Source organism: Arthrobacter sp. TJ-178, from assembly GCF_058269275.1.
The window spans coordinates 398310-510928 of the sequence record NZ_JBZCNK010000001.1; the positions used below are offsets into that span (position 1 = coordinate 398310).

The 112619-nt window shown below is 64.3% G+C and carries 113 protein-coding genes and 4 tRNA genes (2 of these 117 cut by a window edge); 24 read left to right on the forward strand and 93 right to left on the reverse strand.

From position 1 onward, the window contains the following. Nucleotides 1–127, forward strand: partial view of a THUMP-like domain-containing protein gene (locus AC4D2Q_RS01820; protein WP_490944528.1) — the final stretch only. It extends 1100 nt beyond the left edge of the window; 127 of the gene's 1227 nt are visible here — the last part of the coding sequence; the start codon falls outside the window, past its left edge; it ends in the stop codon at nucleotides 125–127. On the opposite strand, the gene AC4D2Q_RS01825 is transcribed toward AC4D2Q_RS01820, so the two are convergent. Then, nucleotides 124–936 carry a shikimate 5-dehydrogenase gene (locus tag AC4D2Q_RS01825; RefSeq protein WP_490944530.1) on the reverse strand — a complete coding sequence of 271 codons (813 nt, stop codon included), beginning with the start codon at nucleotides 934–936 and terminating at the stop codon, nucleotides 124–126. The two genes, AC4D2Q_RS01820 and AC4D2Q_RS01825, sit on opposite strands and share 4 nt — an antisense overlap. Before the next feature lie 171 nt (nucleotides 937–1107). On the opposite strand from AC4D2Q_RS01825, the gene AC4D2Q_RS01830 reads away from it, so the two are divergent. Further along, nucleotides 1108–2256 (forward strand): glutamate--cysteine ligase, encoded by a 1149-nt coding sequence (locus AC4D2Q_RS01830; RefSeq protein ID WP_490944532.1) that lies wholly within the window; start codon nucleotides 1108–1110, stop codon nucleotides 2254–2256. Between the two features lie 16 nt (nucleotides 2257–2272). Here AC4D2Q_RS01830 and AC4D2Q_RS01835 read toward each other — a convergent pair whose 3' ends face one another. The 13 genes from AC4D2Q_RS01835 to glmS all read right to left on the reverse strand — a co-directional run bounded on the left by AC4D2Q_RS01835 (nucleotide 2273) and on the right by glmS (nucleotide 18342). Then, entirely contained in the window at nucleotides 2273–2833 is a 561-nt protein-coding gene (locus AC4D2Q_RS01835; protein ID WP_490944534.1) for a maleylpyruvate isomerase N-terminal domain-containing protein, read from the reverse strand. A gap of 102 nt (nucleotides 2834–2935) precedes the next feature. Continuing rightward, entirely contained in the window at nucleotides 2936–4003 is a 1068-nt protein-coding gene (gene tsaD, locus AC4D2Q_RS01840; RefSeq protein ID WP_490926475.1) for a tRNA (adenosine(37)-N6)-threonylcarbamoyltransferase complex transferase subunit TsaD, read from the reverse strand. Next, nucleotides 4000–4470, reverse strand: coding sequence for a ribosomal protein S18-alanine N-acetyltransferase (gene rimI / locus AC4D2Q_RS01845; RefSeq protein ID WP_490945692.1), 471 nt, complete (start codon nucleotides 4468–4470; stop codon nucleotides 4000–4002). Before rimI ends, tsaD begins: the two co-directional genes overlap by 4 nt. Before the next feature lie 38 nt (nucleotides 4471–4508). Beyond that, nucleotides 4509–5177, reverse strand: coding sequence for a tRNA (adenosine(37)-N6)-threonylcarbamoyltransferase complex dimerization subunit type 1 TsaB (tsaB, locus tag AC4D2Q_RS01850; protein WP_490944536.1), 669 nt, complete (start codon nucleotides 5175–5177; stop codon nucleotides 4509–4511). A 63-nt stretch (nucleotides 5178–5240) separates the two neighbouring features. Continuing rightward, entirely contained in the window at nucleotides 5241–5798 is a 558-nt protein-coding gene (gene tsaE / locus AC4D2Q_RS01855) for a tRNA (adenosine(37)-N6)-threonylcarbamoyltransferase complex ATPase subunit type 1 TsaE (RefSeq protein WP_490926473.1), read from the reverse strand. Further along, nucleotides 5795–6961, reverse strand: coding sequence for an alanine racemase (alr, locus tag AC4D2Q_RS01860; RefSeq protein ID WP_490944538.1), 1167 nt, complete (start codon nucleotides 6959–6961; stop codon nucleotides 5795–5797). Before alr ends, tsaE begins: the two co-directional genes overlap by 4 nt. Before the next feature lie 117 nt (nucleotides 6962–7078). Beyond that, nucleotides 7079–8125 (reverse strand): L-glyceraldehyde 3-phosphate reductase, encoded by a 1047-nt coding sequence (gene mgrA, locus AC4D2Q_RS01865; RefSeq protein ID WP_490944540.1) that lies wholly within the window; start codon nucleotides 8123–8125, stop codon nucleotides 7079–7081. 3 nt (nucleotides 8126–8128) lie between these two features. Beyond that, nucleotides 8129–9883 (reverse strand): malto-oligosyltrehalose trehalohydrolase, encoded by a 1755-nt coding sequence (gene treZ / locus AC4D2Q_RS01870; RefSeq protein WP_490944542.1) that lies wholly within the window; start codon nucleotides 9881–9883, stop codon nucleotides 8129–8131. Next, nucleotides 9880–12213, reverse strand: coding sequence for a malto-oligosyltrehalose synthase (gene treY / locus AC4D2Q_RS01875; RefSeq protein WP_490944544.1), 2334 nt, complete (start codon nucleotides 12211–12213; stop codon nucleotides 9880–9882). The genes treZ and treY overlap by 4 nt, the downstream gene beginning before the upstream one ends. After that, the gene (glgX, locus tag AC4D2Q_RS01880) at nucleotides 12210–14399 is read right to left on the reverse strand and encodes a glycogen debranching protein GlgX (protein ID WP_490926468.1); all 2190 of its coding nucleotides are present in this window, start codon (nucleotides 14397–14399) and stop codon (nucleotides 12210–12212) included. Before glgX ends, treY begins: the two co-directional genes overlap by 4 nt. A 142-nt stretch (nucleotides 14400–14541) precedes the next feature. Further along, nucleotides 14542–16083, reverse strand: coding sequence for an NAD(P)H-hydrate epimerase (locus AC4D2Q_RS01885; RefSeq protein ID WP_490944547.1), 1542 nt, complete (start codon nucleotides 16081–16083; stop codon nucleotides 14542–14544). Between the two features lie 9 nt (nucleotides 16084–16092). Beyond that, nucleotides 16093–16443, reverse strand: coding sequence for a holo-ACP synthase (locus AC4D2Q_RS01890; RefSeq protein ID WP_490926466.1), 351 nt, complete (start codon nucleotides 16441–16443; stop codon nucleotides 16093–16095). 3 nt (nucleotides 16444–16446) lie between these two features. After that, a complete protein-coding gene (gene glmS / locus AC4D2Q_RS01895) occupies nucleotides 16447–18342 on the reverse strand; it encodes a glutamine--fructose-6-phosphate transaminase (isomerizing) (RefSeq protein ID WP_490944549.1) in 1896 nt (631 codons plus the stop codon). Between the two features lie 203 nt (nucleotides 18343–18545). Between glmS and coaA the strand changes: the two genes are divergently transcribed. Then, nucleotides 18546–19463 carry a type I pantothenate kinase gene (gene coaA / locus AC4D2Q_RS01900; protein ID WP_490926821.1) on the forward strand — a complete coding sequence of 306 codons (918 nt, stop codon included), beginning with the start codon at nucleotides 18546–18548 and terminating at the stop codon, nucleotides 19461–19463. Between the two features lie 50 nt (nucleotides 19464–19513). On the opposite strand, the gene glmM is transcribed toward coaA, so the two are convergent. From glmM to rpoB, 44 genes are all read right to left on the reverse strand, one after another. Continuing rightward, on the reverse strand, nucleotides 19514–20878 hold the full coding sequence (gene glmM / locus AC4D2Q_RS01905; protein ID WP_490926464.1) for a phosphoglucosamine mutase: 1365 nt from the start codon (nucleotides 20876–20878) through the stop codon (nucleotides 19514–19516). 378 nt (nucleotides 20879–21256) lie between these two features. Beyond that, complete coding sequence (rpsI, locus tag AC4D2Q_RS01910; protein WP_400931210.1) at nucleotides 21257–21754, reverse strand: 30S ribosomal protein S9; 498 nt, start codon at nucleotides 21752–21754, stop codon at nucleotides 21257–21259. 39 nt (nucleotides 21755–21793) lie between these two features. After that, nucleotides 21794–22237: a 50S ribosomal protein L13 gene (gene rplM, locus AC4D2Q_RS01915; RefSeq protein WP_104052711.1), complete on the reverse strand. Its 444-nt coding sequence runs from the start codon at nucleotides 22235–22237 to the stop codon at nucleotides 21794–21796. 242 nt (nucleotides 22238–22479) lie between these two features. Beyond that, nucleotides 22480–23421, reverse strand: a complete 942-nt coding sequence (gene truA, locus AC4D2Q_RS01920; RefSeq protein WP_490944552.1) for a tRNA pseudouridine(38-40) synthase TruA — start codon at nucleotides 23419–23421, stop codon at nucleotides 22480–22482. 37 nt (nucleotides 23422–23458) lie between these two features. Further along, nucleotides 23459–24025: a 50S ribosomal protein L17 gene (rplQ, locus tag AC4D2Q_RS01925; protein ID WP_490944555.1), complete on the reverse strand. Its 567-nt coding sequence runs from the start codon at nucleotides 24023–24025 to the stop codon at nucleotides 23459–23461. Nucleotides 24026–24090: 65 nt separating this feature from the next. Further along, nucleotides 24091–25101: a DNA-directed RNA polymerase subunit alpha gene (locus tag AC4D2Q_RS01930; RefSeq protein ID WP_104052714.1), complete on the reverse strand. Its 1011-nt coding sequence runs from the start codon at nucleotides 25099–25101 to the stop codon at nucleotides 24091–24093. 190 nt (nucleotides 25102–25291) lie between these two features. Next, nucleotides 25292–25693 carry a 30S ribosomal protein S11 gene (gene rpsK / locus AC4D2Q_RS01935; RefSeq protein WP_104052715.1) on the reverse strand — a complete coding sequence of 134 codons (402 nt, stop codon included), beginning with the start codon at nucleotides 25691–25693 and terminating at the stop codon, nucleotides 25292–25294. A 67-nt stretch (nucleotides 25694–25760) separates the two neighbouring features. Beyond that, complete coding sequence (gene rpsM, locus AC4D2Q_RS01940; protein WP_104052716.1) at nucleotides 25761–26138, reverse strand: 30S ribosomal protein S13; 378 nt, start codon at nucleotides 26136–26138, stop codon at nucleotides 25761–25763. A 157-nt stretch (nucleotides 26139–26295) separates the two neighbouring features. Beyond that, a complete protein-coding gene (rpmJ, locus tag AC4D2Q_RS01945) occupies nucleotides 26296–26409 on the reverse strand; it encodes a 50S ribosomal protein L36 (RefSeq protein ID WP_012397712.1) in 114 nt (37 codons plus the stop codon). A gap of 82 nt (nucleotides 26410–26491) precedes the next feature. Continuing rightward, entirely contained in the window at nucleotides 26492–26713 is a 222-nt protein-coding gene (infA, locus tag AC4D2Q_RS01950; protein WP_055239372.1) for a translation initiation factor IF-1, read from the reverse strand. A gap of 271 nt (nucleotides 26714–26984) precedes the next feature. Continuing rightward, nucleotides 26985–27815, reverse strand: a complete 831-nt coding sequence (map, locus tag AC4D2Q_RS01955; protein ID WP_490926461.1) for a type I methionyl aminopeptidase — start codon at nucleotides 27813–27815, stop codon at nucleotides 26985–26987. A 15-nt stretch (nucleotides 27816–27830) separates the two neighbouring features. Beyond that, nucleotides 27831–28403 carry an adenylate kinase gene (locus AC4D2Q_RS01960; RefSeq protein ID WP_490944557.1) on the reverse strand — a complete coding sequence of 191 codons (573 nt, stop codon included), beginning with the start codon at nucleotides 28401–28403 and terminating at the stop codon, nucleotides 27831–27833. Beyond that, entirely contained in the window at nucleotides 28400–29710 is a 1311-nt protein-coding gene (gene secY, locus AC4D2Q_RS01965; RefSeq protein WP_490926459.1) for a preprotein translocase subunit SecY, read from the reverse strand. Before secY ends, AC4D2Q_RS01960 begins: the two co-directional genes overlap by 4 nt. Nucleotides 29711–29963: 253 nt before the next feature. After that, nucleotides 29964–30428, reverse strand: coding sequence for a 50S ribosomal protein L15 (gene rplO / locus AC4D2Q_RS01970; protein ID WP_400931196.1), 465 nt, complete (start codon nucleotides 30426–30428; stop codon nucleotides 29964–29966). 1 nt (nucleotide 30429) lies between these two features. Further along, nucleotides 30430–30642: a 50S ribosomal protein L30 gene (gene rpmD / locus AC4D2Q_RS01975; protein WP_104052721.1), complete on the reverse strand. Its 213-nt coding sequence runs from the start codon at nucleotides 30640–30642 to the stop codon at nucleotides 30430–30432. Further along, complete coding sequence (gene rpsE, locus AC4D2Q_RS01980) at nucleotides 30642–31319, reverse strand: 30S ribosomal protein S5 (RefSeq protein ID WP_181032224.1); 678 nt, start codon at nucleotides 31317–31319, stop codon at nucleotides 30642–30644. The genes rpmD and rpsE overlap by 1 nt, the downstream gene beginning before the upstream one ends. 29 nt (nucleotides 31320–31348) lie before the next feature. Further along, the gene (gene rplR, locus AC4D2Q_RS01985) at nucleotides 31349–31732 is read right to left on the reverse strand and encodes a 50S ribosomal protein L18 (RefSeq protein ID WP_490926458.1); all 384 of its coding nucleotides are present in this window, start codon (nucleotides 31730–31732) and stop codon (nucleotides 31349–31351) included. A 2-nt stretch (nucleotides 31733–31734) separates the two neighbouring features. Then, nucleotides 31735–32271 carry a 50S ribosomal protein L6 gene (gene rplF, locus AC4D2Q_RS01990; protein WP_490944559.1) on the reverse strand — a complete coding sequence of 179 codons (537 nt, stop codon included), beginning with the start codon at nucleotides 32269–32271 and terminating at the stop codon, nucleotides 31735–31737. 18 nt (nucleotides 32272–32289) lie between these two features. Further along, nucleotides 32290–32688, reverse strand: coding sequence for a 30S ribosomal protein S8 (rpsH, locus tag AC4D2Q_RS01995; RefSeq protein WP_104052725.1), 399 nt, complete (start codon nucleotides 32686–32688; stop codon nucleotides 32290–32292). A 90-nt stretch (nucleotides 32689–32778) separates the two neighbouring features. Then, complete coding sequence (gene rplE / locus AC4D2Q_RS02000; RefSeq protein WP_490926455.1) at nucleotides 32779–33348, reverse strand: 50S ribosomal protein L5; 570 nt, start codon at nucleotides 33346–33348, stop codon at nucleotides 32779–32781. After that, on the reverse strand, nucleotides 33348–33707 hold the full coding sequence (gene rplX / locus AC4D2Q_RS02005) for a 50S ribosomal protein L24 (RefSeq protein ID WP_400931187.1): 360 nt from the start codon (nucleotides 33705–33707) through the stop codon (nucleotides 33348–33350). The genes rplE and rplX overlap by 1 nt, the downstream gene beginning before the upstream one ends. A gap of 3 nt (nucleotides 33708–33710) precedes the next feature. Next, a complete protein-coding gene (gene rplN, locus AC4D2Q_RS02010; RefSeq protein WP_055239356.1) occupies nucleotides 33711–34079 on the reverse strand; it encodes a 50S ribosomal protein L14 in 369 nt (122 codons plus the stop codon). Between the two features lie 352 nt (nucleotides 34080–34431). Continuing rightward, entirely contained in the window at nucleotides 34432–34737 is a 306-nt protein-coding gene (gene rpsQ, locus AC4D2Q_RS02015) for a 30S ribosomal protein S17 (protein WP_490926454.1), read from the reverse strand. Continuing rightward, nucleotides 34734–35066 (reverse strand): 50S ribosomal protein L29, encoded by a 333-nt coding sequence (gene rpmC / locus AC4D2Q_RS02020; RefSeq protein ID WP_268910959.1) that lies wholly within the window; start codon nucleotides 35064–35066, stop codon nucleotides 34734–34736. Before rpmC ends, rpsQ begins: the two co-directional genes overlap by 4 nt. 2 nt (nucleotides 35067–35068) lie before the next feature. After that, a complete protein-coding gene (gene rplP, locus AC4D2Q_RS02025; RefSeq protein ID WP_104052731.1) occupies nucleotides 35069–35485 on the reverse strand; it encodes a 50S ribosomal protein L16 in 417 nt (138 codons plus the stop codon). After that, nucleotides 35486–36328 (reverse strand): 30S ribosomal protein S3, encoded by an 843-nt coding sequence (gene rpsC / locus AC4D2Q_RS02030; protein ID WP_341393392.1) that lies wholly within the window; start codon nucleotides 36326–36328, stop codon nucleotides 35486–35488. After that, on the reverse strand, nucleotides 36329–36694 hold the full coding sequence (rplV, locus tag AC4D2Q_RS02035; protein WP_400931181.1) for a 50S ribosomal protein L22: 366 nt from the start codon (nucleotides 36692–36694) through the stop codon (nucleotides 36329–36331). Nucleotides 36695–36732: 38 nt separating this feature from the next. Further along, a complete protein-coding gene (rpsS, locus tag AC4D2Q_RS02040) occupies nucleotides 36733–37014 on the reverse strand; it encodes a 30S ribosomal protein S19 (RefSeq protein ID WP_104052734.1) in 282 nt (93 codons plus the stop codon). A 12-nt stretch (nucleotides 37015–37026) separates the two neighbouring features. Further along, complete coding sequence (rplB, locus tag AC4D2Q_RS02045; protein ID WP_152219783.1) at nucleotides 37027–37866, reverse strand: 50S ribosomal protein L2; 840 nt, start codon at nucleotides 37864–37866, stop codon at nucleotides 37027–37029. A 30-nt stretch (nucleotides 37867–37896) separates the two neighbouring features. Beyond that, a complete protein-coding gene (gene rplW, locus AC4D2Q_RS02050; protein WP_104052736.1) occupies nucleotides 37897–38202 on the reverse strand; it encodes a 50S ribosomal protein L23 in 306 nt (101 codons plus the stop codon). Then, nucleotides 38199–38813, reverse strand: coding sequence for a 50S ribosomal protein L4 (rplD, locus tag AC4D2Q_RS02055; RefSeq protein ID WP_400931178.1), 615 nt, complete (start codon nucleotides 38811–38813; stop codon nucleotides 38199–38201). The genes rplW and rplD overlap by 4 nt, the downstream gene beginning before the upstream one ends. Before the next feature lie 4 nt (nucleotides 38814–38817). Next, the gene (gene rplC / locus AC4D2Q_RS02060; protein ID WP_400931176.1) at nucleotides 38818–39474 is read right to left on the reverse strand and encodes a 50S ribosomal protein L3; all 657 of its coding nucleotides are present in this window, start codon (nucleotides 39472–39474) and stop codon (nucleotides 38818–38820) included. Nucleotides 39475–39491: 17 nt separating this feature from the next. Then, nucleotides 39492–39800, reverse strand: coding sequence for a 30S ribosomal protein S10 (gene rpsJ / locus AC4D2Q_RS02065; protein WP_003803825.1), 309 nt, complete (start codon nucleotides 39798–39800; stop codon nucleotides 39492–39494). Between the two features lie 580 nt (nucleotides 39801–40380). Further along, nucleotides 40381–40506: a hypothetical protein gene (locus AC4D2Q_RS02070; protein ID WP_490926453.1), complete on the reverse strand. Its 126-nt coding sequence runs from the start codon at nucleotides 40504–40506 to the stop codon at nucleotides 40381–40383. Nucleotides 40507–40561: 55 nt separating this feature from the next. Next, nucleotides 40562–44920 (reverse strand): hypothetical protein, encoded by a 4359-nt coding sequence (locus AC4D2Q_RS02075; RefSeq protein WP_490944561.1) that lies wholly within the window; start codon nucleotides 44918–44920, stop codon nucleotides 40562–40564. Nucleotides 44921–45149: 229 nt separating this feature from the next. After that, nucleotides 45150–46340, reverse strand: a complete 1191-nt coding sequence (gene tuf / locus AC4D2Q_RS02080) for an elongation factor Tu (protein ID WP_227892319.1) — start codon at nucleotides 46338–46340, stop codon at nucleotides 45150–45152. A gap of 224 nt (nucleotides 46341–46564) precedes the next feature. Continuing rightward, nucleotides 46565–48679, reverse strand: a complete 2115-nt coding sequence (gene fusA / locus AC4D2Q_RS02085; RefSeq protein ID WP_490926451.1) for an elongation factor G — start codon at nucleotides 48677–48679, stop codon at nucleotides 46565–46567. A gap of 116 nt (nucleotides 48680–48795) precedes the next feature. Next, nucleotides 48796–49266 (reverse strand): 30S ribosomal protein S7, encoded by a 471-nt coding sequence (rpsG, locus tag AC4D2Q_RS02090; RefSeq protein ID WP_104052741.1) that lies wholly within the window; start codon nucleotides 49264–49266, stop codon nucleotides 48796–48798. Nucleotide 49267: 1 nt separating this feature from the next. Continuing rightward, nucleotides 49268–49642, reverse strand: coding sequence for a 30S ribosomal protein S12 (rpsL, locus tag AC4D2Q_RS02095; RefSeq protein WP_104052742.1), 375 nt, complete (start codon nucleotides 49640–49642; stop codon nucleotides 49268–49270). Between the two features lie 310 nt (nucleotides 49643–49952). Then, on the reverse strand, nucleotides 49953–50744 hold the full coding sequence (locus AC4D2Q_RS02100) for an IclR family transcriptional regulator domain-containing protein (protein ID WP_490944562.1): 792 nt from the start codon (nucleotides 50742–50744) through the stop codon (nucleotides 49953–49955). Between the two features lie 33 nt (nucleotides 50745–50777). After that, nucleotides 50778–51467 carry a 3-oxoacid CoA-transferase subunit B gene (locus AC4D2Q_RS02105; RefSeq protein WP_490944563.1) on the reverse strand — a complete coding sequence of 230 codons (690 nt, stop codon included), beginning with the start codon at nucleotides 51465–51467 and terminating at the stop codon, nucleotides 50778–50780. Continuing rightward, nucleotides 51464–52147, reverse strand: coding sequence for a 3-oxoacid CoA-transferase subunit A (locus AC4D2Q_RS02110; RefSeq protein ID WP_490944564.1), 684 nt, complete (start codon nucleotides 52145–52147; stop codon nucleotides 51464–51466). The genes AC4D2Q_RS02105 and AC4D2Q_RS02110 overlap by 4 nt, the downstream gene beginning before the upstream one ends. A gap of 187 nt (nucleotides 52148–52334) precedes the next feature. Then, a complete protein-coding gene (locus tag AC4D2Q_RS02115) occupies nucleotides 52335–56225 on the reverse strand; it encodes a DNA-directed RNA polymerase subunit beta' (protein ID WP_490926443.1) in 3891 nt (1296 codons plus the stop codon). 96 nt (nucleotides 56226–56321) lie between these two features. Further along, a complete protein-coding gene (gene rpoB, locus AC4D2Q_RS02120) occupies nucleotides 56322–59822 on the reverse strand; it encodes a DNA-directed RNA polymerase subunit beta (RefSeq protein ID WP_490944565.1) in 3501 nt (1166 codons plus the stop codon). A 563-nt stretch (nucleotides 59823–60385) separates the two neighbouring features. On the opposite strand from rpoB, the gene AC4D2Q_RS02125 reads away from it, so the two are divergent. Beyond that, nucleotides 60386–61606, forward strand: coding sequence for an acetyl-CoA C-acetyltransferase (locus AC4D2Q_RS02125; RefSeq protein WP_490944568.1), 1221 nt, complete (start codon nucleotides 60386–60388; stop codon nucleotides 61604–61606). Between the two features lie 7 nt (nucleotides 61607–61613). Here AC4D2Q_RS02125 and AC4D2Q_RS02130 read toward each other — a convergent pair whose 3' ends face one another. From AC4D2Q_RS02130 to AC4D2Q_RS02170, 9 genes are all read right to left on the reverse strand, one after another. Continuing rightward, nucleotides 61614–62768 (reverse strand): ArsB/NhaD family transporter, encoded by a 1155-nt coding sequence (locus AC4D2Q_RS02130; protein ID WP_490944571.1) that lies wholly within the window; start codon nucleotides 62766–62768, stop codon nucleotides 61614–61616. Between the two features lie 207 nt (nucleotides 62769–62975). Further along, a complete protein-coding gene (gene rplL / locus AC4D2Q_RS02135) occupies nucleotides 62976–63350 on the reverse strand; it encodes a 50S ribosomal protein L7/L12 (protein ID WP_400931145.1) in 375 nt (124 codons plus the stop codon). Nucleotides 63351–63428: 78 nt separating this feature from the next. Next, nucleotides 63429–63992 carry a 50S ribosomal protein L10 gene (gene rplJ / locus AC4D2Q_RS02140; RefSeq protein WP_268910939.1) on the reverse strand — a complete coding sequence of 188 codons (564 nt, stop codon included), beginning with the start codon at nucleotides 63990–63992 and terminating at the stop codon, nucleotides 63429–63431. Nucleotides 63993–64280: 288 nt separating this feature from the next. Further along, a complete protein-coding gene (locus tag AC4D2Q_RS02145; protein WP_490944573.1) occupies nucleotides 64281–65381 on the reverse strand; it encodes a GNAT family N-acetyltransferase in 1101 nt (366 codons plus the stop codon). 107 nt (nucleotides 65382–65488) lie between these two features. Next, nucleotides 65489–66196, reverse strand: a complete 708-nt coding sequence (gene rplA / locus AC4D2Q_RS02150) for a 50S ribosomal protein L1 (RefSeq protein ID WP_490944576.1) — start codon at nucleotides 66194–66196, stop codon at nucleotides 65489–65491. A 141-nt stretch (nucleotides 66197–66337) separates the two neighbouring features. After that, nucleotides 66338–66769, reverse strand: a complete 432-nt coding sequence (gene rplK / locus AC4D2Q_RS02155) for a 50S ribosomal protein L11 (protein WP_104052758.1) — start codon at nucleotides 66767–66769, stop codon at nucleotides 66338–66340. A gap of 130 nt (nucleotides 66770–66899) precedes the next feature. Continuing rightward, nucleotides 66900–67691, reverse strand: coding sequence for a transcription termination/antitermination protein NusG (gene nusG / locus AC4D2Q_RS02160; protein WP_400931136.1), 792 nt, complete (start codon nucleotides 67689–67691; stop codon nucleotides 66900–66902). A gap of 101 nt (nucleotides 67692–67792) precedes the next feature. Then, nucleotides 67793–68074 carry a preprotein translocase subunit SecE gene (gene secE, locus AC4D2Q_RS02165; RefSeq protein WP_400931134.1) on the reverse strand — a complete coding sequence of 94 codons (282 nt, stop codon included), beginning with the start codon at nucleotides 68072–68074 and terminating at the stop codon, nucleotides 67793–67795. 84 nt (nucleotides 68075–68158) lie between these two features. Next, nucleotides 68159–68231: transfer RNA gene (locus tag AC4D2Q_RS02170), tRNA-Trp, on the reverse strand. A 390-nt stretch (nucleotides 68232–68621) separates the two neighbouring features. Here AC4D2Q_RS02170 and AC4D2Q_RS02175 point away from each other — a divergent pair. Further along, nucleotides 68622–69842, forward strand: coding sequence for a pyridoxal phosphate-dependent aminotransferase (locus tag AC4D2Q_RS02175; RefSeq protein ID WP_490944578.1), 1221 nt, complete (start codon nucleotides 68622–68624; stop codon nucleotides 69840–69842). On the opposite strand, the gene AC4D2Q_RS02180 is transcribed toward AC4D2Q_RS02175, so the two are convergent. Together AC4D2Q_RS02180 and AC4D2Q_RS02185 are read right to left on the reverse strand one after the other, a co-directional pair. Further along, complete coding sequence (locus AC4D2Q_RS02180) at nucleotides 69839–70492, reverse strand: LuxR C-terminal-related transcriptional regulator (RefSeq protein WP_490944580.1); 654 nt, start codon at nucleotides 70490–70492, stop codon at nucleotides 69839–69841. The two genes, AC4D2Q_RS02175 and AC4D2Q_RS02180, sit on opposite strands and share 4 nt — an antisense overlap. Then, on the reverse strand, nucleotides 70489–71856 hold the full coding sequence (locus tag AC4D2Q_RS02185) for a PspC domain-containing protein (protein WP_490944582.1): 1368 nt from the start codon (nucleotides 71854–71856) through the stop codon (nucleotides 70489–70491). The genes AC4D2Q_RS02180 and AC4D2Q_RS02185 overlap by 4 nt, the downstream gene beginning before the upstream one ends. 122 nt (nucleotides 71857–71978) lie before the next feature. On the opposite strand from AC4D2Q_RS02185, the gene AC4D2Q_RS02190 reads away from it, so the two are divergent. The 5 genes from AC4D2Q_RS02190 (at nucleotide 71979) to AC4D2Q_RS02210 (ending at nucleotide 75931) form a co-directional block, all read left to right on the forward strand. Then, a complete protein-coding gene (locus AC4D2Q_RS02190; RefSeq protein WP_490944584.1) occupies nucleotides 71979–73385 on the forward strand; it encodes a PspC domain-containing protein in 1407 nt (468 codons plus the stop codon). Then, nucleotides 73382–73639, forward strand: coding sequence for a hypothetical protein (locus AC4D2Q_RS02195; RefSeq protein WP_490944586.1), 258 nt, complete (start codon nucleotides 73382–73384; stop codon nucleotides 73637–73639). Before AC4D2Q_RS02190 ends, AC4D2Q_RS02195 begins: the two co-directional genes overlap by 4 nt. A gap of 82 nt (nucleotides 73640–73721) precedes the next feature. Continuing rightward, nucleotides 73722–73961 carry a PspC domain-containing protein gene (locus AC4D2Q_RS02200; RefSeq protein WP_400931124.1) on the forward strand — a complete coding sequence of 80 codons (240 nt, stop codon included), beginning with the start codon at nucleotides 73722–73724 and terminating at the stop codon, nucleotides 73959–73961. Between the two features lie 146 nt (nucleotides 73962–74107). Continuing rightward, a complete protein-coding gene (locus AC4D2Q_RS02205) occupies nucleotides 74108–75136 on the forward strand; it encodes a 6-phosphofructokinase (RefSeq protein ID WP_490926431.1) in 1029 nt (342 codons plus the stop codon). A 75-nt stretch (nucleotides 75137–75211) separates the two neighbouring features. Then, nucleotides 75212–75931, forward strand: coding sequence for a GNAT family N-acetyltransferase (locus AC4D2Q_RS02210; protein ID WP_490944588.1), 720 nt, complete (start codon nucleotides 75212–75214; stop codon nucleotides 75929–75931). Between the two features lie 27 nt (nucleotides 75932–75958). Here AC4D2Q_RS02210 and AC4D2Q_RS02215 read toward each other — a convergent pair whose 3' ends face one another. The 4 genes from AC4D2Q_RS02215 to AC4D2Q_RS02230 all read right to left on the reverse strand — a co-directional run bounded on the left by AC4D2Q_RS02215 (nucleotide 75959) and on the right by AC4D2Q_RS02230 (nucleotide 79141). After that, complete coding sequence (locus AC4D2Q_RS02215) at nucleotides 75959–76336, reverse strand: ankyrin repeat domain-containing protein (protein WP_490944590.1); 378 nt, start codon at nucleotides 76334–76336, stop codon at nucleotides 75959–75961. Nucleotides 76337–76389: 53 nt separating this feature from the next. Continuing rightward, entirely contained in the window at nucleotides 76390–77481 is a 1092-nt protein-coding gene (ygfZ, locus tag AC4D2Q_RS02220) for a CAF17-like 4Fe-4S cluster assembly/insertion protein YgfZ (RefSeq protein ID WP_490944592.1), read from the reverse strand. 58 nt (nucleotides 77482–77539) lie between these two features. Continuing rightward, nucleotides 77540–78139: a heme-binding beta-barrel domain-containing protein gene (locus tag AC4D2Q_RS02225; protein WP_490926819.1), complete on the reverse strand. Its 600-nt coding sequence runs from the start codon at nucleotides 78137–78139 to the stop codon at nucleotides 77540–77542. Between the two features lie 252 nt (nucleotides 78140–78391). Continuing rightward, nucleotides 78392–79141 (reverse strand): hypothetical protein, encoded by a 750-nt coding sequence (locus tag AC4D2Q_RS02230; RefSeq protein ID WP_490926427.1) that lies wholly within the window; start codon nucleotides 79139–79141, stop codon nucleotides 78392–78394. 143 nt (nucleotides 79142–79284) lie between these two features. Here AC4D2Q_RS02230 and AC4D2Q_RS02235 point away from each other — a divergent pair, with 143 nt between their 5' ends. From AC4D2Q_RS02235 to AC4D2Q_RS02270, 8 genes are all read left to right on the forward strand, one after another. Continuing rightward, nucleotides 79285–79995 carry a winged helix-turn-helix transcriptional regulator gene (locus AC4D2Q_RS02235; protein ID WP_490926426.1) on the forward strand — a complete coding sequence of 237 codons (711 nt, stop codon included), beginning with the start codon at nucleotides 79285–79287 and terminating at the stop codon, nucleotides 79993–79995. 89 nt (nucleotides 79996–80084) lie between these two features. Further along, nucleotides 80085–81074 carry a mycothiol synthase gene (mshD, locus tag AC4D2Q_RS02240; protein ID WP_490944593.1) on the forward strand — a complete coding sequence of 330 codons (990 nt, stop codon included), beginning with the start codon at nucleotides 80085–80087 and terminating at the stop codon, nucleotides 81072–81074. Between the two features lie 87 nt (nucleotides 81075–81161). Beyond that, nucleotides 81162–83387, forward strand: coding sequence for an RNA degradosome polyphosphate kinase (locus tag AC4D2Q_RS02245; protein ID WP_490926424.1), 2226 nt, complete (start codon nucleotides 81162–81164; stop codon nucleotides 83385–83387). Between the two features lie 29 nt (nucleotides 83388–83416). Beyond that, nucleotides 83417–84436, forward strand: coding sequence for an NUDIX hydrolase (locus tag AC4D2Q_RS02250; RefSeq protein WP_490944596.1), 1020 nt, complete (start codon nucleotides 83417–83419; stop codon nucleotides 84434–84436). Between the two features lie 114 nt (nucleotides 84437–84550). Beyond that, on the forward strand, nucleotides 84551–85354 hold the full coding sequence (locus AC4D2Q_RS02255; RefSeq protein ID WP_400931104.1) for a thymidylate synthase: 804 nt from the start codon (nucleotides 84551–84553) through the stop codon (nucleotides 85352–85354). A gap of 11 nt (nucleotides 85355–85365) precedes the next feature. Continuing rightward, on the forward strand, nucleotides 85366–86058 hold the full coding sequence (locus tag AC4D2Q_RS02260; RefSeq protein ID WP_490944598.1) for a dihydrofolate reductase: 693 nt from the start codon (nucleotides 85366–85368) through the stop codon (nucleotides 86056–86058). Between the two features lie 10 nt (nucleotides 86059–86068). Further along, the gene (asd, locus tag AC4D2Q_RS02265) at nucleotides 86069–87208 is read left to right on the forward strand and encodes an aspartate-semialdehyde dehydrogenase (protein ID WP_490926421.1); all 1140 of its coding nucleotides are present in this window, start codon (nucleotides 86069–86071) and stop codon (nucleotides 87206–87208) included. A 135-nt stretch (nucleotides 87209–87343) separates the two neighbouring features. Further along, the gene (locus AC4D2Q_RS02270; protein WP_490944600.1) at nucleotides 87344–87778 is read left to right on the forward strand and encodes a hypothetical protein; all 435 of its coding nucleotides are present in this window, start codon (nucleotides 87344–87346) and stop codon (nucleotides 87776–87778) included. Between the two features lie 110 nt (nucleotides 87779–87888). Here AC4D2Q_RS02270 and AC4D2Q_RS02275 read toward each other — a convergent pair whose 3' ends face one another. From AC4D2Q_RS02275 to AC4D2Q_RS02310, 8 genes are all read right to left on the reverse strand, one after another. Then, on the reverse strand, nucleotides 87889–88971 hold the full coding sequence (locus AC4D2Q_RS02275) for a UDP-N-acetylmuramate dehydrogenase (protein ID WP_490944602.1): 1083 nt from the start codon (nucleotides 88969–88971) through the stop codon (nucleotides 87889–87891). Then, nucleotides 88968–89399: a MaoC family dehydratase gene (locus AC4D2Q_RS02280; RefSeq protein WP_490926418.1), complete on the reverse strand. Its 432-nt coding sequence runs from the start codon at nucleotides 89397–89399 to the stop codon at nucleotides 88968–88970. The genes AC4D2Q_RS02275 and AC4D2Q_RS02280 overlap by 4 nt, the downstream gene beginning before the upstream one ends. 4 nt (nucleotides 89400–89403) lie before the next feature. Next, the gene (locus AC4D2Q_RS02285) at nucleotides 89404–89853 is read right to left on the reverse strand and encodes an FAS1-like dehydratase domain-containing protein (RefSeq protein WP_490926417.1); all 450 of its coding nucleotides are present in this window, start codon (nucleotides 89851–89853) and stop codon (nucleotides 89404–89406) included. Next, a complete protein-coding gene (locus AC4D2Q_RS02290; RefSeq protein ID WP_490944604.1) occupies nucleotides 89850–90080 on the reverse strand; it encodes a hypothetical protein in 231 nt (76 codons plus the stop codon). The genes AC4D2Q_RS02285 and AC4D2Q_RS02290 overlap by 4 nt, the downstream gene beginning before the upstream one ends. A gap of 95 nt (nucleotides 90081–90175) precedes the next feature. Then, the gene (locus tag AC4D2Q_RS02295; protein ID WP_490944606.1) at nucleotides 90176–91105 is read right to left on the reverse strand and encodes a DUF2797 domain-containing protein; all 930 of its coding nucleotides are present in this window, start codon (nucleotides 91103–91105) and stop codon (nucleotides 90176–90178) included. A gap of 121 nt (nucleotides 91106–91226) precedes the next feature. Next, complete coding sequence (locus AC4D2Q_RS02300; protein ID WP_490926414.1) at nucleotides 91227–91793, reverse strand: type 1 glutamine amidotransferase domain-containing protein; 567 nt, start codon at nucleotides 91791–91793, stop codon at nucleotides 91227–91229. Nucleotides 91794–91997: 204 nt separating this feature from the next. Continuing rightward, nucleotides 91998–92074, reverse strand: a tRNA-Met gene (locus AC4D2Q_RS02305). Nucleotides 92075–92153: 79 nt separating this feature from the next. Then, nucleotides 92154–92225: transfer RNA gene (locus tag AC4D2Q_RS02310), tRNA-Thr, on the reverse strand. Nucleotides 92226–92436: 211 nt separating this feature from the next. On the opposite strand from AC4D2Q_RS02310, the gene AC4D2Q_RS02315 reads away from it, so the two are divergent. After that, entirely contained in the window at nucleotides 92437–93810 is a 1374-nt protein-coding gene (locus tag AC4D2Q_RS02315) for a protein kinase domain-containing protein (protein WP_490944608.1), read from the forward strand. Nucleotides 93811–93949: 139 nt separating this feature from the next. On the opposite strand, the gene AC4D2Q_RS02320 is transcribed toward AC4D2Q_RS02315, so the two are convergent. Further along, a complete protein-coding gene (locus AC4D2Q_RS02320) occupies nucleotides 93950–95851 on the reverse strand; it encodes a DEAD/DEAH box helicase (RefSeq protein ID WP_490926411.1) in 1902 nt (633 codons plus the stop codon). Between the two features lie 341 nt (nucleotides 95852–96192). Then, on the reverse strand, nucleotides 96193–96873 hold the full coding sequence (locus tag AC4D2Q_RS02325) for an MOSC domain-containing protein (protein WP_490944610.1): 681 nt from the start codon (nucleotides 96871–96873) through the stop codon (nucleotides 96193–96195). A 311-nt stretch (nucleotides 96874–97184) separates the two neighbouring features. Between AC4D2Q_RS02325 and AC4D2Q_RS02330 the strand changes: the two genes are divergently transcribed. Then, nucleotides 97185–98117, forward strand: a complete 933-nt coding sequence (locus tag AC4D2Q_RS02330; protein ID WP_490944614.1) for an endonuclease domain-containing protein — start codon at nucleotides 97185–97187, stop codon at nucleotides 98115–98117. Nucleotides 98118–98293: 176 nt separating this feature from the next. Here AC4D2Q_RS02330 and AC4D2Q_RS02335 read toward each other — a convergent pair whose 3' ends face one another. Beyond that, nucleotides 98294–99592 (reverse strand): glycosyltransferase 87 family protein, encoded by a 1299-nt coding sequence (locus AC4D2Q_RS02335; protein ID WP_490944616.1) that lies wholly within the window; start codon nucleotides 99590–99592, stop codon nucleotides 98294–98296. 127 nt (nucleotides 99593–99719) lie between these two features. Here AC4D2Q_RS02335 and AC4D2Q_RS02340 point away from each other — a divergent pair, with 127 nt between their 5' ends. After that, complete coding sequence (locus tag AC4D2Q_RS02340) at nucleotides 99720–100901, forward strand: amidohydrolase (RefSeq protein ID WP_490944618.1); 1182 nt, start codon at nucleotides 99720–99722, stop codon at nucleotides 100899–100901. Then, nucleotides 100898–101335 (forward strand): hypothetical protein, encoded by a 438-nt coding sequence (locus AC4D2Q_RS02345; protein ID WP_490926406.1) that lies wholly within the window; start codon nucleotides 100898–100900, stop codon nucleotides 101333–101335. The genes AC4D2Q_RS02340 and AC4D2Q_RS02345 overlap by 4 nt, the downstream gene beginning before the upstream one ends. Nucleotides 101336–101358: 23 nt before the next feature. Here the strand turns inward: AC4D2Q_RS02345 and AC4D2Q_RS02350 are convergent, their stop codons facing one another. Together AC4D2Q_RS02350 and AC4D2Q_RS02355 are read right to left on the reverse strand one after the other, a co-directional pair. Further along, nucleotides 101359–102507, reverse strand: a complete 1149-nt coding sequence (locus tag AC4D2Q_RS02350; protein ID WP_490944620.1) for a cystathionine gamma-synthase — start codon at nucleotides 102505–102507, stop codon at nucleotides 101359–101361. Between the two features lie 30 nt (nucleotides 102508–102537). Continuing rightward, nucleotides 102538–103917, reverse strand: a complete 1380-nt coding sequence (locus AC4D2Q_RS02355) for a cystathionine beta-synthase (protein WP_490944622.1) — start codon at nucleotides 103915–103917, stop codon at nucleotides 102538–102540. A gap of 125 nt (nucleotides 103918–104042) precedes the next feature. Here AC4D2Q_RS02355 and AC4D2Q_RS02360 point away from each other — a divergent pair, with 125 nt between their 5' ends. Beyond that, a complete protein-coding gene (locus AC4D2Q_RS02360; protein WP_490944624.1) occupies nucleotides 104043–105026 on the forward strand; it encodes a DNA-3-methyladenine glycosylase family protein in 984 nt (327 codons plus the stop codon). Here AC4D2Q_RS02360 and AC4D2Q_RS02365 read toward each other — a convergent pair. The 6 genes from AC4D2Q_RS02365 to AC4D2Q_RS02390 form a co-directional block, all read right to left on the reverse strand. After that, entirely contained in the window at nucleotides 105023–106678 is a 1656-nt protein-coding gene (locus AC4D2Q_RS02365) for an AMP-binding protein (protein WP_490944626.1), read from the reverse strand. The two genes, AC4D2Q_RS02360 and AC4D2Q_RS02365, sit on opposite strands and share 4 nt — an antisense overlap. A gap of 105 nt (nucleotides 106679–106783) precedes the next feature. Further along, nucleotides 106784–108385, reverse strand: coding sequence for an ammonium transporter (amt, locus tag AC4D2Q_RS02370; protein ID WP_490944628.1), 1602 nt, complete (start codon nucleotides 108383–108385; stop codon nucleotides 106784–106786). Between the two features lie 322 nt (nucleotides 108386–108707). Further along, a complete protein-coding gene (gene fdhA / locus AC4D2Q_RS02375) occupies nucleotides 108708–109925 on the reverse strand; it encodes a formaldehyde dehydrogenase, glutathione-independent (RefSeq protein WP_490926400.1) in 1218 nt (405 codons plus the stop codon). A gap of 249 nt (nucleotides 109926–110174) precedes the next feature. After that, on the reverse strand, nucleotides 110175–110573 hold the full coding sequence (trxA, locus tag AC4D2Q_RS02380) for a thioredoxin (protein WP_400931058.1): 399 nt from the start codon (nucleotides 110571–110573) through the stop codon (nucleotides 110175–110177). Between the two features lie 132 nt (nucleotides 110574–110705). Continuing rightward, nucleotides 110706–110787 (reverse strand) — tRNA-Tyr (locus tag AC4D2Q_RS02385). 137 nt (nucleotides 110788–110924) lie between these two features. Beyond that, complete coding sequence (locus AC4D2Q_RS02390; RefSeq protein ID WP_490944630.1) at nucleotides 110925–111281, reverse strand: hypothetical protein; 357 nt, start codon at nucleotides 111279–111281, stop codon at nucleotides 110925–110927. Nucleotides 111282–111411: 130 nt separating this feature from the next. Here AC4D2Q_RS02390 and AC4D2Q_RS02395 point away from each other — a divergent pair, with 130 nt between their 5' ends. Further along, on the forward strand, nucleotides 111412–111903 hold the full coding sequence (locus AC4D2Q_RS02395; RefSeq protein ID WP_341393307.1) for a YajQ family cyclic di-GMP-binding protein: 492 nt from the start codon (nucleotides 111412–111414) through the stop codon (nucleotides 111901–111903). Nucleotides 111904–112259: 356 nt separating this feature from the next. Here the strand turns inward: AC4D2Q_RS02395 and AC4D2Q_RS02400 are convergent, their stop codons facing one another. Further along, nucleotides 112260–112619, reverse strand: partial view of a histidine phosphatase family protein gene (locus AC4D2Q_RS02400; protein ID WP_490944632.1) — the 3' portion only. The gene runs 336 nt beyond the window's last position; 360 of the gene's 696 nt are visible here — the last part of the coding sequence; the start codon falls outside the window, past its right edge — the gene reads right to left on this strand; it ends in the stop codon at nucleotides 112260–112262.

Here is a 112619-nt window from a genome sequence, read left to right on the forward strand (position 1 = left end):
AGTGCGCAAGCAGCTGCTGACCGGCTCCGGCAAAGGCCGCAACAAGGCAACCCTGATCCTGACCCGTCTGGGGGAAGACCGGGTGGCGGTTGTGGTGGAGCCGGTACCCGCGCCTGCCCCGGCCTAGGCGCGGGAGAACTCGCTGGCAGCCCGGACCTGTTCCGGGGTCGGGCGCACCCCGGTGTACAGCACAAACTGTTCTTCCGCCTGGATTGCGATCACTTCGGCACCGGTGATCACGGCTTTGCCGGCGGCCCGGGCTGCCGTGATCAGCGGCGTCTCTGCGGGCAGCGCGACGACGTCGAACACCGTGCGCGCGGCAGCCAGCGTGGTCTCGGAGAAGGCCTGGACATTTTCGTGTTCTCCGGCCATACCCAGCGGCGTCACGTTGATGATCAGGTCCGCGGTGCTTTCACCGCTCTCCGGCCGCCAGTTGAAGTCATAGAGATCAGCGAGCGCCCGGCCGCTCGCCTCGTTGCGGGCCGCGATGGTGACGTCCGAGAATCCCGCATCCCGCAGTGCCGCCGCCACAGCCTTGGCCATGCCGCCCGATCCCTGGAGCAGCACCGACCAGGAGACCGGGACATGGTGGTCACGGAGCAGCCGGGCGATGGCGAGGTAATCGGTGTTGTAGGCGGTGAGGACGCCGTCGTCGTTCACTATGGTGTTTACCGACCTGATTGCCTGCGCCGAGGGATCCATCCGGTCCACCAGCGCCATGACGTCTTCCTTGTACGGCATGGAGACCGCACAGCCGCGGATCGGCAGGCCGCGGACGCCCGCGATGGCCTGGGCAAGGTCCGCGGGGGCAAACGCCTTATAGACATAATTCAGGTCCAGCAGGTCATACAGGTAGTTGTGGAAGCGCGTTCCGATGTTTGACGGCCTCGCCGCGAGGGAAATGCACAGCGTCATGTCTTTGTTCAGGATGGGCATGCTCCCATTATGTCCGGGCACTCGCGCGAAGGGGCAGGGCTTCGGCGAGGGGGCGGGCTTCGGGGAGTGGACGGCATCCCGGTTTCCCGCCGCTAGGATTGATTGAGGTTCTCACGCGCTTTGATGCGGGACCGAGTTCCTCCAACGGTTACGTATACAGCAGGAGACAGTTTGCACATCGGTTTCGCCCAGTCGGCACAGTCAACCCTCGGCGTTGAATGGGAGCTGGCACTTGTTGACCGGAAAACCGGCGAGCTGATGTCAGTAGCCGATGAGGTCCTGCGCGGTGTCAGCGCCGCCCACCCGGACATTAACGAAGGCGACGAGCATCCGCACATTAAACAGGAGCTGCTCGAAAACACCGTTGAGCTGGTGACAGGCATCTGCACCACCGTTGCGGACGCCAAGGCGGACCTGACCCGCTCCCTGGAAGTGCTGCGCCGGGTCACCGACCCCATGGGCGTTGAGCTGTTCTGCTCCGGTTCCCATCCGTTCAGTGCGCCGCGCTCGCAGCCGGTCACGGACAAGGAACGCTACGCCAAGCTGATTGACCGCACGCAGTGGTGGGGCCAGCAGATGCTCATCTACGGAGTGCACGTCCACGTGGGCCTGGACAGCCGGGACAAGGTGCTGCCGGTCCTGGACGGGCTGGTGAATTACTTCCCGCATTTCCAGGCCCTGTCCGCTTCCTCCCCGTTCTGGTCCGGCGAGGACACCGGTTACGCCTCCCAGCGTGCCCTGATGTTCCAGCAGCTGCCCACAGCGGGCCTGCCCTTCCAGTTTGGCTCCTGGGCGGAGTACGAGTCCTATGTGCAGGACATGTTCACCACCGGGGTCATCGACTCCATCAGTGAAATCCGCTGGGACATCCGCCCGGTTCCGGGCCTGGGCACCATCGAAATGCGCATCTGCGACGGCATGGCCACCATTGAAGACGTCGGCGCCCTGGCAGCCCTGACCCAGTGCCTGGTGGACGAGTTCTCCACCATCCTGGAAAACGGCGGAACCATTCCCACCATGCCGCCCTGGCATGTTCAGGAAAACAAGTGGCGCGCCGCCCGTTACGGACTGGACGCCATCATCATCCTCGATGCTGCCGGCAACGAAAAGCTCGTGACGGACCATCTCCTGGAGGACGTCCTCCCCCGGCTGGCTCCCGTAGCTGAGAAGCTCGGCTGCTCTGCCGAACTGGCGGACGTAGCCGCAATCATTGAGCGCGGCGCCGGCTACCAGCGCCAGCGGAGGATCGCGGCAGAGAACGACGGCGATTTGCGCGCCGTCGTTCAGGACGGAATCCGGCAGCTGCGCGGCGAGGCCTAACCAGGGCCCGGGCCGGCTAGCCCCGGCGGCCCAGCCGGGCCAGGATGCGGGTCTGCCGGTCCGCATCCTCCGGAGCGGCCAGCGGGCCCCGGCAGATTCCCTCCGCGTACAGCTGGTCGCCAAACCCCGCCATGGCGGTTTCCAGATCGTCCATCTCGGCGTCGGAGAACACCCGGTCAGCCCCGGTTCCCGCGAGGACATCCCAGCCGTGCACCAGCATGTCAAAGCCGTAGAAATCGTTCAGGGTCCTGCCCACCGTGGTCTCTCCGGACCAGCCCTCAAACCGGTGTCCGGCAACATCGGGGTCCGAGAGAAGATCAGCCACGTCCTGCCGGTGGGTGCGCCACGCGGCCGCGGGATCACCGGTCTCCGGCGGCGGCCCGAGCCGTATTCCGTGGCCGGTGAAAAACTCGCGCTGGGTATCGATGAGGTGCAGCACCACATCCTCCCGGCTCCAGCCCGAGCAGGCCGACTCGGCCGCCCACTGCTCAGCAGTGAGCTCCCCGACCGACTCGGTCAGGGGAGCACTGGTTTCCAGAAACTTCGTCTTGGCGCCGGGCACCATCGCATCAGGCATGACGTTCCTTCGTTAGGCAGTTGCCACAGGTAACGCCAATATAGCTTCGGCCGCCGCCCCGCCGAAGAGGCGGCAGCAATATCCTTGCCCGGGTGCTGCGGGTTAGAGGTGGACGCTGGTGACCGGCATGGACGGATCCGGCGCAAACCCGATTCCGGACGGCTCGGCACCTGCCATCACCACCTGGGCTCCCAGCGCAGCCACCATGGCCCCGTTATCGGTGCACAGCGAGATGGGCGGCACCCGCAGGGAAATACCCTTGGCCTCGCACCGCTGCCGGGTCAGCTCGCGGAGCCGGGAGTTGGCCGCCACACCCCCGCCCAAGAGCAGGTTCGTGATCCCGTGTTCGGTGCAGGCCAGGACCGCCTTGGCCGTAATGACATCCACCACCGCTTCCTGGAAGGAAGCCGCGATATCCGCCACCGGCAGTTCCTCGCCGGCGGCTTCGTAGGCTTCCACGCAGCGGGCCACCGCAGTCTTCAGCCCGGAGAAGGACCAGTCATAGCGGTGCGGGCCGGGCTCCTCCGCGGAACCCATGTACTTGGCCTGGGTCAGGCCGCGCGGAAAGCGGATGGCCTTGGGATTTCCCTGCCGGGCCAGTTTGTCGATGGCCGGCCCTCCGGGATAACCCAGCCCGAGGATGCGGGCCACCTTGTCATAGGCTTCACCGGCGGCGTCATCGATGGTGGACCCGAGCAGCTGCACGTCACCGGTCAGCGACTTCACGCTGAGGATTTCGGTGTGGCCGCCGGACACCAGCAGCGCGCCGAGATTGTCCGGCAGTTCACCGCCGTCGAGCACGCCCACGCCCACGTGCGCCACCAGGTGGTTGATCGCGTACAGCGGCTTGCCGGTGGCAACGGCCAGCGCCTTGGCGGCGCACACGCCCACCATCAGCGCTCCGGCCAGCCCGGGTCCGGAGGTCACGGCAATGGCATCAATGTCCGCCAGCGTCACCCCCGCCTCGTCCAGGGCCTGCTGCAGCGTGGGCACAAAAGCATCCAGATGGGCGCGGGAGGCAATCTCAGGGATGACGCCGCCGAAACGGACGTGTTCATCCATGGAAGAGGACACCGTGTTGGTCAGCAGGGCACTGCCGCGGACAATACCGACGCCGGTTTCGTCACACGATGATTCGATGCCAAGCACCAGGGGCTCGGTGCGGTTCATTTCCCGTCCTTCATTGTTGCGCGCGGAGACCCGTTCCAGGCGGAAAGGGCCAGCCGCATAATCAGTGCGTCCGCGCCGTCGCGGTAGTAGCGCGGCCGGATGTGGATCTGTTCAAACCCGAACCAGCGGTAGAGCCGCTGCGCCCGGGGGTTGTCCGCCCGCACTTCCAGCAGCACGTCTTCGGCACCGCGGGACTTGGCTTCGTCAATGAGCGTGGCCAGAAGAGCTGAGCCGATTCCGGCTCCTTCGGCCTCCGGCGCCACGGCGATGGTCTGCACGTCGGCGATCGGCAGGACGCACATCAGCCCGGCATAGCCGATCACTGTGCCGGCGGCGTCGCAGGCCACGTAGTAGGAGCGCGTATCGGCCTGGTTGAGCTCGTCATAGAACATCTGCAGCGGCCAGGCGTCCACCGGGAACAGTGCCCGCTCCAGAGCGTCCACTGCTGCTATGTCGTCAAAGGTCATGGCCCGGATTGCGGTGCCGGCGGTTCCGGGTTCGCGGCTCACAGGGCGCGCTTCCGCGGTCCGGGCACCTTGGCGTCGGACTCGCGCAGGTACAGCGGTGTGGTGTCCAGCAGCGGCAGGCCGCGGACCAGGCGCACGACGGCGGTGCGGCCGAGGGCGGCGGCCGTGGGCTGGGTGCCGGCGAAGTCCGCGACGCCGCGCAGCACCTCCGGGTACAGGCCGGCGCCCGCACCGTAGGCCGGAAAGTCCGGAACCTCTGCGGGGTCAGTGACGAACGGCCCGGCCAGGAGCTGCGCTGTTCCTCCGGTGCTGCGGTAATGCGCCCAGTACACTTCCTTGCGCCGGGCGTCGGTGGCCACCACAAATTCGTCGACGCCCAGCCGCCAGGCGTCCAGGGCTGCATCCACGGCGATGGCATCAAGGCTCATGACCCCGTGCACGGGCTTGTTCCAGGCGAAACCGAGCGTGCGTGCGGTGACAATGCCGGAGCGCAGCCCGGTGAAGGGCCCGGGTCCCACCCCGACGACAACTGCGTCGATGTCCGCGGCGCTGACGCCGGCGGTTTCCATCAGGTCGGAGATGCCCGGTGCCAGCACTTCGGCGTGGGAACGGGTGTCCTCCGTGGCGAACTCGGCCAGGATCTCCCCTTCCCCGGTCAGCAGTGCCGCACTGGCAATAGCGGAGGTATCAATGGAGAGAATAAGCACGGTGCCTATTTTACGTCTCCTTTGGGTGCCCGCTTTCCCCGGCCGGCCGGGGCGTGCATTTGCTTAGGAGAGCCGGGTGTCCTTCCACCGCGGGCCGTAGGCGGCGATGCGGATGACGCGTTCTTCGTCGGGATCGTCGTCGTAGTCGAAGCTGAGGCCGGCGGTTCCCTGTACCGGCGCGGAACCGCCGCCGGTGGGACGGATGATCGTGATGTCGAGCCGGCTGTCGGAGAGGTGCTCCACGAGGCCGCGGCCCCACTCCACGACGGTGACCGAGGTGTCCATCGTATTTTCCAGGTCGATGTCGTCAATCTCACCGCTGGAACCGAGGCGGTAGGCGTCAACATGCACCAGATCCGGGCCCTGGCCGAGGCTGGGATGGATGCGCACCAGCACGAATGTCGGGGAAATAATCCCGGGGCGGACTCCGAGCCCGCGGCCAAGGCCCTGCGTGAACGTGGTTTTGCCGGCTCCCAGTTCACCGGTCAGCAGCAGCAGGTCCCCCGCTGCCAGCTGCCGGCCCAACCCTTCAGCCGCTGCCTGCGTCTGCAGTGCGTCCGTGGTGCGGATTTCTTCTTCCCATACCGGCGCCGATGCGCTGGTGCTGAATTCTTCGCTCATGCCTGGGCTGCCTCGGAGTCGATGTATGTCCGCTGAACGCGGGGGCTGATGCGGGTGATGATTTCGTAGTTGATGCTGCCGCTGGCTTCGGCCCATTCATCCACCGAGGGCAGGCCGACTCCGCCGAACAGCACGGCTTCCCGGCCCACCAAATTCTTGCCGGTTCCCGCGATCCCGGTGGTCTGCAGGTCAATGACCATCTGGTCCATGGCAATGCGGCCCACCACCGGATAGACGTTTCCGTCCACCCAGACCGGACCGCCGGTGCCCACCCTCGGAACGCCGTCGGCGTAGCCCAGCGGCACCAGAGCAAGGGTGGTGGGCTCGGTGGTGGAGTAGCGCAGCCCGTAGGAAACTCCCTGGCCGGCCGGAACTTCCTTGCAGTTGGCGATGGTGGTCTTCAGCGTCATGGCCGGGCGCAGGCCCAGCTCGTCCGGCGTCTGGCCGGGAAAGGGCGAGAGGCCGTAAAGTCCCAGGCCCACGCGAACCATGTCAAAGTGTGAATCCGGGCGGGACAGCGCCGCCGGGGTATTGGCGATATGCCGGACTTCGTGGTCCACTCCGGCATCTTCGGCGACGGCGACGGCGGTGCGGAACCGTTCCAGCTGCTCGTCGGTTTCCGGGCGGTCCGGTTCATCGGCCACGGAGAAGTGCGAGAAGATGCCCACCACGCGCAGGAGCCCCTCCTCCTGATAGGCCAGGGCCCGGCTCACAAGGGCCTCCCATTTGTCCGGCGGACAGCCGTTGCGGCCCAGCCCGGTGTCGATCTTCAGGTGCACGCGTGCCGGGATCTGCAGTTTCCGGGCGGCCGCCACCACGGATTCCAGTTCCCATCCGGAAATGCCGAGGTCAACGTTGGCGGCTACGGCTTCAGTGAAGGGGCTGTCCACGGTATGCAGCCAGGCCAGGACCGGCGCAGTCATTCCGGCGCTTCGCAGCGCCAGGGCTTCGGTGATGTGGGCGACGCCGAGCCAGGAGGCTCCGGCTTCCAGAGCGGTGCGTGCCACCTGCTCGGCACCGTGGCCGTAGGCATCGGCCTTGACGATTGCCATCACCCGGGCGGGGCTTACCAGCCGAACGAGGTGACGGACGTTGTGCCGCACGGCGGCCAGGTCAATGAGGGCCTGGCGTTCGGCGGCGGGAGCAGCTTGTTGGTCATTCACTCGACCATTATTTCATTTTCAACGAGGCCTCCCCTGCACAGGGAAATCCTGTGCAGGGGAAACCCCGCGGGAAAGGCCGCCGGCTGCAACCCCAGGAGGCGGTTGCAGCCGCACGGATTAGGCTTCCAGCGCGGCGGCCCACAAATTGATGTCGGAATCAACGGCATGCTTGTCGATGGTTTCCAGTTCCTCGGCCGTGAAGTCGAGATTGTTCACCGCCGCCAGGCTGTCCTCCAGCTGCTTCACGCTCGAGGCACCCACCAGAGCGGAGGTAATGGCTCCGCCGCCGGCCTGCGGGCGCAGCACCCAGGCGATGGCCATCTGGGCCAGCGTCTGGCCGCGGGATTCGGCCAGGTCATTGAGCGCCCGCACCCGCCGGAGGTTGTCTTCGGAGAGCTGGGACTGATCCAGCGACTTGCCGGCAGCAGCCCGCGAGTCTTCAGGCACCCCGTTGAGGTACTTGTTGGTGAGCAGCCCCTGGGCCAGCGGCGAGAACGCGATTGAACCGGCCCCTGCCGTTTCCAGTGCGGCAAACAGGTTCGGATCTCCGTGCTCCACCCAGCGGTTCAGCATGGAATAGGAGGGCTGGTGGATCAGCAGCGGAGTTCCCATGTCCCGCAGGATCCGTGCAGCTTCAATCGTCTTCTCCGGAGAGTAGGAGGAGATGCCGGCGTAGAGGGCACGGCCGGAGCGTACGGCCGTGTCCAGGGCGCCCATGGTCTCTTCCAGCGGGGTTTCCGGATCGGGACGGTGGCTGTAGAAGATGTCCACATAGTCAAGGCCCATGCGCTCCAGCGACTGGTCCAGGCTGGCGAGCAGGTACTTGCGCGATCCCCAGTTGCCGTAGGGCCCCGGCCACATGTCGTAACCGGCCTTGGAGGAGATGACGAGCTCGTCCCGGTACGGCCGGAAGTCGTCCTTGAAGTGGCGGCCGAAGTTTGTTTCAGCAGCACCGTAGGGCGGACCGTAGTTGTTGGCCAGGTCGAAATGGGTCACGCCCAGGTCAAAGGCCCTGCGGAGGATCTCGCGCTGGGTTTCAAACTTCTTGTCGTCACCGAAGTTGTGCCACAGTCCGAGGGACACGGCGGGAAGGTGCAGCCCGCTGCGGCCGACCCGTCGGTAGGGCATGGAATCGTAGCGGTTATCCGCGGCAATATATGTCATGGCTTACATCCTGCCATTCGTTGCCGCGAGGACTGCGGCGCCGTAGCCGGGAAGCTGCAGGGCATCCCCGTACAGCTCGGCGGGTTCGGTCTGGAGCAGTACCTTGGACCCGGAGAACGGAACCGGAACCTCGCGGGGAGCATCGGAGAAATTGAGCGCAACGGCGGTTTCCCCGCGCTGCAGCACCAGCCACCGGCCCACCTCGTCATACTCCACTTCCACGCTGCCGAGATCCGGATTCGTCAGGTCCGGCCGGTTCCGCCGCAGGGCCAGCAGCTGACGGTACAGGTCATGCAGCTTCGCGTGGTCGCCCTGGTCCACTTCCGACCAGTCCAGCTTGGAATTGCTGAACGTTGAAGGGTCCTGGGGGTTGGGTACGGTGTCCGGATCCCAGCCCATCCGCTCGAATTCCAGCAGACGTCCTTCCGCGGTTGCCTTGCCCAGCTCTGGTTCGGGGTGCGACGTGAAGAACTGCCACGGCGTGGACGCGCCGAATTCCTCGCCCATGAAGAGCATGGGCGTGAACGGGGACGTCAGGTTCAGCACGGATGCGAGGGCCAGCTGCGGGTAGCCCAGGCTTGCGCTCAGCCGGTCCCCTGCCGCACGGTTGCCGATCTGGTCGTGGTTCTGGGTTGCCACCACCAGCTGCCGGCTCGTCACGGCGCTCTTATCCAGGGGCCTTCCGTGGCAGCGGCCCCGGAAGGAGGAAAACGTTCCGTTGTGGAAGAACCCCTCGGTCAGCACCTTGGCGAGGGCGCCCACGGAATCGAAGTCCCCGTAGTAGCCCCCGTTTTCACCGGTGAGGTTGGTGTGCGCGGCATGGTGGAAGTCGTCGGACCACTGACCGTCCAACCCGTAGCCGCAGGCGTCGCGGGGCATGATGAGGCGGGGATCGTTGAGATCGGATTCAGCAATCAGGAACAGGGGCTTGCCCAGTTCCAGCGCGCACTTTTCCGTCTCAACGGCGATCTCCTCCAGGATGTGGACAGCCCGCTCGTCATGCAGGGCGTGCACTGCATCCAGGCGCAGTCCGTCCACGTGGTAGTCGCGGAACCACATGAGAACGTTGTCCACAATGTACTGGCGGACGGTGTCGGACAGCGGACCGTCCAGGTTCAGCGAATCTCCCCAGGTATTGGACTTGCCCTCGGTGAGGTACGGGCCGAACATCGGCAGGTAGTTCCCGCTGGGGCCAAGGTGGTTGTACACCACGTCCTGGATGACTCCCAGGCCGGCCTGGTGCGCGGCGTCGACAAAGCGCTGGTACGCCTCGGGGCCGCCGTAGGTCTCCTGGACGGCGTACCAGAGCACGCCGTCGTAACCCCAGTTATGGGTTCCGTTAAAGGCGTTGACGGGCAGCAGCTCCACGTAGCGGACACCCAGGTCCACCAGGTAATCCAGCTTGCCGATGGCAGCGTCCAGCGTCCCTTCGGGGGTGAAGGTGCCGATATGCATCTCGTAGATCGCTTCGCCGTCGAGCCCGGGAGAGACCCAGCCGGCGTCGTTCCAGCGGTACTGATCGGGGTCAAAGGTGCGCGAGAGGCCATGGACGCCGTGCGGCTGGCGCCGCGACCGGGGGTCCGGAACCGGTGTCTCGGCGTCGTCAATGAGATAGCCGTAGTCAACGTCTCCGGTCAGCTCAGCGTGCTGGGCGTGCCACCAGCCGTTTTCGCCGCGGCTCATCGACAGCTTCCGCCCGTCGGCCACCAGGGTCATTGTGGTGGCTTTGGGTGCCCACACATCAAAATTGGTCCTCATTCGCCGTCCTCCCGAACCAGCAGTGCCACCGGATAAATACCAAACAGATCGGCAGCCGCCAGCTGGCCGCTGCTTTCATGGGACGTGCCCGTGAGCACGTCACGGTAGGTGCCGCTTTCCAGTACGACGGCGGTGTCCTGCCAACCGCCGCGCTGCAACAGGTTCAGCGGAAGACGGGTTACCAGGGCAATCGCGCCGCCGCGGTTGAACCCGAACAGGTGCTGCGCGGCGGGTCCTTCAACCGACACCGGAACGTAGGAGCTGAACAGCTCCGGGCGTTCCCGCTTGAGCTGCAGGGCCCGAGTGGTGAGAAGCAGCTTTGCCGCTGCGTCCTCGTCCGCTGCGGGGGCGGCGCCGTCGGTAAACGACGCCGCCACCTGCTGCCGGCGTTCAAAGTCGACCTCGCGCCGGTTGTCCGGATCCACCAGGGAGCGGTCCCAGAACTCCGTGCCCTGGTACACATCCGGCACGCCGGGCATGGTCAGCTGCAGGAGCTTGGCCGCGAGGGAGTTCGAGTACCCCGCGCTGCGGATCCGCTCCACCAGCGAGACCACCAGTGCGTTCACCTCAGGGTTATCGAAAGCGGCGTCGACGGCGGCATGCATCCGGTCCTCGAACTCGGAGTTGGGGGCCGTCCACGTGGTGCTGGCCCCTGCCTCCCGCGAAGCTTTCTCGGCGTAGGCATGGGCGCGGTCGCGGCTCAGCGGCCACGCGCCAATGACGGCCTGCCACAGCAGGTTGGCCATGGCCCCGTCGCCCATGGGTGCCAGGTCCTCCAGCGCAGCGAAGGTTTTCGCCCATTCCTCGGGGATTTCCGCGAGGACCGAAATCCGGGCACGGGTGTCTTCGCTCCGCTTGGTGTCATGGGTGGTCAGCGCCGTCATGGCAGCCGGCTGCTCCAGCTGCCGGCGCAGCAGCCGGGCGTGCAGCTCAGCGGGTGCCACGGCAAAGTGGGCCGGGTCTGCGCCCACCTCGTTCAGCGACGTGAGGCGGGAATACCGGTAAAAGGCGGTGTCCTCCACCCCCTTGGCCATGACCATGCCTGAGGTCTGCTGGAAACGCGCAGCCAGTTCGCCCAGGTCGGAGAGCGACACAGGTTCCGTGCTGCCGGCCTTCAGCGGGTTCAGCAGCCCGTGCAGAACCCGCAGAGCAGCGGCAAGGTCCGGACGGCGGACCGTAGCCGCAATGACGGCCTCCGTCAGATACTGCGCCCCAACGGGCAGGTAGCTGCGGTAGACCGGGAAGCAGGCCAGCAGTTCAGCAATGGCATCTGCGGCTGTCCGGGCATCCAGTCCCGAGTCCGCCGGCAGCAGGCGCACCAGGCGCTGGACTTCCGAGTTCAGCAGGTGGTCCGCGATGCCGCGCTTGGTGCCGTGGATCATGTCCGGGTACGGCTCGGTGGGCACCAGCGCAGTGAGCTGGTCCTCGCCGGCCGGGTCCACGAACAACCGGTCAACGTCAGCCAGGGCGTCATAGCCCGTGGTGCCTTCCGTTTCCCAGTCCGCGGGCAGCTTCTCCCCCGGTTCCAGGATCTTTTCGACCAGGATGTAGGAACCGTTGGCGAGCTCCCGCAGCCGGGACAGGTAGGCCTTGGGGTCAGCCAGCCCGTCCGGATGGTCAATGCGGAGCCCGTCGACCAGGCCCTCGTCGAACCAGCGCTTCACTTCGGCGTGGGCTTCGTCAAAGACCCAGGGCTCTTCCACCCGGATGCCGGCCAGGGTGTTGACCCCGAAGAACCGGCGGTAGTTCAGCTCATTGTCCGCGCGGCGCCAGTTGACCAGTTCATAGTGCTGGCGGGCATGGACGTCCCGGGGAGAGTCGCCCTCGGATGCCGTGCCCGGTGCCACCGGGTACCGGTTGTCGTAGTAGTGCAGCTCGCCGTCCACCAGCTTCAGGGCGGACAGTTCGTCATCACCGTCGCCCAGGACCGGCAGGCGCAGCTTTCCGTCGGCGGCGTCCCAGTCGATGTCGAAGGCTTCGGCGTAGCGGGAGCCGCGGCCCTGTTCCAGGACGGACCACCACCACTTGTTGGCAGCCGGAGTGGCAACACCCATGTGGTTGGGAACAATGTCCACCAGCACGCCCATGCCCGCCGCATGGGCGGCGTCGGAGAGGGCTTTGAGCCCCTCCGCGCCGCCCCGGGCGGGGTCAACCGAGGAGGGCTCCACCACGTCGTAGCCGTGGTCGGACCCTTCTTCGGCCGTCAGGATAGGCGAGAGGTAGACCCAGTCCACCCCAAGGTCCGCGAGGTACGGCACCAGCTCTGCGGCGTCGAACAACGTGAACGAGGGGCGGATCTGGAGGCGGTACGTGGACAGCGGAGTCCTCATACCGCAGCCTCACCGCTGTGCTGCTTTGAACCGGCCAGTGCCGCCAGGGAAGCCGCAACCGAGTGGTCGTGCTCCTCTTCCTCTTCGTGCGCCCGCAGAACCACCATGGACTTGGCAGCGATGGTTATTTTGGCCTCGGCGGGAATGGAGCCCGAGTCGGCAAACTCACCCGCAGTGTCAATGACTTCGTCCCACATGGGGGCATATTCGCTCGACGGGAGGGTTACCTTGACCGCTTCCTCATGGGCGTTGAAGTACAGCAGGAAGTTCAGGTCCGTGATCCGCTCTCCGCGGGCGTCACGGCCCGAAATGCCCTGCCCGTTGAGGAAGACCCCCAGGGAGCGGGACACCGGGGTGTCCCAATCGTCCTGGGTCATCGGGCTTCCGTCTTCGTTGAGCCAAACGATGTCCGGCAGTGCCTCGCCTTCACCGCGACGCACGGGACGGCCGTCGAAGAACCGGCGGCGGCGGAAGGTGGGGTGCTCGGCGCGCAGCGTGTTGACCGCAGCGGTGAACTCCATCAGCGGGGTATCCATGCTCTCCCAGTTGATCCAGCTCAGCTCGGAGTCCTGCGCGTACGTGTTGTTGTTGCCCTGCTGGGTGCGGCCGAGCTCGTCACCGTGGGCGATCATGGGAACGCCCTGTGACAGGAGCAGGGTGGCCAGGAAGTTGCGCTGCTGCCGGGCACGCAGGGACAGGATCTCCGGATCATCGGTGGGCCCCTCCACTCCCGAGTTCCAGGACCGGTTGTGGGATTCGCCGTCGTTGTTGTCCTCGCCGTTGGCGTCGTTGTGCTTTTCGTTGTAGGACACCAGGTCATGCAGCGTGAAGCCGTCGTGGGCGGTGACAAAGTTGATGGAGGCCACCGGACGGCGGGCCGAGGACTCGTAGAGATCGGCGGAGCCGGTGATGCGGGAGGCGAATTCACCCAGGGTGGAAGGCTCTCCGCGCCAGAAATCTCGGACCGTGTCGCGGTACTTGCCGTTCCATTCGGTCCACTGGGGCGGGAAGTTGCCCACCTGGTAGCCGCCGGGGCCAACATCCCACGGCTCGGCGATCAGCTTGACCTGGGAAACTACCGGGTCCTGCTGCACGAGTTCGAAGAAGGCTGACAGGCGGTCGACGTCGTAGAACTCACGGGCCAGCGTGGAGGCGAGGTCAAAGCGGAAGCCGTCCACGTGCATTTCCGTCACCCAGTAGCGCAGTGAATCCATCAGCAGCTGCAGGGAGTGCGGGTTGCCCACGTTCAGCGAGTTACCCGTGCCGGTGTAGTCCATGTAGTACTGCTTGTCATCCTCCACCAGCCGGTAGTAGGACGCGTTGTCGATGCCGCGGAAGGACAGCGTGGGGCCCATGTGGTTGCCCTCGGCCGTGTGGTTGTAGACCACATCGAGGATCACTTCGATCCCGGCCAGGTGCAGTGCGCGCACCATGGCCTTGAATTCCTGCACCTGCTGGCCCTTGTCGCCGGTGGCGCTGTAGGCGTTGTGCGGGGCAAAGAAGCCAATGGTGTTGTAGCCCCAGTAGTTGGACAGTCCCTTGTCCTGCAGCGTGGAGTCATTGACGAACTGGTGCACCGGCATCAGTTCGATGGCGGTGATGCCCAGCTTCTGCAGATGCGCAATAACCGACGGGTGTGCCACACCGGCGTAGGTGCCGCGCTGTTCCTCGGGGACGTCCGGGTGCAGCTGGGTCAGGCCCTTGACGTGCGCCTCGTAAATCACCGACTGGTGGTACGGAACCTTGGGCTTGCGGTCGCCGTCCCAGTCGAAGAACGGGTTGATCACCACGCCCATCATCATGTGCGCGGCGGAATCCTCGTCATTGCGGGAATGCTCGTCACCGAAGTTGTAGCCGAACAGCGACTGGTCCCAGTCGATCTCGCCGGCAACAGCCTTGGCGTAGGGATCCAGCAGCAGCTTGTTCGGATTGCAGCGGTTACCGTTCGCGGGATCGTTAGGTCCGTCCACGCGGAAGCCGTACTTCTGCCCCGGCAGGACCTGCGGCAGGTAGCAGTGCCAGACGTATCCGTCGACCTCGGTCAGCTTGACCTGTTCCTCGTTGCCGTCCTCGTCGAACAGGCAAAGCATGACGGAATCCGCAACTTCGCTGTACAGCGCAAAGTTGGTGCCGTTTCCGTCGTACGTTGCGCCCAGCGGATAGGCTTCTCCCGGCCAAACTTCCATGTAGAGCTCCTGACTAGTTCCAGATGACAACACAAAAATAGTATGTCTACTTATGTTTTTACCCCAGATGGGGCCAAGCATTAAACGGATGGAATTACTACTCCTTATTTAACCCCTGCCCCGGCGGCGTATTCCCGGCCGTTCAGCCCCGTTCAGCGCCGGCTCGAGCCGTCAGCAGCTCCGCGATCACGGCACGCACTGAGGCCGGCAGGGCCGACGGCGAGACCGGTCCCGCCTGCGCTGCCAGGCTCCCGGCCCGGCCGTGGATACTGGCGGCAGCGGCGGCGAGAGCGGCGTAATGCCCGGGCGGGGGCGGCCGCTGCGCGTCCCGGCTGCCCCGGTCCGTGGCCAGCAGGGCACCCAGGATTCCGGAAAGGGTGTCCCCGGATCCGGCGGCGGCGAGCCAGGGTGTGGCATCGGCCTGGCTGTAGGTTTCCCCGGTGGGAGCGGCGGTGACGGTGGCCCAACCTTTGAGCAGCACGGTGGCCCCGGTGAGTTCAGCTGCGCGCCGGGCGTACCGCAGCGGGTCGCCTTCGATCAGGTCGCGGCTGACAGTATCGCCGAGCCTGTGCAGGAGTGCGGCGAGCTCTCCGGCATGCGGGGTCAGGATCACCTGCGGACCGAGTCCGCGTTCCACGCTGCTGATGGCATCGGCGTCAATGACCGCGGGAAGCCCGGAGGCCATGGCGTCCACGGCCCGGCGGCGCTGCTCCTCATCCGTTCCCGCCCCGGGACCGGCCAGCCAGGCCTGCACGTGGGCGGGCGGAACCGTTCCGGTGGCGCAGACCGCCTCCGGATGGGCGGCGTTGACCAGCCGGCACACCGGTTCCGGGCCCAGGTAGCGGACCATGCCGACGCCGGTGGCCAGGGCCGCTCCGGTGGCCAGGACTGCGGCTCCCGGGTACGTTGCCGACCCGGCCGCAATGCCCAGCACGCCGCGGGTGTACTTGTGGTCACTCTTGCGCGGAACGGACAGCAGCTGTGCCACATCAGCTGTCTCGAGCCGCTGCAGCCGCGGACCCGGCGGTGTTCCCAGGCCTATGTCAATCGGCTCAATCCGGCCGGCGGCCAACGCCCCCGGTCCGGTCATCAGGCCTGTCTTAACCGCACCGAAGGTAACGGTGACGTCCGCCGTGAAGTGTTCGCCGTCGGCCTGGCCGGTGTCTGCGTCCACGCCGCTTGGCAGGTCGCAGGCGATCATCAGCGGCCCGCGGCCGGTGAGAGCGGTGCGCGCAGTCAGCTCCTGCGCGAGGCGTGCGGCAGGTCCCCGCAGCCCGCCCCTGCCGCCGGTTCCCAGGACTCCGTCGATGACCAAGTCGGCAGCGGCGCAGATCCGGAGAGACTCCTCCCCTGCTGAAGCAAGGGACACGATTCTCCCGCCCTGTGCCCGGAAGGCGGCCAGGGCTTGGGGATGGGCGGAGTCCGTGGTCAGGACCGCCGTCGTCGCCGTGCCGCGGCCGGCCAGCCGTGCCCCCGCATAGAGGGCGTCGCCGCCGTTGTTACCGGCGCCGGCGAGCACGGTGACCCGGGCCCCGTACAGCGAACCGCGCCGGCGAAGCAGCTCCCGCGCGCAGACTGCGTACAGCCCGTACGCGGCCCGCTGCATCAGATCCGGACCGTCCCCGGCGTCGAGCAACGGTTTTTCGGCGGCCCGCACAGCGGTGCCCGAGTAGGCGCTGATCATGCCTACAGACTAACCCTCGGCTACCACCATGGCAGTGGCTACATCGCCGTCATGGCTCAGGGAAAGGTGCCAGGTGCGCACGCCCTTTGCCTCGGCGGCCGCAGCGACCGTGCCCCGCACGCTCACGCTGGGCGCGCCGGCAGCGTCAAGATCCACCTGGCAGTCCTGCCAGTTCATGCCGGCCGGAGCTCCAAGCGCCTTCGCGACCGCTTCCTTCGCTGCGAAACGGGCTGCGAGTGAACGCAGGTTCAGCTCCCGTTCAGCCGGCACGAACAGCCGGGCCCGCAGGCCCGGCGTCCGCTCCAGCTGGCGCCCGAACCGGGGCATGTCAACAACGTCAACGCCAATGCCAATGATCATCGGTTATTCAACCGTGACGGACTTGGCGAGGTTGCGCGGCTGGTCAACGTCAAATCCCTTGGCCGTGGCCAGTGCGCAGGCGAAGATCTGCAGCGGAACCGTGGTCAGCAGCGGCGCCAGCAGGGTGGGCGTTTCCGGCACATAGAACACGTGCTCGGCGTAGGCCTTCACGGCGTCGTCGCCCTCTTCGGCAATCACGATGGTCTTGGCTCCGCGGGCACGGATTTCCTGGATGTTGGAAACGACCTTGGCGTGCAGCGAGTCCCGGCCGCGCGGCGAAGGAACCACTACGAACACCGGCTGGCCTTCTTCGATCAGGGCAATCGGGCCGTGCTTCAGCTCGCCGGCGGCAAAGCCTTCGGCGTGGATGTAAGCCAGTTCCTTCAGCTTCAGGGCGCCCTCCATGGCCACCGGGAAGCCAACGTGGCGGCCCAGGAACAGCACCGACTTGGTGTCGGCCATGAGTTCGGCCAGTTCCTTGATCTGCCCCGAGTTGTCCAGCACCTGCTGGATCTTGGCGGGAACCTTGCCCAGATCAGCCAGCAGGTCCTTGATCTCGCCCTGGAACTTGTCGCCGCGCAGCTGGGCGAGGTACAGGCCGAGCAGGTAGGCGGCGGTGATCTGCGCCAGGAACGCCTTGGTGGAGGCCACCGCGATTTCCGGACCGGCGTGCGTGTACAGCACGGCATCGGATTCACGCGGAATGGTGGAGCCGTTGGTGTTGCAGATCGCCAGCACCTTGGCACCCTGTTCCTTGGCGTAGCGCACAGCCATCAGGGTATCCATGGTCTCGCCGGACTGCGAGATCGCAACGATCAGGGTGTTGCCGTCCACGATCGGATCGCGGTAACGGAATTCGTGGCTCAGCTCCACCTCAACGGGGATCCGGCACCAGTGCTCAATGGCGTACTTGGCAACCTGTCCGGCGTAGGCGGACGTGCCGCAGGCCAGGACCATGATCTTGTTGACTGCCTTGAGTTCCTCGGGATCGATGCGCAGCTCGTCCAGGGTCAGCCGGCCGTCGACGTCGGAACGGCCCAGCAGGGTGTCCCCCACGGCCTGCGGCTGGTCGTTGATCTCCTTCTCCATGAAGGAGGGGTAGCCGCCCTTTTCGGCGGCGGCTGCGTCCCAGTCGACCTCGAACTCGGTGCCGGAGGCCGGGTTTCCGTAGAAGTCAGTGATTTCCACTGCCTCCGGGGTGATGGTGACAATCTGGTCCTGGCCCAGTTCAACCGCCCGGCGGGTGAAGTCGATAAAGCCGGAGACATCGGAGCCCAGGAAGTTCTCACCGTCTCCGAGCCCGACGACGAGCGGGGAGTTGCGGCGGGCGGCGACGACGACGTCGGGCGAGTCCGCGTGGATGGCCAGGAGGGTGAAGGCGCCTTCCAGCCGGCGGCAGGCCAGCTGCATGGAGCGGGCCAGGTCCCCTCCGCCTTCGCCGCGGTAGATGGTGGCCAGCAGGGCTGCGGCTACCTCAGTATCAGTTTCGGAGATGAATTCTGTTCCGGCTTCAAGCAGTTCGGCCTTGAGCTCCGCGAAGTTTTCGATGATGCCGTTGTGAATCAGGGCCAGGCGTCCTTCGTCGGCCAGATGCGGATGGGCATTCTCATCCGTGGGTCCGCCGTGCGTTGCCCATCGGGTGTGGCCGATCCCGGTGGTTGCTTCGGGCAGCGGTGCGGCCTCCAGCTCGGCGACCAGGTTGGCAAGCTTGCCCGACTTCTTGCGGGACTCAATCCCGGCCTCGGTCAGTACTGCTACACCCGCGGAGTCATAGCCGCGGTACTCGAGCCGGCGCAGGCCTTCCATGACCACGTCAAGGGCTCCATGCTCATGACTGTTCAGCTGCGCTGCGGCGGCGGCACTGGGGCGGCGGCCTGCATATCCAACAATTCCACACATACCCGTAAGAGTACCGGGAAGAGCGGCAGCCGCGCCAAGCGGGCGCGCGCCCTCAGGCACCGCTCTGTGCCCGGGGGACGGCGTTTTGGTTTGACTGCTTGGCAGGGCAGAATCATAAAGTGGCAGACCGAACATCACACCCAGGCTCATATCCGGCGGCCAAGGGCTCCGGCAACGGAGCCGAGAACGGCAATACGCCGTTTGTGGAGCTGGACCGGCAAACATGGTCCCGGCTCTCCAACGAGATCAAGTCCCCGCTTAACCAGGACGATATCCAGCGGCTGCGGGGCGTCGGGGAAAAACTGAACCTCGACGAAGTGCGCGAGGTCTACCTGCCGCTGTCCCGCCTGCTGAACCTCTATGTTGCGGCTGCGGGACGCCTGCACAGCGCCACCACCACATTCCTGGGCGAGAAGACCACCCGGACGCCCTTTGTCATCGGAGTTGCCGGCTCGGTGGCTGTGGGCAAATCCACCACCGCCCGCGTGCTGCGGGAGATGCTGCGCCGCTGGCCGGAAACGCCGAACGTGGAACTGGTCACCACCGACGGTTTCCTCTATCCGAACGCCGAGCTCAAGCGGCGCGGGCTGATGGAGCGGAAGGGCTTCCCGGAGTCTTACGACCGCCGGGCGCTGCTGCGGTTTGTCAGCGCCGTGAAAAGCGGTGCAGAGGAAGTTCGGGCGCCGCGGTACTCACACCTGACCTATGACATTGTTCCGGACCAGGAGATCGTGGTCCGGCGCCCCGATGTGCTGATTGTCGAGGGCCTGAACGTCCTCGCTCCGGCCCGGACACGCGCTGACGGGCGCGCCGGCCTGGCGCTGAGTGACTTCTTCGATTTCTCCATCTATGTGGATGCCCGAACCTCCTACATCGAGGAATGGTATGTCCGGCGTTTCCTGTCGCTGCGCGACGGGGCTTTCGCGGATCCGGAATCGTATTTCCACCGGTACGCAGCCCTCACCGATGAGGAGGCCCGCTCCACCGCGCTGGATATCTGGAAGCGCATCAACGAACCGAACCTGGTCACCAATGTGCTCCCGACCCGCGGCCGGGCCCAGCTGGTGCTGACCAAGAATGCGGATCATGCGGTGACCCGGATGCTGCTGCGCAAGACGTAGGGCGCAGCAGCACCTTGGGGCAGGCGCCGGTCAGGGCGCAGCAGCGCCGGTCAGGCGCGGGCGAAGGGTTCCAGTGCCAGGTTGCTTTCAACGGTTTCGGCCAGCTTCGCGGCCACCGACGCTGCGGTCTCCATGTCTGCCGCTTCCACCATCACCCGCACGAGGGGTTCGGTGCCGGACGGGCGGAGCAGTACGCGGCCGGTTTCCCCAAGGGTTTCCGCGGCGTCGAGGACCGCCTGTCGGACTGCTTCGTTGCTGTTGACGGCTGCTTTGTCCACGCCCTTGACGTTGATCAGGACCTGGGGAAGCTTGGTCATGACTTCGGTAAGTTCCTTGAGCGTGCGTCCGGTCCGCTTGACCTGCGCTGCGAGCTGGAGACCGGTGAGCACGCCGTCCCCCGTGGTGGCGAACTCGGAGAAGATAACGTGGCCGGACTGCTCGCCGCCCAGGCTGTACCCGCCTGCGCGCATGCCCTCCAGCACGTAGCGGTCACCCACACCGGTTTCGATGACGGAGATACCGGCGTCGCGCAGCGCGAGCTTCAGGCCGAGGTTGCTCATCACGGTGGCCACCAGGGCATTGTCCTTGAGTTTGCCCGCGTCCTTCATGGCAACGGCCATGATGGCCATGATCTGGTCCCCGTCAACCACTGTGCCTTCATGGTCTACGGCCAGGCAGCGGTCGGCGTCGCCGTCGTGGGCGATGCCCAGGTCCGCGCCGTGCGCCAGCACCGAGGCCTGCAGATTTTCAAGGTGGGTGGAACCGTAGCCGTCGTTGATGTTGATGCCGTCGGGGTCGGCACCGATGACAACCACTTCCGCTCCGGCGTCCGCAAAGACCTGCGGCGAGCAGCCGCTGGCCGCACCGTGGGCGCAGTCAAGGACAACCTTGAGTCCGTCCAGCCGATTGGGAAGAGTCTGGAGCAAATGGATCACGTAGCGGTCTTCAGCATCAGCGAAGCGGTGGATGCGTCCCACCTCGGCACCAGTGGGCCGCAGGTTGGGCTTGCTCATTTCGAGTTCAATGTCGTCTTCAGCGGCGTCGTCGAGCTTTTGGCCGCCGCGGGCCAGGAATTTGATGCCGTTGTCGGGGGCCGCGTTGTGAGAAGCGGAAATCATGACACCGAAGTCTGCATCGAGGTCGGCAATCAGGAAGGCCGCAGCGGGCGTGGGGAGCACACCGGCGTCGTAAACGTCCACTCCGGAGCTCGCCAGTCCTGCTTCCACTGCAGCTGAGATGAAGTCACCGCTGATGCGGGGATCGCGGGCGACAACCGCGACGGGACGCCGGCCGCCTTCCACGCGCCTGTGCCCCAGAACGACGGCGGCCGCCTGTGCCAGGCCAAGGGCCACTTCAGCGGTGATCAGGCCATTGGCCAGTCCACGCACGCCGTCGGTTCCAAACAATCTAGTCATCGCACATAATCCTCAAACAGGGGGCAGGGCCGGAGGCCGCCGAACCGACAGCCCACTGGGCTATTGTGCCACCCTATCGGAGCAGGCTACTAAGCGAATGCCGGTAAGCGGCGGGTTTTTTGGAGCAGTTCAGCGGCCAACGTCACCCTCCCGGGCCGCTGGCAGACTGCTAAAGAGGCACCTTTCCGGTAATCTTCGGCCTTCCCCGATGCACCCGCCCAAGGGCAAAAACGCTCCCGGATACGCCAAAAGGCCGCCCGCAGAAGCGGACGGCCTTTTGAACAGCGACGAATTGGCGCTTGTGAAGCTAAACGCCAAAAAACGCCGAGGGCCCCTGACTGCTGACGCGCAGCGGCAGCAGCCAGGGTAGGCGCTTTTTTAGCGCTTGGAGTACTGAGGTGCCTTGCGTGCCTTCTTGAGACCAGCCTTCTTGCGCTCGATGACGCGTGCGTCACGAGTCAGGAAGCCGGCCTTCTTCAGGGTCGCGCGGTTGTTGTCGCGGTCGATCTCGTTCAGCGACCGAGCCACGCCCAGGCGCAGTGCGCCGGCCTGGCCGGAGGGGCCGCCACCGTGGATGCGTGCGATAACGTCGTAGGCACCGTCGAGATCAAGGATCTTGAACGGTTCGTTGACGTCCTGCTGGTGCAGCTTGTTCGGGAAGTAAGCGGCCAGGTCGCGGCCGTTCACCAGCCACTTGCCGCTGCCCGGAACAACGCGCACGCGGGCAATTGCCTGCTTGCGGCGGCCAACAGCCGAACCGGCGACGGTCAGTGCCGGACGTTCCTTGACAGCAGCCTCAGCTGCATCAGGGGTTTCCGAGGTGTAGCTGGAAAGCTCCTCGGTTGTTTCATTGAGCTCTTCAGTGTTCTGAGCCACGATTCTCCTTGAATTAATTCTTTAGTTGGCGGGCCAGAACTACTGGGCGACCTGGGTGATTTCGAAGGTCTTGGGCTGCTGGGCTCCATGCGGGTGCTCTGCACCGCGGTAGACCTTGAGCTTGCTGATCTGCTGGGCAGCCAGGGAGTTCTTGGGCAGCATGCCGCGGATGGCCTTCTCAACTGCACGTACCGGGTTTGATTCCAGCAGCTCTGCGTAGTTGACGGAGGACAGGCCGCCCGGGTAACCCGAGTGGCGGTAGGCACGCTTCTGTTCGAGCTTGGCGCCGGTGAGGGCAACCTTCTCAGCGTTGATGATGATGACGAAATCGCCCATATCCATGTGGGGAGCGAAGGTCGGCTTGTGCTTTCCGCGCAGCAGTGTTGCGGTCTGGCTGGCAAGACGGCCTAGGACAACGTCGGTGGCGTCAATGACGTGCCACTGGCGGTTGATGTCGCCGGGCTTCGGGGTGTACGTACGCACGGTTTTTGCCTTCGTTTCTTCTTCTTAGGTGGCGCGGACCATATGGATGCCATATGTTCCGCAGCTTCTCTATGCGTTTACCGGATGGTCAGGTGAGGACTGATGTAACCAGTGGTCCTGATGTACTCGGCTATTTCCCCGGGGCCAGGTGGCTCTGCAACTGAGCCGCTCCCGTGGGCATAGACCTATCGAGGTAGGACACGCACAACGACTATAAACAATAGCCTGCTTCCCGGGCCAGGTCAAAAACCCGGCAGGGCCCGCATCGCGCGCGTGCTCTCCGCCCGGCGCCGCATCTCTTCCTCGGGTGGATACCTCACCTCTTCGAGGATCAAAGGGTGCGGCGGGGCCAGCATGGAGTCCGAGTCCCTGATGCGGGCCTGGAGCCTGCGCCCCAGCCATTCCGGGCTCCGCTCCCCCGCTCCCACGAGGACTGCTCCGCCAACAAGCGAGCGGACCATGTTGTGGCAGAAAGCGTCCGCCTGCAGATGGGCCTCGATCACGCCGTCAGGCCGCCGGAGGAAGGAGAACTCCTGGAGCTCCCGGATAGTGGTGGAGCCGGTGCGCGGTTTACAGAAGGACAGGAAATCCCGAACGCCCAGGACCTCTTCCGCAGCCCGGTTCATGCGGTGCTCGTCCAGGGCGAAGTCATGCCACAGGGTCACGGAGCGGGTCAGCGGGTCCCGGCTGGCTTCGCGGTCCGCTATCCGGTAGCTGTACCGGCGCCACAGGGCGGAAAAGCGCGCGTCGAACCCCTCGGGAGCCAGAGCCGCGGAGTGGACGGTTATGGCCCCCTCCATGGCATGTATGACCCGCTTGGCAGCCTTGGCTTTGCGCAGGGGCATGGTGAGGTCCTTGTTCAGGATTCCCCGCATGCGCCGAAGCAGTGCCTCTTCCGGGGTGAGCGCCGCTCCGCGGGTCAGACCGTTCCATTCCGCGCCGGTGAGGTCGAAATGAACCACCTGTCCGCGGGCATGGACACCGGAGTCCGTCCGGCCGGCCACGGTTACCCGCACGGGCCTGCGGATCAGGACTTCGAGGGCTGCCTCGAGGCTGCCCTGGACGGTGGGCAGGTCATCCTGGGCGGCCCACCCGTAAAAGGAGGCGCCGTCGTAGGACAGGTCCATCCGGACACGAAAAAGCCCGCCGTCCTCTGCAGGTACGGCGGGCCTTTCGATACTCATGCCCTCAATATTAAGGGACGGAGTGCGAGAGGAAAAATTACTTCTTCTCTTCGGTTTCTACGACTGCTTCGGGTGCCTCTTCGGACACGACGACTGCCTCGTCGGCAGAATCAACCGAGTCGGCAGACTCAGCGGAATCGACCGAGTCAGCGGACTCAGCGGAATCAGCAGATTCAGGGGACTCAACCGGAGCTGACACAGCAGCTGCGGTTTCGGCCTCGGCCACTACGGCCTGCTTGGCCGAGAGGGGCTCCAGAACCAGTTCGATGACAGCCATGGGAGCGTTGTCGCCCTTGCGGTTGCCGATCTTGGTGATGCGGGTGTAGCCGCCGTCGCGCTTCTCGACTGCCGGAGCAATGTCGGTGAAGAGCTCGTGGACAATACCCTTGTCCGAGATCAGGCCCAGGACGCGACGGCGGGAAGACAGGTCTCCGCGCTTTGCGAACGTGATCAGACGCTCGGCGTAGGGACGCAGGCGCTTGGCCTTCGTCACCGTGGTGGTGATCTGCTTGTGCTCGAACAGCTGGGCTGCCAGGTTCGCCAGCATCAGGCGCTGGTGGGCCGGGCTGCCTCCGAGGCGCTTACCCTTGGTGGGTGTAGGCATTACTTTTTCTCCTCAAACGGTGCCGCACGCGACGTTAGCGTCCGCACGGCAATATTTTGCGTGTGTTAGAGCTCGTCGTCCGAGTATTCGGACTCGTCCTCTTCAATAGCTGCGGCACGGGCGGCCAGATCAAACCCGGGAGGGGAATCCTTCAGGGACAGACCCAGCTCGACCAGCTTTGCCTTTACCTCATCAATGGACTTTGCACCGAAGTTGCGAATGTCCATCAGGTCAGCCTCGGAGCGGGCAACGAGTTCACCCACAGTGTGGATGCCTTCACGCTTGAGGCAGTTGTAGGAACGCACGGTCAGCTCAAGGTCTTCGATCGGCAGTGCCATGTCGGCGGCCAGTGCGGCATCCGTGGGGCTCGGGCCAATTTCAATACCTTCAGCAGCGCTGTTCAGTTCACGGGCCAGGCCGAACAGTTCAACCAGGGTGGTGCCGGCAGAGGCGACTGCGTCGCGCGGTGCAATGGCATCCTTGGTCTCAACGTCAACGATCAGGCGATCGAAGTCGGTGCGCTGTTCAACACGGGTGGCTTCCACGCGGAAGGTCACCTTCAGGACCGGTGAGTAGATGGAGTCAACCGGAATGCGGCCGATCTCCTGGTCACCGGACTTGTTCTGGCTGGCGGAAACGTAGCCGCGCCCGCGTTCGATGGTCAGCTCGAGTTCGAACTTGCCCTTCGAATTCAGGGTGGCAATGTGCAGATCCGGGTTGTGGAACTCCACGCCGGCCGGCGGAGCAATGTCCGCAGCCGTGACGACGCCGGGACCCTGCTTGCGCAGGTAGGCGACCACGGGCTCGTCGTGCTCCGAGGAGACCGACAGGTTCTTGACGTTCAGGATGATCTCGGTGACATCTTCCTTCACGCCCGGAACCGTGGTGAACTCGTGCAGCACGCCGTCGATGCGAATGCTGGTTACTGCAGCACCCGGGATCGAGGACAGGAGCGTACGGCGGAGGGAGTTGCCAAGGGTGTAGCCGAAACCGGGTTCCAGCGGTTCGATGATGAACCGTGAACGGTTGTCAGCTACGACTTCTTCAGTGAGGGTGGGGCGCTGTGCAATGAGCACTTGCATTTCCTTTCAGCGAGCGTCCGCTATATGACGCAACACAAATGGTGGAAACGACGACGACGGGTCTTTCCGCGGGCGTCTTGGACGGCTTAACAGCCACGTGCCCGGAGCCGGAGGCGTCCGATGGGCGGCCCGCCCCCAAAAGGGTGGACCGCCCGCCGGATATTACCGGAACCGCAAGTGCTGCTTAGACGCGGCGGCGCTTCGGGGGACGGCAGCCGTTGTGCGCGCTCGGGGTGACGTCCGAAATGGAGCCAACCTCCAGGCCGGTGGCCTGGAGCGAGCGGATAGCGGTTTCGCGGCCGGATCCCGGACCCTTCACGAAGACGTCGACCTTGCGGACGCCGTGCTCCTGGGCACGCTTTGCAGCGGCTTCAGCAGCCATCTGCGCAGCGAACGGGGTGGACTTACGCGAGCCCTTGAAGCCAACCTCACCGGCGGAAGCCCATGAGATAACAGCACCGGACGGGTCCGTGATGGACACGATGGTGTTGTTAAAGGTGCTCTTGATATGCGCCTGGCCCAGCGCGATATTCTTCTTATCCTTGCGACGCGGTTTGCGGACCGCTCCACGAGTCTTGGGGGGCATTACTTCTCCTACAAAGAGTTTGGTTTTGGTGGCCCGCTAAAGGGGCCGTAGCCTCACACCGCTAGGTTTAGCGGGCGGCCTTCTTCTTACCGGCAACCGTACGCTTCGGGCCCTTGCGGGTACGAGCGTTGGTCTTCGTGCGCTGGCCGTGAACGGGCATGCCACGACGGTGGCGGATACCCTGGTAGCTGCCGATTTCAACCTTGCGGCGGATGTCAGCGGCTACCTCGCGGCGGAGGTCACCCTCAACCTTGAAGTTGCCCTCGATGTAGTCACGCAGCTGAACGAGTTCAGCATCCGTGAGGTCCTTGACGCGAGTGTCCGGGCTGATGCCGGTCTCTGCCAGGGTCTGGTCTGCACGGGTCTTGCCCACGCCGTAGATATAGGTAAGCGCAATCACTACCCGCTTTTCGCGGGGAATGTCAACGCCAGCGAGACGTGCCATATTGGCGGTTCTCCTCTTGTGTCACCGGAGGTCTGAAGCAGTGCGTCCCTGTTGCCAGGTCCCCGGCCTCCGTGCCGGGGGTATGCGCTACGCGTATCAGCGCTGCACTGCCATATTGAATTACTACTACGCGTGGGCCGTCCCTGAGAGCAGGAAATTAGCCCTGGCGCTGCTTGTGGCGCGGGTTCTCGCAGATCACCATGACTCGACCGTTACGGCGAATCACCTTGCACTTATCGCAGATCTGCTTGACGCTCGGCTGGACCTTCATGGTTATCCTTTGCGTGGTTGCAGGGTTGTACCGCAGGGCAGCCGTCGTCCCAAATGTCCGGGACGCTGGTTGGTGCGGGTCTTTATTTGTAGCGGTAGACGATACGGCCCCGAGTGAGGTCGTACGGGCTAAGTTCCACCACAACGCGGTCTCCGGGGAGGATGCGAATGTAGTGTTGACGCATCTTTCCCGAGATGTGTGCGAGCACAATGTGGCCGTTGGCCAGCTCAACGCGGAACATCGCGTTGGGCAGGGCTTCGTTGACCGAGCCCTCAATCTCAATGACGCCGTCTTTCTTGGCCATATCCTCCGCTAACGTCTGTGTCCGTGCGCATGCGCGCAGGACGGTTTATGTCTTTGGTTCCCTCGGTGCTTCCGCCGCACTTCCCGCGCGGCAGGCCGTTTTGAAGCGGCCTGTGACGTTGGAATTGGGCACGAATGTAGAGACAACCAACAGATAACACTACTCGACACCGGCCATTAAGTTAAATCCCGCCGGCGCCGGCCCGCAAGCCGCAAAAGGCAGCAGCCCGCCCCGGGAATCCGGAACGGGCTGCGCAGCACGCGGGCGGGGCCTAGTCTTCGGGAATCGGCACCGGCGTCACGCCCAGCGGGGCAAGCCGTGAAGCTCCTCCGTCAGGGGACGAAAGAACCCAGATTCCCTTGTCATGGATGGCAACGGAATGCTCCCACTGGGAGGCACGCGACTTGTCCGTGGTCACCACGGTCCAGTCATCCTCCAGCGTGACAGTCTCGATCTTGCCCCGGACCAGCATCGGTTCGATCGCCAGGCAGAGACCGGGGCGCAGCTTGGGTCCGTTGTGCGAGGTCCGGTAGTTCAGCACATCCGGGGCCTGATGCATTTCCGTTCCGATGCCGTGGCCGACGTAGTCCTCGAGGATTCCCAGCGGCTTGCCCGGAACGCCCGAAACATAATCGTCGATGGCCGCGCCGATGTCCCCCACGAAGCGGCCCTTGGCGGCAGCGGCGATGCCGTGCCACATGGCTTCCTCCGTGACGTCCGACAGCCGCTGGTCCTCCGGATCCGCAGTTCCGACAATGACCGTACGGGCAGAGTCCGAATGCCATCCGCGGACCACGGCGCCGCCGTCGATCGAGAGGATGTCCCCGTCCTCCAGCACACGCTCCCCCGGGATGCCGTGCACAACCTCTTCATTGACTGACACGCACACCGTTGCCGGGTAGTCGTGGTAGCCGAGGAAGTTCGAGGTTGCGCCGGCCTCCTTGAGCACTGCTGCGAATGCTGCGTCAATGTCCGCGGTGGTTGCCCCCACCACCGCGGACTCGACAGCCGCATCCAGCGCCCGGATCAGCACGAGGCCCGCTTCGCGCATGGTGCGCATCTGCGAGTTGGTTTTGTATTGGATTCGAGGCTGGCCGAACATATCTCTTCTAACTCTTTAGTGAATATCCTTGAGGGCTTCCATCACGCGCTCGGTGACATCGTCGATGCCGCCCAGCCCGTCCACCCGAGCCACGATGCCGCGGCTGTCATAGCTGGCGACGACGTCGGCGGTCTGGGCCTTGTAGAGCTCCAGGCGGTGGCGGATGACTTCCTCGTTGTCGTCGGCGCGTCCTTCGATCTCGGCACGCTTGAGCAGCCGCTGCACGAGCTCTTCGTCATCGGCGGTCAGCTGCAGGACGACGTCGAGCCTCTGGCCCTTGCTGGCCAGGATGTCGTCCAGTTCCTCAACCTGCGCAGCGGTGCGCGGGTAACCGTCCAGGAGGAAGCCGTCCTTGACGTCGTCTTCCATGAGCCGGGCACGCACCATCTTGTTGGTGACGGAGTCCGGAACAAAGTTTCCGGCGTCGATGTACTTCTTGGCCTCGACGCCCAGCGGTGTTTCGTTCTTTACGTTGGTCCGGAAGATGTCACCGGTGGAGATTGCCGTGACTCCCAGCCGCTCCGAAATTCGGGCGGCCTGGGTACCTTTACCGGCGCCGGGAGGCCCGATAATGAGCATTCTTGTCATCGCAATAACCCTTCATAGTGACGTTGCTGCAGTTGTGCATCAATCTGTTTGACTGTTTCGAGCCCCACGCCAACCATGATGAGGATCGAGGTTCCGCCGAACGGGAAGTTCTGGTTGGCTCCAATCGCCACCAGGGCGATCAGCGGAATCAGGGCGACAATGCCCAAGTAGATGGCGCCGGGCAGAGTGATGCGGGAAAGCACGTACTGCAGGTACTCGGCGGTGGGACGGCCGGCCCGGATGCCGGGGATGAAGCCGCCGTACTTCTTCATGTTTTCGGAGACTTCCTCCGGGTTGAACGTGATCGACACGTAGAAGTACGTGAAGAACACGATCAGCAGAAGGTAGACCGCCATGTAGACCGGGTGATCGCCCTTGGTCAGGTAGTTGTTGATCCAGACCACCCATCCCGGCGGAGTGCCTTCGGAGGGAGTGTTGAACTGGGCGATCAGCGACGGCAGGTAAAGCATGGAGGACGCGAAGATCACAGGAATCACGCCGGCCATGTTGACCTTGATCGGGATGTAGGTGTTGGTGCCGCCGACGGTGCGGCGTCCGACCATCCGCTTGGCGTACTGGACCGGGATGCGCCGCTGGGACTGCTCGACGAAGATCACGAGGGCCACCACCAGCACACCAAGGGCCAGGACGCCCAGGAAGACCGTCCAGCCCTGGGCGCTGAGGATCGCACCGAGGGAGCTCGGGAAACCGGCGGCAATGGACGTGAAGATCAGCAGGGACATGCCGTTGCCGACGCCCTTTTCCGTGACCAGTTCACCCATCCACATGATGAGGCCGGTGCCGGCGGTCAGCGTGATGATCAGGAGCAGGATCGTGATGATGCTGTCGTCCGGGATGATCGGCACGGAGCAGGCGTTGTTGAACAGCGCACCGGTGCGGGCCAGGGAGACCACCGTGGTGGCATTGAGCAGGCCCAGGGCAATGGTCAGGTAACGCGTGTACTGGGTCAGCTTTGACTGACCCTGCGCGCCTTCCTCATACAGTGCCTGGAAGTGCGGGATCACAACGCGCAGCAGCTGAACGATGATGCTGGCGGTGATGTACGGCATGATGCCCAGGGCAAAGATGGAGACCTGCAGCAGGGCGCCGCCGCTAAATAGGTTAACGAATTCGTAGAGGCCACCCGAAGTGGCACCCAGAGCTAAGCACTGCTGTACATTGCCGTAGTCAACACCCGGGGCCGGGATAAAAGCACCCATGCGGAAGATAGTGATGATTCCCAGCGTAAACAACAGCTTGCGTCGCAGGTCTGGCGTCCGGAAAGCCCGGCCAATAGCGCTAAGCAAGCGTCCTCCTGAATGAGATCTGAAGTATATGAAGTCCGATTGGACTGGTAACAAAAACAGAGTCTATCCGCTCAAGCTCCGTACAACGTTAACGGAGCCCGCGGCGTGGTAGTGCCTTAAAACAAAACTAAACCCCCGGCGGGCCGCATTGCGACCCGCCAAGAGTTTAGTTCACGTCCTGCTTGCCGCGCAGGCGACGTCGGGGGCCGGTTTCCCGGCCGCCCGAAGTCGCTGCACGAAACGGACACGGTGCTTAGAGCGCCGTGGTCGTTCCGCCTGCTGCGGTGATCTTCTCTGCCGCACTGGCGGAGAAGGCATCGGCGGTGACATTCACCTTGACGGTGATGTCGCCGGTTCCGAGGACCTTGACGGGCTGGTTCTTGCGAACGGCACCCTTGGCAACCAGATCGGCAACCGTGACGTCGCCGCCTTCGGGGAACAGCTCCGAGATCTTGTCCAGGTTTACAACCTGGAACTCGACGCGGAACGGGTTCTTGAAGCCGCGAAGCTTCGGCAGGCGCATGTGCAGCGGCAGCTGGCCGCCGGCAAAACCGGCCTTGACCTGGTAACGCGCAGCCGTACCCTTGGTACCGCGGCCTGCAGTCTTACCCTTGGAACCTTCACCGCGGCCAACACGGGTCTTGGCCGTCTTGGCACCGGGTGCCGGACGCAGGTGGTGGACCTTGAGCGCGTGCTCGTTGTTGTTTTCTTCGGCCATGTTAATTCGCCTCCTCAACCTTCACGAGGTGCGGAACCGTGTTGATCATGCCAACGGTCACGGCGTCTGCGGTACGAACGGTGGTAGCACCGATGTGTCGCAGGCCCAGTGAGCGCAGCGTGTCCTTCTGATTCTGCTTACCACCGATGGTGGACTTAATCTGAGTAATCTTCAGGGTTGCCGTGCTGACGGCAACGTTCTTCGGAGTAGTCATCAGGCACCTGCCTTCTGCATGTTGCGGAGCATCGCAGCAGGCACAACCTCGTCCAGCGGCAGGCCGCGGCGTGCAGCCACTGCCTGAGGCTCTTCGAGGCGCTTCAGCGCATCAACCGTGGCGTGCACGATGTTGATGGCGTTGGAGGACCCGAGCGACTTGGACAGTACGTCGTGGATGCCGGCGCATTCGAGAATGGCGCGGACCGGACCACCGGCGATAACACCGGTACCCGGGGAAGCCGGACGCAGCAGGACGACGCCTGCAGCAGCTTCACCCTGGACCAGGTGCGGGATGGTTCCACCGATGCGCGGGACGCGGAAGAAAGTCTTCTTGGCTTCTTCAACAGCCTTCGCAATTGCGGAGGGAACTTCCTTGGCCTTGCCGTAACCAACGCCGACCATGCCGTTGCCGTCACCGACAACTACCAGAGCGGTGAAGCTGAAGCGACGACCACCCTTGACAACCTTGGCAACGCGGTTGATGGTCACGACGCGTTCAATGAACTTGTCCTTCTCATCGTTGCGTCCGCCATCGCGGCCACCGCGGCCACCGCGTTCGCCGCGGCCTCCACGGTCGGAGCGCTGCTCGCCCTTGCGTCCGCCGCGGCGGTCGTCAGTGGCGGGAGCGGCGGCGTCCTTGGTCTCAGTTGCCTCAGCAGCTGTAGCTTCAGTCACCTGATTTTCCTTTTCCTTGTTTACCTCGGTCACAGTGCCAGCCCACCTTCACGTGCGCCGTCTGCAACTGCAGCAATGCGGCCGTGGTAGCGGTTACCACCGCGGTCAAAGACAACGGCTTCGACGCCGGCAGCCTTGGCGCGCTCTGCAACGAGCTCGCCAACGCGCTTGGACTTGGCGGTCTTGTCGCCTTCCAGTGCGCGCAGGTCAGCTTCCATGGTGGAAGCCGATGCCACGGTTACGCCGCGGGTGTCATCGACAACCTGGACGAATACGTGGCGGGCCGAGCGGTTTACCACCAGACGCGGGCGAGCCGCGGAACCGGAGATACGCTTGCGGATACGAAGCTGGCGGCGGTTACGCGCAGCCGACTTGCTCTTGGAATTGCGCTTCTTATTAATGCTGATGGCCATGGTTACTTACCAGCCTTTCCGACCTTGCGGCGGACAATCTCGCCGGCATAACGAATACCCTTGCCCTTGTAGGGATCGGGCTTGCGCAGCTTGCGGATGTTGGCCGAAACCTCGCCCACCTGCTGCTTGTCGATGCCGGACACTGTGACCTTCGTGGGGCCCACGACGGTGAGCGTGATGCCCTCGGGTGCCGAGACCGGAACCGGATGGCTGTAGCCCAGGGCGAACTCGAGGTCCGAGCCCTTGGCCACTACGCGGTAACCGGTACCAACGATTTCCAGGTCCTTCTTGTAACCCTCGGTCACACCAGTGATCATGTTGCTGATCAGGGTGCGGGTCAGGCCGTGAAGGGCACGGGATTCGCGCTCGTCGTTCGGACGGGCAACGGTGATGGTGCTGTCGTCAATGGTGACGGTGATCGGGCTGGGCACAGTGTGGCTCAGCTCTCCCTTGGCACCCTTGACGGATACAACGTTGCCGTTGATCGCGATATCTACTCCGGCAGGAACCGGGATGGGCAGACGTCCAATACGTGACATTTTTCTTTCCCTTCCCTGCTACCAGACGTAGGCGAGGACTTCCCCACCTACACCCTTCTTGGCGGCCTGGCGGTCGGTCAGGAGACCTGACGACGTCGACAGGATTGCGATACCCAGACCACCGAGAACACGCGGCAGGTTAGTGGACTTCGCGTAAACGCGCAGACCGGGCTTGGAGATACGACGCACGCCGGCGATGGAACGCTCGCGGTTCGGACCGAATTTGAGATCAAGGGTCAGCTTCTTGCCAACCACGGCTTCTTCTTCCTTCCAGCCGGCGATGTAGCCCTCGGCCTTCAGGATGTCAGCAACGCGCGCCTTGAGCTTGCTGTAAGGCATGGACACGGAATCGTGATATGCCGAGTTTGCATTGCGCAGACGCGTGAGCATATCTGCGACAGGATCTGTCATTGTCATTGGGCTCTTGCCCTCCCTCGTAACGGTTTCCTGCGGATATCCGGCTCAGGCGCACCTGGCCGGGAGTCCGTCGGACCTGTTACGTAGTAATTAATCTTCGGATTTGAACGGGAAGCCGAGCGCCTTCAGCAGCGCGCGTCCCTCGTCATCGGTCTTTGCGGTGGTAACCACGGTGATGTCCATGCCGCGTACGCGGTCGATCTTGTCCTGATCGATTTCGTGGAACATCGACTGCTCGGTCAGACCGAACGTGTAGTTGCCGTTGCCGTCGAACTGCTTGCCGTTCAGGCCGCGGAAGTCGCGGATACGCGGCAGAGCCAGGGTGACCAGGCGGTCGACGAATTCCCACATGCGGTCTCCACGCAGAGTTGCGTGGCAACCGATGGGCATGCCTTCGCGCAGCTTGAACTGTGCGATCGACTTGCGGGCCTTCGTGACCTGCGGCTTCTGACCCGTGATCTGGGTCAGGTCCTTGACTGCACCGTCAATGAGCTTGGAGTCCTTAGCGGCATCTCCAACACCCATGTTCACAACCACCTTGACAAGGCGGGGAACCTGGTTGACGTTCGAGTAGTTGAATTCGTCCTGCAGGGTCTGCTTGATTTCCGCTGCGTAGCGGGTCTTCAGACGGGGGACGGTCTTGGTGACGGTCTCAGTCATTAGAGGTCCTTCCCAGAGCCCTTAGCGACGCGGATACGCACAGTGCGCTCACGGCCGTCTTTTTCGACGATTTCCTGGCGGTAGCCAACACGGGTCGGCTTCTTCGTTTCCGGGTCAACCACTGCAACGTTGGAAACGTGGATGGGGGCTTCGACGGTCTCGATGCCACCGGTCTTGGAGCCCTTGGAGGACTGTCCGACCTTGGTGTGCTTCTTAACTGTGTTGACGCCTTCAACCAGAACGCGGTTGGTGTCGGTGTAAACCTTCAGAACCTTGCCCTGCTTGCCGCGGTCGCCGCCGCGGTCAGCCTTTGCACCGGTGATGACCTGAACCAGGTCACCCTTTTTGATTTTTGCCATGGACTACAGCACCTCCGGAGCCAGCGAAATGATCTTCATGAACTTCTTGTCGCGAAGTTCGCGGCCGACCGGGCCGAAGATGCGGGTACCGCGGGGGTCTCCGTCATTCTTCAAGATCACTGCAGCGTTCTCATCGAACTTGATGTAGGAACCGTCCTGGCGGCGGCGTTCCTTCTTGGTACGGACGATGACGGCCTTGACCACGTCGCCCTTTTTGACGTTGCCGCCGGGAATTGCATCCTTGACGGTGGCAACGATGGTGTCGCCAATGCCTGCGTAGCGACGGCCGGATCCACCGAGAACGCGGATGGTCAAGATTTCCTTGGCACCCGTGTTGTCGGCGACCTTCAGTCGCGACTCCTGCTGAATCACTTATTACTCCTGTCGTCGCGCCGGTTCTCAATATGAGCCTTGCGGAACGGATATGGGTGGACCCCGTAATACTGGTACTCAGCACCTCCCCGCCAGGGGTGCACCGCGGCGGACCGCGGCAAAGTGCCGAACAAGATTATCGGGCTTTTGTCTCATACGGCGGTGAGGAAGAGCAGTTCAAAACTGGACACACTTCCGCACCGCACAGACAAGATTTCAAGTTTATCGCGAAAGGGCCCCGGAAGCGAAATCGGATGATAACGCGGCCGGGGCCCTGTCGCCGGTTGGCGGTTGCCGGCGGGCTCATCCCAAGGGGATCAGCCCGCCGGCGCCCGGCCGGATGTACTGCTGGTTACTTAGCCTTTTCGAGGATCTCGACCAGGCGCCACCGCTTCGTAGCGGAGAGCGGCCGGGTTTCGGCGATCAGCACGAGGTCTCCAACGCCGGCAGCATTCTGCTCGTCGTGGGCCTTGAGCTTCGAAGTGCGGCGAAGCACCTTGCCGTACAGGGCGTGCTTGACGCGGTCTTCAACCTGAACAACGACGGTCTTATCCATCTTGTCAGAAACCACGTAGCCGCGTGCGGTCTTCCGGTCCCCGCGGGGCTCGGCTCCGTTTGCGTCAGTTGTCACTGCTGCCTCATTCTTGTTTTCACTCATTTGGCATCATCCTCAGCGACCTTGGCTTCAGCTTCAGACTCAGTAGCCTTCTTCTTGGACTTCTTCGCTGCCTTTTCAGGAGCTGCTTCCTCAACGGGAGCAACAACCTCGGGACGAATCCCCAGCTCGCGCTCACGCAGCACGGTGTAGATACGTGCGATGTCGCGCTTTACTACGCGCAGACGGCCGTGGCTTTCCAGCTGACCGGTTGCGGACTGGAAGCGCAGGTTGAACAGCTCTTCCTTGGCCTTGCGAAGTTCCTCAACGAGACGGTCCTTATCGAAGCCGTCAAGCTGCTTCGGTGCCAGTTCCTTTGAACCAATTGCCATTTCTATTCACCACCCTCGCGACGCACAATGCGTGCCTTCAACGGCAGCTTATGGATCGCCAGGCGCAGGGCCTCGCGAGCTACCTCTTCATTAACACCGGAGATCTCGAAGAGAACGCGACCCGGCTTGACGTTTGCAACCCACCACTCCGGAGAACCCTTACCGGAACCCATGCGGGTTTCGGCCGGCTTCTTCGTCAACGGACGGTCAGGGTAGATGTTGATCCAGACCTTACCGCCGCGCTTGATGTGGCGCGTCATGGCAATACGTGCAGCTTCGATCTGGCGGTTGGTGACATACGCAGGCGTCAAAGCCTGGATGCCCCACTCGCCGAAGCTGACTGCGGTGCCGCCGGTTGCAGCGCCGGAACGACCCGGGTGGTGCTGCTTACGGAACTTGACTCGACGTGGGATAAGCATTTAAGCCTGTCCTCCTTCTGCTGCGGGGGCAGCTGCCTCAGCGGCCGGAGCCTCTGCAGCAGCAGGAGCGGCAGCCTTGTCGCCGCGCTCGGGACGACGACGACGGTCGCCGCCACGGTCTCCGCGGTCAGCCGGGCCACGGCCCGGACGGTCGCTGGAGCGGCCGCGGGACGGTGCAGCAGCCTGCTGTGCAGCCAGTTCCTTAGCGGTGACGTCGCCCTTGTAGATCCAGACCTTCACGCCAATGCGGCCGAAGGTGGTCTTGGCTTCGAAGAAACCGTAGTCGATCTGCGCGCGGAGGGTGTGCAGGGGCACACGGCCTTCGCGGTAGAACTCCGAACGGCTCATTTCAGCGCCGCCCAGACGGCCGGAGCACTGGATACGGATACCCTTGGCGCCGGCACGCTGTGCGGACTGGATGGCCTTCTTCATCGCACGGCGGAAAGCCACGCGGGAAGAGAGCTGCTCAGCAACGCCCTGGGCAACAAGCTGTGCTTCCATCTCGGGGTTCTTGACCTCGAGGATGTTCAGCTGAACCTGCTTGCCCGTGAGCTTCTCCAGCTCGCCGCGGATGCGGTCTGCTTCAGCGCCGCGGCGGCCGATAACGATACCCGGGCGGGCCGTGTGGATATCCACGCGGACACGGTCACGGGTGCGCTCGATCTCAACCTTGGCGATGCCGGCACGGTCCATGCCGGTGGACATGAGCTGACGGATCTTGATGTCCTCGCGGACAAAGTCCTTGTAACGCTGGCCCGGCTTGTTGCTGTCAGCAAACCAGTGCGATACGTGGTCAGTGGTGATGCCGAGTCGGAACCCGTGCGGGTTTACCTTCTGTCCCACTTAGCGTTCCTCCTCGATTTTGGGGGTTGCGACAACCACAGTGACGTGGCTGGTCCGCTTGTTGATGCGGTACGCGCGGCCCTGTGCACGGGGCTGGAACCGCTTCATGGTGGGCCCTTCGTCAACGAATGCTTCGCTGATGAAGAGGTCACCCTCGTCGAAGGCCACGCCGTCACGGTCCGCGAGGACTCGTGCGTTGGCCATGGCCGACTGAACTACCTTAAGTACCGGCTCCGATGCTGCCTGGGGGGCAAACTTCAGAATTGCCAGAGCCTCATTCGCTTGCTTGCCACGAACAAGGTTGACGACGCGCCGGGCCTTCATAGGCGTTACGCGGATATGACGCGCAATTGCCTTGGCTTCCATTGCTTTCCTTCTCTCGTCTTCTGCCGAAAGAGCAGCGCCTAGCGGCGCTTGCCCTTGCGGTCGTCCTTCACATGGCCGCGGAATGTCCGCGTCAGAGCGAATTCGCCGAGCTTGTGCCCGACCATCGACTCGGTGACAAACACCGGAATGTGCTTACGTCCGTCATGAACGGCGATCGTGTGCCCGAGCATGTCGGGGATGATCATCGAACGACGGGACCACGTCTTGATGACGTTCTTGGTGCCCTTTTCGTTTTCGGCCGCTACCTTAAGGAACAGGTGCTGGTCGACGAAGGGGCCTTTCTTCAGGCTGCGTGGCATGTTTCCAGGCTCCTATCGCTTGTTCTTGCCGGAACGACGGCGACGCACAATGAGGTTGTCGCTCTCTTTATTGGGGCGGCGTGTGCGGCCTTCGCGCTTACCGTTCGGGTTGACCGGGTGGCGTCCACCGGAGGTCTTACCTTCACCACCACCGTGCGGGTGGTCGACCGGGTTCATGGCGACACCGCGGACGGTCGGGCGTACGCCCTTCCAGCGCATACGGCCAGCCTTACCCCAGTTGATGTTCGACTGCTCGGCATTGCCGACCTCGCCGATGGTTGCGCGGCAGCGTGCGTCAACGTTGCGGATTTCACCGGAAGGCAGTCGCAGCTGGGCGAAGCGGCCTTCCTTGGCAACAAGCTGAACCGATGCACCGGCGGAGCGGGCCATCTTGGCGCCGCCGCCCGGACGCAGCTCAACTGCGTGGATGGTGGTACCCACGGGGATGTTGCGCAGGGGCAGGTTGTTGCCGGGCTTGATATCAGCGCCGGCTCCGGCCTCTACGTGGTCGCCCTGCTTGAGCTTGTTCGGAGCGATGATGTAACGCTTGGTGCCATCAACGTAGTGCAGCAGCGCAATGCGAGCGGTACGGTTCGGATCGTATTCGATCTCGGCAACGCGAGCGTCGACGCCGTCCTTGTCGTGGCGGCGGAAGTCGATCAGACGGTACTGACGCTTGTGTCCACCACCCTTGTGCCTGGTCGTGATCTTACCGGTGTTGTTACGGCCGCCCTTTTTGGGCAGCGGGCGTACCAACGACTTTTCCGGCGTCGACCGCGTGATTTCGGTGAAGTCGGCTACGCTCGAGCCGCGACGGCCCGGGGTAGTCGGCTTGTATTTACGGATTCCCATTATTTATTCCTCGTTAAAGTGGTCTCCGCCCTAGCTGAGCGGACCGCCGAAGATGTCGATTGTGCCGTCCTTCAGGGTGACAATGGCGCGCTTGGTGTTCTTGCGCTGTCCCCATCCGAACTTGGTCCGCTTGCGCTTACCGGCACGGTTGATGGTGTTGATCGAGTCGACCTTGACGGAGAAGATTTTCTCCACGGCCAGCTTGATCTCGGTCTTGTTGGAGCGGGGGTCGACCAGGAAGGTGTACTTACCTTCGTCGATCAGGCCGTAGCTCTTTTCCGAAACGACGGGTGCAAGCACTACGTCGCGAGGGTCCTTAGCGGTGGTCGCGCTCACTTGGCGTCCTCCTTGACAGTGTTCTTGCCGACGAACTCGTCGTAGGCAGCCTTGGTGAAGACCACGTCGTCGGCAACCAGCACGTCGTACGTGTTCAGCTGATCTACGTAGATCACGTGAACAGCGGTGAGGTTACGCACGGACAGTGCAGCAACGTCGTTGGCGCGCTCGATGACAACGAGCATGTTCTTGCGCTCGGTAAGTGAACGCAGGGACTCGCGTGCAGCCTTGGTGGACGGCGTTTCGCCGGCTACCAGGGTTTCCAGCACGTGGATGCGGCCGTTGCGTGCCCGGTCGGAGAGTGCTCCGCGAAGTGCGGCGGCAATCATCTTCTTGGGGGTGCGCTGGCTGTAGTCGCGGGGCGTCGGTCCGTGAACCACGCCACCACCGGTCATGTGAGGAGCACGGATGGAACCCTGACGGGCGCGGCCGGTACCCTTCTGCTTGAACGGCTTGCGGCCTGCACCGGAGACCTCTGCGCGGGTCTTCGTCTTGTGCGTACCCTGGCGGGCAGCTGCAAGCTGAGCAACTACTACCTGGTGCAGAAGCGGAACGTTCGTCTGAACGTCGAAGAGCGCTGCGGGGAATTCAACAGTGGTTTCGTTAGCCATGAGACTAAGCTCCCTTCACGGCGGTGCGTACGAGGACGACCTGGCCGCGGGCGCCGGGAACGGCACCCTTGATCAGAAGCAGCGACTTCTCAGCGTCCACACCGTGAACCGTGAGGTTCATCGTGGTGTGGCGGACGGCGCCCATACGGCCAGCCATCCGAACGCCCTTGAAGACGCGGCCCGGGGTGGATGCGCCACCGATGGAACCGGGCTTACGGTGGTTCTTGTGTGCACCGTGGGAGGCACCGACGCCGTGGAAGCCGTGACGCTTCATGACACCGGCAAAGCCCTTGCCCTTGGAGGTTCCGGTGACGTCGACCTTCTGGCCGGCTTCGAAAATCTCAACGGAGAGTTCCTGGCCCAGCTCGTAGGTGTCGGCGTCTGCGGTGCGCAGTTCAACAACGTGGCGGCGAGGCGTAACGCCTGCCTTTTCAAAGTGGCCGGCCAGCGGCTTGGTCACCTTGCGCGGGTCGATCTGGCCGTAGCCGATCTGAACGGCGGTGTAGCCGTCCTTTTCCGCGTTGCGCAGCTGAGTAATGACGTTGGAGTCAGCCTGGACAACCGTGACGGGGATGAGCTTGTTGTTCTCGTCCCAGACCTGGGTCATGCCCAGCTTGGTGCCCAGAAGGCCCTTGACCTGGCGTGTAAGTGAAGTAGACATAAGTATCCGCTCCCCCCCTACAGCTTGATTTCGATGTTCACGTCTGCAGGCAGGTCAAGACGCATCAGCGAGTCAACGGCCTTAGGCGTGGGGTCAATGATGTCGATCAGACGCTTGTGCGTGCGCATTTCAAAGTGCTCGCGGCTGTCCTTGTACTTGTGCGGCGAACGGATAACGCAGTACACGTTCTTTTCCGTGGGCAGCGGCACGGGGCCTACTACCGTTGCGCCTGCACGCGTGACCGTCTCAACGATCTTCCGTGCTGATACGTCGATGACCTCGTGGTCATACGACTTCAGCCGGATGCGGATTTTTTGTCCCGCCATGGCGTCGTGCCTCTTTCTTCGAGTATTGCTCTCTGTACAGTTTTTGTACCTAGCTGCCTTTACGGCCTGGCACTCCTCCAACAGACTGAATCCGGATAAATCCGGGTTCCTCACCCTGCCGAGGCTCCGACCCCCGCGCTCGGGCGTGTCGCGGATGCTGTATCTGCGACGCCCTGGGCAAGATTGGGGGCGGGTTATATATGGGCTTTTCCCCTGAAGGATTCGACCCTGCATCAGGCATTATCCTGACCGGGACGCAATCTCATCACGTTCCTTTTGCCGATCTGTTCAGATCAACCGGAGACATGTGGGCACAAAAGCGCTTGAACAACTTCTCTAGTCTGCCAGAACGGCGGCGATAGCGCCAATCGGCGGCATCGCTGCCGTCGGGCCCGCCGCGGTCATCCGCAGCTGTTTGGCCCTGTATTGCTTTGTTCGGACTCAGGGTGCGAGCAGCCCTGCGCCATTGGCCTCCGCGTATGCGGCTGCCGTGGCCGGCCCTTGTCCGCTAAGCCAACGTTCCCCAGTTTAGCGCAGGGGAATGGACGCGGAAAACCGCGGGCAGCGCAGCCCCTTGCGCCTAGGGCCGGCGGTTTGATCGGCGAATCCGCTTTGTCCGGTCAATTTCACGGCGAAAAGTGCGCCGTCCCCAGACAACGGCTCCGGCCACAGCCACAATAACGGCAAGGATGATCAACAGTTCCATCAGACGATCCTAGACCAACCGCTGTCCGGTCCACAGACAGTGCGGCGAACGGGGGTTAGGGACCGGACTCCGCGGCAGTGTCTGTCCGCACCCGGTTCAGCCGCCAGACGGCGAGGGTAATCAGTGCCGCGGCCAGCAGCGCCAGCAGCAGAAAGGTGTAACCGCGCAGGTACCAGAGGACGGCAAAGGCGACTCCGGCCGCTCCCCACACCGTAAAAACCCTCCTGCTGGTCAGGACTCCGAAGACCAGCAGCCCGGCATGGGCCAGCAACGCCCACACCTGTTCGCCGGCATCGGCACTCGCCACTGTAGTCAATCCTGTGCCGGAGAGCAGTGCCGCTGATACCGACAGGACGACAGTTGCGCGTTGTCCGCGGTTCCGCAGGAACTCGTAGCAGGCAAGCACGGCCAGGGAGAGAACCCAGAATTGAAGAGCCCAAAACCATCCCATGTCCTCGGTGAAGTACCAAATGATGCGCTGTACCGCCACGGCGGCCACGAGTGCCGCTGCTTCGGCTGCGATTTCCCTGCGGGCAGGCGGAAATTGAGCGGCTGCCGCAGCTGCAGCGCAGACGAGGACCACTGATCCGTATACCGCGGAGACATTGGAGGTGGACATTGCTGCGGCAGCCGCTCCCGCGGCAATCACGCTGGCACCGGTACCAAGAATGCGCTGGCGCAGCACCGTTCCGGGGTCCTGGGGCAGCACAGAGCATACGAAACGAACGGCATACAGGCACAGGGCAGAGGTGAAGCCCGGCCACAGCTGGGCTGCACCTGGCAGCGGCCGGACTCCGAGAATGTCTTGGACCAGCCAGGCGTGGATCAGAAAGGCCGCGGCCAGGGTCCCGAGAGGAGTTGCCGCAGCGAGCCACGGCATTTTTCTGGTGAAGGAAACACAGAAGCAGACACCGGCCAGCAGCAGGACGCCCAACCCGGCAAGCAGGCTGTTGTTGTCCACCTCGGCAAGCGGCAGCACCAGAACCGGATAAGCAACGGCAGCGGCGAGCAGGGGATTGCGGATGCCGGGCCCGGCACCCCGCCGAGTCTCACCGAAGAGGGCTGCCGCCCCCAGCGCCAGCAACGTTCCCGACGCTGCGGCAATGGAAAGAGGAGAGCCGGACGAGCCGGGTTCCCCCGGAGTGCCGCCGCCGGCGAAGTCGAAAACGGGTGAAAGCACCAGCGGCAGCATTCCCAGCGCGTACGCACCGGGGTAGAGGTCATTTCCGGTTCGGTTCTTCACGACGGCCGTGAGGCACACGCCGAGGAGCAGTATCAGCGACAGGGTCACCACATGCCGCCTGGGCTGCGCACCGGTGATGAAGAAGTAAGCAAAGGGGAGCAACACCAGCACCGCGGTGCTCCCCCACCGGGCGGCCAGGGCCAGTTGTCCCAAACCACTCTGGACAATCCGGTCCTGCAGGACCGTTCGCAGCATTTGCTGCACTGCCACCGAGACTGCAACGGCAACGAACAACCCGTGGACACTGACCTCCAGATCCGCTGCCACCAAGGCTGACAGCACCGTCAGAAGCACCTGGCCCGCCAGCAGATACACGCCCCGCACCTCCGCCCTCGCCCAGCGCATGGCCAGGAACCCGCAGTACAGCAGGCCCGCAGCGGCCAGTACTTCATACCCGCGCACGCCAAGGATTCCCGCACCCGCCGCGGCCGCGGCAGCAAAGCCTGCCGGAGCCACCCACTCAAGCCATGCCCTGACGTCAAAGAACCTGTGCAGCAACACCGATGTGAGGATGCTAACCACCAGTGCCGCTGCCAGAACGCCCAGCGTCACCGCGCTGCGGGGATCCTCCACGACGCGCAGCCACACCGTCAGCACCGGCACCAGCACCATTGCCACGCCGAGCGTTGCAACAGCCTCCCGCACCGGCCGGCCGGCAATTGTCCGGGCGACCGCAGCCGCCTGCGCAAAGAGTGTCAGTCCGGCCGCGATAGACAGCAACAGCAGATATGTCCCGGTTTGCGGCCGTGCAGCTATGAGGATGTAGGCAACCGGCAGCAGCACCAGCACCGCGACGCTCCCCCACTGGGCGACCAGCGCCAGCTGTCCCAAGCCAACGCCGGCAAACCGGTCCTGGAGCACCGTACGCAGCATTTGCTGCGCCGCCACAGACACCGCAACGACAATAAACAACCCGTGAACGCCGACTTCCAGATCAGCCGCGGCCAGCGCCGCCAGCACTGTCAGCAGCACCTGGCCTGCCAGCAGATACACGCCCCTGGCCTGTTCCCTGGCCCAGCACATCGCCATCAAAGCGCAGTATGCCAGCCCCGCACCGGCCAGCACCTCATACCCGCGCACGCCAAGAAGTCCCGCACCCACCACAGCCGCAGCGGCAAATCCTGCCGGAGCCACCCACTCAAGCCATCCCCTGTCCGCAAAGAACCTGCGCAGGAACAACGACGTCAGGGTATTAACCATCAATGCCGACACCAGGACTGCCAGCGTCACTGAGCTGCGCGGATCCTCCACAAAGCGCAGCCATACGGTCAGCAACGGCACCAGCGCCGCTGCGACCCCCAGAGTTGCATCAGCAAACAGCGTAGGCTTCCCCGCGGCTTCCAGATACACGGACATGGCCTGGTTCAGCAGCACCGCTGACGTCGTGAGCGTCAAAGACCAGATCCAGATGTCCGTTGCTCCAGCTCCCCCTGCTTCCAGGGAGGCAACCGCCAGGACGGGCACCAGGCCGGTGGCCGCGGCCCGTGCCGCCAGGGCAAAGCTCTGGCGGCACGGGCCGGTCGCGCGCACAGCCCTGACGCACAGGTATGCAAGCAGGAGCCCGCCCAGCAGGACAGCAGGCCAAAGGGTTCCTCCGTCAGCGTGGAAGATTCGCGGAATGAATCCGAGGATTATCGCTGCGGCTGCCGGGGCCGCGGTGGGTCCTGCAGTCAGTTTCGCCTCGGCTGTCATGAACGTCAGCAGCACCAGAACCGCCGTGGCCGTGAACACAGGGATGCTGCCGCCGGTGTGGTCCATGCCGTAGAACCCCGAGGCCAGGCCCGTCAGTGCCTGAACTCCCAGCAGGACAGCGAGGTCCGCGCCGAAGAACTTCCTGCCCCCGGCGGCGTTGTAATACCGGCGCCAGACAAACAAGCCGGCAACCTGCAGGGACAGGAGAAGGGCAAGAACCAGGAGGGACTGGCCGGCGTCCCCGGTGAGTTTATAAGCCAGCACGCTCAGGCCGGCGGTGACGGAAATCCGGAATCCGTAGCTGCTGAAGAGACGTTCCCGACGCCTGCTCTGCAGGAAGACCACGGCGTAATAACCGGCAAATGAGAGGAAAAGGAAGGAGAACTGCCACCCTCCCAGCTCCTTTGCAGTCAGCACCGCAACACCCGCCGTCGCCGGGACCAGATAACGGTGGGAATGGACAAAGGCATCGAGGTAGATATTCCTGAGCCATGCCGGACGATGCATGGCCAACAGGGAGATTGCCGTGGCCAGCAGGACCGTGAACAGGAAGTACCAGACGATTCCGGATCGCATGGCGGCGCCGGAGGCCAGCGCGGTGGAAAGCAGGAAAGTCATGGACAGGTAAGCGACGACGCGGCTGTCCAGCTTCGCTGCCGCGTAGGCGAACGCTGCAGTCCCGACACCTGATGTGGCCAGCCATGCCAGCGGGGCATCGTGCAGCACAAGGTTATTCAGGGCCAGGCCCACCACCGGAATCAGCGCCAGCCCGGTTCCGGTAAATGCCACGCCGGCCGGGCGGAGCCGGCGGCTGCGGGCGTGCACGGCCAACCCGCCCCCGTAGAAAAACACGGCCACTGCCGTGACACCGGCAAAGCGTGCGGACTCGGGGATCGCCAGCCCGATAAACAGCGACGCCGCCGCGACCAGCAGCAGACAGGCAGCATAGAGCGTGATGTTGATGTTGCGCAGGTCGCGCTGTTGTTTACGGGCTTCTTCCACAGCAGCCGTTGCTGCAGCTTGTGCGGGATCCGGAAGCGGGACAGGCGGAGGAGCGGCCGCACGCGGCCGGGCAGGGCCCGCCACCCGAGGGGTTGCCGGCGGAGGACCAGCCAGACGCGGCGTCGTTGGCGGACCGGCCGGCTGCGGCAATTTCCGGGCGCCGGGAGTGGCGGGCAAATCAGCTGCAGCGGGTGACGAGGGTGAAGGCGCAGCAGCCCTTTCGGCGGGCGCTTTCGCGCTCACTGTGAGCACTCCTGCGCGAACGGCACCGGACGCTGTCCGGTAGCCAACGTCATACCCGTCGCCGTATGCCCGGGCAAGAAGTTCCGCCTGGTCCGGCTCCCCAAGTCCCTCGGCCTGCTCGGCCACCGCACCGGCGGCGGGCCTGCTGCCCCGAACGAACCAGCCGATGCCAAAGCCCAGCACCAGCACCAGCACCAGCACCAGCACCAGCACCAGCATGACCACTATCCCCATTGCGAAACCCCCGGTAGGCGAGACCGAAACTGCTTCACAGCATAGTGGCGCCGTATGAACGCGCGGGCACTTAGTCAGTATCTGGGGATAACGGCATGCCCGGGAACCTCCGAGCTGAAGCCGCGTTAACGCAAGAACGTCCCCGCTGCTTGCGCAACGGGGACGTTCATCGGTTTGTTTCCAGGCCCGAAGGCCGGATCCTTACCGAAGATTCAGCAAGTAAATGAAATTACTTGATGATCTTGGTGACGCGGCCTGAACCAACGGTGCGGCCACCTTCACGGATAGCGAAGCCGAGGCCTTCTTCCATGGCGATGGGCTGGATGAGCTCAACGGTCATCTCAGTGTTATCGCCGGGCATAACCATTTCCGTGCCCTCAGGCAGGGTGATAACGCCGGTTACGTCCGTGGTACGGAAGTAGAACTGCGGGCGGTAGTTCGAGTAGAACGGGTTGTGGCGTCCGCCTTCATCCTTGGACAGGATGTAGACGTTGGCCTCGAAGTCGGTGTGCGGGGTAATGGAACCCGGCTTCACGATGACCTGGCCGCGCTCTACGTCTTCGCGCTTGATGCCGCGGAGCAGGAGACCACAGTTCTCGCCTGCCCATGCTTCGTCAAGCTGCTTGTGGAACATCTCGATACCGGTAACCGTGGTCTTCTGGACCGGACGGATACCGACGATCTCGACCTCGGAGTTGATGGCAAGGGTACCGCGCTCGGCGCGGCCCGTGACAACAGTTCCACGACCGGTGATCGTGAAGACGTCCTCGATCGGCATCAGGAACGGCTTGTCCTTGTCGCGGATCGGGTCCGGCACGTTGTTGTCAACGGCGTCCATCAGCTCTTCAACGGAAGCAACCCACTTCGGGTCGCCTTCCAGAGCCTTGAGGCCGGAGACACGTACGACGGGAGCGTTGTCGCCGTCGAATTCCTGGGAGCTCAGCAGTTCGCGAACTTCCATTTCAACGAGGTCCAGCAGTTCCTCATCGTCGACCATGTCGGACTTGTTCAGTGCGACCAGCAGGTAGGGAACACCAACCTGGCGGGCGAGCAGAACGTGCTCGCGGGTCTGAGCCATCGGACCGTCGGTAGCGGCAACCACGAGGATTGCGCCGTCCATCTGAGCTGCACCAGTAATCATGTTCTTGATGTAGTCAGCGTGACCGGGGGCGTCTACGTGTGCGTAGTGGCGCTTCTCGGTCTGGTACTCGATGTGCGAGATGTTGATGGTGATGCCGCGCTGGCGCTCTTCAGGTGCAGAGTCGATAGCAGCGAAATCGCGCTTTTCATTCAGATCAGGGTACTTGTCAGCAAGCACCTTCGAAATGGCAGCGGTCAACGTCGTCTTTCCATGGTCAACGTGACCAATGGTGCCGATGTTGACGTGCGGCTTAGTCCGCTCGAACTTTGCCTTCGCCACGGGTTCCTCCTAGAAAGGTTGAAGACTCAATCTCCAACAGCGCTTCTCGCTGCTGAAACTGATGTAAGTCTACTGGGGGCTGTTTATTTGATGAAATTGCCGTTTATCCGCAGCAGCCTGGCGAGGCCGCTCAGTCTGGCTATGCAGCGGGCTTCCGGCCGAAGCCCTGGCCCGCTGCACACGGTTGGTGTTCCGAAGTTTCCCCCGGAACACCAACCAGGGTTTTACTCTCCGCGCGTCTTCTGAATGATCTCGTCGGCAACTGCCTTCGGGACCTCGGCGTAGCTGTTGAACGACATGGAGTACACAGCGCGGCCCTGCGTCTTGGAACGCAGGTCGCCGATGTACCCGAACATGCCGGACAGCGGCACGTGAGCGCGGATGACCTTCACGCCTGCGGCGTCTTCCATGGACTGCATCTGTCCGCGACGGGAGTTGATGTCACCGATAACTTCACCCATGTATTCCTCAGGGGTGCGGACTTCAACATCCATCAGCGGTTCGAGCAGCACAGGGTTCGCCATGCGTGCGGCTTCCTTGAAAGCCTGACGCCCGGCGATCTTGAACGCCATTTCCGAGGAGTCAACATCGTGGTAAGCACCGTCAAGCAGGCTTGCCTTGATACCGACAACCGGGTAGCCGGCGAGCACACCATCGGTGAGCGCGCTCTGGATACCCTGGTCAACGCTGGGGATGTATTCGCGAGGAATACGGCCACCGGTGACCTTGTTCTCGAACTCGTAGAACGTGCCGTCTGAAGTGTCCAGCGGCTCGATGGCGATCTGGACCTTTGCGAACTGACCCGAACCACCGGTCTGCTTCTTGTGCGTGTAGTCATGCTTGGCCACAGCGCGCTTAATGGTTTCGCGGTAAGCAACCTGGGGCTTGCCCACGTTGGCTTCGACGCGGAATTCGCGGCGCATGCGGTCAACCAGGATGTCCAGGTGCAGCTCGCCCATACCGGCGATGATGGTCTGGCCTGTGTCTTCGTCGAGGGAGACCTGGAAGGTCGGGTCCTCTTCGGAGAGCTTCTGGATGGCCGTGGAGAGCTTCTCCTGGTCACCCTTGGTCTTCGGCTCGATGGCCACGGAAATCACGGGCTCCGGGAAGCTCATGGATTCCAGCACGATCGGGTTCTGAAGGTCGCACAGGGTGTCACCCGTGGTGGTGTCCTTCAGGCCGATTGCAGCGTAGATGTGACCCGTCGTGATCTCGTCAACCGGGTTTTCCTTGTTGGCGTGCATCTGGAAGAGCTTTCCGATGCGCTCCTTCTTCTGCTTGGTCGCGTTCATGACCTGGGCGCCGGAAGCAGCGTGACCGGAGTACACGCGGATGTAGGTCAGACGGCCGAAGAACGGGTGCGTCACAACCTTGAATGCCAGAGCCGAGAACGGAGCGGTGGCATCAGCGGCGCGTTCGAGGATGACCTCTTCGTCGCGGATGTCGTGGCCCTTGATGTTCGGGACGTCAAGCGGGCTGGGCAGGAAGTCGACGACGGCGTCAAGCATCGGCTGAACGCCGCGGTTCTTGAATGCGGAGCCGCAGAGAACCGGGTAGACCAGCGAGTTGATGGTCAGGTGGCGGATGCCGGCCTTGAGTTCCTCGATGGAGATTTCTTCACCCTCGAGGTACTTGTTCATCAGTTCGTCGCTGGCTTCGGCAACGGTCTCGATCAGTGCGGCGCGGTACTCTTCGGCCTTTTCCTGCAGGTCTGCGGGGATCGGCTCGATTTCGTACTTGGCGCCCATGGTGACATCACCCTTGGAGTCGCCGCGCCAGGTCAGGGCGCGCATTTCGAGGAGGTCAACGACGCCCTCGAATTCGCTCTCGGCACCGATGGGCAGCTGGAGAACCAGCGGCTTGGCACCAAGACGGTTGATGATCGTGTCGACGGTGAAGTAGAAGTCAGCGCCGAGCTTGTCCATCTTGTTGACGAAGCAGATACGCGGAACGTTGTACTTGTCAGCCTGGCGCCAAACAGTCTCAGACTGCGGCTCCACGCCTTCCTTGCCGTCGAATACGGCTACGGCGCCGTCAAGCACGCGCAGGGACCGCTCAACCTCGACAGTGAAGTCAACGTGACCCGGCGTGTCGATGATGTTGATCTGGTTGTTGTCCCAGTAGCAGGTGGTTGCTGCGGAGGTAATGGTGATACCCCGCTCCTGCTCCTGTGCCATCCAGTCCATGGTGGACGCACCATCGTGCGTCTCGCCGATCTTGTGGTTGACACCGGTGTAGAACAGGATGCGCTCGGTGGTGGTGGTCTTGCCAGCATCAATGTGGGCCATGATGCCGATGTTGCGGACCTTGTTCAGGTCGGTAAGCACGTCAAGTGCCACGGTTTCTCCCTATATTTGGTGTTCGCCGGTTCGACTGCGTTTATCTGCTTTGGGCCCCGCACCCCGCCAAAGCGGGATGCAGGGCCTTCAGGAGTGGCCGCCGTCGGCCAGGCTTTTTACCAGCGGTAGTGGGCGAAGGCCTTGTTGGACTCAGCCATCTTGTGGGTGTCCTCTCGGCGCTTCACAGCTGCACCAAGACCGTTGGAAGCGTCCAGGATTTCGTTGCGCAGACGCTCGGTCATGGTCTTCTCGCGGCGGGCCTTGGAGTAGCCAACCAGCCAGCGCAGGGCCAGTGCAGTTGCACGACCCGGCTTGACCTCAACCGGAACCTGGTAGGTGGCGCCGCCGACGCGGCGGGACTTGACCTCAAGGCTCGGCTTGATGTTGTCCATAGCCTTCTTCAGGGCTGCAACGGGGTCTCCCCCGGTCTTCTCCTGAGCGCCTGCGAGTGCACCGTAAACAATGCGCTCAGCGGTGGACTTCTTGCCGTCTACGAGAACCTTGTTGATCAGCTGAGTGACCAGCGGGGAGCCGTAAACGGGATCCAGTACGAGCGGCCGCTTGGGGGCCGGACCCTTGCGGGGCATATTACTTCTTCTCCATCTTCGCGCCGTAACGGCTGCGAGCCTGCTTGCGGTTCTTAACACCCTGGGTGTCAAGTGCGCCGCGAACGATCTTGTAACGAACACCGGGCAGGTCCTTCACACGACCACCGCGAACGAGGACGATGGAGTGTTCCTGCAGGTTGTGGCCAACACCGGGGATGTAGGCAGTAACTTCGATGCCGCCGTTCAGGCGCACGCGGGCAACCTTACGGAGCGCAGAGTTCGGCTTCTTCGGGGTGGTGGTGTAAACGCGGGTGCAGACACCACGGCGCATCGGGCTGCCCTGGAGGGCAGGAGCCTTGGTCTTAGAGACCTTGGGTGACCGGCCCTTGCGGACCAGCTGCTGAATCGTAGGCACTTTCGTGTTCTCCGTTTTTTCTCGAGATAAATTCTCTTGGTTGCTCCGCCCCGCTGTCAGCTGTCCAAACAGCCGAGGCGATGCGCGTTAAGTCGTCGTTGCCGCAATGCCATGAAAGCTCAGAAGCTCTCACCGAAAGCGACCGTAGGCGTGCAAAAGTGTGGCATTCGTTGCACAGGAACCCTGCAACCCGGAAACAGGCCCGCTACGGTGAGCGTCCTTCATCCACTGCCACACAAACAATTGATTACCAGTCTAACAGACTTAAGCTCCGCCGCCCGCCGGTATGGGAGGAATCACATTCCACAAGCTAGCTCCCGGCCACCAGTGCGGCGGTAATCTTCGCCGACGTCTGCTGCAAATGCGGCAGCACCGCCGCCACAGCTTCTTCCAGCGTACTACCGCCGGCGCCCAGCGCGGCCTGCATGGACGTATTGATGGCTGCAATCACATCGCCGCCGGGACCGCGGACCGGAACGGCAACAGACCGCAGCCCCGCCTCGAGCTCCTGGTCCACCACGGCCCAGCCAGCCCGGCGAACCCGGTTGATCTGTTCACGGAGAGCAGGAACGGAGGAAATGGTCCGCTCCGTGAGAGGCTCCGGCTGTACGTGGGCCAGGTACTGCTCCAGATCCGCAGCCGGCAGGCCGGCCAGCAGCACCCGTCCCATAGAGGTGGCGTATGCCGGGAACCGGGTACCGACGGCGATGCCGACCCGCATCAACCGGCGCGTGTGGATACGGGCTACGTAGACAATCTCCTCACCGTCCAAGATAGACGCGGACGTTGACTCCAAGACGGTGCGGGAAAGGTCTTCCAGCAAAGGCTGCGCCAGCTGCGGGAACGTCTGCCCCGAGAGGTAGGAATATCCCAGGTTCAGCACCTGGGCAGTCAGCTCAAACTTGCGGCCGTCGGTGCGCATGTAGCCCAAGTCCGCCAGGGTCAGCAGGAACCGCCGGGCGGTGGCGCGGGTAAGCCCGGTTCGGCGGGAAACTTCGCTGAGGGTCATGCTGACGTGGTCGGCGTCGAACGCCCGGATCACGCTCAGGCCGCGGGCCAGCGACTGGACGTGCTGGCCGCTGGCAGCGGAGTTCTCGCTCATGTCTCCCTTATGGATAACGGTGCCGGTCCTGTCTCAGGTGCCGGCCGGATCGCGGATCAGCGGGACGTCCATTGCGGCACTCAGCTCCTCGAAGCTGATTCCGTGGGTTTCGCGCACGTGCACGCGGCCTTCCTTCAGCAGGAAGACCGCTTCATTAGTGTAGACGCGGGTCACGCAGCCCACCCCCGTCAGGGGGTAGCTGCACTGGCGGACGAGTTTGCTCATTCCCTCACGGGTGAACAGGGACATCATGACGTAGACGTCTTTTGCGCCGGTTGCCAGGTCCATGGCTCCCCCGACCGCCGGGATGGCATCGGCGGCACCGGTGTGCCAGTTGGCCAGGTCACCCGAGGCGGAGACCTGGAAAGCCCCCAGCACGCAGACGTCCAGGTGCCCGCCGCGCATGACGGCAAAGGAATCAGCGTGATGGAAGTACGCCGCTCCCGGCAGCTCAGTAACCGGGATTTTCCCGGCATTGATCAGGTCGCCGTCGATTTCATTTCCCTGCGCTTCCGGCCCCATCCCCAGCATCCCGTTCTCAGTGTGCAGGGTGATGCCTTGTTCCGGCACAAGGTAGTTGGACACCAGGGTCGGCTGGCCGATGCCCAAGTTGACGTAAGAGCCCGGGGCGATATCCCGCGCCACCAGTTCCGCGATCTGAAACTTGTCCAGGCGCGTGCCGGGGTCCGTTCCGGCGGCTGTGCCTGAGAGTGAAGTGTTCATGCTGCTGCCGGCTCCTGATCCTGTGCCGCGCGCACCAGCGTGTTCACGTAGATGCCCGGAGTGATCACGTTCTCCGGGTCGATTTCCCCGGCATCCACGACGTCGCGGACCTGGACGATGGCGTTCGCTGCGGCCGCGGCCATGATGGGACCGAAGTTGCGGGCGGTCTTGCGGTAGACGAGGTTTCCGCTGCGGTCGGCGCGCAGTGCTTTGACCAAGGCGAAGTCCGCAGCGAGCGGGGATTCAAAGACGTAGCCCCGGCCGTCGATCATCCGGGTCTCCTTGCCTTCGGCCAGCATGGTTCCATACCCGGTGGGCGTGAAGAAGCCGCCGATGCCCGCACCCGCGGCACGGATCCTCTCGGCCAGGTTGCCCTGCGGCACCAGCTCGAGTTCGATTTCTCCGGCCCGGAACTTCGCATCGAAAATCTGCGAGTCGGACTGCCGTGGAAAGGAGCAGATGATTTTCTTCACCCGGCCGGCTCCAATGAGCGCTGCCAGGCCGTGCTCGCCGTTGCCCGCGTTGTTATTCACCACCGTCAGGTTCGCAGCCCCCTGCCTCAGCAGCGCCTCAATCAGCTCCACGGGTTGCCCGGCCTTGCCGAATCCGCCGATCATGACGGTGGCGCCGTCGGTAATGGGCGCAACGGCTTCGTCCACGTCCTGCACAATCCTGAGCACGGTTTCCCCTAGATTCCTGTGGTGGTTGAGATCACCCTACCCACTTGTTCGCAATGTGTACAGGTGTTCACCATCCGAACAGGATGTGGCACCGGAGGGGCTCCCGGAACGCAAAAGGTCCCGCACCAAACGGTGCGGGACCTTTCCTTACTGCAGCAGGCAGGGAAGCCGGCGGCAGCGCTGCGGGTTAGCGGAAGTCGCTGCCCATGTCGTAGTCATCCAGCGGGATGGCGTGGAACTCGGGGCTCAGGCCGCCGTCCACTCCGGCGTAGTCGAAGTCGCTGAAGGCGCTGGGGCCGGTGAACAGATTGGCCTTTGCTTCTTCGGTCGGCTCGACAGTGACCTCGGTGTAACGGGGCAGGCCCGTTCCGGCCGGGATCAGCTTACCGATGATGACGTTTTCCTTGAGGCCGAGCAGCGGATCGCTCTTGCCTTCCATGGCCGCCTGCGTCAGGACGCGGGTGGTTTCCTGGAAGGAAGCAGCGGACAGCCAGGACTCGGTTGCCAGCGACGCCTTGGTGATACCCATGAGCTCGGGACGGCCGGAAGCCGGTCGCTTGCCCTCGGAAACCACGCGGCGGTTCTCGTTCTCGAAGCGGCGGCGCTCGGCCAGCTCACCCGGGAGCAGGTCCGAATCGCCGGACTCGATCACGGTCACGCGGCGCAGCATCTGCCGGACAATGACTTCCACGTGCTTGTCGTGGATGCCTACACCCTGGCTGCGGTACACGCGCTGGACTTCGTCCACCAGGAATTCCTGTGCCTTGCGCGGGCCGAGGATACGGAGGATCTGCTTGGGATCCACCGCACCGAAGACCAGCTGCTGGCCAACCTCAACGTGGTCGCCGTCGGCAACCAGCAGGCGGGCACGGCGCAGGACCGGGTACGCAATTTCTTCCGAGCCGTCATCGGGAGTGACAACCAGACGCATCTGGCGGTCGGACTCTTCGATGGTGACCCGGCCCGCGGTCTCGGAGATCGGAGCAACACCCTTAGGGGTACGTGCTTCGAAGAGCTCCTGGATACGGGGCAGACCCTGGGTGATATCTTCCGCGGAAGCAACACCACCGGTGTGGAAGGTACGCATGGTCAGCTGGGTACCCGGCTCACCAATGGACTGTGCGGCGATGATGCCCACGGCCTCGCCGATGTCCACGGTCTTACCCGTGGCCAGGGAGCGGCCGTAGCACAGTGCGCAGGTACCGACGGCGGACTCACAGGTGAGTACGGAGCGGACCTTGATGTCGGTGACACCGGCTTCGAACAGCTTTGCGATGAGGACGTCGCCCACATCGTCGCCGCCCTTGGCCAGGACATTGCCCTGGGGGTCGACGACGTCGGTGGCCAGCGTACGGGCGTACGCCGAGTTCTCGACCTCTTCGTGCAGCTGCAGCTCACCGTTGGAGTCCGGAACCGCGATGGTCACGTTCAGGCCGCGCTCGGTGCCGCAGTCTTCCTCGCGGACAATAACGTCCTGGGAAACGTCCACCAGACGACGGGTCAGGTAACCCGAGTTGGCGGTACGCAGAGCGGTATCGGCAAGACCCTTACGGGCACCGTGGGTGGCGATGAAGTACTCCAGCACCGACAGGCCCTCGCGGTACGAGGACTTGATCGGGCGGGGGATGATCTCACCCTTAGGGTTGGCCACCAGGCCGCGGATACCGGCAATCTGGCGAACCTGCAGCCAGTTACCACGGGCTCCGGAAGACACCATGCGGTTGATGTTGTTTTCCTTGGGCATGTTCGCACGCATGGCCGCAGCAACTTCGTTCGTTGCCTTGTTCCAAATGTCGATGAGCTCCTGGCGGCGCTCGTCTTCGGCGATCAGGCCCTTGCCGTACTGGCTTTCAACCTTGGCGGCCTGTGCTTCGTAAACCTCCATGATGGCGGGCTTATCGATCGGCGCAGAGATGTCCGAGATGGCAACGGTAACGCCCGAGCGGGTGGCCCAGTAGAAACCGGCGTCCTTCAGGTTATCCAGCGTTGCCGCCGTCATGACCTTCGGGTAACGCTCTGCCAGGTCGTTCACAATGGTGGACAGCTGGCCCTTGTCTGCAACCTTCTCAACCCACGGGTAATCCGCCGGCAGAGTCTGGTTGAAGATGACCTGGCCGAGGGAGGTCTGGATGAGGGCGGGAGTGCCTTCTTCCCAGCCTTCCGGAGCCGGCCGGTCCGAGGAGGGGACAAAACCGTCCAGACGGATGCTGACCTGGGCATTCAGGTCCAGCTCGCCGAGGTCGAACGCCATCAGGGCTTCGGACACGGTGGAGAAGAACCGGCCCTCGCCTGCTGCGCCTTCCTTCTTGGTGGTGAGGTGGTGCAGGCCGATGATCATATCCTGCGAAGGCAGGGTCACCGGACGGCCGTCCGAGGGCTTCAGGATGTTGTTCGAGGACAGCATCAGGATGCGTGCCTCGGCCTGGGCCTCCGGGCTCAGCGGCAGGTGTACTGCCATCTGGTCACCGTCGAAGTCAGCGTTGAACGCACCGCAGACGAGCGGGTGCAGCTGAAGGGCCTTGCCCTCCACCAGCTGCGGCTCGAATGCCTGGATACCCAGGCGGTGCAGGGTGGGTGCACGGTTGAGCAGCACCGGGTGTTCGGTGATGATCTCTTCCAGGACATCCCAGACCTGCGGGCGGAAACGCTCGACCATGCGCTTGGCGCTCTTGATGTTCTGTGCGTGGTTGAGGTCAACCAGGCGCTTCATCACGAACGGCTTGAAGAGCTCCAGAGCCATCTGCTTGGGCAGACCGCACTGGTGCAGCTTCAGCTGCGGGCCAACAACGATGACGGAACGGCCGGAGTAGTCAACGCGCTTACCCAGAAGGTTCTGGCGGAAACGACCCTGCTTGCCCTTGAGCATGTCAGAGAGCGACTTCAGCGGGCGGTTGCCCGGTCCGGTGACCGGACGGCCGCGGCGGCCGTTGTCGAACAGGGAGTCAACAGCTTCCTGGAGCATGCGCTTTTCGTTGTTCACGATGATCTCGGGGGCACCGAGATCCAGCAGGCGCTTCAGGCGGTTGTTGCGGTTGATGACGCGGCGGTACAGGTCGTTGAGGTCGGACGTCGCGAAACGGCCGCCGTCGAGCTGTACCATCGGGCGCAGTTCCGGCGGGATGACCGGGACAGCGTCCAGGACCATGCCCAGCGGGCTGTTGGTGGTGGTCAGGAATGCGTTGACAACCTTCAGGCGCTTCAGGGCACGCGTCTTGCGCTGGCCCTTGCCGTTCTGGATGATGTCGCGCAGCAGCTCGGACTCAGCCTGCATGTCGAAGTCCTCAAGGCGCTGCTTGATGGCTTCGGCACCCATGGAGCCCTCGAAGTACAGGCCGTAGCGGTCCCGCAGTTCGCGGTACAGGCCTTCGTCGCCCTCCAGGTCGCCGACCTTGAGGTTCTTGAAGCGCTCCCAAACCTGCTCGAGGCGCTCGATGTTGTTGTCGGCGTCGCGGCGGACCTTGGCCATCTGGCGGTCGGCGGAGTCGCGGGCCTTCTTCTTGTCTGCTGCCTTGGCGCCTTCACCCTCAAGGCGAGCAATTTCGCCCTCAAGATCCTTGGCGATGGCAGCAATGTCAGCGTCGCGCTGGTCGACGAGGTGCTTGCGCTCCAGGTCGTGCTCGGCCTGCAGGTTCGGAAGTTCCGCGTGGCGGTTTTCTTCGTCCACCGAGGTGATCATGTAGGCGGCGAAGTAGATGACCTTTTCGAGGTCCTTCGGAGCCAGGTCCAGCAGGTAGCCCAGACGGGACGGGACACCCTTGAAGTACCAGATGTGGGTTACGGGAGCTGCAAGCTCAATGTGGCCCATGCGCTCGCGGCGCACCTTGGCACGGGTAACCTCGACGCCGCAGCGCTCACAGATGATGCCCTTGAAGCGCACGCGCTTGTACTTACCGCAGTAGCATTCCCAGTCGCGGGAAGGACCGAAGATCTTTTCGCAGAAAAGACCGTCCTTCTCCGGCTTCAGGGTTCGGTAGTTGATGGTTTCCGGCTTCTTGACTTCGCCGTAAGACCAGCCGCGGATTTCATCCGCAGTGGCAAGGCCGATTCGCATGAGGCCGAACGTGGAATCGTTGGACATGGGTCCCTGTTCTCTCTTGTTCTCTAAATCTGAATGTCTCGGGTACGGGAAGGGGCTGCCGGAGGCCGGTCCGCTGACGCGGACCGGCCGGCTCGGCTAAACCTCTTCTACGGAGCTGGGCTCTGCGCGGGACAGATCGATACCCAGTTCTTCCGCGGCCCGGAAGACTTCTTCATCCGAGTCACGCATTTCGATCGTGTTGCCCTCGGTGGAGAGTACTTCCACATTCAGGCAGAGCGACTGCATTTCCTTGATGAGCACCTTGAAGGACTCGGGAACGCCGGGCTCCGGGATGTTCTCGCCCTTGACGATGGCCTCGTAAACCTTCACGCGGCCATGGATGTCATCGGACTTGATCGTGAGCAGTTCCTGCAGCGTGTAGGCGGCGCCGTACGCTTCCAGGGCCCAAACTTCCATTTCACCGAAGCGCTGGCCACCGAACTGTGCCTTACCACCCAGCGGCTGCTGCGTGATCATGGAGTACGGGCCGGTGGAGCGTGCATGGATCTTGTCATCAACAAGGTGGTGCAGCTTCAGGATGTACATGTAACCCACGGAGATGGGTTCCGGGAACGGCTGGCCGGAGCGGCCGTCGTACATCTTGGCCTTACCGGAAGCACCGATCAGGCGGTTGCCGTCACGGGTCACGTTGGTGGAATCCAGCAGGCCGGTGATCTCGTCCTCGCTGGCACCGTCGAACACCGGGGTGGCAACCGTGGTGGGACCGGACTCGCGCGGCAGTGCCGGCAGGTTCTTGACCCATTCCGGATCGCCGTCGATCTTCCAGCCCTGCTTGGCAGCCCAGCCCAGGTGGATCTCCAGAACCTGGCCCACGTTCATACGACCCGGAACACCCAGGGGGTTCAGGACGATGTCAACGGGGGTTCCGTCTTCCATGAACGGCATGTCTTCGATCGGAAGGATCTTGGAGATGACGCCCTTGTTGCCGTGGCGGCCGGCCAGCTTGTCGCCGTCCGTGATCTTGCGCTTGTGCGCCACGTAGACGCGCACCAGCTGGTTCACGCCCGGGGGCAGCTCGTCGTCGTTGTCGCGGTCGAAGATGCGGACACCGATGACCGTTCCGGACTCGCCGTGGGGAACCTTCAGGGAAGTGTCGCGGACTTCGCGGCTCTTCTCGCCGAAGATGGCGCGCAGCAGGCGCTCTTCCGGAGTCAGTTCCGTTTCACCCTTGGGGGTGACGCGGCCAACCAGGATGTCGCCGGCTTCAACCTCGGCACCGATGTGGATGATGCCGCGCTCGTCCAGCTGGGAGAGCACTTCCTCGGACACGTTCGGGATGTCACGGGTGATTTCCTCGGCACCAAGCTTGGTGTCGCGGGCATCAACTTCGTGCTCCTCGATGTGGATGGAGGTCAGGACATCGTCGGAGACCATGCGCTGCGAGAGGATGATGGCATCTTCGTAGTTGTGGCCTTCCCATGACATGAATGCCACGAGCAGGTTCTTACCCAGAGCCAGTTCACCCTGGTCCGTGGAGGGACCGTCGGCGATGATGCTGTTGACCTCGACGCGTGCGCCTTCGGAAACCAGTACCCGCTGGTTGTACGCGTTGCCCTGGTTGGAGCGTGCGAACTTCATGATCGGGTAGTTGGACTCGGTGCCGTCGTCGTTCATGACGGTAACGAGCTCAGCGGAGACCTCGGTGACAACACCGGGCTTGACGGCGGTAACGGAGTCACCGGCGTCAACGGCGGCGTACTTCTCCATGCCGGTACCCACAACGGGACGCTCGGAACGGAGCAGCGGCACAGCCTGGCGCTGCATGTTCGCACCCATGAGGGCGCGGTTGGCGTCATCGTGTTCCAGGAACGGAATCAGGGCCGTAGCCACCGACACCATCTGGCGCGGGGAGACGTCCATGTACTCCACGCCTTCGGGCTCAACGAGAACGGGCTCGCCGGAACCGCCGCGGGCACGGACGAGGACGAGGTCCTCGGCAAAGTGCTGGTCTTCGCGCAGCGGAGCGTTTGCCTGGGCAATGGTGCGCTCAACTTCGTCATCAGCGGTCAGGTAATCAACCTGGTCGGTGACAACGCCGTCGATGACCTTGCGGTACGGGGTCTCGATGAAGCCGAACGCGTTGATCCGGGCGTAGGACGCCAGCGAACCGATCAGACCAATGTTCGGGCCTTCAGGGGTTTCGATGGGGCACATGCGGCCGTAGTGCGAGGGGTGGACGTCTCGGACTTCCATGCCTGCGCGGTCACGGGACAGACCACCCGGGCCCAGCGCGGACAGGCGGCGCTTGTGCGTCAGTCCGGCGAGCGGGTTGTTCTGGTCCATGAACTGCGAGAGCTGGGAGGTTCCGAAGAACTCCTTGATCGCTGCCACGACGGGGCGGATGTTGATCAGCGTCTGCGGCGTAATGGCCTCGACGTCCTGGGTGGTCATGCGCTCACGGACAACGCGCTCCATGCGGGACAGGCCCGTGCGGATCTGGTTCTCGATGAGCTCGCCCACGGCGCGGATGCGGCGGTTGCCGAAGTGGTCGATGTCATCGACCTCAACACGGATGTCGACATCTTCGCCGTTGCGCTTGCCCGGAACGGTCTTTTCACCGGCGTGCAGGGCAACCAGGAACTTGATCATGGCGACGATGTCGTCATTGTTCAGGACCGAAGCATCGGAATCCGTCAGCGGCTTGTCGATGCCCAGCTTGCGGTTGATCTTGTAGCGGCCAACCTTGGCCAGGTCATAGCGCTTGGGGTTGAAGTACAGGTTGTCCAGCAGAGTCTGGGCAGCTTCAACCGTGGGCGGCTCGCCCGGACGGAGCTTCCGGTAGATGTCCAGCAGGGCATCCTCGCGGGTTTCCGTCGGGTCCTTTTCCAGGGTGGCGCGAATGGAGTCGTATTCACCGAAGGTTTCCAGGATCTGGCCTTCGGTCCAGCCCAGTGCCTTCAGCAGCACGGTGACGGACTGCTTGCGCTTGCGGTCCAGGCGGACGCCCACCTGGTCGCGCTTGTCGATCTCCAGTTCGAACCATGCACCGCGGGAAGGAATGATCTTCGCGGTGTAGATGTCCTTGTCACTGGTCTTGTCGGCGGTGCGCTCGAAGTAGGCGCCCGGCGAACGGACCAGCTGGGAAACAACAACACGCTCGGTGCCGTTGATGACGAACGTTCCCTTGTCTGTCATGAGGGGGAAGTCGCCCATGAACACGGTCTGCTGCTTGATTTCACCCGTGTTGTTGTTCATGAATTCGGCTTTAACGTACAGAGGGGCCGAGTACGTGGCGTCCCGGTCCTTGCACTCCGCCATGGTGTACTTCGGGTCGGCGAACTCCGGCTCGGAGAAGCTCAGGGACATGGTGCCCTGGAAGTCTTCGATCGGGGAGATTTCCTCGAAGATGTCAGCCAGACCGGAAGTAGTGGCAATGCCCTGCTCCCCGGTCTGCTTTGCCTTTTCTACGCGCGCTTTCCAGCGCTCGTTGCCGACAAGCCAGTCAAAGCTGTCGGTCTGCAGGGCAAGAAGATTGGGAACGTCAAGCGGTTCGTGAATCTTTGCGAATGAAATCCGGGGAGCGATGTTCTCCGGGATGTTAGCGGTTGCATTATTAGAGGTGCTCGAGGCGACCAAGAGGGATCCTTCCACAGACCTTCAGGCGTGTTTCGCGCCTCCTTCTCTGCACTAACGGACCTGGTCCGTGTGCGTCCTTGCGTCCTGCCGGGCGCGCGAAACGCTGCCTGGCACAGGACAAAGCCCACCGCTATATGAAGGCTGAAGGTTAAGAGAGGGAAGCAAATATCCACTATAGGGCATTGTGGGCAGACAAGTCTACCCGGTCCCTTACCCTGCGTCATGCTCAACCCGCCGGTCTGCTCTGGATTGGATCTCCGGAACACCGTTCTTGCGGGGAACTACAGGCTACACCGGCGCACCGCTGACGCATCGGATACAGATACCTTACCGCACGATGACCCGATTCCGTGCGTCGGGGGTGCCCTGTGCATCACCGCGCTGTGACCCTGCTCTCCACGGGCCCGATTGCTTGGCGTACCCTTGTTCCAGCGCTGAGTGTGTGCCCGGTGCCACTCCCCCTTGCGGGATCCGGCGTGCTTCGGGTTCGCCCTGCGGGAACAATCGCCGGAAACCCCGAGATTTCAACGATAGATTTCAACGACGAAAGTGAATTCCCAGCCATGAGCAACCGCCCATTCCAAGATGCCGCAGCCGGAACCGACGTGGTCATTGTCGGCGGTGCCCGCACCCCCCAGGGCCGGCTGAACGGCCAGCTGGCACCGTTCACAGCCGTTGAACTTGGCGCCTTTGCCATCACGGGCGCACTGGAAAAGGCCCGCGTCCGGGCAGAAGACGTCTCCGCCGTGATCATGGGCCACGTGGTCCAGGCAGGCTGCGGGCAGAACCCTGCGCGCCAGTCCTCCATCAAGGCGGGCATCGGCTGGGACGTACCCACAGTCACGGTAAACAAGGTCTGCCTCTCGGGCTTGGCCGCAGTGATCGACGCCGCCCGGCTCATCCGGGCCGGGGAAGCCACCGTGGTGGTGGCCGGCGGGCAGGAATCCATGACACGCGGGCCGCACCTGCTGCCCGGATCCCGCCAGGGCTGGAACTACGGCAACATCGCAGCCCTTGATGCGGTGGCACACGACGGCCTCACCGACGCCTTCGACAATGACTCCATGGGTGTCTCCACGGAACGCGGCAACACCAAGCTGGCGATCAAGCGGATCGAGCAGGATGAAGTCGCCGCCGCCTCGCACCGGAGGGCCGCAGCCGCCGTCGCAGCAGGCATTTTCGACGCCGAGATTGTGCCGGTGACAGTTCCCCAGCGCCGCGGGGAACCCCTTGTCCTTACCTCGGATGAGGGCATCCGGCCCAATACGACCACTGAAACACTGGCGGGCCTGCGCCCGGCCTTCGACGCCGAAGGCACCATCACAGCCGGAAACTCCTCCCCGCTGTCCGACGGCGCTGCCGCGCTGATCCTCACCACCCGCACCTACGCAGAGGAGAACGGCCTGGAGGTGCTCGCCGTCGTCGGCGCGCCGGGACAGGTGGCCGGCCCCGACAACAGCCTGCATTCCCAGCCCTCCAACGCTGTTTTTGCCGCCCTTGACCGGGCCGGCTGGAGCACGTCGGATCTGGACTTCATCGAGATCAACGAAGCTTTCGGAGCGGTTGCCGTGCAGTCCCTCAACGAGCTCGGCATGGATCTGGAGCAGTGCAACCTCTACGGCGGAGCAATTGCCCTCGGCCATCCCATTGGTGCCTCCGGAGCCAGGCTGGCACTGACCGCGGCCCTCGAGCTGCAGCGCCGCGGCTCCGGGAAGGCTGCCGTTGCCCTCTGCGGAGGCGGCGGACAGGGTGAAGCGCTGCTGCTGTTCCGCGACGAAGCCTAACCCCGCATCAACTGGCCAGCGTAAGGGCTGCCGTCGCCGCCACCACGGTAACGACGGCGGCAGCCAGGCCGGCAGCAATGAACCGTCCCCAGCGGACTCTCACGCCGAGCGAACGCATGCGGTCATACCAGAGCAGCGTCGCAAGCGAGCCCCAGGGCGTCACAACAGCGCCAAGGTTCACGCCGACCAGCAGGGATGCCAGCCGGACGGGACTCTCAGCCCACGGCTCCAGGGCAAGATAAGCAGGCAGATTATTCACGGCATTCGAAGCGACTGCACCTGCGCCCGCCAGCTGCAGGAGGGCGCCGAAGTCCTCTCCGGACCCCGCTGCCTGAGCAAGGAACCCGGTTAATCCCTGCGCGTGGGCGGTCTGGACCAGGACGAACAGGGAGACAGAGAGAACAACCGGCTGCACCGGCAGAATGTCCAGCCTCAGGGCAGTGCGCTGCTTGGCCAGGAATCCTCCGGCGAGTACCAGTGCCGCCAGGCCGGCGGGGATCCATACGTCGATGCCGCTGACCAGCGCGGGCAGCAGCAGGCCCACCACCACCGTGCTCAGCACGAGCAGACCGCGGTCCGGCACCGGCACCGGGTCCTGCGGCGGCAGATAGCGTCCCCGCAGCTGCCGGCGGAAGACCAGCCACAGCAACAGGGCAGGAACCAGGATCCCGGCCAGCGCGGGAGCCCAGACAAGTCCGGCGTAGGCGACCGGATGGAGGTCCGCCCGCTGCTGGGCCAGGAGATTCGTCAGATTGGACACGGGGAGCAGCAGGGAGGCGGTGTTAGCCAGCCACACTGTACTCACCGCAAAAATGATGGGCGGAATCCGCGCGGACCAGGCCAGGGAAATTACCAGCGGAGCAACGAGCACAACGGCCGTGTCCAGCGACAGAAAAACACTGGAAAGAACAGTCAGCGCAAGCACCAGCAGCCACAGGACAAAGATGCGGCCGCGGCCGGCCCTCGAAATGAAGCGGGTGGCCACCCGGAACAGGCCGGCTGCATCTGCGAGGCAGCTGACGACGGTCGCTGCCGTAACGAACAGCAGGACCGGCCCTATCCGGTCCAGCAGCGCACGGGCCTCTGACAGCGGCAGTGCGCCCGTCAGAATACAGGCAGCCGCGCCGGCAGCCAGAATCCACAGCAGCACCATCCGTGCCATAGACCCTGTTCCCTCCCCGGCAGATTCTCCGAAGCACGCCGTCAGATCCGCATCAACCGGGTCCACAGTAGTACCGTGCGCCAGCGCAGTGTGCTTCCTCCGGACCGGCGGCTTCACGGCAGACAGCCCGGACATGCAAAAAGGCCGCGTTCCTTGCGGAACGCGGCCTTGATGAATCCGGCAGCCGAAGCTGCGGAGGAAAATCTACTACTTGACGGTAACCGTGGCGCCGGCAGCCTCGAGGGCTTCCTTTGCCTTCTCTGCGGCTTCCTTCGTAGCGCCTTCCAGGACAGCCTTCGGGGCGCTGTCTACAACGTCCTTGGCTTCCTTCAGGCCCAGGGAAGTCAGGGCACGAACTTCCTTGATGACTGCGATCTTCTTGTCACCGGCAGCTTCGAGGATGACGTCGAATTCGGTCTTCTCTTCCTCGGCGTCGGCAGCACCGGCGGCGGGACCGGCAACTGCAACAGCAGCAGCGGTAACGTCGAAGGTCTCTTCGAAGAGCTTCACGAAGTCGGAGAGCTCGATGATGGACAGTTCCTTGAAGGCTTCAATGAGCTCTTCGTTGGTCAGCTTCGCCATGGTGTGGCGTCCTTCCTATAAGTGGTGCGCGGGCACCTTATTGGTGCGTCGGCACCGGAGTGTGGATTGGAAGAGCGATTACTCTTCGGTGGCTGCTTCTGCGGCCGGAGCTTCTTCTGCGGCGGCCGGAGCCTCTTCCGCGGCGGGAGCAGAATCGCTTCCCTCTTCAAGCTTCACGCGCAGAGCGTCGACCGAGCGTGCCAGCATGGACATCGGTGCCTTGAGGACACCGGCGACGCGTGCAAGCTGGAGCTCACGGGATTCAAGGGCAGCCAGGGCGGCAACACCGGAAGCGTCCAGGGCATTGCCCTCGAAGACACCGGTCTTGATGATCAGCTGCGGGTTGGTCTTGGCAAAATCCGTCAGGCTCTTTGCAGCTGCAACTGCGTCACCCTTGATGAAGGCAATTGCAGTGGGGCCGGCAAGCTGGCCGTCGAACGCGTCGATGCCGGCTTCCTTGGCTGCAATGCCAGTCAGGGTGTTCTTGACGACCGAGTACTTGGTGTCCTGGCCGAGCGAACGACGCAGCTCCTTGAGCTGTGCAACGGTGAGCCCGCGGTATTCGGTTAGGACAGCAGCGGTTGATTCCTTGAAATCGGTGGTGATTTCTTCAACTGCCGTTACCTTTGTTGGCGTTGCCATAACCCTCCTTCCGGGGAATAGTGCCGGTGGATCGGGTCCCGAACATAAAAAACGCCCCGGGCAGATGCACGGGGCTTAGCAGCAGGCACGCGTTGAGGCGCACCATGTGGCTGAGTTCGTTCACCTGCGCAGGCCGCCCTCTGAAGGGACTTTCGGATGTCCGATCAACCGGAGTCCACCCGCGGTCCCGGAGATCCAGGATGAGAGTGGGATTGAAAGCACATCGACCGACGGTCTTTGGTATATCCAGCGTACGGGAGATTTCCCGGCGGGACAAATCCGGTCCGGTCAGGCTTTGGGAACTACCTTCTGCCACTCCCCGGAGTATCCCACCGCAGCGAAACCGAGCATCTCATTGATGGACAGCATGTATCCGTTTTCGGCCGCGTTCCAGGTCCAGACCCGCGACGCCCCGGGAAGTGCCTCGCGCAGCCGCACCAGGTTTGCAGCCTTGAGCAGCATGCCCAGCCTGTGTCCCCGGTGCTCCTCCAGAACCAGGGTGTCATCCTGGAAGGCCACCTCAGGGTTGCTGTTGAAAACCATGAGCACCGTGTGTCCGGCCAATTGTCCGGTGGGAACGTGGCGGACAGCAGTTACCAGCTCCTCGGCGTCCATTTCACGCACCTTCCGCTCCCCCTCGCGCAGGCGCGCGGCGTCCCACTGTTCCTCCTCGAGGTCCAGGCCTGCCATCGGCGCATCGGTACTCATTTTCTGCCGCAGCAGCGCATAGGCATCCACAAGGTGTTCAGGGCAGGCCCCCTGCCAGAATTCCAGGGCGTACTCCTCTGAGCTGGCAGTCGCGGCCGAGTCCAGCAGTTCCTGCCAGTCAGTGCTGCCTGTCAGGTCCAGGAGGCTCACGCGTTCCACTTGCTCCAGGTCAAAGTTCCGGTCCGCGGCGAAGCACGCGGCGCCGTCCTTGGGAATAACCCCGGTCCCGCTCTTCGGGGCCAGCATGGAAGAGGTAACAACGCCGGAGAACACCGGATGGTCGGTTTCCCCCAGAAGGGTCGTTCGCCCGTCGGCTGCCGCCGCCTGTTCAGCTGCTGCATACAACCGGTAGCCCAGGCCGCAACGGCGGAAAGCCGGAGCCACTGTCACATGCACCCAGGCAGAGTGGGTGTTATCCATCAGCGGCAGTTTCAGCGTGGCCACCCCCGCCAGCTCATCACCGACCCATGCCCCGAGCAGGAGCCGCCGCCTCATCGGTGAAGGGTGGAAGCCAGCCAGCTGCGTCGCAGGCGCGTCCCGAAAGTCGTCGTTGCCCCAGATCTCCCGCAGATTCGCATTCAGGAGCTCGACCGCGGCAGTGAAGCCCGCCGCGGCAGGATCAGCTGAATCCAGGCTCGCAGGAATGGGCATCGGTGCTATCTCTGCAACTGGAAGTGTCATGGCCCACATCCTGCCCGACCTGGAGCCAGAGCACAAAAAAGCGGCCGCAGCGAAATGCTGCGGCCGCCTCTAAGACAGATCCGGGACGCGGGCGCCCCTAAGCCGGACTATGCGTCGGCAAGAACCTTGGTGACGTTCGGGTCAACGGAGATGCCCGGGCCGAACGTGGTGGAAACGGTTGCCTTCTGGATGTAGCGTCCCTTGGACGCGGACGGCTTCAGGCGCAGAACTTCTTCAAGGGCTGCGGCGTAGTTCTCGGCCAGCTTCTGCTGATCGAAGGACACCTTGCCGATGATGAAGTGAAGGTTGGAGTGCTTGTCAACGCGGAAGTCGATCTTTCCGCCCTTGATGTCGCTAACAGCCTTGGCGACGTTCGGGGTAACCGTGCCGGTCTTCGGGTTCGGCATCAGGTTACGCGGGCCGAGCACGCGGCCCAGGCGGCCAACCTTGCCCATCATGTCCGGGGTGGCAACGGCGGCGTCGAAGTCGACCCAGCCTGCTGCAACCTTTTCGATCATGTCATCGGAACCGACGAAGTCAGCGCCGGCTGCAATAGCCTGCTCTGCCTTCTCGCCCGTTGCGAAAACCAGGACGCGGGCAGTCTTACCCGTACCGTGAGGCAGGTTAACCGTGCCGCGGACCATCTGGTCGGCCTTGCGGGGGTCAACGCCCAGTCGGAAAGCAACCTCAACGGTCGCATCAAACTTGGAGGGGTTGGATTCCTTTGCCAGCTCTACAGCCTCAACCGGTGCGTACAGCTTGTCCGCATCGATCTTGGCTACAGCTGCTTCATATGCTTTGCTGCGCTTTGCCATCTGCTTTTTCTCCTTGTGCAGTTGTGGTCTGTCGGACCGCGCTCGGCCCTGCCACGCGCCGTCGTGCCCTGTGGCACGAACAGCTTTTTGAAAGTGTAAATGTTTGCTCGGCGGGCGGACCCGCCTCACGAAAAAGGCTAATTAGCCTTCTACGGTGATGCCCATGGAGCGGGCGGTGCCGGCGATGATCTTGGCAGCAGCCTTGACGTCGTTGGCGTTGAGGTCTTCCATCTTCATGGTGGCGATCTCTTCGACCTGTGCCTGGGTCAGGTTGGCAACCTTGGCGGTGTGCGGGGTTGCGGAACCCTTGGCAACACCGGCAGCCTTCTTGATCAGCTGTGCAGCCGGCGGGGTCTTCGTGATGAAGGTGAACGAACGGTCTTCGTAAACGGTGATTTCAACCGGGATAACGTTGCCGCGCTGGGATTCCGTTGCAGCGTTGTACGCCTTGCAGAATTCCATGATGTTGACACCGTGCTGGCCAAGTGCCGGACCGATCGGAGGAGCCGGGTTGGCGGCACCTGCGTTGATCTGCAGCTTGATGAGGCCGGTGACCTTTTTCTTGGGGGCCATGAAAGGGTCCTTCTCTAAATTATGTTCCCGGGGAACAGGAGCGTCCGTCCGGGTTGGTGGCCGCCATGGCGTGGCGGCCGGACGCTGCCGGCAGGGTAAAGCGGACCTGCAGACAACGAAGTCTTTTGTACTACTGCAGCTTGGTGACCTGGCCGAAGCCAAGCGTCACCGGAGTCTCGCGCTCGAAGATGGTCACGAGGACCACCAGCTGCTGCGACTCGGGCTTGATCTCGGAGATCGTGGCCTGGAGCGTCTCGAACGGTCCTTCGTTGACCGTGACGGGCTCGCCAACCTCGAAGTCCACTGCGTAGTTCGAAGATTCCTGCGCGGGCTTGCCGGCTTCGATCTTCGGGGACACCACGGTGTGCTCCAGCATGGAGTAAACCTCTTTGAGGCTCAGCGGCACCGGGTTGTGGGCGTTGCCCACGAAGCCGGTAACACCGGGAGTGTGACGCACAACGCCCCAGGAGGCGTCGGTCAGTTCCATGCGCACCAGAACGTAGCCGGGAATACGGACCCGGTTGACGATCTTCCGGGTGGTGTTCTTGATCTCGACGACTTCTTCCATCGGAACCTGGATCTCGAAGATGTTATCTTCCATGTCCATGGTCTGGATGCGGGTCTCAAGATTGACCTTCACGCGGTTTTCATAACCGGCGTAGGAGTGGATGACGTACCAGTCACCCTCCTGGCGGCGAAGCTTGGCCTTGAAGGCTTCTGCGGGATCTTCCTCGGGCTCTTCTTCTGAGTCTTCGGAGTCTGCGGAATCAGAGTTCACAACCTCGTCGGCGGCGTCGGCATCCTCTGCCGGAACGTCAGCCTCGGCGGGCGCCTCAACGGCGTCTGCTGCGGTTGTTTCATCCTCGGCATCCAGATCAGCGGCTTCGTCATTGATCTGTGATTCGAGTTCTTGCTCGGACACGTAGATTCCTGCTTTCTTCTTCAGAGCTCTATGGGGTTTGTCACTGGCTCTAGCTCAAAGGCCTGAGGTTCCTGCCCTTGGGGCGAAACGCAGGCCCGGAGTCAGCTTTCGCCGCTGCCCGAGCCGAAGATCGCCAGCGCGCCTGCACCAAAGACAAAATCCAGAACTGTCACGATAATCATCATCACGACCACGAAGGCCAGAACCACAATGGTGTATCTCAGCAGTTCCTTGCGGGTGGGAGTGACCACCTTTTTCAGTTCCGCAATAACCTGACGCAGGAAGAGCGCAATTGCCGCGAAGAAGCCGCGCTTCTTGGGCCCGCTGGAGGGGTGTCCCTTGGAGCTGCTGGCAGCTGTCTCGGTCACCATCGCCTCACTCATCTGTTCGGTTCACAGCCGCAGCATGTGCTGGGACTGCTGCTTCATGAAGGACTTCTGCTGAGCTGCCGTGATGACAGCCGTGCGCAGGGCAGACAGGACTCGAACCTGCAACCTGCGGTTTTGGAGACCGCTGCGCTACCAATTGCGCCACTACCCTATGGAAGAACCCACTGTACCGGTAATACCCCTCGTCAGCGAACCGGCGACAGGCACAGACCAGTGTCATGACTTCAACACGAAGATCAAGTCTACTCAAAGATTCGCCTCCCGTCGAACCGGCGCTCCGGACAGTGTCCCGGCAGTGTCCCAGCAGTGCCCCGGCACCATCGCGCCGAGCGTTGCGGAATGCGTTAAGGGGAGCGTTCCGGGAGCGCCTTCGGGACAGGCAAAAGCGGCTTCACCGGCCGTTTCTTCCGCCAGATGCCGACGTAAGAAACGGCGGCCGCACGCTGCTGCACCTAAACTGGAAGTGGCCGCCGGGAAGTCGGCGGCCCCGCACGCCACATGTTCCATTGAGAATCAAACTGCAACCACAGACGGGAACGCCATGCCTTCCACCGGCCGAATTTCAGAGCGAATCGCCTCCATCGCGGAGTCCGCGACCCTTGCCGTAGACGCCAAGGCGAAAGCCCTCAAAGCCGCAGGCCGCCCGGTTATCGGTTTCGGTGCCGGTGAGCCCGACTTCCCGACCCCCGGCTACATTGTCGACGCAGCAGTGGAGGCCGCCCGCAACCCGCGCTTCCACCGCTACTCCCCCGCCGGCGGGCTCCCGGAGCTGAAGCAGGCCATTGCAGACAAGACCCTGCGGGATTCCGGTTATGCCGTGGAGCCGTCCCAGGTACTGGTCACCAATGGCGGCAAGCAGGCCGTGTATGAAGCGTTTGCCACCCTCCTGAATCCCGGCGATGAAGTCCTGCTGCCGGCCCCCTACTGGACGACGTATCCCGAAGCCATCCGTTTGGCCGGCGGCATTCCGGTGGAAGTCTTCGCGGGCCCCGAGCAGGGCTACATGGTTACCGTCGAGCAGCTGGAAGCTGCCTGCACCGATAAGACCAAGCTGCTGCTGTTCTGCTCTCCCTCCAACCCCACCGGCGCCGTTTATCCCGCCGAGCAGGTTGCCGAAATCGGCCGGTGGGCTGCTGCCCGCGGGCTGTGGGTGGTCACCGATGAGATCTACGAGCACCTGACGTACGACGGCGTGGAGTTCACGTCCATTGCGACGGCGGCGCCGGAGCTGGGCGACAAGGTGGTTGTGCTCAACGGTGTGGCCAAGACCTACGCGATGACCGGCTGGCGGGTGGGATGGATGATCGCCGCCCCCGACGTCATCAAGGCCGCTACCAATCTGCAGTCACACCTGTCCTCCAACGTTGCCAACGTGTCCCAGATGGCGGCCCTTGCCGCTGTCTCCGGTCCGCTGACCGCCGTTGAGGAAATGAAGCAGGCCTTCGACCGCCGCCGCAAGGCCATGGTTGCGGCGCTTAACTCCGTTGACGGCGTCGAATGCCCCATGCCCGAAGGCGCCTTCTATGCCTATGCGGATGTGCGCGGGCTGCTCGGCAAGGAGTTCCCGGGTGTGAACGGTCCGATCCGCCCGCAGACCTCCGCTGAGCTGGCCGCCCTGATCCTGGAGACGGTGGAGGTGGCGGTGGTTCCGGGCGAGGCGTTCGGCCCCTCCGGTTACCTTCGCCTGTCCTACGCGCTGGGCGATGAGGACCTTGCCGAGGGCATGTCCCGCCTGACGGAATTCCTCGGCCGCGCTGCCTAGAGCAGGCGCCGGTCGGCGGCCCACCGGCTGAGTTCGTGCCGGTTGGAGAGCTGCAGCTTCCTCAGGACGGCCGAAACGTGGGTTTCCACCGTCTTGACGGAGATGAACAGTTCCCGGGCCACCTCCTTGTAGCTGTAGCCCCGCGCGATCAGCCGCATAACTTCCAGTTCCCGGGCGGAAAGGCGGTCGAGTTCGTCGTCGACCGCCGCCACCGCGGCCGTCCCGAAGGCATCGAGCACGAATCCTGCAAGCCGCGGTGAAAACACCGCGTCGCCGCCGGCCACCCGGACGACGGCGTCGGAGATTTCTGCGCCGGAAATCGTTTTGGTGACGTAGCCGCGGGCTCCGGCGCGGATTACGGTCACCACGTCCTCAGCCGCATCCGAAACGCTCAGGGCCAGGAAGCGCGTTGTTCCGAGCAGGTCCCGGCAGCCGGCGATGACCTCCGCTCCGCCGCCGCCCACCCCGCCGGGCAGATGGACATCCAGGAGGACGACGGCGGGGCGGTGCGTGCGGATCGCGGCAACGGCCGCCTCCACAGTGTCCGCCTCAGCCGTCACGCGCAGCCGGGCGTCCAGGTCAGCCTTGAGGCCGGAGCGGAAAATTGCGTGGTCGTCCACGACCACAACGTCGATGGGGGCGGTAATCATGGTTGCTCCGATGCGTGGGGAATGTCCGATGCGTGGGGAATGTCTGATGCGGGGTGGTTCTCCGGGTTTTCCGGAGGCGTGCGGGTGAGCGGAAGCGCCAGGCGTATTTCTGTTCCGTCCGCTCCACTGCGGATAACGGCGGTGCCCCCATGGCGCTTCATTCGTCCGACAATGGATTCGCGGACACCGAGGCGGTCAGCGGGAACCTGCTGAGGATTGAATCCTTTACCCCGGTCGCGGATAAACACTTCCGCTCTGTCCGGGGTGCATTCAACATAGACGGACACCGGACCCGGTGCGTGCTGGGCCGCATTGATCAGCGCTGCCCGTGCGGCCAGCACCATGGCTTCCGTCGCGGAGGTCAGCGATGCATCGCCAACGGCCACCACTTCCACGGGATACCCGTATTCGTCCTCGACATGCGCTGCGGCGGCGGTGATGGCCTCCGACAGCTGACCGGCCGTTCGCGGATCGTCGAGATAGAGCCAGCGGCGCAGCTCGCGCTCCTGTGCGCGGGCAAGACGCAGAACGTCCTGCTCCGAACCGGCCCGGTTCTGGATGAGGGCAAGGGTCTGCAGCACCGAGTCGTGCAGGTGGGCGGCAATTTCGGCCCGTTCGCGTTCCCGGATACGCCCTGCCCGCTCTGCTTCCAAGTCACGCCAGTACTTGACGGCCCAGGGTGCGAAGACCAGCCCCACGCCGCCCAGGACAGCGGCGGCGGCCAGCAGCCCGGCGAGCAGGATGTCCCAGGCGAAGGCATCGGAAACCATGAGCAGCACTCCGACAATAACCAGCAGCAACCCTGCCGCCAGCCGAAGGACCCCGGACCGGCGGTCCGCGCCCGCACTGCTAATGAGTCCTGCCCGCCGGGTTTCATCAAGCTGGGACCAGGCCAGGACGGCTCCGACGGCGATTGTCCCCACTGGGAGCAGCACCGGCCAGTTCACCTGTGCGCCGAACCGCTGGGCAATGAATGCGCCCCCGACAAACAGCAGCGCCAGTCCGCCCAGAACCTCTCTGCTGGCCGCCGCCGCAACCCAGCCGGAACGGGCGGCGCGGGCAGCCTCCGGATCGGATCCGGAGGCTGCAGGATCTTGTCGGCTGAGGTACTCCGCGAAGTTCCTTGCCACACTGCGCGGGCTGCGGTCCGCCTCGGCGCCGGCAGCCGCTTCCTCGGCTGTGGGCACCAGAACCCACAGCCAGGCATACAGAACCACCCCGGCCCCTCCGGCCAGCGCGAGCGCCGCCATCAGCACGCGGACCAAGGTTACGGACCAGCCCAGATGCGCAGCAACGCCGGAGCAGACGCCTGCCATCAGGCGGTGATCCGGACGGAGCAGCGGAGCCAACATATCTTCATCCAAGCACGTCCTCGCCCGCATCCGGGGAGGATTACGGGTCTCCAGCTGATGTTCAGGGCGTTTTCAGGGTCCGCTCAGGGAAGTCCCCGATGCGCTCCGGCTGCTGCGCAAACAAAGATGGTCTTATGAACCCGCACCCAGCAGATCCGGATTCGTCCGGCTCCCCCACTGAACCCCTGCCGCCTTTCACCCCAGCGGACAATCCCACCCTGCCGCTTCCGCCGTTTTCGGCATCGGGCTCGCACCGGGTCCCCGGGGCAGGTTCCGGTTCCGGCGCCGGAACCGGAACCGACACTGCTCCCCGCCCAAACGGATTCTTCACCTGGCTCCGGTCCCTGGGCATTGTCCGCGGAGAAGAAGACCGGTGGCTGGGCGGAGTCTGCTCGGGCATCGCGGCGCGGACAGGTCTGGATCCCGTGCTGGTCCGGGGCCTGTTCATCGTGCTGGGACTGTTCGGGGGCGGTCTGCTGCTCTACGGTCTGGCCTGGGCCCTGCTGCCGGAACCGGACGGACGCATCCACACCGAGGAAGCACTGCGCGGTTCCTGGACGTCCGGAACCACCGGAGCCCTGGTGGCCTGCCTCCTGGGGGCGGGCAGCCCCAGCATCTTCTGGGCGGGCGACGGACTTCTGGGTGGATTCTTCTGGACGCTCTTCTGGATTGTTGGGCTGGCTCTGGTGGCCTACTGGGTCTTCACCCGTTCCAGCCGCAGACCGGAAAAACTCCGCACCAGCCCGTCTTCAGCGGGAGGCGCCGCCGGGCCGGCGTCGGACGCTCCGCCGGCGTCGTACCAGTATGCACCCGGCACTCCGACTCCGAATCCGCCGGACTTCCCCGAACCACGAGGGGCCAAAGCGGCAAAGACCGACCGCGGCCGGACCCGGACCTCTCCGGCCGCGGCCGAAGCGGCGGTGGTCCTGGGAGCCGTGCTGCTGGTTATCGGCACGGTCCTGACCCTGGACTATGCCGGTTACGTCAGCATTGAACATCCCGTGGCCGTGGCCCTTGCAGCCGCTGCCGTAGCCAACGGGCTCGGAATAGTCGTCCTCGGTGCGCTGGGCAGGTCCTCCGGAATCCTGGGGCTGACAGCCGTCGCCGCCTTGGTTGCGGCCGGCGTTGCCGGCACCAACCTCGGTACCTACGGCACCGTCGTCGTGGCCAACCAAGCCGACTGGGTGCCCACCACATCGCAGCCTGCCACGGCCGGCTATACGCTCGCAGGCGTCGATGGGCAGCTGGACCTGCGCTACCTTTCCAACGAAACAGACTTTCCAGTGGAGGTACCGGTGGGCCTCGCTGCGAGCGACCTCACCATCCTGGTGCCGGACAACATCCCCGTGGTGGTCCGTGCAGACATGTTTGCCGGCAGTGTAATGATCGACGACGGTGTCAGCCTCACCGATTCCAGCGGATTGTGGAAGTCATCCGACCAGCGGCTGAATGACCCGGAGGGCGAGGCCCTCGTGCTGCGCATCAAGGGAGCCGCCAGCACCGTGCTGGTGACCGTGAACGAAAGCGACTTGAACCGATGACGACCTCCCCCTCCAATATTGCCTTCGACAGCTCCTCTGACCCGGTTCCCGGCAGGCGCCCACCCCGCACATCCACCATTGTGTGGGGGCTGCTTATCACCGCCGTCGGCGCGCTTCTGCTGGCCTGGCAACTGACCGCCATCAGGCTCGATCCGCTGGCCGTCCTGCTCGGCCTGACCCTTGGCACAGGAGCCGCCCTGCTGATCGGCGGCGCCATTGCCGCAATGGGCGGCCGCAACCGGGAACGCCCCTGAGAATCAGGCGCCGAACGCAATGCTGTTTCACCCCGGGCGGAAACGCCTTCCAATCACTTCCAGAACAGGCAGTCTGTAGATTATGAACCGTTTCTTTAATATGTTGCGTTCCTCCCCCGTCCGCAGGACCCGCGGCTGGGCAGGAGGCGTCTGTGCAGGAATTGCCGACCGGTACGGCTGGGATGTATCGGCGGTGCGGATCGCCGTCCTGCTCAGCTTCCTGCTCCCGTTCGTAGGCGTTTGGACGTACCTCGCCGCCTGGCTCCTGCTGCCCAAAACCGACGGCACCATTGTCCTGGAACGCCTGCTCGGAAACCGCTAGTCCGGCGGCCCAGCTGGCCCGGGGGCATCTCATTTGCCCCGTATGACGCCGGTTGAGTCCCGCTGCGATGGCTGCCGGCCCGGCGGTGGCTAGAATCGAGGCTGAAGATCCACCAGCCGCGCACAACCGAACCAGAGGTTTCAACCATGAAGATCGGCATCCTGACCAGCGGAGGCGACTGCCCCGGACTCAACGCAGTGATCCGCGGAGCGGTTTTGAAGGGGATCAAGGTTCATGATGTGGAATTCGTGGGCTTCCTGGACGGATGGCGCGGAGTGGTGGACGGCGACATCATCGACCTGCCCCGCAGCAGTGTGCGCGGCATCTCGAAGCAGGGCGGAACCATTCTGGGAACCTCCCGCACCAATCCTTTCGACGGACCCAACGGCGGACCCGCAAACATCAAGGCCACGATGGACCGGCTGGGGGTCGATGCCATCATCGCGATTGGCGGCGAGGGCACGCTGGCAGCTGCGCAGCGGCTCACCGACGCCGGGCTGAACATCGTGGGCGTCCCTAAGACCGTGGACAACGATCTGGATGCGACCGACTACACCTTCGGCTTTGACACAGCGGTGCAGATCGCGACCGAGGCCATTGACCGGCTGCGGACCACCGGCGAATCCCACCACCGCTGCATGGTTGCCGAGGTCATGGGCCGCCACGTTGGCTGGATTGCCCTGCACTCGGGCATGGCTGCCGGAGCACACGCCATCCTGATCCCGGAGAACCCGCAGAGCCTGGACCAGATCGCGGAGTGGGTCACCCAGGCCCGGGACCGCGGCCGTGCGCCTCTCGTCGTCGTCGCCGAAGGCTTCGTCACCACCGATATGGAGTCCCCCCATTCCGAGCGCGGGCTGGATGCCTTTGGCCGGCCCCGGCTCGGTGGAATCGGAGAACTGCTGGCCCCGGAGATTGAGGCCCGCACCGGCATCGAAACCCGCGCCACGGTCCTGGGACATATCCAGCGCGGCGGCGTTCCCACCGCCTATGACCGCGTATTGGCAACCCGCCTGGGCATGGCGGCCGTGGACTCGGTCATCGACGGCTTGTGGGGCACCATGGTGGCCCTGCACGGCACGGACATCGCACACGTGGGCTTCGAGAAGGCCCTGGACAACCTCAAGACGGTCCCCCAGCGCCGGTACGACGAAGCAGCCATTCTGTTTGGCTAAACCGGCAGGCACCTTGGCAGCGGCCTCGCGCAATGGTGAACGGTGCAATGTGCAGACCGGTGTAATTTGAAACGTATGAATTTGGACCCCGGAACGATTGCGATCATTCAGCTCGCCTGGTCCCGGCGCCTCGGTCTGGCAGACGATGCATTGGCCGGTGCCCCAGACGGCACCCGCATTTACAGCGTCCAGGACCAGTCACCCAGCGTGTCCTTTACCCGGCTGTTTGGGCGCGAAGTTTTCTGCGGACCCCAATGGGCCATCCGTCGCGCACGCGGCAAGTCAGCGGACGAGCTGAGCCGGCACACTGCCCTCGCCGGCCTCTCACAGGAGTACGGCGGGCGGACGGTCAGCTCCGAACACCTCTGTTTTGCCGATTCGTTTCCGCCGCCGGTGGAGCCGGAGGACGAACTTGCCGTCAGCGAGGACCGTGACTTAGCTGTTCAGCTGGAACGCCTGTGCCCGCCCGATGACGTGGCTGAGGCGGGTCTGGCACACCAGGAACAGCTGTTCATAGTGGTGGATGACAGTACGGACGCTGTTGTTCCCCTGGCCGGAGCGGGCTACAGCATCCGCGACGGCATTCTCGCGGACATCGTCTCGCTGACCGCTCCGGCGTACCGCAGGCGGGGGCTGGGGCGCCACATCACGTCCGTGGCCGTCGAGGAGTCCATGGCTGCCGGGCTGATCCCGCAGTACAGGGTTCCGCTGGACAACGTTGGCGCCGCCCGGACCGCAGCAGGAGCAGGCTTCGTCGCGGCTGGCATCCGCTCGGAAGTCCGGCTGTCTTCTTAGCGCCGGCTAGAGCAGTTCCAGCAGTTCCTACCGGGAGAAATACTCTGCGGTTGCCCGCGCGGAAGGCGTACCGGCGTCCGGATCCGCTCCGGCGGCGGCAAGGATCTTCACTATCTCCGGGTAGCCCTTGAATACGGCGCCTGCCAGCGGCGTCTGGCCCCGGTCATTCTGCGTATCCACGTGGGCGCCCCGTTCCACCAGCAAAGCGGTGAGGTCCGCATGCCCGTGGTAGGACGCGAGCATCACCAGGGTGTCCCCGGATCCGTTGGTCAGGTTCACCGGGACCCCGGCGTCCAAGTAGCCGCGGATTCCTTCGGTGTCTCCGGCCCGCGCGGCGTCAAACACCAGGCCCGCAAGCTCAATGATGTCGTCGTCGATCTCGGGACGGGGTTCCGGGGTGCTCATAGATCTCCTCTGGGGGGGTGTATCCGGGTCTGACGTCTTTTTGCGGGGTGCTGCTAGGGCCGCGGTGTCCGCAGGAAGCCCGTGGCGCGTCCCACGACGGCGCCGGCGTCGGGAGCCACGATGGTTTCCTGGGCAGCCGCGTAGGGCTCGCCGTCGTCGTCGACCACCAGCTGGACGCTGGGATCCGCTGACCGTTTGATGACGGCCAAGGCAACCGCGCCCATTTCATAGTGCTGTGCCACGGACGTGACGGTGCCGATCTTGCGTTCACCCAGCAGAACCGTGCTCCCCGGGGCGGGAAGGGTGTGCTGGGACCCGTCCAGCTGCAGGAAAACCAACCGGCGGGGCGGATGGCCCAGGTTGTGCACGCGGGCGATGGTTTCCTGGCCCTTGTAGCAGCCCTTGGCCAGGTGAACCGCGGTACGGATCAGGTCCAGTTCGTGCGGAATGGTCTTCTCATCGGTTTCTGCACCCAGCCGGGGACGCCAGGCGGCAATGCGCAGGGCTTCGGAGGCCATGGTGCCGGCCAGCGAGCGGCCGGAGGCCTCCACTGCCTGTTCCAGTTCCGACGCCGGAATGAGGTACTCCTGCCAGGGCCTGTCACGTCCGGGATGGGAGTCCTCCGGCACCACTGAGTAGGCAAATCCGCCGGGGCCGACGTTGGGCCACGGATCGGTCCAGGAGCGGTACCCGGACCATTCCGGAACGGGCGAGGTGGTTCCGGCTACGGCCCAGTCGGCACTGACGTCGGCCACTTCCACCCGGAGCATGAATTTCATGCGCTGCAGGAACTCGGCAAGAGCCGGCGCCTCGGCTGCTTCGACGATCAGCCAGGCGGCGGCGCCGTCGTCGACAAGCCGTGCGTCGTGCTCGATCCGGCCCTGGACGCTCAGCAGCAGCAGCTCCGAGCTTTCCCCGGGCTGCAGGTTGGTCACGTTCTGGGAGGAGAGGGTGTTCAGCCAGCTCAGCCGGTCGGGGCCGCTGACCGTAACCACGCCGCGGTGCGACAAGTCGGTCACGGCGTTGCCCCGCGCCAGTTCGCGCTGTTCTCGCAGGGGGTCACCGTAGTGGGCGGCGACACCGGCATCAAGGCCGCCGGCTTCCACCGCGCCGTGGCGGGACAGGAGAGGGCTCACATAAGTCATAAAGCGTGCAACGTCCTCGCAGGGGCGGCTATTCCGCCCGGCAGCTGCGGTACAGGAATCAGGATTTTTTCTTGAGGATGGCGGAGGCGTGCGCCTTCAGGGCGTTGCCGCCGTCGGCCACGTCCCAGCGCCAGAACAGGTCACCGTTGACCAGGCCGAAGATCCGGGTGGCCGCGGTGTATTCCTTGGAGTTGACGCCCCGCATGACGAGGTCGGTGCTCAGCTGAATCTGCGGGCCCTTGATCTGCCCGTAGTACAGTTCGGCAATCCCGCCGGGATGAACAATGGTGGCAGTGATGTCGAAGCCCCCGCTGTCATTGCGGAGCTTCTCCACTTCGTCCGCGCTGCGCAGCGCCGGAACGATATCCGCAGGCGTCAGCCCGGGGCCGCCGTCGGCTTCATTAAGGGGACGGTCGAGCGCCCAGAAGCCCGTCTCGACGGCGAGCGGGCGCAGGACGGTGCCCTCCTCATCCGTGAGCCAGCTTTCTGCCTCATATTTCAGGTACGGCAGTCCGTTTTGGCTGAAGGTGACGCGCTGGGTGAAGTGCTCGGACTCAGCCTCACCTTCTCCCAGCCTGCCGGAACCTTCCCAGACACCAAGGAGCCAGGACAGCGGCACCAGTTCAGGGGTTAGATCTGTGGGGATCTCCATGGGCATGGCGCTCACCTGCTCCTTAGGTTGCTGCGGGTGGGTTACTTCTGCCCTTTGTACAGGCGACTGATGACCAGACCGGCAAAGCCGGCCATGGCAACGCTGGAGAGGCCCAGCAGGACGATGAAAAAGATCTCAATAGCTACAAGCGAATCCATAGCTACATCCTAACCGGAGCCGCAGACGTTTCCCCACATGACGTGCCGCTGCGCCTGCCCGGATGGAATCTTGGGCCCGCAGTGCTGCTTTGGGGATAATTCAGGGAATCAGCAGGGCGGCCATGAAGTAGACCACGGAGCCCAGCGCGACGACGGGCGCCAGAGCCAGCGCCAGCTGTCCGCGGCGGGTGGGGATGTCTTCACGGGAGAGCACCAGCCGGCGCACGGCCATGATTACCGCAGCACCGACCGCGCCCATCAACGCTGCGGCCGCGGGATGAACGCCGGCTTCGGACTGCACTACGCCTGCCAGTGCACCGGCCAGCGCGCCTGCAACAACACCCAACGGTGCGGCAATCCGGTCCGGCAGGGGGATGAGCGAGACAGCCAGGGCAACGAGGATGCCCGCCGCGGAGATGGTGAGGCCGGCCGGGCTGCCGTCGGCAGCGGCGAGCCGGTCCGCTGCCACCCAGCCGGATCCGAACACCGTCAGCAGGACACCGGCAATGTTGCCAATGGTCGACTCCAGGCGCTGGGCCTGACCGGTTCCCCGGAGCAGCTGGATCAGGAAGATGGCGCCGACTCCCACCGCCGCTACGGCCGGCAGCCAGACAAGCAGGGCGGTGGCCGGGGCAACAAAGGCTGCGGCACACGCGGCTGCGCCGGCGAGCGCCAGGATTGCACCCTGGGTTTTCTTGGCAGGGACATCCAGCAGATGCGGCCAGCCGATTCCCACCAGCACCGCAAGCAGGCCGGTTACGACGGCGACTGCCGCCACTGACCAGTACGAAGCACCTACGATGCCAATGAGGGCTGCTGCCGCCAGCACCGCTACGCTCCAAAGTTTCACTTAAGCCATCCTGCCTTATTACGCGGTGCAGATGAAAGCTACAGGTCCGCCGGAGCGCCGTGGGTATACTTTCAACACTTCGCCCCCTGCGGATGTGGCCAAGCTTGTGCCCGATGATGTGCGCCCAAACTCTCGGAGGATCCATGTCGCACATACTGCTGCTGACCAACAGCCCGGGACCTTCTGTGGAGGTCCTGCCGGCGCTGGGCCTGCTGAACCACAAGGTCCAGGTGGTTCCCGCCGAGCCCACCGCCCTGCTGGACACCGAACCCAGCGACGTGGTGCTTATTGACGCCCGCAGGGATTTGGTTGGCGCCCGTTCCCTCACGCAGCTGCTCAAGGCAACGGGTCTGGACACGCCGCTGATCCTCATCCTGACTGAGGGCGGCATGGCCGCCGTGGCTGCCAATTGGCTCGCCGACGACGTCATCCTCGACTCCGCGGGCCCGGCGGAGCTGGAAGCCCGGCTGCGCCTGATGTCAGCCCGGCTCCATTCGGGATCCGACACGGCGGCATCGGAGATCCGCGCGTCCGGCGTCGTCATTGATGAGGCCAGCTACACCGCCCGCGTCAACGGCACCGCCCTGAACCTGACGTACAAGGAATTTGAGCTCCTGAAATACCTGGCGCAACATCCCGGGCGCGTCTTCACCCGGGACCAGCTGCTGCACGAGGTCTGGGGCTACGACTATTACGGGGGCACCCGGACGGTGGACGTGCATGTGCGGCGCCTGCGGGCCAAGCTGGGCCCGGACCACGAGAACCTGATCGGCACCGTACGCAATGTCGGATACCGTTTCACCCGCTCCCGCCTTGCCGGCGAATCGGCGCAGGCCGCAAGCCAGGACGCCTGAACTCTGCCTGCAGGACAGGGCGTGGTATCCGGCACCCGCTTTCGCTGTTGCCGCCTTGCCCGCCGCCGTCCGGGCGCTACGCTTCTTCAATGAAAGACGAACGTGTGATGCCCTGGACCGTAGCCCTGACCAAGGGGACCCCCGAACCGGATCTGCTTGCCCAAATCCGTGAGCTTGCGGCTGCCGCCGCCGAGGCCGACGGCAATCCTCCGCTCTCCGAGCAGACCCTCGTTGACCTGCGCTCGGCCGAAACCGACCCGAACGCACTGCTGGTTTTTGCCACCTGCGCCAATGATGAGTCCGCTGATCCTTCAGCCGCCCAGGCGCTGGCCGGCGTCGCCGTCCTGACCGGCGGCACAGCGGAAGAAGCGGGAGTCCTGGAACTGGTGGTGCACCCTTCGTACCGTGAGAAGGGCGTGGGCACCGCGCTTGCGTCCTCTGTCCAGGAGCAGGTGAATGCCGGTTCCGTCCCGGCACCCCAGGCGTGGTCGCACGGAAATCATGAGGCCGCCGTCGAACTGGCCCGAATTTTTGGCTACCGTCCCGTGCGTGAACTCCTGCGCCTGCGCCTCACCCGGGGTGCGGACACCGCTGAACTGCCGGCCGCCTCGCTGCCCGAGGGCGTCTCCCTGCGCGCTTTCCGGCCCGGCGCTGATGAGGACGCTTGGCTGGCGGCCAACGCTGCAGCCTTTGCCCATCACCCCGAACAGGGCGGCATGACGCGTGCCGACCTGGACGCCCGGATGGCAGAGGACTGGTTTGATCCCGAAGGTTTCCTGCTGGCGGTCCGGGACGACGACGACGCCATCCTCGGCTTCCACTGGACCAAGGTCCATCCCGGCGCCGGCGGGCATCCGTCCATGGGAGAGGTCTACGTGGTGGGCGTGCTCCCGGAAGCACAGGGCATGGGGCTGGGACGCACCCTCACCGTTGCCGGCATCAGGCACCTGCAGGACGCCGGACTCCAGGCGATCATGCTTTACGTGGACGCCGACAACGCCCCTGCCATGGCGCTGTACAAACGGCTGGGATTTGTCCGCTGGGATGCTGATGTGATGTACGCGGCCGGCAAGGCCTAAACAGCTTGTAATGTTGATTTGACGGATATCACCCGGGGCACGAGCCCGGGGTATGTCCGAACCGCCGCCATACTGCAGGGAGAGACCATGGGATCCGATACCGCCGCTGAGCCGCACTACACTTTCGGGTCCGCGGAGTCCATGTCGGCACCCCGTGCCACGGAGGACCGGATTGATATCCCGGATTTTGGTCCGGCCCTGGTCCCCGAGGGAGATATCAGCCCGGAACGTTTCCTGGACCGCGAAATCAGCTGGCTCCACTTCAACGCCCGTGTCCTCGAACTGGCGGAAGATCCGGACCTGTACCTTCTGGAGCGGGTCAGCTTCCTGTCCATCTTTGCGTCCAACCTGGATGAATTTTTCATGGTCCGCGTGGCCGGCCTCAAGCGCCGCATCGCCACCGGACTGGCGGTGCCCTCCGCCGCAGGCCTGAGCCCGGTTGAGCAGCTGGAGCACATCGTGGAGGCCGGCTACCGCCTCCAGCAGCGCCACGCGGAGGTCTTCGCCAAGCAGATCCGTCCCGCGCTCGCGGAGGAACAGATTTTCCTGGTGGGCTGGGACGAGCTTGACGACACGTCCAAGGCCTACCTGCACCGGCAGTTCGCGGCCAAGGTCTTCCCGATCCTCACACCCCTGGCCGTGGACCCCGCGCACCCGTTCCCCTACATTTCCGGGCTCTCCCTGAACCTGGCCGTGGTGGTCCGCAATCCGGTCAGCGGCAAGGAGTTCTTTGCCCGCGTCAAGGTCCCGGACCAGCTGCCCCGCCTGCTCTCCGTGGACGGCCCGCGCGCCGGTAACGTCGCCGGGCGGGTGGCCCGCTTCATTCCGCTTGAAGACGTCATTGCCGAGCACCTGGACCAGCTCTTCCCCGGCATGGACGTCATGGAACACCACGCCTTCCGCGTCACGCGCAACGAGGACCTGGAGGTGGAAGAGGACGACGCCGAGAACCTGCTGCAGGCACTGGAAAAGGAACTGCTGCGCCGCCGGTTCGGCCCGCCCGTCCGTCTGGAAGTCACCACCGACATCAACCCCAGCATCCGCGAACTGCTGGTGCGCGAGCTGGGCGTTGAAGAGGACGAGGTGTATGCGCTGCCCGCGCCGCTGGACCTCCGGGGGCTGGCCGGCATCAGCCGGATCGACCGGGCGGACCTGCACTACCCCAAACAGGTTCCCCACACCAGCGCGCTCCTGAAGGAATCCGAGACCTCCAAGCCGGCGGACGTCTTCGCCGCCATGCGCCGCCGGGACATCCTGCTGCACCACCCGTACGATTCCTTCTCCACGTCCGTCCAGGCGTTCCTGGAGCAGGCCGCGGCGGATCCGCGCGTGCAGGCCATCAAGCAGACCCTGTACCGCACCTCGGGCGACTCCCCCATTGTCGATGCGCTGATTGACGCCGCCGAATCCGGCAAGCAGGTGCTGGCCCTGGTGGAAATCAAGGCCCGCTTCGACGAGCAGGCCAACATCTCCTGGGCCCGCAAGCTGGAACAGGCCGGCGTGCACGTGGTCTACGGAATCGTGGGCCTGAAAACCCACTGCAAGCTCTCCCTGGTGGTCCGCCAGGAAGTGGACGGGCTGCGGCGCTACTGCCACATCGGCACCGGCAACTATCACCCGCGCACCGCCCGCTACTACGAGGACCTGGGACTGCTGACTTCCAACGAGCAGGTGGGTGAAGACCTCACGAAGCTCTTCAACCAGCTCTCCGGCTACGCCCCGAAGTCCACCTTCAAGCGCCTGCTTGTGGCTCCCCGGTCCGTGCGGTCCGGCCTGATTGACCGCATCGAGCGGGAAATCGCCAACAAGAAGGCCGGTCTTAGTGCCCGCGTCATCATCAAGGTCAACTCCATGGTGGACGAGGCGATCATCGACTCCCTGTACCGCGCCTCGCAGGCCGGTGTCCGGGTGGACGTCATCGTGCGCGGCATCTGCTCGGTGCGCCCGGGCGTCCCCGGGCTCAGCGAAAACATTACGGTCCGCTCCGTCCTGGGCCGGTTCCTGGAACATTCGCGCGTGTTTGCCTTTGCCAATGCCGGCGACCCGGTGGTGTTCATCGGTTCGGCGGACATGATGCACCGCAACCTGGACCGCCGGGTGGAGGCCCTCGTGCAGCTGGCCTCCCGGGACGACATAGCCAACCTCATCTCCCTCCTGGACCGCTACATGGACCCGACCACGGCAAGCTGGCACCTCGAAAGTGACGGCATCTGGACCCGGCACCACAAGGACGAGGAGGGCGAGCCGCTGCAGGACGTGCAGTCCTGGCTGCTCGCCTCCCGGTCCCGCCAGCGTGCCGTCGCCCGCCGCTGATGGCCATGTCCACCGAACCGCGGACTTCCATGAGTGAGCGCACCGAGGTTTCCTCTGTCCGAAGCACGAAAGGCGCGGAGGAGACGGGCGGCAAAGCCATCCCCAAGGAGGTCCCTGCCGCCTACGAAGACATCAAGGTGGTTGCTGCCGGAGGTCTGTGCTGGCGTATTCGCGGCGGGGAGCTGGAAGTCCTGATGATCCACCGCCCCCGCTACAAGGACTGGTCCTGGCCCAAGGGGAAGATCGACAGCGGCGAGACCACACCCGAGTGCGCCGTCCGCGAAGTCGAAGAGGAAGTTGGAGTGCGGATCCGGCTGGGCATCCCGCTTCCGGCCACGGTGTACCCGGTGTCCTCGGGCATGAAGATTGTCCACTACTGGGCTGCCCGCATCCAGGAGGGCAAACCCCATCCGGACGGCAAGGAAGTGGACGGAGTCCGCTGGTGCTCCCCCGCGGAAGCCCATGCCGAGCTGACCAATCCCTCGGACCGGCTGCCGCTGCGTGCCCTCGAAGAGGCCCATGCCGACGGCAGGCTGCGGACCTGGCCGCTGATCATCGTCCGGCATGCCAAGGCCAAGCCCCGCTCCTCCTGGACCCGCGCCGAGGGAGACCGCCCGCTGGCGGCGACCGGCCTGCGCCAGGCCCAGGCCGTTTCGCGGCTGCTGAGCGCCTGGCTGCCGGACCGGGTCATTTCCAGTCCCTGGGTGCGGTGCGTCCAGACGGTGCGCCCGTATGTGAAAACCCGGACTGTGAAGTTCAAGACGGTGGACGCCATTACCGAGCACAGCGCCAAACGGAAGCCGGGCAAGGCCCGCAAGGCAGTGGAAGCACTGTTCGACAAGGCCAAGCCCGTGGTGCTGTGCACCCACCGGCCGGTGCTGCCCCTGACCTTCGAGGTACTCTCCGGGCACATGCCTACGGGCCTGGCCATCGGATTGCCGGGGAAAGACCCCTACCTGGCCCCGGGTGAAGCAATTATCTGCCAGGTCAGTTCCGCCGAGGAGGGACGGATTGTTTCGCTGGAGCGGTTTCGGGCCTTCGACGACTGATTGTGACGGGCCGGCAGCTGAGCCGGCAGCGGCCCGCGTCAGCGTGGCGCGCATCGCACTGCCGGGCGGGCCCGCTGCCCCCTTGCCGGTGTCTGCGGTGGCTAGACTGGAGCGGTGACTATCCCAACCCCGTACGAAGACCTGCTCCGCGACGTCATGGCCAACGGAACGCAGAAATCCGACCGTACCGGCACCGGAACGCGCAGCGTGTTCGGCCGCCAGATGCGCTTTGACCTCAGCGAATCCTTCCCGCTGATCACCACCAAACGGGTGCACTTCAAGTCGGTGGCCCTGGAGCTGCTGTGGTTCCTGCGCGGAGACTCCAACGTGCGCTGGCTGCAGGAACGCGGGGTCAGCATCTGGAACGAGTGGGCGGACGACGACGGCGAGCTGGGCCCGGTCTACGGCGTCCAGTGGCGCTCCTGGCCCGCTCCGGACGGCGGACAGATCGACCAGATCGCCAAGGTGGTCGAAAGCATCCGCACCAATCCGGATTCCCGCCGGCACATCGTCACGGCCTGGAACCCGGCCGAGGTGGACAACATGGCCCTGCCGCCCTGCCACGCGCTGTTCCAGTTCTACGTGGCGGACGGCAAGCTCTCCTGCCAGCTGTACCAGCGCTCCGCCGACCTGTTCCTCGGGGTCCCCTTCAACATCGCCTCCTACGCCCTGCTGACGCTCATGGTTGCCCAGCAGACCGGCCTGGAGCCCGGCGAATTTGTCTGGACCGGCGGTGACGTCCACATCTACGACAACCATGTGGATCAGGTCCGCGAACAGCTCAGCCGCGACCCCTTCCCCTACCCGCAGCTGCGGCTGGCACGGAAGCCGGATTCCATCTTCGATTACGCGCTGGAGGATTTCGAGGTGCTGGATTACCGCCACCATCCCGGCATCAAAGCTCCGATAGCAGTCTGAAAGGCCTCGTCTTGAGTGAATCCGCGGGTATCCGCTATTTCCCCACGGGCAGCGACAGCCGCGCCGAGGAGCCTCCTGCCGGCATGGACCTGGACGAGGCACTGGCCGCCGCCGGTCCGGCCGGTGTACCGCAGCCGCTGGTGGGAATGATCTGGGCCCAGACGCTCGACGGCGTCATCGGCCGGGACGGCGGCATGCCGTGGCACCTGCCTGAGGACCTGGCGCATTTCAAGAGGACCACCGCCGGGCATCCCGTCATCATGGGCCGGCGCACCTGGGAGTCCTTTCCGCCCGCCTACCGCCCGCTGCCGAACCGCACCAACATTGTGGTGAGCTCCAGCGAAACGCTGGCTGCGGAGATTTCCCCGGCGGGCGCCGTCGTCGTTACCTCGCTGGAACAGGCGCTGGACACTGCACGCCACAGCCCCGGCGGAGAGCAAATCTGGATTGTGGGCGGCGCGCAGCTGTATGAGGCCGCCGCCCCGCTGGCGGACGCCGCCGTCGTCACCGTCATCGATGCCAGCACGGAGGGCGATACCTACGCGCCGCATCTGGGCCCGGACTGGGGCTTCACCGCGGTCAGCCCCGCCGAGGGCTGGCATACGGCGGCCAACGGCACCTCCTACCGGATTGCCCTTTGGACCCGGGACCGGGACGCCGAGGCCGGCGTCACCAATCAGCACGGCGGGCCAACCCTGCCCTAAACTGGGAAGCATGACTTTCGCAGCTACCCCTGTACCCACCGCGGGCTTCATCGGCTGGCGGGGCATGGTCGGTTCAGTCCTGATGCAGCGCATGCAGGATGAGGGCGACTTTGACCTGATCAACCCCGTGTTCTTCTCCACCTCCAACGCAGGCGGCGCCGCGCCGGCCTTCGCCGAAGGTGCCGGAGAGCTCCAGAACGCCTATGACATTGAGACGCTGGCCAAGCTGCCGATCATTGTCACGGCCCAGGGCGGCGGCTACACCTCCGAGGTTTACCCCAAACTGCGCGACGCCGGCTGGAACGGTCTGTGGATCGACGCCGCCTCCACGCTGCGCATGGAGTCGGACTCGATCATCGTCCTGGATCCGGTGAACCGGGATGTCATCGACGCCGGGCTGGCCCGGGGCGTGCGCAACTTCGTGGGCGGCAACTGCACCGTGTCCTGCATGCTCATGGGCCTGGGCGGACTGTTCCGCAACGGCCTGGTGGAGTGGGGCACGTCAATGACCTATCAGGCGGCCTCCGGCGGCGGAGCCCGGCACATGCGCGAGCTGCTGAACCAGTTCGGCTCGCTGAACTCCGTGGTTGCGGACCAGCTTGCGGACCCCGCCTCGGCCATCCTGGACATTGACCGCGCGGTGCTGGCCCAGCAGAAGAATCCGGATCTGGACACCTCGCAGTTCGGTGTGCCGCTGGCAGGTTCGGTGATCCCCTGGATTGACGCTGACCTGGGCAACGGCCAGTCCAAGGAAGAGTGGAAGGCCGGCGCCGAGACCAACAAGATCCTGGGCCGGGAGACGGCCGGACGGATTCCGTTTGACGGGCTGTGCATCCGCATCGGCGCCATGCGCTCGCACTCGCAGGCACTGACCCTCAAACTCACCGAGGACCTTTCCGTGGCGGAAATTGAGCGCATCATCGACGCGGACAACGAATGGGCCAAGGTGGTTCCCAACACCAAGGAGGCCTCCATGGCTGAGCTGACCCCCGTGGCCGTCAGCGGTAGCCTGGACATCCCGGTGGGCCGGATCCGCAAGCTGGAGATGGGCCCGCAGTACATCAGCGCCTTCACCATTGGGGACCAGCTGCTCTGGGGTGCAGCCGAACCCCTCCGGCGCATGCTGCGGATCGCAACCGGAAACCTCTAAGCCCCGCCAGGCCCCCAGGCCTCAAGCCTGCCAAGCTGCAGGCCTAACCAACCGACAAAGCGGACCCCTTCCTGAAGGAACGGGTCCGCTTTTGTCTGCCCATCGAGTGTCAGTGGCAGGTGGGAAGGTGCGGCTATGGACAAGTTCACCGTGGAAGAAATTCTCCGCACGTTCTTCACCTTCAGCGCCGAAGGCAAGCAGACAGCCACCGCAGCGCGGTACGGCAGGGTCCTGGCACAGTTGCGGCTGTACCTGGAAACGGACGGCTGGATGTACCTGACGCCGGACCGTGCCGCCCTGCTGGATCTGGAGCGGGCCTTTGCGCCGGAGAACGCCTTTGTGCGGCTCTTCGATGCCGAGGACCTGCTGTATACGCTGCACGGCTTTCTGGGGCCCCAGTGGCTGCTCCCGGAGCTGCAGGACCGCCGCACCCAGGTCAGCCTGACCTCCCGGCTGGTGCAGTGGCTCTGCAGCCGGGCGCTGGTGGACCGGTCCTGGCATGCCGGGCAGGTTCGGGACGTTCTGGCCGCGGCGGAAGTCATGCGCCGGAACCGGGGCACCCCGTCCTAGGCGGCACCGGGTTCCAGGCTGCTGCAGGTTCTGCGGTGCGCAGCAGGTTCCGCAGTGCACAGCCAGACCCTACAAGCGCGCAGCGGGGCCCTACAGTGCGGTGCCGGGCCCTACAGTGAGCAGTTGATGAGCAGCGGCTCGGGATGCAGCCGGATGCCAAAGGCGTCCTCAACGCCGTCCGCCACAGCCCGCGCCACGGCCAGCAGATCCTCCGCGGAGGCATTGCCGCGGTTGGTGACGGCCAGGGTGTGCTTGGTGGACAGCGATGCCCGCCCTCCGGCCAGTTCCGTTCCCTGGCCCGTCTCCGGAAGACCGAAGCCCTTGGGGAAACCGGAACGGTCGATCAGCCAGGCTGCACTGAGCTTAACCATGCCCGGCTGCGCCACCGGATAGCGGGGTGCTTCGGGCGGCAGGTGGGCGGCGTCGGCCTCCGGAACCACAGGGTTCGTGAAGAAGGACCCGGTGCTGTAGGTGTCCGGATCCTCAGGATTCAGCACCATGCCCTTGCCTGCGCGCAACCGCAGGACCTCGCGGCGGACGTCGTCGGCAGCGGCACGCTCCCCCACCTCCACGCCCAGGGCACGGGCCAGCTCCGCGTAGCGCACGGGTGCACTTTCCATGCCCCGGGTCAGGGCAAAGTCCACGGTCAGGACCACGTAGCGCGGCGAGCCGTTGACCGTGGCCCGCTTGAGCGCTGAGTCGCGGTAACCAAACTGCAGGTCTTCATTGGCGAAGTTCACAATGGTGCGGGTCTCGCGGTCCCAGGCCCGGACACCGGTGATGCTGTGCGAGACATCGGCGCCGTAGGCCCCCACATTCTGGACCGGCGTCGCACCTGCCAGTCCGGGAATGCCGGAGAGCGCTTCAAGTCCGGAGCAGCCCTCGCGCAGCGTTTGGGCCACCAGCTCATCCCAGGGGTGGCCCGCCTGGGCCCGCACAGTGACGGTGCCCTCATGCTCGGTGATCTCCAGGCCGCGGGTGGCGACGTGCACCACGGCGCCGTCGAACCCGGAATCGGCAATCAGCAGGTTGGAGCCGCCGCCCACCACCAGCAGCGGTTCCTTCGCTTCATCGGCGGCGCGTACCGCCCCGATCAACTCGTCTTCGGTTTCGGCACTGATGTAACGGCGGGCGGGACCGCCAACCCGGGACGTAGTCAGCGAGGCCAGGGGCAAAGAAGTTAGAGCACTCACCAGATCCGTACAACCGCCTGTGCCTTGACCAGGACCTTCTGGCCGTTGAACGTCACTGTGAGATCCACCCGGGCGGTTGAGTCGTCCGGGTTAAGCGCTCCGATCACTCCGGTGATATCGACGACGGCGCCTGCCTCTCCGTCGACGTCCTGCACGGGAACCGGGCGGGTAAAGCGGGTCTGGTAATCAAGGACGGCACCCGGATCACCGATCCAGTCCGTCACCAGCTGCACGGCCGCACCCATGGTGAACATGCCGTGGGCGATGACGCCGGGCAGCTCCACGCTGCGGGCGAAGCGCTCGTTCCAGTGGATGGGGTTGAAGTCTCCGGAGGCTCCGGCGTAGCGGACCAGGTCCGCCCGGGAAATTTCCAGCGTGGCTGTGCCGATTTCCTGTCCGGTGGCGAGTTCGCTCAATGCAATCGACACGGCGTTACTGCCCTTCTCCGCGGACGAGGATGGATGACACGGCGGTGGTGATCTTCTCGCCCGCCGTGGTGGAAATTTCCGATCGGGTGGTCAGCAGGGCGCCGTCACCCATGGCCCGGACAGAATCCACATGAAGTTCGGCGACCAGTTCATCACCGGCCACGATGGGACGGTGATGGGTGAAGCGCTGGTCCGCGTGGACCACCCGGGTGAAATCAATGCCGGCGTCCGGATCGGAAATCAGCTGCGCATCGGCCCGCTGGGCCACGATGACGGCGAAGGTGGGCGGAGCCACCAAATCCGAGTAGCCCAGGCGCTCGGCTTCCGCTACGTCGTAGTGGGCGGCGTGGCCGGCCTTGACGGCACGGGCGAACTCGCGGATTTTCTCGCGGCCCACCTGGTAGGGCTCTCCGGCGGGGTAGCTGCGGCCCTGCAGCTCGGGGTTGATGCTCATTTGCTTCCCTTCATCCTGCGCCGGGTATCCCGGGCTCGAACCACCATACCGCCGAGGTGCAGGCACATGCCCACCACAATCACGGGGGCGGCAACGTACATCAGCAGCGGAGCATCCGTCAGAGCGCCGATGATCACCATAAGTACTCCGGCGCCGGAGATGACCAGCGCCGAGACCACCAGCTTGCGGTACAGGGCGGAACCGGTCTCCCACGGGGTGTTTAGCATGCCCCCAGAATACAGGGGCGCCGCCGCAGGCCGCGAAACGGGACGTCCGTCACCTCCGCCGCACGCCGGCTCCCGGCGGCGGATGAAAGCGACGGCTAAAAGAGCGCTGACTGCAGGGCCGGAAGCTGGCTCCGGTAGGAGCCAAGCTGCAGCCGCCTGCCCTTGAGACGGGCCAGATCCGCCAGGAAAGGTGTGTCGGAGCCGTCCACCGTGACCAGGGCCGAGGCACCCACCATCGCTTCGATGACCAGCCCGTGCTCCCCGGCGCCCGGGTCCAGCGGATAGGCAACGGCCGCGGCTGCACCCAGCACCCGGCCGGCCTGCTCTGGACGCTGCCAGGTCTCGTCCGCCACAGTGAACCCGTCGAGGCCGGATCCCGCGAGCAGCCCGCGCGCTGCGGCAGCGTGACCGTAGTTGGTGTGGTCCAGGACGGCGCCGGCCAGCGGCTGAGTCAGCGCAGCTGTCTTTGTGCCCGAGCGCACTGCCTGCACCAGTCCGGCTTCCGCCGTGACCAGGTCTTCGAGGATCCGCACCACCCGGCCATCATCAGCGCGGGCGACGTACCGGGCGGCCACCGCACCCTGTTCGACCAGGCGCAGGCGTTTGCGGCCCTCCGCGGCGGTCCCCACCTTGGTGGTGCCGTCCGCGAAGGTGGCGATGTACAGCCAGTGCGGCTGAGCCAGATAGAGCAACAGCCCCGGCGAGGCAATTCCTGAGCGGTGGACGTTGTGGACCAGCCGCCAGTCGTCCCGGGCAAAACAGGACCCGCACTGATAACCGCGCTCAGCGGGCGAATGCGCCGGGCAGGGCCGGGAAATCCTGCTGTGCCGGTCCTGCACCTGCACCGAGCCCAGGCAGTGCCTCAGCGCACCGCCGTCGCCGGGGAGCACCCGGTAGGACAACCGTGTTCCGGCGTCGAGCCGAAGCTGCCGGGAGGCACCGTCGGGAGAGCTCAGCGCAAGGTACGGGCCGCCGTCGTCCCAGGAAACACCAGCGCACAGATACCGGCCGGCAGCAGTGGTCACAAGCGGAGCTCCGATGTACGTAGTTAAAGCAATGGGGCGGGAGACGCTTTCGCGTCCCCGCCCCATTATCCCGCCCGGACCGGACGGGCGCAGCGCTAACCGCCGCGTGTCCCGAAGGTTCTCAGGCGTGCTGTCCTTCGTGCTCGCCCTCGGCGATTTCTTCCAGCAGTTTGTCGTTGAAGGCCGGCAGGTCATCCGGATTGCGGCTGGTGACCAGGCCCTGGTCCACCACCACTTCCTCGTCGCTCCAGTTTGCTCCGGCGTTCTTCAGGTCCGTGGCCAGTGTGTAGTACGAGGTCACGTCCCGGCCCTTGACGACGCCGGCCTCGATCAGCAGCCACGGTCCGTGGCAGATGGAAGCCACGGGCTTGTGCGCTTCGAAGAACGCACGGGTGAAGGCCTGCGCGTCCTTATCCACGCGCAGGAAGTCAGCGTTGACTACGCCGCCGGGCAGGACCAGTGCGTCGAAGTCCTCGGCGCTGGCGTCCGCCACAGCCAGGTCAACGGTGAACGTCTCGCCCTTGTCCATACCGTCGAATCCCTGGATGGTTCCAGTGGACGGCGAGACCAGAGTGGGTACGCCTCCGGCCGCTTTCACGGCCTCCCAGGGGCTGGTGAGCTCAATCTGCTCCACACCGTCGGTGAGGAGAAAAGCGACCTTCTTGCCGGAAATATCATGATCAGACATGTTGCCTCCGTTTCGCAGAGTTCCTGAGGCGGGGTCCGCACGGGAACGTAATGGTTCGGTGTCTTCACCCTAGGAAGGGAGGACCGCAATAAGCAAGCTGACTAAATTCTCAAGGGGTTCGACCGCGCAGCCACGCCAGGCTGGCCGCCAAGGGTTCCGGGCAACAAAAAAACCCCCGGAATCCTAAGATTCCGGGGGTTTTGCTGGTAGCGGTGGGGAGGCTCGATCTCCCGACCTCACGATTATGAGTCGTGCGCTCTAACCAACTGAGCTACACCGCCACTAAATGAGTGAAGCCCGTGTCCCTAAATGGCCTCTGCAAAAACAAACAGCCTTAGCAACACGGGCCCTCCCATTGAGAGCCCCGACCGGGAATCGATCCCGGGACCTCCATCTTACCAAGATGGCGCTCTACCACTGAGCTATCGGGGCAACGAGTAAATACTCTACCAGCACTTTTCGAGAACGTGAAATCGAGGAAAATCCGCGCCGATAAAGTGATCCGGCCCACTGCCGCAGAGAGGCTGGCGGACCCTTTGCGGACCCCCCGGGCGGCTGGATTTTGCCTCCCCCAAACGGCCGGAAAAGGTAAGAAGAACCAACCATTACTCAGTATGCTTAGGGGGCGAGAAAGTAGGGATAGGTGACAGATTCACCGCAGCACCCGGAAGGTGCCCTGTTGGGCGGCCGGTACTGCTTGGAAGAGAAAATCGGTGCGGGGTCCATGGGCACCGTCTACCGCGCACGGGATGAGTTCCTGGGCCGCAGCGTTGCGGTCAAACTGATCCGCTCCGCCGCTGCGACCCCCGAGGAACAGCGGCAGGCCGACGACGAGGCAAAGATCCTGGCCCGGCTGAACCACCACAGTTTGGTCACGCTGCTCGACGCCGGTACGCACCTCAGCAGCGCCGGCGAGCAGCAGGTGTACCTGGTCATGGAACTGGTTCAGGGAGCCGACCTGCGGCGGCGGCTGCAGGACGGGCCGCTGCCCGCCCGCCAGGTTGCCCAGCTGGGCTACGACCTGGCCGTGGGCCTGGACTACATGCACGGAGCCGGCGTTGTGCACCGGGACGTGAAGCCGGCCAACATCATGCTGTTCGACTACCGGGGAGACGACGAACGGCTGCGGGCCAAGCTCACCGACTTCGGCGTCGCCCTGATCGCCCGCGACCCGCAGCCCCACGGCGGAACCTTCACCGGCACCGCCGCCTATATGAGCCCTGAGCAGGCACGCGGCGACGCCGTGGGCACGCCGTGTGACATCTACTCGCTGGGCCTGGTCCTGCTGCAGTGCCTCACCGGCGTGCCCGCATATCCGGGGCCCGCCCTGGAAAGTGCTGTGGCACGCCTTCTGGACCCTCCTGCCATCCCCGACGGGGTCGAGGAGGGGTTCCGGGTGCTGCTGCGGGAAATGACGGCCCTGGCGCCCGGGGCGCGGCCCACGGCCCATGAAGTCTCGCTTGCCCTGTACGAGCTGGCGGTGGCACCGCGCGCCCGCCATCGCAAGAGTCTGCCGCTGATTCCGGCTAACGAGGCCGAGCGGCTGGAAGCGGTTCGGCGCTACAACCTGCTGGACACCCCGCCGGACGGCGCCTTTGACCGGATCACTGCCTTGGCCGCGAGGCTGTTTGCCGTGCCGGTGGCCATCGTCAGCGTGGTGGACACGGACCGGATTTGGTTCAAGTCCCACCACGGAACGGATGTGGAGCAGATCGCACGGGATCCGGGACTGTGTGCCTCGGCAATCCTGCAGGAGGATGCGTGGGTGGTCTCCGACGCACGCGCCGATCCCCGGACGCTGGCCAACCCCCTGGTCGCCGGGGAGTTTGGCCTGCAGTTCTACGCCGGCGTGCCGCTGCACACGCGTGAGGGGCACAATCTGGGCACGCTGTGCATTTTGGACCGGGAGCCGCGCGACTTCACCGACGAAGACGTGCGGACCCTGGAAGACCTGGCTGCCATCGTGATGAACGATCTGGAACTGCGGCTGGAGAGTCAGCGCACCCTCGCTTCCTAACCGCGCCGCTGGCCGGGCGCCTGTTGCACGACCTTGACATGACAAAGGAAGGGCACCTCCGAAGAGGTGCCCTTCCTTTTTGCGTCAGTCCGCAGTGTCAGTGCGGCGCCTCGCGGCGCCGCACCGGCTCATGCAGTGATTAGTCGCGGAAACGCGGTGCGCGGGTACCGGCCGGCTTGAAGCCGCCGCGGTCGCCGTCGCGCTTCTTGAAGCCGCCGCGGTCGCTGCCGCTGCGGTCACCGAAGCTGCGCTCGCCGTCGCGCTTCTTGAAATCCTTCTTGAAACCGCCGCGGTCGCCGCGGTCATTGAAGCCGCCGCTTTCGCGTTCGCGGGCCGGCTTGCGGCCGTTGTCCAGCTCGAGGTGGATCAGCTCGCCGCCGATCCGGGTGCGGGACAGGGCGCGCAGCTGGTCCTGGCTGAGGTCGGCCGGGAGCTCGACGAGCGTGTGGTCGGCGCGGATGTCAATGCCGCCGATCTGTGCCGAGGAGAGTCCGCCTTCGTTGGCGATGGCGCCAACGATGGAGCCGGGCATGACGCGCTGGCGGCGGCCGACGGCGATGCGGTACGTTGCATTGCCCTCGGTCAGCGGGCGTGTCGGGCCGCGGGAGCCGTTGCCGTCGTTGCGGCCTTCGGAGCGCTCGCGCTGGCGGGCCGGAGCCTGGGGAATTTCTTCCATCAGCAGCGGGCGGCCGCCCTGGGCCATAACGGCCAGGGCTGCGGCAACTTCCTCGGCGGTGACGTCGTGGTCGGCCAGGTAGGTCGTGACCAGGTCGCGGAAGACCGAGACATCCTCGGATGCCAGGGTTTCGGTGATCTGCTCGGAGAACTTCGCCAGGCGCTTGTTGTTCACAATGTCGATGCTCGGAAGCTGCATGTGCTCAACCGGCTGGCGGGTGGCCTTTTCGATGGCCCGCAGCAGGTACTTCTCACGCGGGGTCATGAAGAGGATCGCGTCGCCGGTGCGTCCTGCACGGCCGGTGCGGCCGATGCGGTGGACGTAGGACTCCGTGTCGTGCGGGATGTCGTAGTTGATGACGTGGCTGATGCGCTCAACGTCAAGACCGCGGGCGGCGACGTCGGTGGCAACCAGGATGTCAATCTTGCCGCTGCGCAGGGCCTCGACGGTGCGCTCGCGCTGCTGCTGCGGGATGTCACCGTTGATTGCTGCCGCGAGGTAGCCGCGGGCCTTCAGCTTGTCAGCCAGGTCCTCGGTAGCCATCTTGGTGCGGACGAAGGCGATAACGCCGTCGTACTCTTCGCTTTCCAGGATGCGGGTCATCGCGTCCAGCTTGTGCGGGCCCATGACCTGCACGTAGCGCTGGCGGGTGTTCGCACCGGTGGTGGTCTTGGACTTGACCGTGATTTCCGCCGGGTTGTTCAGGTACTTCTTGGCAATCTTGCGGATCGCGCCGGGCATGGTGGCGGAGAACAGTGCCACCTGCTTGTCGGCGGGGGTGGTCGCCAGGATCTGCTCGACGTCTTCAGCGAAGCCCATGCGGAGCATTTCGTCGGCCTCGTCCAGGACCAGGTACTGCAGGTTGGACAGGTCCAGGGAGCCCTTGGAGATGTGGTCGATGACGCGGCCGGGGGTACCGACAACAACCTGTGCACCGCGGCGCAGGCCGGCCAGCTGGGGGCCGTAAGCGGATCCGCCGTAGACGGGCAGGACGGTGAAGTTGTCCATGTACTTGGCGTAGGAAGCGAAGGCTTCAGCGGACTGAAGGGCCAGTTCGCGGGTCGGTGCCAGCACCAGGATCTGGGTGTCCTTGGTGGCCGGCAGGGCCGCCATCAGGGACAGGGCGGGAACGGCGAACGCGGCAGTCTTGCCGGTACCGGTCTGCGCCAGGCCGACGACGTCGCGGCCTTCAAGCAGGAGGGGGATGGTGGCTGCCTGGATGGGGGACGGCTTTTCGTATCCGACATCAACCAGGGCCTGCAGAACGCGGGAATCAAGACCGAGATCGGTGAAGAGAACCTGCTTCTCTTCAGCCTCGGGAGCGGCGTTTTCTGCGGTTTCGGTGTTTTCTACAGAGTCAAGCAAAAGAAATAATCCTCATTCATTTGGGATGTGCGGCCATAACGGCCGCAGGACGTAAGTCCGGCGCTATTGCAATCCCATGGCAGGACTTTCCGTCACAGCTGTAGACCAATTTCACTGGATTGTGATCAGTGGCCGGTGTGACGATTTCTTTGCCGGCGCTCCCAAAAGATGAATCTGCCCGCATTCGAGAATGCGGGCCCCAACACAACGTACCTTGCGATTAGAAACCGCAGGAAAATAAGGGAATACCGGAGTGGGGGATGTTTCAAGTGTACGGCATGCAGGGGCCGGACCGTCCATACCGGGCGGTGAGCTTGGGCACAGGGGCCCCGCATCGGGTCCTACCGGGCCGGTGCCGGTGCGGAAATCCCTGCTGTTTCCCGTACCTTCAGAGTCCGCAGCACCTTGAGGATTTCCGGCGAGAGCTTGACCTTCCCGGCGGCTGCGGCAGCGCTGAGGGCGTCGGCCTGTTCGGGTGTCAGTCCCCGGAAGACGTCTCCCGAGGTGATTCCGTGCTCGGGCCGTGCAATGACGGTGACCGGATCGCCGGCGGTGATGCTGCCGTTGCGGATGACACGCAGGTAGGTTCCGGTCCGGCCCGCCTGAGCGAACCGGAGCACCCACCGCGGCTGCTTCATGCGCAGGGCGAAGTTGCGGCATGGAGTGCGCGGACAGGTCACCTCCAGGACGGTGCCGTCCCCGATCTGCCAGCGTTCACCGATCACCGCGTCGGACACCGGCATGCCGCCGATGCGCAGGTTTTCTCCGAAGAGCCCGGGGCGGATGTCGGTGCCCAGTTCTGCTGCCCAGTAATCGGCGTCGTCCTGCGAATACGCGTACACCGCCTTCGACTCTCCGCCGTGGTGCTTGCGGCTGGCCTGGATGTCCCCGCTCAACCCGAGGCCGTGCACCTTCACCGCACCGGTGACGGGGCGCTTGTCGATCGCGGTCACGCCGGTGTTGTCGGTGGTGGGCAGCAGTTCATGGACACGGCACACGGCCAGCAGGGTTCCCGGGGTCATGCCGATCATCCTACGAGCAGGCTTCCCGATTGGCACTCCTCCACGACGGAGCATTTCGGTGCTGCTGACGGCCCGCCGCCCGAGAGTAGGGAAGATGCCGCAATGAACGCCCCAATGCGGCATCATCTCCACTCTCGCTGGCCCGAGGCGGCATGAGGTCGACACTCGGCTCGTGCCCGCTGCTCCCGTAGTCCTCGTAGTCCTCATGCTTCCCTGCACAGGGCATCCAATTGGTTCCGCACGAGAACGGAAATCCACCGGGGCCGGCCGGCCGGCTGCTGGGCCAGTACCGGCGCTGGAAGCATTCGGGCATGCGCAACGCACCTGAGCTTCCTCCCGCACTGACCCGGCGATCATTTGCTCTGCCGGAGTCGGATGCTTGCGGGGTTCCGCGCAAACGAACCCGAGCCCGGGACCTGAGAACCGTCAGCCGTAGTTTGCGGGTACCGGTTGGTGTGGAGCTATCGCTGGTTCAACGGATCCGCCCTCATCTTGTTCTGCTGCCGGACGCCGTCGTCAGCGATGTGACCGCCGCGCAGTTGCACGGGATGCCGCTGCCTCCGCATCTGGAGGCCGAGAGCCTGTTGCACTTCACCCGCCCTGCTGGAAGTGCGGCAGTAGCCCGAAAGGGGGTTCAGGGTCATCGCCGCAGCCTTCTTCAGTCGGACGTTGAGGACATCGAAGGGATTCCCCTGACCGGTCTTGCCCGCACTTGGGTCGATATAGCCGGCCGTCTGGATTTCGACAGCTTAGTAGCCGCTGCCGATTGGCTGGTGAGCGAGCACCGGCGGGACTTCGGCCCGCCGCGGATCCCCAACATTCCTCTGACAGAGCTGCATTCCTACGTTGCTTCTCTTCGCGGTGCCCGCTTCCTGCGGCGGATCAAAGAGGCCCTGACGCTCGTGCGGGTGGGAGTGGACTCGCCGCCGGAAACGCGTCTTAGGCTGATGATGCTGCGCGGAGGGTTGCCGGAATTCACGGTCAATTGCCCAATAGTGTCACCCCGCATCCACCGAGCAGTTTGGAGTGATTTAGGCAGTCCGCAGTACCGCGTTTGCGTTGAATACGACGGCTTGCATCATCTAACGCCGGAGCAGCAGGCCTCGGACAATGAACGGGATGCGCTGACGGCACTGGCAGGATGGCGCCAGATCAAGATCAACCGGTTGCAGCTGCGCCAATCCGAGGCCACCGTCCTTGCTCCGATCCGCCGGGCTCTCCGGGACAATGGGTGGCTCGGCTGACGTGCGGCCAATTGACGCGGGCTCACCTCATTTCGAGGAACGAGATCCGGCCGAATAGACCCTTCGATTGTCGAGGAGATTCACGAACAGCGCGTTGAAAACGGCACCATCGCGACACTCGACGGGCCGAACGGCGCTATCGCGACACTCGACGGGCCGAACGGCACCATCTCAACCTAGGACTGGACCTTGTTCACCCGGGGTGCGGGGACCTGCTCGGACACGGCCTGCGTCCACCAGTGCTGCGGACGGCTCTTCCACAGCGCCACCAGCCACCACACCATGAGTCCGACGCCCCAGAACACGCCGACGCTGGAGGCCATGAGCCACGCCGTCGGCACCTGGGAATCAAGGTTGGGTGCTCCCATCAGCCAGCCGATGGCCTTGGGAGAAAGCAGGAAGACCACAAAGGAGGAAACCAGCAGAACCATCCCCCAGCGCCGCACTCCGCTGCCCTTCTGAGAATAATCCGCAATGTTGCGCCAGAGCACGGGAATGAAGAGGGCCACCCACACCCAGTGATGGGACCAGGAGACCGGGGAGATGAGGAGCATCAGCAGTGCCGTTGCCGCCAGGGCGGTCATCAGGTCGCCGCGGTTGCCGGCCAGCCGGATGATCACGGTGCAGGCAGCCACGGTTAGCAGCGCCAGCAGCAGCCAGGGCAGGTCCACCGGGAAATCCGGTCCCATGAAGTGCAGGATGGCGCCCTTGATGCTCAGGTTGTCCACATAGCCGGCCCCGCCGATCCGGGACGTGTCCGGCAGCAGCTCGGCCCAGTAGGTGCGGGATTCACGCGGCAGGATCAAAAAACCCAGCCCGAAGGTGGCCAGGAACCCAAAGGCCATGTTGCGCAGCCCGCGCCAGTCACCGCGCGCCAGGTAGTACAGGCCGAAGACCAGCGGCGTCAGCTTCAGGCCCGCGGCAACGCCGGTGAGCAGGCCGGCGGGCCAGCCTTCGCGCTTGATCAGGAAGTCCGCCATGATCAGCCCGAACAGCAAGATATTGATCTGCCCGAAGGCCAGGGTTTCCCGCCACGGGCCGAGCAGGATCACAAAGCCGATGGCGGCCAGGGCCAGCGGCCGCAGCCGGTGGTTCTTCAGGACTGCCCGGACGCTCGGCTGGCGGAAAGCGTAACGCACTCCCAGCACTGCCGTGGCTGCAGCGATCAGCAGCGAAATGCCGGTGAAGATGTTCAGCCCGATGCTTTGCCCGAAGGGTGCCAAAACGGCGAACATCAGGGCGGAGAACGGCGGATAGGTGAAGAGGAGGCTGCTGCCTTCGCGGTACTGCAGTTCCTTGGTATAAAGCGCGCCGCCGGCGTCGAGCACGCTCTGCCCGCCGGTCAGGTACACACTGAAATCGAGTCCGTGCCGCGGGGAAATCACAAAGGCGGCCACGGCCATGGCAACTGCTGCGAGGAGCGCCGCCAGGGTCACCGCCAGCCGGGCCGTTCCGGATCGGGTCTTCAGGCCCATGATTCTCCCTGCACTACAGCCAGCCTAGATATTACGTTCGCAAGTCTACCGGCGGGCCGCGCTTCCACGGACTTTACCGGGCGCAGGATAGGCTGGGCGCACTGAATCCGCCCTTGGAAGGTTGCTCATGTCCGCACCGGTTCTGGCCATCATCAATGCACGTGTTGTTCCCGTCACAGCTCCTCCGTTCACCGGCACCGTGGTGCTGGCTGAGGGCAAAATCCGGGAGCTGGGTCCGGACGTGCATATTCCCGAGGGTGCGGAGGTGCTCGATGCCGGCGGCCGGTGGCTCCTGCCGGGCCTGGTGGATGCGCACACCCATCTGGGCGTGCATGAAGAGGGCGAAGGCTGGGCCGGAAACGACACCAACGAAATGACGGATCCGGTCATGGCCGGTGTCCGCGCCATTGACGGCGTGAATCCGCATGACCTTGGTTTTGATGACGCGCTGACCGGCGGAGTCACCGCGGTGAACATCAACCCCGGCTCCGGCAACCCGATCGGCGGACTCGCCGTCGCCCTGCACACCCACGGCCGGTATGTGGAGGAAATGATCCTCCGCTCCCCCAGCGGGCTGAAGTCCGCCCTCGGCGAGAACCCCAAACGGGTCTACAGCGACAAGAAGCAGACACCCTCCACACGCCTGGGCACCGCACTGGTCATCCGCAAGGCGTTCATGGATGCGCAGAACCACATGGGCAAGAACGACGACGACGACCGCGACCCCCAGCTCGAGGCCCTTGCCATGGTGCTGCGCCGGGAAATTCCGTGGCGCCAGCACGCCCACCGGGCGGACGACATCGGCACGGCCCTGCGCCTGGCCGACGAGTTCGGCTATGACCTGGTCCTGGACCACGGCACGGAGGCGCATCTGCTGGCCGATGTGCTGGCCGAGCGCGGCGTTCCGGTTCTGATCGGGCCGCTGTTCACCACCCGCTCCAAGGTGGAGCTGCGCCAGCGAAGCATGGAAAACCCCGGAAAGCTGGCGGACGCGGGCGTGGAAATCTCCATCATCACCGACCACCCGGTGGTGCCCATCAACTTCCTGATTTACCAGGCGGCGCTGGCTGTGAAGGAAGGCCTGGACCCGGAGACGGCGCTGCGCGCGGTGACCATCAATCCGGCCAAGGTCCTTGGCCTGGCGGACCGCATCGGTTCGCTGGAACCGGGCAAGGACGCCGACGTCGTGCTGTGGAGCGGAGATCCGCTGGACGTGATGCAGCGGGCCCTGAAGGTGTGGATTGGCGGCCGTGAAGTGTACCGCTATGACACGGAAACCCGGACGCCCGTGGTGGCCGGCCGCCAGTGATCCGATCCGCCATCCGTCCGCCGGCGCCGCGCAGCCCGCGCACTCCCCTGCCCTCGATCATCCGTGCCGCGTCAGGTGCCTGGCTGGCCGCAGCATTCCTGGTGGGCGCAGCCGGAATTTCCTTCATTGTTTCTGCCCGCACCCAGCACCGGGACGCCGCAGCGCTGACCGGGCTGGGCTGCGTGGTGCTGGCGGTGGCACTGGTGATCGCGTTCACCATCCTGCGGCTGCGGACCGGCAAGCGCAGTGCACGCGAAACACTCACAACCGTGGGCCTGATCGTGGGGGTGCCGCTGCTGTTCCGCGGTCCGGCCCTCATCGCCCTGGCAGGCCTGCTGCTGCTGTGTGTGCTGATTCTCTGGCTTCCGCAGAGCAGCAGGTTCTTCCAGGAACGTGATCCGAAGGTCCGGCGGCGCTTCTTCGGCCGGCGGTAGCCCCCGGATCACGCTTTCCCCGGTTAGATCGTGCCCAGCGCCTGCTCGAGGTCAGCGATGAGGTCCTCGACGTCCTCGATCCCGACGGAGAGCCGGAGCAGGTTCTCCGGCACCGCCAGCTCAGTGCCCTTGACGGAGGCATGGGTCATCTCTGACGGGTAGTTCATCAGGGATTCCACCCCGCCCAGGGACTCGGCCAGGGTGAACACCTTCGTTGATTCCGCCACCTTCCGCGCGGCAGCTTCTCCGCCCTTGAAAGTCACCGAAACCATTCCGCCGAAGTCCTTCATCTGGGCCTTGGCCAGGGCATGGCCGGGGTGGTTTTCCAGCCCCGGATAGAGCACGTTTTCCACGGCCGGCTGGTCCTGCAGCCAGGTGGCAACGGCCATGGCGTTCGAAGAGTGCCGGTCCATGCGCACGCCCAGGGTCTTCAGCCCGCGCGTGGTCAGCCATGCTTCCATTGGTGCGGACACAGCGCCCACCGCAAACTGGATAAAACCGATCTTTTCGGCGGCGTCGTCATCGTTCAGGATGACCGCCCCGCCCACCGCGTCCGAGTGCCCGCCGATGTACTTGGTGGTGGAGTGCACCACAATATCCGCGCCGAAGGCCAGCGGCTGCTGCAGATACGGCGACGCGAACGTGTTGTCCACCACCAGCCAGGCTCCGGCGTCGTGCGCAGCCTGGGCTACGGCGGCGATGTCGGAAATCTTCATCATCGGGTTCGACGGCGTTTCCAGCCACACCATCTTGGTGTTGCCCGCCGCGATGGCTGCGGTGAGGGCGCCGGCGTCGGACATGTCCACCGCGGCGTTGGTGATGCCCCAGCCGGAGAGGACCTTGTTGATCAGTCGGTACGTTCCGCCGTACGCGTCGTTGCCCAGCACAATGTGGTCCCCCGGCGCCAGCAGCGCACGGATGAGCGCATCTTCCGCGGCCAGCCCGGAGCTGAACGAATACGCGTGGGCAGCGCCTTCCAGCGCGGCCAGCTGGTCCTGCAGTGCGTCGCGGGTCGGGTTGGTGCCCCGGCCGTATTCATATCCGTTGCGCAGTCCGCCAATGCCGTCCTGGGCGTAGGTGGTGCTCTGGTACAGGGGCGGAATTACCGCACCGGTGGTGGGATCAGGGGTTTGGCCCGCATGGATGGCGCGGGTGTTGAAGCCTTCACTCATGGTTTGCTCCTTGCTCAACTGGCTTATTGCTTAGACGCTCATGTAGGACAGCAGGTCGTGCCGCGTGAGTATTCCCACCGGCGCCCCCTCCGAGGTGACCATGACGGCGTCGTGCTCCCGCAGCCGCTCCCTGGCGGCCGTCACCGAGTCCCCGGCACCGATCAGCGGCAGCTGCGGTCCCATGTGTTCACTGATGCTGTCCGTGGCCTTGGCCTCGCCGCGGAACAGCTTTTCCGTCAGCGAGCGCTCGTCGACTGATCCGAGAACCTCACCGATCCGCACCGGCGGTTCCTGGGAGAGGACGGGAATGCAGGAGACCCCGTATTCGGTCAGGATGTTGATGGCGTCCAGGACGGTTTCATTCGGGTGCGTGTGCACCAAATCCGGCAGCGATCCGTCCTTGGTGGCCAGGACATCCTGCACGGCTGCCTCCTGCTCGGGCCCCTGCAGGAAACCGTAGGAGCGCATCCACTCATCGTTGAAGATTTTGCCCATATAACCGCGGCCGCTGTCCGGCAGTACCACCACCACGACGTCGTCCGGGCCCAGCTCGCGGGCCGCGCGCAGTGCCGCGACCACCGCCATGCCTGAGGAGCCGCCCACCAGCAGTCCTTCCTCGCGGGCGAGCCGGCGGGTCATGGCGAATGACTCGGCGTCGTTCACGGCAATGACTTCGTCCGGAACGGACGGGTCATAGTTGCCCGGCCACATATCCTCGCCAACGCCCTCCACGAAGTAGGGACGTCCGGTGCCGCCGGAGTAGACCGAGCCCTCCGGGTCAGCCGCGATGATCCGCACGGGGCCGGAGGGACGGTCCGCTGAAACATCCTTGAGGTACCGACCGGTGCCCGTGATGGTGCCGCCGGTGCCCGCTCCTGCCACAAAGTGGGTCAGCGTGCCGTCGGTGTCGTCCCAGATTTCCGGACCGGTGGACTCATAGTGGCTGACCGGGGCGGACGGGTTGGAGAACTGGTCCGGCTTGTAAGCACCGGGAATTTCGCGCACCAGACGGTCGGACACCCCGTAGTAGGAGTCAGGACTTTCGGGCGCGACGGCGGTGGGCGTGACCACTACCTCCGCACCGTAGGCGCGCAGTACGTCGCGCTTTTCCACTCCAACCTTGTCCGGGGTGACAAAGATGCAGCGGTAGCCCTTCTGCTGGGCCACCAGGGCCAGGCCGACGCCGGTGTTGCCGCTGGTGGGCTCGATGATTGTTCCGCCGGGCTTAAGTTTGCCCTCCCGTTCCGCGGTCTCGATCATCCGGACCGCAATGCGGTCCTTAATGGATCCGCCCGGATTCAGGTATTCCAGTTTCACCAGCACGGTGGCCGCGATGCCCTCCGTGACGTGGTGCAGCTTCACCAGCGGGGTCTTGCCGATCAGGTCCAGGACTGTGTTGGCATACTTCATGTGCAACACGTTACTTGTTCACCCCGAACGGTCCAGCTTTCCCCGGAATGCGGCGTAGCAAAAACCACACCGGCTGTTCCCGCTCCCGGGGGAAAGCTGTCGGAGGTGCGTGCGACGATGGACTTATGTCCCTGTCTGTACCGGTGTCCGCTGCTTCCGGAACCGGAGCCGGATCCCTTTCCCTGCTTTGGGAATCGAACCGGCCGTTCCGTTTAGCCCAGTCGCTGGGCATCCTCGCCCACGGGCGGAAGGATCCGGCGGTACGGATCGGCCCCGGTATTGCGTGGCTGGCGTTCTCGACGCCGGAAGGCGACGCCACTCTTGCCCTCACCGAACAGCCGGCCCCCGCACCGGGCGCCCGTGTGCTGGCCCGCGCCTGGGGACCCGGTGCGGAGGCAGCGCTGGCAGGCGTTCCGGCCCTGCTCGGGGAAAACGACGACTGGACTTCCTTCGATGACCCGGATTTCGCTGCCACCCTCCCCGCCGGGGTGGCACAGACCCGGCACCGGAACCCCGGACTGCGGCTTCCCGCGACCGGCCGGATGCTGGACAGCATTGTTCCCGTCATCCTGGAACAGAAGGTCACGGCCATGGAGGCCTATTATTCGTGGCGGTATCTGGTAGCCAGGTACGGGGCCGATGCGCCGGGTCCGGCACCGGCCGGACTCAAGGTTCCGCCCGGGGCTTCAGTCTGGCGCCGCGTCCCCAGCTGGGACTGGCACCGCGCAGGGGTGGATCTGCACCGGTCCGGAACCATACTGCGGGCCTGCGCCGTCGCCTCCGGACTGGAACGCCTGGCTTCCGTTCCGCTTGGCGAGGACCTGACGGCCCGCCTGTGCTCGGTGTCCGGAATCGGTCCGTGGAGCGCTGCGGAAATTACCCAGCGCACCCATGGAGCCCCGGATTCGGTGTCCGTGGGCGACTTCCATCTGGCCGCGTATGTGGGTGACGCGCTGACCGGGCGCAGGACCGACGACGCCGGGATGCTGGCACTGCTCGAACCCTGGCGCGGGCACCGGCAGCGGGTGGTGCGGCTGCTGGTCCTCAGTGGCTTCCGCAAGCAGGCCTACGGGCCGCGGCTAACCCCGGAGGACCACCGCAACCGTTAGGGCTGTGCCGGCACCGGTGCCTCCGCCGGGCCCGTTCCCAGTTGTTCAGTGGCTTCCGCCCGCATCTGCACTTTGCGGATTTTTCCCGACACCGTCATGGGGAAACTGCCGCGCACCTGCACGTACCGCGGGATTTTGTAATGGGCCAAACGTCCGCGGCAAAACTCTGCAATGGCTGCGGCATCGGGTTCCGGAGCCCCGGGAACGGCAATGATGCAGGCCATCAGCTCCTCCCCGTACCGCTCATCCGGCACACCGATCACCTGCACATCCTGAATGGACGGGTGGGAGTAGAGGAACTCCTCTATCTCACGCGGATAAATGTTCTCCCCGCCGCGGATCACCATGTCCTTGATCCGGCCTTCAATGCTGACGTACCCGTCCTCATCCATCCGGGCCAGGTCGCCGGTGTGCATCCAGCCTTCGGCGTCGACTGCTTCGGCGGTTTTCTCCGGTTCATTCCAGTATCCGGACATCACGCTGTATCCGCGGGTGCACAACTCGCCGATCTCACCCAGGGGAACCTGCTCGCCGGTGCCCGGATCCACCACCTGGGTCTCCAGATGCGGCATGGTGCGTCCCACGGTGCGTGTCTGCCGCTCCAGGGAATCTCCGCGGCGGGTCATGGTGGACACCGGAGAGGTTTCAGTCATGCCGTAGCAAATGGCCACCTCGGACATGTTCATGTCCCGGATGACCCGTTTCATAATCTCCTCCGGGCAGGGCGAGCCTGCCATGACGCCGGTGCGCAGCGAGGAGAGGTCATAATCGGCAAAATCATCCAGGGCCAGCTCGGCAATGAACATGGTGGGAACCCCGTACAGGGAGGTGGCCTGCACAGCCTCAACCGCTTCAAGTGCGGCAGCCGGGTTGAAGGTCCGGGAAGGAATGACCGTGGCCGCGCCGTGGGAGAGGGCCGCAAGGTTTCCGATCACCATGCCGAAGCAGTGGTAGAAGGGGACCGGGAGCACCACGCGGTCCCCTTCCGTGTAGCCCAGCAGTTCACCGATGAAGTAGCCGTTGTTCAGGATGTTGGAGTGCGTAAGCGTGGCCCCTTTGGGGAAGCCGGTGGTCCCGGAGGTGTACTGGATGTTGATCGGGTCCTGCGGGCGAAGCCCGGCCATGCGTTCCGCCAGGAACCCGCCTCCGGCGCGGCGACCGTCGTCGGCCAGTGCATCGAAACCGTCGCCGGCCTGCCCGGTGAGGACCACCAGCTCGGTCAGGGCTTCGGCGACGGTCAGTGTCCTGGTTGCCATGGCCTCGTAGTCGTTCCGGGGATCGCTGGGCGCGGTGAAGAGCATCCGCATTCCGCTTTGTTTCACCACGAAGTCCAGCTCGCTCTGGCGGTACGCGGGGTTCACATTGACGAGGATGACGCCGGCTTTTGCCGTGGCGTATTGGATGAGGGTCCATTCCGGGCAGTTGGGTGCCCAGATGCCCACCCGGTCTCCGGCGCGGACTCCGCGCGCGATGAGCCCGGCAGCAAGATTGTTGACGTCGCTGTTGAACTCCGCGTAGGTCCAGGTCCGCCCGGATGGAACGTCAATCAGTGCACGGGAGTCCGGATAACGCAGAGCAACCTGGTCCAGGTTCGCTCCTATGGTTTCCTGCAGGAGCGGCACCGGGGAGGGCGACGAGGCATATGAGGGCAAGGCAGGCTCCTTTGGCTGCGGGGCAATCAGTGCCCCGAACGCTATCAAGAGTTGCCTTGCGAGCAAATAGCCCCGCCGCCCGGCCGATAAGTATGGAACCGGTGTTTAGTACGGCGTGATGGCCACCCGGTACATGCTTGCCGAATCGGCACCGAACCGTTTGAGCACTGCCGTCACGGACTCTTCGTGCTCATCGTCCACGGCGACCTGGACCCGCAGCCGGTCCTCGAAGTCCATCTTCCGCTGGTCGCCGCGGAAGTTCTCCGTGCGGACCTTTCCGGAGTAGACGGCGGCATCGGCCAGTTCCATGGATCTGGCGCCGGCGAGCAGCAGAGCATCCCGCAGTCCGTCGACGCGGTCCGTGTCCACGGCTGCACTGATCAGATGGATCGGCGGATTGGGCGCGCCGTCCGTCCCGGTGCCTGCGGGCAGGCCGGTTTCCGCGCCCCGTCCGCTGGTGGTGGGCCGGGACGTTATGCCGCTGAGTGCATAGCCGGAAGCGCCCTGCTGGACGCGGTCCAGGTCATCCTGTTCCGGACCGGGCTCGCGCAGCCCCATGGTGCGGTCGATAATCACGGCGATAATCCAGCTGAGGACGAAGGAAAACAGCACCACGCAGACAACGGCCACAATCTGGTGCCAGAGCAGCACCCCGCCGCCGCCGGAGAAAACGCCGTCCTCGCTGACCGAGTTGATCGAGCTGTCGGCAAAAAAGCCCAGCAGCAGTGATCCCAGCACGCCGCCAAGGAAGTGGACAGCAATGACATCCAGTGCGTCGTCGTAGTGCAGCACGTGCTTGAGCCGCACGGCGAAGCAGCACACGCAGCCGGCAATCAACCCGATCAGAAGTGCTGCACCGGTGCCCACATAACCCGCGCACGGAGTAATGGTGGCCAGCCCCGCAACAGCTCCGGACACTGCCCCCACCAGGGTGGAGTGGCCGCTGCTCAGACGTTCCACGAGCAGCCAGGTGAGCATGGCGGCGCCGCCGGCAACATGCGTGTTGATGAGGGCCTGGGCGGCAATGTCATTGGCCTGCAGCCCGTCACCGGCATTGAACCCGAACCAGCCGAACCACAGGATTCCTGCACCAACGAGCATGATCGGCAGGTTGTTGGGAGAGGTCTTCGGATTCGGCCAGCCCCGCCTGCGGCCCACGACCAGCAGCACGGCGACGGCGGCGGCACCGGCAGATGCATGCACCACCATTCCGCCGGCCCAGTCCTGCGCGCCCAGCTGTGTCAGCCATCCCTTGGGGTTCCACAGCCAGCGCGCCACCTGCGGGTAGACGATGATGGACCAGGCAGCCAGGAAAACGGTCCACCCCGCGAACTTCAGCCGTCCCGCCGTCGCCCCGGTCAGCAGCGCCGGAGTGATAATGGCGAACATCATCTGATAGGCGACAAAAGCGAGCGCGGGGATGGTGACACCTGCGGCCACCGTGTGGAACTGGGGGGTGTCGACGTCGATCAGGGCGAACGCGTCAAACTCCCCGACCAGGGAGTTCCCCTGGTTGCTGAACGCCAGCGTGTAGCCCACGAGCACCCAGGTTATCGTGATGATGCCCATCGGAATGATGTTCTGCATCATCATGGTCAGGACGTTGCGGACCGGAACCATGCCGCCGTAGAAGAGCGCCAGCCCGGGGGTCATGAACAGGACAAGTCCCGCGCATATGAGGACCCAGGCGGTATCCGCGCCGTTCACGGCCGGCCGTCCCGGTGAAATGCGGCCCCGTTGCATGCACTCTGCATGCGGGCACTGCGGTGAATTACTCGATCATCGTGAGGAGGTGGAGCGGCGGGCTTGCAAATGGACATGACATCCCCGTTTCCGGCTCTGCATCAGGTGAGTGAGGCACCGGAACCGCAGGCTCTGCTGGTCCCGGCGCATTGAGCTTACTTCCGGGCGCAAAGCCAGGAGAAGGCAACTCAGCACTGGGCGCACCCAAAGGGCCGAAACCGTACCGGCTTCGGCCCTTCAGACTTCTCCGGCAGCAGGCACTGCCAAACCCGAGGTGCTGCCGCGGTTAAGCGCCCACCATTCCGTGCGGATCGATCACATACTTGCGCGCCACTCCGGAGTCGAACTCCCGGTAGGCCTCCGGGGCCTGGTCCAGGCTGATCGCCGTGGCATTCACGGCTTTGGCGATCTGCACCTTGTCATGCAGGATGGCCATCATCAGCTCCCGGTTGTACTTCATCACCGGACACTGCCCGGTGGTGAAGGACAGCGATTTCGCCCAGCCGGTGCCCAGGTCAAGGCTCAGCGACCCCTTCTGCGCCGCCTCATCCACCCCGCCGGGATCGCCGGTCACGTAGAGCCCCGGAATGCCCAGTGCGCCGCCGGCAGCAGTGATGTCCATCAGGGAGTTCAGCACCGTGGCCGGGGCTTCCGTGGCCGAGCCGTGGCCGTGTCCGCGCGCCTCGAACCCGACGGCGTCCACGGCACAGTCCACTTCTGGAACGCCCAGAAGCTGTTCGATCTGATCCTTTGGATCCCCGAGGGAGACGTCCACCGTCTCGCAGCCGAAACTGCGCGCCTGCGCCAGACGCTCCTGGTTGAGGTCACCGACGATAACGACGGCGGCGCCCAGCAGCTGCGCTCCGGCAGCCGCGGCCAGGCCCACCGGCCCTGCACCGGCGATATAGACGGTGGAGCCCACCCCTACCCCGGCGGTGACAGCACCGTGGTAACCGGTGGGGAAGATGTCCGAGAGCATGGTCAGGTCCAGGATCTTCTCCATGGCCTGGTCCTTGTCCGGGAACCGCAGGAGGTTCCAGTCCGCATACGGAACGAGCACATACTCGGACTGGCCGCCCACCCAGCCGCCCATGTCCACATATCCGTAGGCGCTGCCGGGCCGGTCCGGATTCACGTTCAGGCAGATTCCGGTTTTCCGTTCCTTGCAGTTCTTGCAGCGTCCGCAGGAAATGTTGAAAGGAACCGATACCAGGTCTCCCACCGAGTGGAATTCCACGTCCGGTCCGGTTTCCACGATCTCCCCGGTAATTTCGTGTCCCAGGATCAGGTTGGGAGGTGCGGTGGTGCGGCCGCGCACCATGTGCTGGTCCGATCCGCAGATGTTGGAGGTCACCACCTTCAGGATGGCGCCGTGCGGCACTTTGCGTCCCACGTTGGCGGGATTCACTCCGGGCCCGTCCCGGAGCTCAAATGTTGGGTAGTCGATGTCCTGCACTTCCACGACACCGGGTTCGATGTAGGCAACTCCGCGGTTTCCGCTCATGGGTCTTGGCCTCGTCCTATCGTCGTTGATATGAACCCCGCGGCAGCCTCGGATGCCGGCATGGTGCACCGGCCCAGGCGGCTCCGCTCAGGGTGCGTCCGAGCCTACAACTCCCATGGGTCCGGGAACAGAGTGGCGCAGACGCAATAAAAAAGCCGCGGAGGCTCCCCTGGGGGGGGGGGAACCTCCGCGGCCGGACGGCCCGCCGTCGTCGTACGGACGGTGCCGTTATTGCGGTGCCTGGTACTGCTAGTTGGCCTGTCCGTCGGAACCGGCGGCTGCCTGACCGCTCTCGGAAGCGGCAATCTGCTCGTGGACGGCCTTCATGTCCAGTCCCTTGACCGCGTCCACCAGTTCGCTGAACTGGGAGGCGTTCAGTGCCCCGGGCTGGGAGAAGACGAGGACCTTCTCGCGGAAAGCCATCAGCGTGGGGATGGAGGTGATGCCGGCAGCGGCTGCCAGCCCCTGCTCCTTCTCGGTGTCCACCTTTGCGAAGGTGATGTCGTCATGCTTCTGGGAAACGGCGTCGTAAACCGGCGCGAACTGCTTGCAGGGGCCGCACCAGTCTGCCCAGAAGTCCACGAACACAATGTCGTTTTCCTCAATGGTCTCGGGGAACGTTGCCTCGGTGATGTCGATAGTTGCCATCCTTCAACGCTATCCGCCGCGCTCAGAGAAGTCTCTAGCTGTTCGCTCAACGGTGAAGGCGCTCCCCCGTCGCAGGGCAAGAAAAAACCCGCCCCAACCAGTTTCCTGGTGGAGCGGGTTCTTCCCGTTCGGTGGCAGATACTGGATTCGAACCAGTGAAGGCGTTGCCAGCTGATTTACAGTCAGCCCCCTTTGGCCGCTCGGGTAATCTGCCGAACATCTTCGCGATCAACCTCTTCGCGGAAGACTGCCGCAAGCGACTGCGGCTCAAATAACTTTACAGAACTTTTGCCCAAGATACGAATCGAGACCGGAACCCCTGGTCTGCGGGCCCTAAACACCGTGCTTCGACTACAGCCCCCGGGAGATCCTGGACTGTATCTGCGCGTAGAACGAGTCGGCCTGCTGCTGTGTCACCGATCCCCAGGCAACAGCATTGGCCAGGTCCTCCCGGATACCGGAAAGGCGCTTCGCTGCGGCACCTGCTGAGGCCGCATCAACATCGCCGGTTTCCGGTGCGGCGTCGTCGAAACCCTCGACCGGTGCCAGGAAGGACCGCAGCTCGGCCGCTCCGGCAGGGGCTGCGGAAACGCCGACGCCGGTGATGGAGACGGCTGCCAGAACGGAACCGGCTGCGGCGGTGCGCAGCTTGCTCAGCTGGGTGCGGCGGCGGCCTGCTTCTGCGGGGACGTTTGCGGTGTCAGTCACCCCCATACTGTCGCCCGCCAAGATGGGACAAGTCCCGGCGTTGCCTGAGCGCAGCCTGTGAGGGCTGCCACGGATGCCCGGAGCTACTAGGCTGGGAGCAGGAGAAATACAACTACTGCAAGGAGCGCCAATGGCCAGCGAGTCATCATTTGATGTTGTGAGCAAGATCGATAAGCAGGAAGTTGCCAATGCCCTGAACCAGGCGCAGAAGGAATTGTCCCAGCGCTACGACTTCAAGGGCGTGGGCGCCGAGGTGGACTTCAGCGGGGAAAACATCCTGATGAAGGCCAACTCCGAGGAGCGCGTGAAGGCGGTCCTGGACGTCCTGCAGTCCAAGCTGGTCAAGCGCGGCATTTCGCTGAAGTCCCTCGACGCCGGAGAGCCGTTTGCTTCGGGCAAGGAATACCGGATTGAAGCCTCCATGAAGGAAGGCATCGCCCAGGACCAGGCGAAGAAGATCAACAAGATTATCCGCGATGAAGGCCCCAAGGGCGTGAACTCCCGCATCCAGGGCGACGAACTGCGTGTGACCTCCAAGTCCCGCGATGATCTTCAGGCCACCATGGCACTGCTCAAGGGCGCTGACCTGGACGTTGACCTGCAGTTCATCAACTACCGCTAGGCCTTTCGCGGTTCACCCGCCGTCCCCCGGGACCCGGTGAACCAGTGAAAGTACGACGACGGCGCCGCTCCCCTTCCGGGGTGCGGCGCCGTTGTCATGCCCGGGCCGTGCCCGGGCTCTGCAGGGTCCGCCATGAATCCTTCGTGCAGATAAGGGGCTCAACAGGGCCCACCGTGAAACCTCTGTACAGATAACGGGCTCAATAGGGACCCCCGTGAATCCTCTGTACAGATAACGGGCTCAAACTGCCCAAAAAGCTCCGAATAACCCCTTCATCTGTACTAAGGACATCTGTACTAAGGAATTTTCATAAGCCCGTTATCTGCACGAAGGATGCCTTGGGTCCGGTTTCGCTCCTAGAGCTGCACGTCTTCGCCGGCGGGGCCATCTTCGCCGTAGTCGCGCAGAGCGGTGCCGCCTACTGCTTGCCCCATCCAGGTCAGCAGTTTCCAGCTGCCGCGCGCGCCTGTGCCCTCGCCGTCGTGGCCGTCGCCGTCAACGGATTCCATCACGGCCACGCCGGTGTTGCTGAGTGCGTTCTCCACGATGAAATCCGGCGGCGTATTCGCGGCACGGGCGGTGGACCAGGCACGGATCATCGCGCCGTGGCTGACTATGACGGGGTTCGTCAGCCCGGATGCCCGCAGCTCATCGATGACGGCGTCGAACCGGTCAAAGGTTTCCCTGCCGTCGGGGCCGCCGGGCATCCGCACATC

Excerpts from the sequence above, each read along its gene's own strand:
- rpmD (WP_104052721.1), bottom strand. The coding sequence starts at position 30,642 with ATGACTACTCCGAAGAACGTTGCCGTCAGCACGGCAACCCTGAAGATT.
- AC4D2Q_RS02200 (WP_400931124.1), top strand. The coding sequence starts at position 73,722 with ATGAACCGTTTCTTTAATATGTTGCGTTCCTCCCCCGTCCGCAGGACC.
- truA (WP_490944552.1), bottom strand. The coding sequence starts at position 23,421 with ATGAGTATCGAAAGGCCCGCCGTACCTGCAGAGGACGGCGGGCTTTTT.
- rplV (WP_400931181.1), bottom strand. The coding sequence starts at position 36,694 with ATGGAAGCCAAGGCAATTGCGCGTCATATCCGCGTAACGCCTATGAAG.
- AC4D2Q_RS02145 (WP_490944573.1), bottom strand. The coding sequence starts at position 65,381 with ATGACACTTCCAGTTGCAGAGATAGCACCGATGCCCATTCCTGCGAGC.
- AC4D2Q_RS02245 (WP_490926424.1), top strand. The coding sequence starts at position 81,162 with ATGGGATCCGATACCGCCGCTGAGCCGCACTACACTTTCGGGTCCGCG.
- AC4D2Q_RS02180 (WP_490944580.1), bottom strand. The coding sequence starts at position 70,492 with ATGATTACCGCCCCCATCGACGTTGTGGTCGTGGACGACCACGCAATT.
- AC4D2Q_RS02330 (WP_490944614.1), top strand. The coding sequence starts at position 97,185 with ATGCGCAACGCACCTGAGCTTCCTCCCGCACTGACCCGGCGATCATTT.
- AC4D2Q_RS02070 (WP_490926453.1), bottom strand. The coding sequence starts at position 40,506 with ATGGAACTGTTGATCATCCTTGCCGTTATTGTGGCTGTGGCCGGAGCC.
- AC4D2Q_RS02360 (WP_490944624.1), top strand. The coding sequence starts at position 104,043 with ATGTCCCTGTCTGTACCGGTGTCCGCTGCTTCCGGAACCGGAGCCGGA.
- rplC (WP_400931176.1), bottom strand. The coding sequence starts at position 39,474 with ATGTCTACTTCACTTACACGCCAGGTCAAGGGCCTTCTGGGCACCAAG.
- AC4D2Q_RS02300 (WP_490926414.1), bottom strand. The coding sequence starts at position 91,793 with ATGTCTGATCATGATATTTCCGGCAAGAAGGTCGCTTTTCTCCTCACC.
- trxA (WP_400931058.1), bottom strand. The coding sequence starts at position 110,573 with ATGGCAACTATCGACATCACCGAGGCAACGTTCCCCGAGACCATTGAG.
- AC4D2Q_RS02125 (WP_490944568.1), top strand. The coding sequence starts at position 60,386 with ATGAGCAACCGCCCATTCCAAGATGCCGCAGCCGGAACCGACGTGGTC.
- AC4D2Q_RS02250 (WP_490944596.1), top strand. The coding sequence starts at position 83,417 with ATGAGTGAGCGCACCGAGGTTTCCTCTGTCCGAAGCACGAAAGGCGCG.
- rplO (WP_400931196.1), bottom strand. The coding sequence starts at position 30,428 with ATGGCCGAAGAAAACAACAACGAGCACGCGCTCAAGGTCCACCACCTG.
- mgrA (WP_490944540.1), bottom strand. The coding sequence starts at position 8,125 with ATGACATATATTGCCGCGGATAACCGCTACGATTCCATGCCCTACCGA.
- rplP (WP_104052731.1), bottom strand. The coding sequence starts at position 35,485 with ATGCTTATCCCACGTCGAGTCAAGTTCCGTAAGCAGCACCACCCGGGT.
- AC4D2Q_RS02395 (WP_341393307.1), top strand. The coding sequence starts at position 111,412 with ATGGCCAGCGAGTCATCATTTGATGTTGTGAGCAAGATCGATAAGCAG.
- mshD (WP_490944593.1), top strand. The coding sequence starts at position 80,085 with ATGAAAGACGAACGTGTGATGCCCTGGACCGTAGCCCTGACCAAGGGG.
- glmM (WP_490926464.1), bottom strand. The coding sequence starts at position 20,878 with ATGACTAGATTGTTTGGAACCGACGGCGTGCGTGGACTGGCCAATGGC.
- AC4D2Q_RS01960 (WP_490944557.1), bottom strand. The coding sequence starts at position 28,403 with ATGACAAGAATGCTCATTATCGGGCCTCCCGGCGCCGGTAAAGGTACC.
- AC4D2Q_RS02335 (WP_490944616.1), bottom strand. The coding sequence starts at position 99,592 with ATGGGCCTGAAGACCCGATCCGGAACGGCCCGGCTGGCGGTGACCCTG.
- AC4D2Q_RS02340 (WP_490944618.1), top strand. The coding sequence starts at position 99,720 with ATGTCCGCACCGGTTCTGGCCATCATCAATGCACGTGTTGTTCCCGTC.
- AC4D2Q_RS02075 (WP_490944561.1), bottom strand. The coding sequence starts at position 44,920 with ATGGGGATAGTGGTCATGCTGGTGCTGGTGCTGGTGCTGGTGCTGGTG.
- AC4D2Q_RS02210 (WP_490944588.1), top strand. The coding sequence starts at position 75,212 with ATGAATTTGGACCCCGGAACGATTGCGATCATTCAGCTCGCCTGGTCC.
- AC4D2Q_RS02105 (WP_490944563.1), bottom strand. The coding sequence starts at position 51,467 with ATGAACACTTCACTCTCAGGCACAGCCGCCGGAACGGACCCCGGCACG.
- rpsM (WP_104052716.1), bottom strand. The coding sequence starts at position 26,138 with ATGGCACGTCTCGCTGGCGTTGACATTCCCCGCGAAAAGCGGGTAGTG.
- glmS (WP_490944549.1), bottom strand. The coding sequence starts at position 18,342 with ATGTGTGGAATTGTTGGATATGCAGGCCGCCGCCCCAGTGCCGCCGCC.
- rpsJ (WP_003803825.1), bottom strand. The coding sequence starts at position 39,800 with ATGGCGGGACAAAAAATCCGCATCCGGCTGAAGTCGTATGACCACGAG.
- asd (WP_490926421.1), top strand. The coding sequence starts at position 86,069 with ATGACTTTCGCAGCTACCCCTGTACCCACCGCGGGCTTCATCGGCTGG.
- AC4D2Q_RS01825 (WP_490944530.1), bottom strand. The coding sequence starts at position 936 with ATGCCCATCCTGAACAAAGACATGACGCTGTGCATTTCCCTCGCGGCG.
- treY (WP_490944544.1), bottom strand. The coding sequence starts at position 12,213 with ATGAGGACTCCGCTGTCCACGTACCGCCTCCAGATCCGCCCCTCGTTC.
- fdhA (WP_490926400.1), bottom strand. The coding sequence starts at position 109,925 with ATGAGCGGAAACCGCGGAGTTGCCTACATCGAACCCGGTGTCGTGGAA.
- AC4D2Q_RS02235 (WP_490926426.1), top strand. The coding sequence starts at position 79,285 with ATGTCGCACATACTGCTGCTGACCAACAGCCCGGGACCTTCTGTGGAG.
- rplD (WP_400931178.1), bottom strand. The coding sequence starts at position 38,813 with ATGGCTAACGAAACCACTGTTGAATTCCCCGCAGCGCTCTTCGACGTT.
- AC4D2Q_RS02195 (WP_490944586.1), top strand. The coding sequence starts at position 73,382 with ATGACGACCTCCCCCTCCAATATTGCCTTCGACAGCTCCTCTGACCCG.
- AC4D2Q_RS02355 (WP_490944622.1), bottom strand. The coding sequence starts at position 103,917 with ATGAAGTATGCCAACACAGTCCTGGACCTGATCGGCAAGACCCCGCTG.
- AC4D2Q_RS02215 (WP_490944590.1), bottom strand. The coding sequence starts at position 76,336 with ATGAGCACCCCGGAACCCCGTCCCGAGATCGACGACGACATCATTGAG.
- AC4D2Q_RS02285 (WP_490926417.1), bottom strand. The coding sequence starts at position 89,853 with ATGAGCATCAACCCCGAGCTGCAGGGCCGCAGCTACCCCGCCGGAGAG.
- secE (WP_400931134.1), bottom strand. The coding sequence starts at position 68,074 with ATGAGTGAGGCGATGGTGACCGAGACAGCTGCCAGCAGCTCCAAGGGA.
- AC4D2Q_RS02325 (WP_490944610.1), bottom strand. The coding sequence starts at position 96,873 with ATGACCCCGGGAACCCTGCTGGCCGTGTGCCGTGTCCATGAACTGCTG.
- treZ (WP_490944542.1), bottom strand. The coding sequence starts at position 9,883 with ATGAGGACCAATTTTGATGTGTGGGCACCCAAAGCCACCACAATGACC.
- AC4D2Q_RS02205 (WP_490926431.1), top strand. The coding sequence starts at position 74,108 with ATGAAGATCGGCATCCTGACCAGCGGAGGCGACTGCCCCGGACTCAAC.
- rplF (WP_490944559.1), bottom strand. The coding sequence starts at position 32,271 with ATGTCACGTATTGGACGTCTGCCCATCCCGGTTCCTGCCGGAGTAGAT.
- AC4D2Q_RS01885 (WP_490944547.1), bottom strand. The coding sequence starts at position 16,083 with ATGATCAGCGCCTACTCGGGCACCGCTGTGCGGGCCGCCGAAAAACCG.
- rplR (WP_490926458.1), bottom strand. The coding sequence starts at position 31,732 with ATGGCCATCAGCATTAATAAGAAGCGCAATTCCAAGAGCAAGTCGGCT.
- rplK (WP_104052758.1), bottom strand. The coding sequence starts at position 66,769 with ATGGCCCCCAAGAAAAAGGTCACCGGCCTCATCAAGCTGCAGATCAAC.
- AC4D2Q_RS02225 (WP_490926819.1), bottom strand. The coding sequence starts at position 78,139 with ATGCCCATGGAGATCCCCACAGATCTAACCCCTGAACTGGTGCCGCTG.
- infA (WP_055239372.1), bottom strand. The coding sequence starts at position 26,713 with ATGGCCAAGAAAGACGGCGTCATTGAGATTGAGGGCTCGGTCAACGAA.
- tsaD (WP_490926475.1), bottom strand. The coding sequence starts at position 4,003 with ATGAACCGCACCGAGCCCCTGGTGCTTGGCATCGAATCATCGTGTGAC.
- AC4D2Q_RS02175 (WP_490944578.1), top strand. The coding sequence starts at position 68,622 with ATGCCTTCCACCGGCCGAATTTCAGAGCGAATCGCCTCCATCGCGGAG.
- rplE (WP_490926455.1), bottom strand. The coding sequence starts at position 33,348 with ATGACTGAGACCGTCACCAAGACCGTCCCCCGTCTGAAGACCCGCTAC.
- rpmC (WP_268910959.1), bottom strand. The coding sequence starts at position 35,066 with ATGGCAATTGGTTCAAAGGAACTGGCACCGAAGCAGCTTGACGGCTTC.
- AC4D2Q_RS02100 (WP_490944562.1), bottom strand. The coding sequence starts at position 50,744 with ATGAGCGAGAACTCCGCTGCCAGCGGCCAGCACGTCCAGTCGCTGGCC.
- AC4D2Q_RS02290 (WP_490944604.1), bottom strand. The coding sequence starts at position 90,080 with ATGCTAAACACCCCGTGGGAGACCGGTTCCGCCCTGTACCGCAAGCTG.
- rplL (WP_400931145.1), bottom strand. The coding sequence starts at position 63,350 with ATGGCGAAGCTGACCAACGAAGAGCTCATTGAAGCCTTCAAGGAACTG.
- AC4D2Q_RS02115 (WP_490926443.1), bottom strand. The coding sequence starts at position 56,225 with ATGTCCAACGATTCCACGTTCGGCCTCATGCGAATCGGCCTTGCCACT.
- rplA (WP_490944576.1), bottom strand. The coding sequence starts at position 66,196 with ATGGCAAAGCGCAGCAAAGCATATGAAGCAGCTGTAGCCAAGATCGAT.
- rimI (WP_490945692.1), bottom strand. The coding sequence starts at position 4,470 with ATGACCTTTGACGACATAGCAGCAGTGGACGCTCTGGAGCGGGCACTG.
- AC4D2Q_RS02270 (WP_490944600.1), top strand. The coding sequence starts at position 87,344 with ATGGACAAGTTCACCGTGGAAGAAATTCTCCGCACGTTCTTCACCTTC.
- AC4D2Q_RS01890 (WP_490926466.1), bottom strand. The coding sequence starts at position 16,443 with ATGATCATTGGCATTGGCGTTGACGTTGTTGACATGCCCCGGTTCGGG.
- rplX (WP_400931187.1), bottom strand. The coding sequence starts at position 33,707 with ATGGCAAAAATCAAAAAGGGTGACCTGGTTCAGGTCATCACCGGTGCA.
- glgX (WP_490926468.1), bottom strand. The coding sequence starts at position 14,399 with ATGGAAGTTTGGCCGGGAGAAGCCTATCCGCTGGGCGCAACGTACGAC.
- rplB (WP_152219783.1), bottom strand. The coding sequence starts at position 37,866 with ATGGGAATCCGTAAATACAAGCCGACTACCCCGGGCCGTCGCGGCTCG.
- tsaE (WP_490926473.1), bottom strand. The coding sequence starts at position 5,798 with ATGAGCGAAGAATTCAGCACCAGCGCATCGGCGCCGGTATGGGAAGAA.
- map (WP_490926461.1), bottom strand. The coding sequence starts at position 27,815 with ATGTTCGGCCAGCCTCGAATCCAATACAAAACCAACTCGCAGATGCGC.
- rpsS (WP_104052734.1), bottom strand. The coding sequence starts at position 37,014 with ATGCCACGCAGCCTGAAGAAAGGCCCCTTCGTCGACCAGCACCTGTTC.
- AC4D2Q_RS02130 (WP_490944571.1), bottom strand. The coding sequence starts at position 62,768 with ATGGCACGGATGGTGCTGCTGTGGATTCTGGCTGCCGGCGCGGCTGCC.
- AC4D2Q_RS01835 (WP_490944534.1), bottom strand. The coding sequence starts at position 2,833 with ATGCCTGATGCGATGGTGCCCGGCGCCAAGACGAAGTTTCTGGAAACC.
- rpsQ (WP_490926454.1), bottom strand. The coding sequence starts at position 34,737 with ATGAGTGAAAACAAGAATGAGGCAGCAGTGACAACTGACGCAAACGGA.
- rpsG (WP_104052741.1), bottom strand. The coding sequence starts at position 49,266 with ATGCCCCGCAAGGGTCCGGCCCCCAAGCGGCCGCTCGTACTGGATCCC.
- AC4D2Q_RS02350 (WP_490944620.1), bottom strand. The coding sequence starts at position 102,507 with ATGAGTGAAGGCTTCAACACCCGCGCCATCCATGCGGGCCAAACCCCT.
- rplJ (WP_268910939.1), bottom strand. The coding sequence starts at position 63,992 with ATGGCAACGCCAACAAAGGTAACGGCAGTTGAAGAAATCACCACCGAT.
- rpsH (WP_104052725.1), bottom strand. The coding sequence starts at position 32,688 with ATGACAATGACAGATCCTGTCGCAGATATGCTCACGCGTCTGCGCAAT.
- rpsK (WP_104052715.1), bottom strand. The coding sequence starts at position 25,693 with ATGCCCCCCAAGACTCGTGGAGCGGTCCGCAAACCGCGTCGCAAGGAT.
- ygfZ (WP_490944592.1), bottom strand. The coding sequence starts at position 77,481 with ATGACTTATGTGAGCCCTCTCCTGTCCCGCCACGGCGCGGTGGAAGCC.
- rplQ (WP_490944555.1), bottom strand. The coding sequence starts at position 24,025 with ATGCCTACACCCACCAAGGGTAAGCGCCTCGGAGGCAGCCCGGCCCAC.
- AC4D2Q_RS02190 (WP_490944584.1), top strand. The coding sequence starts at position 71,979 with ATGAACCCGCACCCAGCAGATCCGGATTCGTCCGGCTCCCCCACTGAA.
- rpmJ (WP_012397712.1), bottom strand. The coding sequence starts at position 26,409 with ATGAAGGTCCAGCCGAGCGTCAAGCAGATCTGCGATAAGTGCAAGGTG.